At 65.3% G+C, this 112,165-nt stretch carries 110 protein-coding genes (1 of these 110 cut by a window edge); 48 read left to right on the plus strand and 62 right to left on the minus strand.

The annotated features are described in order from the left end of the window. Together T331_RS0104645 and T331_RS0104650 are read right to left on the minus strand one after the other, a co-directional pair. Window positions 1–2,486 (minus strand): two-partner secretion domain-containing protein (locus tag T331_RS0104645; RefSeq protein WP_026439206.1); only part of this gene is annotated, 2,486 nt, incomplete at its 3' end. Window positions 2,487–2,508: 22 nt separating this feature from the next. Continuing rightward, window positions 2,509–4,125 (minus strand): ShlB/FhaC/HecB family hemolysin secretion/activation protein, encoded by a 1,617-nt coding sequence (locus T331_RS0104650; RefSeq protein ID WP_026439207.1) that lies wholly within the window; start codon window positions 4,123–4,125, stop codon window positions 2,509–2,511. Window positions 4,126–4,433: 308 nt separating this feature from the next. Between T331_RS0104650 and T331_RS0104655 the strand changes: the two genes are divergently transcribed. Continuing rightward, window positions 4,434–4,727 (plus strand): PAAR domain-containing protein, encoded by a 294-nt coding sequence (locus tag T331_RS0104655; RefSeq protein ID WP_008493956.1) that lies wholly within the window; start codon window positions 4,434–4,436, stop codon window positions 4,725–4,727. Window positions 4,728–4,930: 203 nt separating this feature from the next. On the opposite strand, the gene T331_RS0104660 is transcribed toward T331_RS0104655, so the two are convergent. From T331_RS0104660 to T331_RS0104690, 7 genes are all read right to left on the minus strand, one after another. Beyond that, on the minus strand, window positions 4,931–6,520 hold the full coding sequence (locus T331_RS0104660) for a gamma-glutamyltransferase family protein (protein WP_008493957.1): 1,590 nt from the start codon (window positions 6,518–6,520) through the stop codon (window positions 4,931–4,933). Between the two features lie 57 nt (window positions 6,521–6,577). Continuing rightward, window positions 6,578–7,354 (minus strand): amino acid ABC transporter ATP-binding protein, encoded by a 777-nt coding sequence (locus T331_RS0104665; RefSeq protein WP_026439208.1) that lies wholly within the window; start codon window positions 7,352–7,354, stop codon window positions 6,578–6,580. Further along, window positions 7,351–8,103, minus strand: a complete 753-nt coding sequence (locus T331_RS0104670) for an amino acid ABC transporter permease (RefSeq protein ID WP_026439209.1) — start codon at window positions 8,101–8,103, stop codon at window positions 7,351–7,353. The genes T331_RS0104665 and T331_RS0104670 overlap by 4 nt, the downstream gene beginning before the upstream one ends. Before the next feature lie 18 nt (window positions 8,104–8,121). Further along, window positions 8,122–8,958 (minus strand): ABC transporter substrate-binding protein, encoded by an 837-nt coding sequence (locus tag T331_RS0104675; protein WP_026439210.1) that lies wholly within the window; start codon window positions 8,956–8,958, stop codon window positions 8,122–8,124. A gap of 243 nt (window positions 8,959–9,201) precedes the next feature. Beyond that, window positions 9,202–10,353, minus strand: a complete 1,152-nt coding sequence (locus T331_RS17320; RefSeq protein ID WP_051622148.1) for an AI-2E family transporter — start codon at window positions 10,351–10,353, stop codon at window positions 9,202–9,204. Between the two features lie 75 nt (window positions 10,354–10,428). Further along, window positions 10,429–11,010 (minus strand): chalcone isomerase family protein, encoded by a 582-nt coding sequence (locus T331_RS19035; protein ID WP_051622150.1) that lies wholly within the window; start codon window positions 11,008–11,010, stop codon window positions 10,429–10,431. 183 nt (window positions 11,011–11,193) lie between these two features. Continuing rightward, complete coding sequence (locus T331_RS0104690) at window positions 11,194–13,062, minus strand: ABC-F family ATP-binding cassette domain-containing protein (protein WP_026439211.1); 1,869 nt, start codon at window positions 13,060–13,062, stop codon at window positions 11,194–11,196. 90 nt (window positions 13,063–13,152) lie between these two features. On the opposite strand from T331_RS0104690, the gene ndk reads away from it, so the two are divergent. After that, window positions 13,153–13,575 carry a nucleoside-diphosphate kinase gene (ndk, locus tag T331_RS0104695; RefSeq protein ID WP_008493965.1) on the plus strand — a complete coding sequence of 141 codons (423 nt, stop codon included), beginning with the start codon at window positions 13,153–13,155 and terminating at the stop codon, window positions 13,573–13,575. Window positions 13,576–13,641: 66 nt separating this feature from the next. Here ndk and T331_RS0104700 read toward each other — a convergent pair whose 3' ends face one another. Beyond that, on the minus strand, window positions 13,642–14,703 hold the full coding sequence (locus tag T331_RS0104700; protein WP_026439212.1) for an NAD(P)/FAD-dependent oxidoreductase: 1,062 nt from the start codon (window positions 14,701–14,703) through the stop codon (window positions 13,642–13,644). A gap of 170 nt (window positions 14,704–14,873) precedes the next feature. Between T331_RS0104700 and T331_RS0104705 the strand changes: the two genes are divergently transcribed. Both T331_RS0104705 and T331_RS0104710 read left to right on the plus strand, forming a co-directional pair. Further along, the gene (locus tag T331_RS0104705; protein WP_008493969.1) at window positions 14,874–15,365 is read left to right on the plus strand and encodes an Lrp/AsnC family transcriptional regulator; all 492 of its coding nucleotides are present in this window, start codon (window positions 14,874–14,876) and stop codon (window positions 15,363–15,365) included. Beyond that, entirely contained in the window at window positions 15,358–16,269 is a 912-nt protein-coding gene (locus T331_RS0104710; RefSeq protein ID WP_026439213.1) for a cytochrome c oxidase assembly protein, read from the plus strand. Before T331_RS0104705 ends, T331_RS0104710 begins: the two co-directional genes overlap by 8 nt. 145 nt (window positions 16,270–16,414) lie before the next feature. Here the strand turns inward: T331_RS0104710 and T331_RS0104720 are convergent, their stop codons facing one another. The 6 genes from T331_RS0104720 to lptF form a co-directional block, all read right to left on the minus strand. Further along, a complete protein-coding gene (locus T331_RS0104720) occupies window positions 16,415–17,188 on the minus strand; it encodes a DeoR/GlpR family DNA-binding transcription regulator (protein WP_026439214.1) in 774 nt (257 codons plus the stop codon). 146 nt (window positions 17,189–17,334) lie between these two features. Then, on the minus strand, window positions 17,335–17,913 hold the full coding sequence (locus T331_RS0104725) for a YqaA family protein (RefSeq protein WP_026439215.1): 579 nt from the start codon (window positions 17,911–17,913) through the stop codon (window positions 17,335–17,337). A gap of 6 nt (window positions 17,914–17,919) precedes the next feature. After that, window positions 17,920–19,215, minus strand: a complete 1,296-nt coding sequence (locus T331_RS0104730) for a peptidylprolyl isomerase (RefSeq protein ID WP_026439216.1) — start codon at window positions 19,213–19,215, stop codon at window positions 17,920–17,922. Beyond that, a complete protein-coding gene (locus tag T331_RS0104735) occupies window positions 19,212–21,461 on the minus strand; it encodes an LPS-assembly protein LptD (RefSeq protein ID WP_026439217.1) in 2,250 nt (749 codons plus the stop codon). The genes T331_RS0104730 and T331_RS0104735 overlap by 4 nt, the downstream gene beginning before the upstream one ends. 3 nt (window positions 21,462–21,464) lie before the next feature. After that, on the minus strand, window positions 21,465–22,577 hold the full coding sequence (gene lptG, locus T331_RS0104740) for an LPS export ABC transporter permease LptG (protein ID WP_008493975.1): 1,113 nt from the start codon (window positions 22,575–22,577) through the stop codon (window positions 21,465–21,467). Then, window positions 22,574–23,680, minus strand: a complete 1,107-nt coding sequence (gene lptF, locus T331_RS0104745; protein WP_026439218.1) for an LPS export ABC transporter permease LptF — start codon at window positions 23,678–23,680, stop codon at window positions 22,574–22,576. Before lptF ends, lptG begins: the two co-directional genes overlap by 4 nt. A 244-nt stretch (window positions 23,681–23,924) precedes the next feature. Between lptF and T331_RS0104750 the strand changes: the two genes are divergently transcribed. Together T331_RS0104750 and purF are read left to right on the plus strand one after the other, a co-directional pair. Then, complete coding sequence (locus T331_RS0104750) at window positions 23,925–25,244, plus strand: aspartate aminotransferase family protein (protein ID WP_026439219.1); 1,320 nt, start codon at window positions 23,925–23,927, stop codon at window positions 25,242–25,244. 96 nt (window positions 25,245–25,340) lie between these two features. Further along, entirely contained in the window at window positions 25,341–26,792 is a 1,452-nt protein-coding gene (gene purF, locus T331_RS0104755) for an amidophosphoribosyltransferase (RefSeq protein WP_026439220.1), read from the plus strand. Window positions 26,793–26,852: 60 nt separating this feature from the next. Here the strand turns inward: purF and T331_RS17330 are convergent, their stop codons facing one another. Next, the gene (locus tag T331_RS17330) at window positions 26,853–28,502 is read right to left on the minus strand and encodes a methyl-accepting chemotaxis protein (protein ID WP_081822129.1); all 1,650 of its coding nucleotides are present in this window, start codon (window positions 28,500–28,502) and stop codon (window positions 26,853–26,855) included. Between the two features lie 138 nt (window positions 28,503–28,640). Here T331_RS17330 and T331_RS17335 point away from each other — a divergent pair, with 138 nt between their 5' ends. After that, entirely contained in the window at window positions 28,641–29,702 is a 1,062-nt protein-coding gene (locus tag T331_RS17335; RefSeq protein ID WP_035179273.1) for a glycosyltransferase family 4 protein, read from the plus strand. Here T331_RS17335 and T331_RS0104770 read toward each other — a convergent pair. After that, window positions 29,611–30,837 carry an O-antigen ligase family protein gene (locus T331_RS0104770; RefSeq protein ID WP_026439221.1) on the minus strand — a complete coding sequence of 409 codons (1,227 nt, stop codon included), beginning with the start codon at window positions 30,835–30,837 and terminating at the stop codon, window positions 29,611–29,613. The two genes, T331_RS17335 and T331_RS0104770, sit on opposite strands and share 92 nt — an antisense overlap. 154 nt (window positions 30,838–30,991) lie before the next feature. Here T331_RS0104770 and T331_RS0104775 point away from each other — a divergent pair, with 154 nt between their 5' ends. The 4 genes from T331_RS0104775 to T331_RS0104790 all read left to right on the plus strand — a co-directional run bounded on the left by T331_RS0104775 (window position 30,992) and on the right by T331_RS0104790 (window position 35,211). Next, window positions 30,992–32,035: a glycosyltransferase family protein gene (locus T331_RS0104775; protein ID WP_026439222.1), complete on the plus strand. Its 1,044-nt coding sequence runs from the start codon at window positions 30,992–30,994 to the stop codon at window positions 32,033–32,035. 105 nt (window positions 32,036–32,140) lie between these two features. Further along, window positions 32,141–33,100: a CobW family GTP-binding protein gene (locus T331_RS0104780; protein ID WP_035179275.1), complete on the plus strand. Its 960-nt coding sequence runs from the start codon at window positions 32,141–32,143 to the stop codon at window positions 33,098–33,100. A gap of 25 nt (window positions 33,101–33,125) precedes the next feature. Next, a complete protein-coding gene (locus T331_RS0104785) occupies window positions 33,126–34,442 on the plus strand; it encodes an anthranilate synthase component I family protein (protein WP_026439224.1) in 1,317 nt (438 codons plus the stop codon). Beyond that, on the plus strand, window positions 34,435–35,211 hold the full coding sequence (locus T331_RS0104790; protein ID WP_026439225.1) for an aminotransferase class IV: 777 nt from the start codon (window positions 34,435–34,437) through the stop codon (window positions 35,209–35,211). Before T331_RS0104785 ends, T331_RS0104790 begins: the two co-directional genes overlap by 8 nt. 179 nt (window positions 35,212–35,390) lie before the next feature. Here T331_RS0104790 and ade read toward each other — a convergent pair whose 3' ends face one another. Further along, window positions 35,391–37,109 (minus strand): adenine deaminase, encoded by a 1,719-nt coding sequence (gene ade / locus T331_RS0104795; protein ID WP_026439226.1) that lies wholly within the window; start codon window positions 37,107–37,109, stop codon window positions 35,391–35,393. Between the two features lie 123 nt (window positions 37,110–37,232). On the opposite strand from ade, the gene T331_RS17340 reads away from it, so the two are divergent. Beyond that, the gene (locus tag T331_RS17340) at window positions 37,233–37,535 is read left to right on the plus strand and encodes a hypothetical protein (protein ID WP_008493988.1); all 303 of its coding nucleotides are present in this window, start codon (window positions 37,233–37,235) and stop codon (window positions 37,533–37,535) included. 133 nt (window positions 37,536–37,668) lie between these two features. Here T331_RS17340 and T331_RS0104805 read toward each other — a convergent pair whose 3' ends face one another. The 3 genes from T331_RS0104805 to dapF are packed head-to-tail and all read right to left on the minus strand — an operon-like array spanning window position 37,669 to window position 40,484. Then, on the minus strand, window positions 37,669–38,748 hold the full coding sequence (locus T331_RS0104805) for a hypothetical protein (RefSeq protein ID WP_026439227.1): 1,080 nt from the start codon (window positions 38,746–38,748) through the stop codon (window positions 37,669–37,671). Beyond that, complete coding sequence (gene ftsY / locus T331_RS0104810; protein WP_008493990.1) at window positions 38,745–39,662, minus strand: signal recognition particle-docking protein FtsY; 918 nt, start codon at window positions 39,660–39,662, stop codon at window positions 38,745–38,747. The genes T331_RS0104805 and ftsY overlap by 4 nt, the downstream gene beginning before the upstream one ends. Window positions 39,663–39,665: 3 nt before the next feature. Continuing rightward, entirely contained in the window at window positions 39,666–40,484 is an 819-nt protein-coding gene (gene dapF / locus T331_RS0104815; protein WP_026439228.1) for a diaminopimelate epimerase, read from the minus strand. Window positions 40,485–40,711: 227 nt separating this feature from the next. Here dapF and T331_RS0104820 point away from each other — a divergent pair, with 227 nt between their 5' ends. Beyond that, window positions 40,712–42,646: an AsmA family protein gene (locus tag T331_RS0104820; protein ID WP_026439229.1), complete on the plus strand. Its 1,935-nt coding sequence runs from the start codon at window positions 40,712–40,714 to the stop codon at window positions 42,644–42,646. Between the two features lie 83 nt (window positions 42,647–42,729). Here T331_RS0104820 and T331_RS0104825 read toward each other — a convergent pair whose 3' ends face one another. After that, window positions 42,730–43,767 carry a rod shape-determining protein gene (locus T331_RS0104825; protein WP_008493993.1) on the minus strand — a complete coding sequence of 346 codons (1,038 nt, stop codon included), beginning with the start codon at window positions 43,765–43,767 and terminating at the stop codon, window positions 42,730–42,732. Between the two features lie 179 nt (window positions 43,768–43,946). On the opposite strand from T331_RS0104825, the gene T331_RS0104830 reads away from it, so the two are divergent. After that, complete coding sequence (locus T331_RS0104830; RefSeq protein ID WP_035179279.1) at window positions 43,947–44,198, plus strand: YMGG-like glycine zipper-containing protein; 252 nt, start codon at window positions 43,947–43,949, stop codon at window positions 44,196–44,198. A gap of 123 nt (window positions 44,199–44,321) precedes the next feature. Next, window positions 44,322–44,558 carry a YMGG-like glycine zipper-containing protein gene (locus T331_RS0104835; protein ID WP_008493996.1) on the plus strand — a complete coding sequence of 79 codons (237 nt, stop codon included), beginning with the start codon at window positions 44,322–44,324 and terminating at the stop codon, window positions 44,556–44,558. Between the two features lie 61 nt (window positions 44,559–44,619). Here the strand turns inward: T331_RS0104835 and T331_RS0104840 are convergent, their stop codons facing one another. Next, window positions 44,620–45,084 carry a hypothetical protein gene (locus tag T331_RS0104840; RefSeq protein WP_026439231.1) on the minus strand — a complete coding sequence of 155 codons (465 nt, stop codon included), beginning with the start codon at window positions 45,082–45,084 and terminating at the stop codon, window positions 44,620–44,622. A 131-nt stretch (window positions 45,085–45,215) separates the two neighbouring features. Between T331_RS0104840 and htpG the strand changes: the two genes are divergently transcribed. Beyond that, on the plus strand, window positions 45,216–47,003 hold the full coding sequence (gene htpG / locus T331_RS0104845; protein ID WP_026439232.1) for a molecular chaperone HtpG: 1,788 nt from the start codon (window positions 45,216–45,218) through the stop codon (window positions 47,001–47,003). 140 nt (window positions 47,004–47,143) lie between these two features. On the opposite strand, the gene rsmA is transcribed toward htpG, so the two are convergent. Continuing rightward, window positions 47,144–47,974, minus strand: coding sequence for a 16S rRNA (adenine(1518)-N(6)/adenine(1519)-N(6))-dimethyltransferase RsmA (rsmA, locus tag T331_RS0104850; protein WP_051622153.1), 831 nt, complete (start codon window positions 47,972–47,974; stop codon window positions 47,144–47,146). A gap of 72 nt (window positions 47,975–48,046) precedes the next feature. Here rsmA and T331_RS0104855 point away from each other — a divergent pair, with 72 nt between their 5' ends. After that, on the plus strand, window positions 48,047–49,780 hold the full coding sequence (locus tag T331_RS0104855; protein WP_051622200.1) for a chloride channel protein: 1,734 nt from the start codon (window positions 48,047–48,049) through the stop codon (window positions 49,778–49,780). Between the two features lie 485 nt (window positions 49,781–50,265). Beyond that, window positions 50,266–51,543, plus strand: a complete 1,278-nt coding sequence (locus tag T331_RS0104860; RefSeq protein ID WP_026439235.1) for a beta strand repeat-containing protein — start codon at window positions 50,266–50,268, stop codon at window positions 51,541–51,543. 243 nt (window positions 51,544–51,786) lie between these two features. Here T331_RS0104860 and msrB read toward each other — a convergent pair whose 3' ends face one another. Together msrB and T331_RS19785 are read right to left on the minus strand one after the other, a co-directional pair. Continuing rightward, entirely contained in the window at window positions 51,787–52,197 is a 411-nt protein-coding gene (gene msrB / locus T331_RS0104865; RefSeq protein ID WP_008494003.1) for a peptide-methionine (R)-S-oxide reductase MsrB, read from the minus strand. A gap of 138 nt (window positions 52,198–52,335) precedes the next feature. Beyond that, window positions 52,336–52,503: a hypothetical protein gene (locus T331_RS19785; protein ID WP_155992613.1), complete on the minus strand. Its 168-nt coding sequence runs from the start codon at window positions 52,501–52,503 to the stop codon at window positions 52,336–52,338. 220 nt (window positions 52,504–52,723) lie between these two features. Here T331_RS19785 and T331_RS0104875 point away from each other — a divergent pair, with 220 nt between their 5' ends. Beyond that, a complete protein-coding gene (locus tag T331_RS0104875) occupies window positions 52,724–53,098 on the plus strand; it encodes a hypothetical protein (protein ID WP_008494004.1) in 375 nt (124 codons plus the stop codon). Between the two features lie 31 nt (window positions 53,099–53,129). Then, on the plus strand, window positions 53,130–54,077 hold the full coding sequence (gene gshB, locus T331_RS0104880) for a glutathione synthase (RefSeq protein ID WP_026439236.1): 948 nt from the start codon (window positions 53,130–53,132) through the stop codon (window positions 54,075–54,077). A gap of 110 nt (window positions 54,078–54,187) precedes the next feature. On the opposite strand, the gene T331_RS0104885 is transcribed toward gshB, so the two are convergent. The 8 genes from T331_RS0104885 to T331_RS0104920 all read right to left on the minus strand — a co-directional run bounded on the left by T331_RS0104885 (window position 54,188) and on the right by T331_RS0104920 (window position 60,672). Further along, complete coding sequence (locus tag T331_RS0104885; RefSeq protein WP_008494006.1) at window positions 54,188–54,691, minus strand: flavin reductase; 504 nt, start codon at window positions 54,689–54,691, stop codon at window positions 54,188–54,190. A 28-nt stretch (window positions 54,692–54,719) separates the two neighbouring features. Then, the gene (locus tag T331_RS0104890) at window positions 54,720–55,979 is read right to left on the minus strand and encodes a DNA polymerase IV (RefSeq protein WP_026439237.1); all 1,260 of its coding nucleotides are present in this window, start codon (window positions 55,977–55,979) and stop codon (window positions 54,720–54,722) included. Between the two features lie 21 nt (window positions 55,980–56,000). Next, window positions 56,001–56,735 carry a manganese catalase family protein gene (locus tag T331_RS0104895; RefSeq protein ID WP_008494008.1) on the minus strand — a complete coding sequence of 245 codons (735 nt, stop codon included), beginning with the start codon at window positions 56,733–56,735 and terminating at the stop codon, window positions 56,001–56,003. Between the two features lie 104 nt (window positions 56,736–56,839). Beyond that, complete coding sequence (locus T331_RS0104900; protein WP_026439238.1) at window positions 56,840–57,622, minus strand: glucose 1-dehydrogenase; 783 nt, start codon at window positions 57,620–57,622, stop codon at window positions 56,840–56,842. Next, window positions 57,613–58,275, minus strand: coding sequence for a beta/alpha barrel domain-containing protein (locus tag T331_RS0104905; RefSeq protein ID WP_026439239.1), 663 nt, complete (start codon window positions 58,273–58,275; stop codon window positions 57,613–57,615). The genes T331_RS0104900 and T331_RS0104905 overlap by 10 nt, the downstream gene beginning before the upstream one ends. 12 nt (window positions 58,276–58,287) lie before the next feature. After that, window positions 58,288–59,337, minus strand: a complete 1,050-nt coding sequence (locus tag T331_RS0104910; protein ID WP_051622155.1) for an acyltransferase family protein — start codon at window positions 59,335–59,337, stop codon at window positions 58,288–58,290. Between the two features lie 251 nt (window positions 59,338–59,588). Then, window positions 59,589–60,323 (minus strand): LrgB family protein, encoded by a 735-nt coding sequence (locus T331_RS0104915; RefSeq protein ID WP_008494013.1) that lies wholly within the window; start codon window positions 60,321–60,323, stop codon window positions 59,589–59,591. Then, entirely contained in the window at window positions 60,316–60,672 is a 357-nt protein-coding gene (locus T331_RS0104920) for a CidA/LrgA family protein (RefSeq protein ID WP_026439241.1), read from the minus strand. The genes T331_RS0104915 and T331_RS0104920 overlap by 8 nt, the downstream gene beginning before the upstream one ends. A gap of 94 nt (window positions 60,673–60,766) precedes the next feature. Here T331_RS0104920 and T331_RS0104925 point away from each other — a divergent pair, with 94 nt between their 5' ends. Further along, window positions 60,767–61,669 (plus strand): alpha/beta hydrolase, encoded by a 903-nt coding sequence (locus T331_RS0104925; protein ID WP_026439242.1) that lies wholly within the window; start codon window positions 60,767–60,769, stop codon window positions 61,667–61,669. A gap of 60 nt (window positions 61,670–61,729) precedes the next feature. Further along, entirely contained in the window at window positions 61,730–61,957 is a 228-nt protein-coding gene (rpmE, locus tag T331_RS0104930; RefSeq protein WP_008494016.1) for a 50S ribosomal protein L31, read from the plus strand. 213 nt (window positions 61,958–62,170) lie between these two features. Here rpmE and T331_RS0104935 read toward each other — a convergent pair whose 3' ends face one another. From T331_RS0104935 to T331_RS17360, 22 genes are all read right to left on the minus strand, one after another. Further along, window positions 62,171–62,644 (minus strand): hypothetical protein, encoded by a 474-nt coding sequence (locus T331_RS0104935; RefSeq protein ID WP_008494017.1) that lies wholly within the window; start codon window positions 62,642–62,644, stop codon window positions 62,171–62,173. Then, complete coding sequence (gene flgM, locus T331_RS17345) at window positions 62,641–62,943, minus strand: flagellar biosynthesis anti-sigma factor FlgM (protein WP_008494018.1); 303 nt, start codon at window positions 62,941–62,943, stop codon at window positions 62,641–62,643. The genes T331_RS0104935 and flgM overlap by 4 nt, the downstream gene beginning before the upstream one ends. Further along, window positions 62,940–63,317, minus strand: a complete 378-nt coding sequence (locus tag T331_RS0104945) for a flagellar protein FliS (protein WP_144052725.1) — start codon at window positions 63,315–63,317, stop codon at window positions 62,940–62,942. Before T331_RS0104945 ends, flgM begins: the two co-directional genes overlap by 4 nt. Window positions 63,318–63,335: 18 nt before the next feature. Then, window positions 63,336–64,724: a flagellar filament capping protein FliD gene (fliD, locus tag T331_RS0104950; RefSeq protein WP_026439244.1), complete on the minus strand. Its 1,389-nt coding sequence runs from the start codon at window positions 64,722–64,724 to the stop codon at window positions 63,336–63,338. Window positions 64,725–64,795: 71 nt separating this feature from the next. Beyond that, the gene (locus T331_RS0104955; protein ID WP_026439245.1) at window positions 64,796–66,268 is read right to left on the minus strand and encodes a flagellin N-terminal helical domain-containing protein; all 1,473 of its coding nucleotides are present in this window, start codon (window positions 66,266–66,268) and stop codon (window positions 64,796–64,798) included. A 193-nt stretch (window positions 66,269–66,461) separates the two neighbouring features. Beyond that, entirely contained in the window at window positions 66,462–67,154 is a 693-nt protein-coding gene (flgA, locus tag T331_RS0104960) for a flagellar basal body P-ring formation chaperone FlgA (RefSeq protein ID WP_026439246.1), read from the minus strand. Next, a complete protein-coding gene (locus T331_RS0104965; RefSeq protein ID WP_026439247.1) occupies window positions 67,151–70,567 on the minus strand; it encodes a sulfotransferase in 3,417 nt (1,138 codons plus the stop codon). Before T331_RS0104965 ends, flgA begins: the two co-directional genes overlap by 4 nt. Before the next feature lie 15 nt (window positions 70,568–70,582). Further along, on the minus strand, window positions 70,583–71,803 hold the full coding sequence (gene flgL, locus T331_RS0104970) for a flagellar hook-associated protein FlgL (protein WP_008494025.1): 1,221 nt from the start codon (window positions 71,801–71,803) through the stop codon (window positions 70,583–70,585). Window positions 71,804–71,815: 12 nt separating this feature from the next. Continuing rightward, the gene (locus T331_RS0104975) at window positions 71,816–72,238 is read right to left on the minus strand and encodes a hypothetical protein (RefSeq protein ID WP_026439248.1); all 423 of its coding nucleotides are present in this window, start codon (window positions 72,236–72,238) and stop codon (window positions 71,816–71,818) included. Beyond that, complete coding sequence (locus T331_RS0104980; RefSeq protein ID WP_026439249.1) at window positions 72,235–73,572, minus strand: FliI/YscN family ATPase; 1,338 nt, start codon at window positions 73,570–73,572, stop codon at window positions 72,235–72,237. Before T331_RS0104980 ends, T331_RS0104975 begins: the two co-directional genes overlap by 4 nt. Then, window positions 73,569–74,219: a FliH/SctL family protein gene (locus T331_RS0104985; protein ID WP_026439250.1), complete on the minus strand. Its 651-nt coding sequence runs from the start codon at window positions 74,217–74,219 to the stop codon at window positions 73,569–73,571. Before T331_RS0104985 ends, T331_RS0104980 begins: the two co-directional genes overlap by 4 nt. After that, on the minus strand, window positions 74,216–74,488 hold the full coding sequence (locus T331_RS0104990) for a hypothetical protein (RefSeq protein ID WP_026439251.1): 273 nt from the start codon (window positions 74,486–74,488) through the stop codon (window positions 74,216–74,218). The genes T331_RS0104985 and T331_RS0104990 overlap by 4 nt, the downstream gene beginning before the upstream one ends. 5 nt (window positions 74,489–74,493) lie before the next feature. Then, complete coding sequence (locus T331_RS17350) at window positions 74,494–75,360, minus strand: flagellar motor protein MotB (RefSeq protein ID WP_008494030.1); 867 nt, start codon at window positions 75,358–75,360, stop codon at window positions 74,494–74,496. Window positions 75,361–75,362: 2 nt separating this feature from the next. After that, window positions 75,363–76,169 carry a flagellar motor protein gene (locus tag T331_RS17355; protein ID WP_008494031.1) on the minus strand — a complete coding sequence of 269 codons (807 nt, stop codon included), beginning with the start codon at window positions 76,167–76,169 and terminating at the stop codon, window positions 75,363–75,365. Further along, window positions 76,166–76,729: a sigma-70 family RNA polymerase sigma factor gene (locus T331_RS0105005; protein ID WP_008494032.1), complete on the minus strand. Its 564-nt coding sequence runs from the start codon at window positions 76,727–76,729 to the stop codon at window positions 76,166–76,168. The genes T331_RS17355 and T331_RS0105005 overlap by 4 nt, the downstream gene beginning before the upstream one ends. Then, on the minus strand, window positions 76,722–78,809 hold the full coding sequence (locus T331_RS0105010) for a flagellar biosynthesis protein FlhA (RefSeq protein ID WP_051622159.1): 2,088 nt from the start codon (window positions 78,807–78,809) through the stop codon (window positions 76,722–76,724). The genes T331_RS0105005 and T331_RS0105010 overlap by 8 nt, the downstream gene beginning before the upstream one ends. After that, the gene (locus tag T331_RS0105015) at window positions 78,802–79,065 is read right to left on the minus strand and encodes a flagellar biosynthetic protein FliQ (protein WP_051622161.1); all 264 of its coding nucleotides are present in this window, start codon (window positions 79,063–79,065) and stop codon (window positions 78,802–78,804) included. The genes T331_RS0105010 and T331_RS0105015 overlap by 8 nt, the downstream gene beginning before the upstream one ends. Continuing rightward, a complete protein-coding gene (locus T331_RS0105020; protein WP_026439254.1) occupies window positions 79,062–80,324 on the minus strand; it encodes a FliM/FliN family flagellar motor switch protein in 1,263 nt (420 codons plus the stop codon). Before T331_RS0105020 ends, T331_RS0105015 begins: the two co-directional genes overlap by 4 nt. Beyond that, a complete protein-coding gene (locus T331_RS20525) occupies window positions 80,317–81,915 on the minus strand; it encodes a flagellar hook-length control protein FliK (protein ID WP_026439255.1) in 1,599 nt (532 codons plus the stop codon). The genes T331_RS0105020 and T331_RS20525 overlap by 8 nt, the downstream gene beginning before the upstream one ends. Next, complete coding sequence (locus T331_RS0105030; protein WP_026439256.1) at window positions 81,915–82,940, minus strand: flagellar motor switch protein FliG; 1,026 nt, start codon at window positions 82,938–82,940, stop codon at window positions 81,915–81,917. The genes T331_RS20525 and T331_RS0105030 overlap by 1 nt, the downstream gene beginning before the upstream one ends. Next, a complete protein-coding gene (fliF, locus tag T331_RS0105035) occupies window positions 82,933–84,474 on the minus strand; it encodes a flagellar basal-body MS-ring/collar protein FliF (protein ID WP_162173877.1) in 1,542 nt (513 codons plus the stop codon). The genes T331_RS0105030 and fliF overlap by 8 nt, the downstream gene beginning before the upstream one ends. A 21-nt stretch (window positions 84,475–84,495) precedes the next feature. After that, the gene (locus tag T331_RS17360) at window positions 84,496–84,789 is read right to left on the minus strand and encodes a flagellar hook-basal body complex protein FliE (protein ID WP_008494042.1); all 294 of its coding nucleotides are present in this window, start codon (window positions 84,787–84,789) and stop codon (window positions 84,496–84,498) included. A gap of 272 nt (window positions 84,790–85,061) precedes the next feature. Between T331_RS17360 and T331_RS0105045 the strand changes: the two genes are divergently transcribed. The 19 genes from T331_RS0105045 to T331_RS0105135 all read left to right on the plus strand — a co-directional run bounded on the left by T331_RS0105045 (window position 85,062) and on the right by T331_RS0105135 (window position 100,146). Beyond that, window positions 85,062–85,433, plus strand: a complete 372-nt coding sequence (locus T331_RS0105045) for a response regulator (protein ID WP_008494043.1) — start codon at window positions 85,062–85,064, stop codon at window positions 85,431–85,433. A 12-nt stretch (window positions 85,434–85,445) separates the two neighbouring features. Continuing rightward, entirely contained in the window at window positions 85,446–85,901 is a 456-nt protein-coding gene (locus T331_RS0105050) for a hypothetical protein (RefSeq protein WP_026439258.1), read from the plus strand. A 215-nt stretch (window positions 85,902–86,116) separates the two neighbouring features. Beyond that, entirely contained in the window at window positions 86,117–86,467 is a 351-nt protein-coding gene (locus T331_RS19040) for a flagellar basal body rod protein FlgB (RefSeq protein ID WP_244876891.1), read from the plus strand. Window positions 86,468–86,481: 14 nt separating this feature from the next. After that, window positions 86,482–86,910, plus strand: coding sequence for a flagellar basal body rod protein FlgC (gene flgC / locus T331_RS0105060; protein WP_026439259.1), 429 nt, complete (start codon window positions 86,482–86,484; stop codon window positions 86,908–86,910). Further along, complete coding sequence (locus T331_RS0105065; RefSeq protein ID WP_026439260.1) at window positions 86,910–87,602, plus strand: flagellar hook assembly protein FlgD; 693 nt, start codon at window positions 86,910–86,912, stop codon at window positions 87,600–87,602. Before flgC ends, T331_RS0105065 begins: the two co-directional genes overlap by 1 nt. Continuing rightward, entirely contained in the window at window positions 87,599–88,822 is a 1,224-nt protein-coding gene (locus tag T331_RS0105070; protein ID WP_026439261.1) for a flagellar hook protein FlgE, read from the plus strand. Before T331_RS0105065 ends, T331_RS0105070 begins: the two co-directional genes overlap by 4 nt. A gap of 14 nt (window positions 88,823–88,836) precedes the next feature. Next, window positions 88,837–89,580, plus strand: coding sequence for a flagellar hook-basal body complex protein (locus tag T331_RS17370; RefSeq protein WP_051622164.1), 744 nt, complete (start codon window positions 88,837–88,839; stop codon window positions 89,578–89,580). A 29-nt stretch (window positions 89,581–89,609) separates the two neighbouring features. Next, a complete protein-coding gene (gene flgG, locus T331_RS0105080; protein ID WP_008494050.1) occupies window positions 89,610–90,404 on the plus strand; it encodes a flagellar basal-body rod protein FlgG in 795 nt (264 codons plus the stop codon). Then, complete coding sequence (locus tag T331_RS17375) at window positions 90,401–91,075, plus strand: flagellar basal body L-ring protein FlgH (RefSeq protein ID WP_051622166.1); 675 nt, start codon at window positions 90,401–90,403, stop codon at window positions 91,073–91,075. Before flgG ends, T331_RS17375 begins: the two co-directional genes overlap by 4 nt. Continuing rightward, on the plus strand, window positions 91,075–92,175 hold the full coding sequence (locus tag T331_RS0105090) for a flagellar basal body P-ring protein FlgI (RefSeq protein ID WP_026439262.1): 1,101 nt from the start codon (window positions 91,075–91,077) through the stop codon (window positions 92,173–92,175). Before T331_RS17375 ends, T331_RS0105090 begins: the two co-directional genes overlap by 1 nt. After that, on the plus strand, window positions 92,175–93,038 hold the full coding sequence (locus T331_RS19045; RefSeq protein WP_244876892.1) for a glycoside hydrolase family 73 protein: 864 nt from the start codon (window positions 92,175–92,177) through the stop codon (window positions 93,036–93,038). The genes T331_RS0105090 and T331_RS19045 overlap by 1 nt, the downstream gene beginning before the upstream one ends. Beyond that, entirely contained in the window at window positions 93,035–94,969 is a 1,935-nt protein-coding gene (locus T331_RS0105100; RefSeq protein ID WP_026439263.1) for a FlgK family flagellar hook-associated protein, read from the plus strand. Before T331_RS19045 ends, T331_RS0105100 begins: the two co-directional genes overlap by 4 nt. Window positions 94,970–94,978: 9 nt before the next feature. Beyond that, complete coding sequence (locus tag T331_RS0105105) at window positions 94,979–95,449, plus strand: flagellar basal body-associated FliL family protein (protein ID WP_008494056.1); 471 nt, start codon at window positions 94,979–94,981, stop codon at window positions 95,447–95,449. Between the two features lie 6 nt (window positions 95,450–95,455). Further along, window positions 95,456–95,725 (plus strand): flagellar biosynthetic protein FliO, encoded by a 270-nt coding sequence (locus T331_RS19050; protein WP_008494057.1) that lies wholly within the window; start codon window positions 95,456–95,458, stop codon window positions 95,723–95,725. Next, the gene (gene fliP / locus T331_RS0105115) at window positions 95,718–96,449 is read left to right on the plus strand and encodes a flagellar type III secretion system pore protein FliP (RefSeq protein ID WP_051622171.1); all 732 of its coding nucleotides are present in this window, start codon (window positions 95,718–95,720) and stop codon (window positions 96,447–96,449) included. Before T331_RS19050 ends, fliP begins: the two co-directional genes overlap by 8 nt. Then, complete coding sequence (locus T331_RS0105120; RefSeq protein WP_026439265.1) at window positions 96,449–96,724, plus strand: flagellar biosynthetic protein FliQ; 276 nt, start codon at window positions 96,449–96,451, stop codon at window positions 96,722–96,724. The genes fliP and T331_RS0105120 overlap by 1 nt, the downstream gene beginning before the upstream one ends. Continuing rightward, window positions 96,715–97,482, plus strand: a complete 768-nt coding sequence (locus tag T331_RS17385) for a flagellar biosynthetic protein FliR (protein ID WP_051622172.1) — start codon at window positions 96,715–96,717, stop codon at window positions 97,480–97,482. Before T331_RS0105120 ends, T331_RS17385 begins: the two co-directional genes overlap by 10 nt. Further along, window positions 97,475–98,593 carry an EscU/YscU/HrcU family type III secretion system export apparatus switch protein gene (locus T331_RS17390; protein WP_051622175.1) on the plus strand — a complete coding sequence of 373 codons (1,119 nt, stop codon included), beginning with the start codon at window positions 97,475–97,477 and terminating at the stop codon, window positions 98,591–98,593. Before T331_RS17385 ends, T331_RS17390 begins: the two co-directional genes overlap by 8 nt. Window positions 98,594–98,727: 134 nt before the next feature. After that, complete coding sequence (locus T331_RS0105135) at window positions 98,728–100,146, plus strand: APC family permease (RefSeq protein ID WP_008494063.1); 1,419 nt, start codon at window positions 98,728–98,730, stop codon at window positions 100,144–100,146. 135 nt (window positions 100,147–100,281) lie between these two features. Here the strand turns inward: T331_RS0105135 and T331_RS0105140 are convergent, their stop codons facing one another. Continuing rightward, on the minus strand, window positions 100,282–100,617 hold the full coding sequence (locus T331_RS0105140; RefSeq protein WP_322786121.1) for a (2Fe-2S) ferredoxin domain-containing protein: 336 nt from the start codon (window positions 100,615–100,617) through the stop codon (window positions 100,282–100,284). Between the two features lie 56 nt (window positions 100,618–100,673). On the opposite strand from T331_RS0105140, the gene T331_RS0105145 reads away from it, so the two are divergent. The 4 genes from T331_RS0105145 to T331_RS19795 all read left to right on the plus strand — a co-directional run bounded on the left by T331_RS0105145 (window position 100,674) and on the right by T331_RS19795 (window position 106,278). Further along, window positions 100,674–102,638 carry a thioredoxin domain-containing protein gene (locus T331_RS0105145; RefSeq protein WP_026439266.1) on the plus strand — a complete coding sequence of 655 codons (1,965 nt, stop codon included), beginning with the start codon at window positions 100,674–100,676 and terminating at the stop codon, window positions 102,636–102,638. Window positions 102,639–102,749: 111 nt separating this feature from the next. Further along, window positions 102,750–104,435, plus strand: a complete 1,686-nt coding sequence (locus T331_RS19055) for a class I SAM-dependent methyltransferase (protein WP_051622177.1) — start codon at window positions 102,750–102,752, stop codon at window positions 104,433–104,435. A gap of 337 nt (window positions 104,436–104,772) precedes the next feature. Then, window positions 104,773–105,774 carry a peptidoglycan-binding protein gene (locus tag T331_RS19790; protein WP_155992614.1) on the plus strand — a complete coding sequence of 334 codons (1,002 nt, stop codon included), beginning with the start codon at window positions 104,773–104,775 and terminating at the stop codon, window positions 105,772–105,774. A 6-nt stretch (window positions 105,775–105,780) separates the two neighbouring features. Continuing rightward, window positions 105,781–106,278 (plus strand): hypothetical protein, encoded by a 498-nt coding sequence (locus T331_RS19795; protein ID WP_155992615.1) that lies wholly within the window; start codon window positions 105,781–105,783, stop codon window positions 106,276–106,278. A 38-nt stretch (window positions 106,279–106,316) separates the two neighbouring features. Here the strand turns inward: T331_RS19795 and T331_RS17400 are convergent, their stop codons facing one another. After that, window positions 106,317–107,315: an isopenicillin N synthase family dioxygenase gene (locus T331_RS17400; RefSeq protein ID WP_155992616.1), complete on the minus strand. Its 999-nt coding sequence runs from the start codon at window positions 107,313–107,315 to the stop codon at window positions 106,317–106,319. 48 nt (window positions 107,316–107,363) lie between these two features. Between T331_RS17400 and T331_RS0105165 the strand changes: the two genes are divergently transcribed. Then, a complete protein-coding gene (locus T331_RS0105165; protein WP_155992617.1) occupies window positions 107,364–108,854 on the plus strand; it encodes a xylulokinase in 1,491 nt (496 codons plus the stop codon). Between the two features lie 113 nt (window positions 108,855–108,967). Beyond that, window positions 108,968–109,699 (plus strand): hypothetical protein, encoded by a 732-nt coding sequence (locus T331_RS0105170; protein ID WP_026439268.1) that lies wholly within the window; start codon window positions 108,968–108,970, stop codon window positions 109,697–109,699. Window positions 109,700–109,808: 109 nt separating this feature from the next. Here T331_RS0105170 and T331_RS17405 read toward each other — a convergent pair whose 3' ends face one another. The 3 genes from T331_RS17405 to T331_RS0105185 form a co-directional block, all read right to left on the minus strand. After that, window positions 109,809–110,174, minus strand: coding sequence for a hypothetical protein (locus T331_RS17405; protein ID WP_008494072.1), 366 nt, complete (start codon window positions 110,172–110,174; stop codon window positions 109,809–109,811). 143 nt (window positions 110,175–110,317) lie between these two features. Next, window positions 110,318–110,719: a hypothetical protein gene (locus T331_RS0105180; RefSeq protein ID WP_026439269.1), complete on the minus strand. Its 402-nt coding sequence runs from the start codon at window positions 110,717–110,719 to the stop codon at window positions 110,318–110,320. Window positions 110,720–110,844: 125 nt separating this feature from the next. Further along, entirely contained in the window at window positions 110,845–111,627 is a 783-nt protein-coding gene (locus T331_RS0105185) for a DODA-type extradiol aromatic ring-opening family dioxygenase (protein WP_008494074.1), read from the minus strand. A 147-nt stretch (window positions 111,628–111,774) separates the two neighbouring features. On the opposite strand from T331_RS0105185, the gene T331_RS0105190 reads away from it, so the two are divergent. Further along, a protein-coding gene (locus T331_RS0105190; RefSeq protein ID WP_026439270.1) for a NifU family protein crosses the window boundary here: on the plus strand, window positions 111,775–112,165 show its 5' portion. It continues 164 nt past the right edge of the window; 391 of the gene's 555 nt are visible here — the first part of the coding sequence; the start codon lies at window positions 111,775–111,777; the stop codon falls past the right edge of the window.

Genomic DNA, 112,165 nt, shown 5'->3' on the forward strand with positions numbered 1-112,165 from the left:
GCAAGCTGCAAGCCGGCCACCGCGGTGCCACCAAGATCGAGCGTGCCGGCATTATACGGGGCGATGGCGATCGTCCCCGCCGCCAGGCTGCCGCCAGTGCCTTCCAGCAAGCCGGCGGTGACCAGCGCCAGGCTGGTGCCAGCACTCACCGGCCCGTTCAGCGTCATCGTCGCCACGGACTCGATCGCGATATCGCCGGCGGCGCTGAGGCTGCCGAGGGCCGCGATGCTGTTATGGCCGCCCAGCGCGATGGAGGCGCCAGCGCTGCCGGAGAGGCTGGCGGCGGCAAGCCCGGCGCTGCCGGCCTGATTGATCGCCCCGGTGGCGGCGAGGGTGGCGGTGGTCGCGGTGATGCTGCCATTCAGCCCCAGGCTGGAGCCGGAGAGGCTGATATCGGTGCCGGTTAGGCTCCCGCTTTGCACCAGCGTGCCGCTGCTCGCCAGCTCCAGCGCGCTGCTGGCCGAGACGTTGCCGCTCAAATTCATGGCCGTGGCGCTTAGCGTCACCGCGCTGGCGCTGACGCTGCCGGTCTGGCTCAGCGCCCCTTCATCGGTCAGCGCCAGCGTGCCGCCGGCGCTGAAATCGGCCAGCGTGCCGATGGTATTGCCGCCATTGCTCAGCAGCGCGTCGCCAAACGCGGCACCGGTGAGGCTGGTCGCGCTGATGCCGCCTGACGCTCCCTCGGCGATGCTGCCGCCGGCATTCAGGATCAATTCGGTGCCAGAGATCACGCCATTGATGTCGATGACGCTGCTGCTGCCGCTATCCGCCAGGGTGATGGTGGTGCCGCTGAGCGAGGCGCCGACATTCAGCGTCCCGGCGGCATCGATCTCGATCGATCCCTGCGCCGATATATCCGCGGTGATGCTGACATTTTTGTTTGAGACCAACTTCAGCTCGTCGGCGAAGTTCAGATTTATAGCGCTGGCGACGGAAAGCAGCTTCGCCGCTTCCAGCACGATGGTGCCGTTTAGCAGCGCCAGATCGTCTGGATTGACGTAGGAGGTGGTGGGGCTGCTGCTGGTGTCACCCAGCGTGGTGGTGGGGTTGTTGAACGGGCCGCTGGAATTGCTGTTGGCGTTGGTGAGGGAGGCGCTGGTGACGATCAGCGTCTGCGGATCCAGCAAAATCTCGCCGGCCTGGCCGTTGATCGCGGTGTCATACACCGTGCCGCCAAGGCTGATGACGCCGTCGGAGGAAATCTCGACGAGGCCGCCATTGCCGCCCAGCGTGCCGCCGGTGGTCGAGATGGTGCCCTGCAAGGCGGTGCTCTGGCTGCTCAGCATCGTCACCTTGCCGCCATCGCCCTTGGTGACGGCATTGGCCTTGATCTGCGCCCCGGCGGCGATGCTGACGGCAGCGGCGCGCGGCGCGGTGGTGTCGCTGGCCCCTTGCGCGGCGCGGGCGAGGTCGGTGCCGAGCGCGATGGTGCCGCCGCCCGCCTGGCCGGAGGCGTCGATGACAGCGTGCGGGGCCACCGCTACCGTACCGCTCGCCACCGCCTCGATCTTGCCGCCGCTGCTGGCGACCGCATGGCCCTGCGCCAGCAGATTGCCGGCGATGTTGATGCCCCCGCCCACCGCCTGCAGCGAAATGCTGCCGCTCTGCCCCTCGGCGCTGTTGGCGCGCAGCGTGCCGCCCACCTGCAAGAGCTGCGAGATCAGCCCGTCCGCATCCGCGGCGGTGAGGGTGATCTTGCCGCCATCGGCGAGGATCAGACCTTTATTGGTCACCAGAGCCGGGACGATTTTGCCCTTCAGATCCACCTGCGTCACCGCCTTGGTGACATCCAGAGAGATCAGCCTGTCGCCATAGAGATCCAGCGTGAAGGCATCCGCCCCGGCCAGCACCACCTGGCCCAGCCGGGCGGTGATGATGCCGTTATTGGCCACTTGCGGCGCCACCAGCCCGACCAGCCCGGCCTGCCCGGCGGTCAGCTTGCCATCATTGACGATCTTCGCCCCCGGATTCGGCGTGCCGGTGAAGGCCATCTTCCCGGCCATGAAGTCGGAATCAGAGATGTTGGAGGTGGAGACGAGGATCGCCTGCGCATTCACCTCCGCCCCCTTGGTGAACACCACGCCGGACTGGTTGATCAGCACCAGCTGGCCATTGGCGCTGATATGGCCGGCAATGACAGAGGGGTCCGGGCTGACGACCCGGTTCAGCGTCACCGCGCTGGACGAAGGCTGCACATAGGTCACCTGCGCATTGCTGCCGACATTATAACTCTGCCAGTTGATCGCGGCGCGGTCGCTGCTCTGGGTGATGGTGGTGCTGCCGGTGGCCTGGGTGATGCTGGCATTGCCGCCCACCACCACGCCGCCTTGCGGGGTGGCGGTGGAGGAGAGGCTCTGGGCGCGCGCCGGTGCGGCATGCGCCAGCACGGCGCTGAGCGCGGTGCTGGCCAACAGCCAAGACCCGCGCCAAGCGGCGCGGCTCTGGCCGCGTAGAGGCGATGATTTGATCTGCCGTTCCAGTGCCATTTTCAGTCTCCCGCCGCGCCGCTTAGAAGCGCGCCGTTACACCCCAGTAGATGATCGTCTCGGAGAGCGGCGCCACGTGGGTGGAGCCGGGTACCAGCTGCGTCACCAGCCGGTGCGTCACTTCGCCGTCGAGTTCGAGATTGCGCGTCAGCCCGAGCCGCACGCCGCCGCCGACAGAGGCTATGCGATGATTCAAATCCGTCGGCAGGTTGGCCCAGGTCTCGCCCCAATCATAGAAGCCATAGAATTGCGCGCCCATCTCAAAATCATGCTTGAACAGGGTGAAATCCGTGCCGGTGTTCAATTGCAGCTCGGCGGTGGCATAGGCCGCCTTGTCGCCCACCACCTCGCCGGAATAATAGCCGCGGGTGAAGCGGGTGCCACCGAGATAGAATTCCTCCGCCGAGGGCAGGATGGCGGTGCTGTACTGGCCGCCCACCTCGGTGCGCAGCGCCACATCCGCCGCCGGCCAGGGCGAAAACAGCGTCTGCACCCGGCTGATCGAGCCGTTGAATTTCCAGAAATCGAATTTCGCCTGGGCGCGGCCGCCGGGCGGCGCGGTGCGGCCATCGGCGGAGCTGCCCAGCAGCGGCAACCCTTGCGAATATTGCACTTCCAGCACGTTCAGCGCATTGCGGCTGTTGCCGAGCCAGAGATCCTGCCAGGCATATTGCCCGCCCAGCCGGGCCACGCGCAGGCTGTCGGCGCTGTTGGCGCCGCTGGCCCCGCTGCCGGCGAACATGATGTGGCTTTGCGCCGCGTCCAGCCGCACCCGCGCGGTCAGCGCCTGGTTGCGGCGCAACAGCACCGGATAGCTGAGCTGGCCGCCAAATACCTCCACCTGGCTTTGATAGCCGGCAGACCGCAGCACCCCGCTGGGATGGGCGCGCCCGGCGCCGCCATAGAGCTTCAGCTGCAGACCCGACGTGCCGATGAAGAAGCTCTCTGAAATTTGGCCGAAATTATCGGTGTTGCCGCTGGTATGGAAATACGAGATCTCGGTCTGGTCGCCATGCGCGGTCAGGCTGTTGATGTCGGCCACCAGCAGCCCCTCGGCCGGGCCGGTTTCATCGAAGCCGCGATTATCCGCCGTCACCAGCCCGGAAAGGGTCTGCTTGGAAACCTCGGCCACCAGCGTCAGCGCCCCAGGGTTGCCTTGGTCGGCCTGCAGCACCGCATGCACGGACACGCCCGGCACCTGCTGCGCCAACAGCAGCCAGCGCTCAAGGGCTGCCTCGCGCAGCGGGCGCTCCTGGGTGAGGTGATTGAGAAACCCCAGCACCATGGTGCCGGCCGGGCCGATATCTTTGGAAAGTTTGACGTTGGTGACATAGCCTTCCGTCACCACGAAGCGCACATCGCCGGTGGCACTCACATCCAGCGTCACGGTGGAGAGAATATAGCCATGGCTGCGATAGAGCCGCACCAGCGCCAGCCGGGCGGCTTCCAGCTTGGTGAGCGGCACGCTCTGCCCCGCCAGCCCGGCGATCATGCCGTTCAGTTTCGCGGCGGGAAAGGCGGTGGCGCCGACAATGCTGGCCGAATGCACCTGAATCGAAACCGCCGGCAACGGCCCCTCAGTCCCGGTTTTTGAAAAATCCGGCAGCCCCTTGCCGAGTGTCGTCGGGGTTTGCGGCATGATGTGCGGCAAGGGAGAGGTTGCCAGGCTGGGAACGCTGGCCGTCTGAGCAAAAGCGCAATGGCCGGCCACCATAACAAGGCCCGCGCCCGACATGGCGGCGCGCGCGATTCTTCCGGCCTTGAACGTTGCGCGTCGCATTTTACCTCGCCTTAACCCCTTTGCGAAACCGGTATAAACAGAAAACTTTTTCAACGCTAACGCGTAATCGTGAAATTTGGACGTTTCGTATATTAAACTACACGGGTCGGGAGATGATACGCGCTTTCATGTTGAACTGCCGCCCCCCGCGGGGCTAAGCTGCCGGCATGCCGATGCCCGCCGCCCGCCTGACCGATATGCATGTCTGCCCGATGGTGGATGTGCTGGTCCCGCATGTCGGCGGGCCGATCATCGGCCCCGGCGCGCCGACAGTGCTGATCGGCGGCATGCCCGCCGCGGTGATGGGTGACAGCCTCACCTGTGTCGGCCCGCCGGATAGCATCATCAAAGGCTCGGCCACGGTGATGATCGGCGGCAAGCCGGCGGCGCGGATGCTGGATAATTGCGCCCATGGCGGCATGATCGTGCTCGGCTGCTTCACGGTGATGATCGGCGGCTGAACCGCGCCGTTTTGGTTGGGGCGCGACAGGTTTGTCACCTTTATAATAAAAAACGCCGCGTCATTGCTGACGCGGCGTGCGGAGCGCTCATCCTGCTGGGCTTAGAGCCTCAAGCTTTTAGCTTGAGGCTCTAATTTTGATATTGGCGAGCAATTTCATGTGTTTATCTTGACGCTGCCGCGTCAATCTAAACACATATTGCTCTAGTACCCCAGAGCGCAGCCATCCTTGCGCGGATCGGAGCCGCCGATCAGGATGCCCTTTTCACGGTCGATCTCGATCACCTGGCCGCCGCCATGCGCATCCGCCGCCGGCACCACCTTATGGCCCATCGCGGCCAGCGCATCGCGGGTGGCCTGCGGAATGCCGCGCTCCGCCTCGACCTTGCCCGCATAGGGGAAGATGCGCGGCAGATCCAAGGCGGCTTGCGGGTCCATGCCGTAATTCAGCATGTTGGAGAGCACCCAGCTCTGCCCCATCGGCTGATACTGCCCGCCCATCACCCCGAACACGAAGCGCGGCAGCCCGTCCTTGAAGGCCATGGCGGGGATGATGGTGTGCATCGGGCGCTTGCGCGGCGCCACCTGGTTGGGGTGGCCCGGCTTGGTGCTGAAGGAGAAGCCGCGATTATGCATCACCACGCCGGTATTGCCGGCGACGATGCCCGAGCCGAAGCTCTGGAAGATCGAGTTGATGAAGCTGCAGCAATTGCCGTCCTTGTCGACGACGGTGATATATACCGTATCCTTGTGCGCGTGCCCGGCCGGGGGCAGCGTGTCCAGCGCCCGGTCGTCCTGGATCAGCCCGCGCAGCCCCGAAATATAGGCGTCGCTGAGCAGATGCTCCACCGGCACATCCACCTGCTTGGGGTCGGCCAGGAAGGCGTCGCGGTCGCGATAGACCAGCCGCGCCGCCTCCAGATGCCGGTGGAGGCGCAGCACCGAGAGCGGATCGCCGGGCGGGGCGAAGCCGTCCATGATCCCCATCAGCATCAGCGCGATGATGCCCGAGCCGTTCGGCGGGCATTCCCAGACATCATGCCCGGCGAAGGGGCGCGAGATCGGCGTCACGAATTCCGCCAGGCTCAGCCCGTCAGCGAAATCCTCCTCGGTATGGAAGCCGCCGCGGGCGCGCAGATCCTTCACGATCTCGGCGGCGATCGGCCCGGTATAAAACGCCTTGGCGCCGTCCTTGGCGATGGCGCGCAGCGTCGCGGCCAGCTGCGGGTTGCGCATCACCGTGCCGGTGGCCGGCGCCTGCCCATCCTTCAGGAACAAGGCCGCCTCGTGCTTCCTCAGCTTGGCCAGCACATCCGGGTCGGCCCAGTCATCGGCGACGCGCGGCGCCACCACATAGCCCTCCTCAGCGAAGCGGATCGCCGGGGCCAGCAGCTCATCCAGCCCCTTGCGCCCATGCGCCTTGACCAGCGCCTCCCAACCGGCGACGCCGCCGGGAATGGTGACGGCATGCGGCGAGCTGTTCTCGTAGGCGGAAAGCCCCTGGGCGGCCAGCGCCTCCAGCGAGAGCCCGGCCGGGGTGCGGCCGGAGGCGTTCATCGCGATCACCTTGCCGCTGCCGGCGGGTGAATAGAGGCAGAACAGATCCCCGCCCACCCCGGTGGAGTGCGGCTCCACCACCGCCAGCACGGCGGCGGCGGCGATCGCGGCATCCATCGCATTGCCGCCGGCTTTCAGCACCTCGATGGCAGTCAGGCTCGCCTGCGGCATCGAGGTCGCGGCGATGGCATTGGTGGCATAGATCGGGCTGCGGCCCGGCGCGTGGAAGTCCCGCATTCTGTGTCTGTCCCTGAATTTTTTGTGAGAGAAGAGTGTCGCGCCCGGCGCGCGGCGTCAATGCAGCACGGCGCCGAGCAGCCTTTGCGTCACCGGATGGCTGGGCGCGCCGAAGATCTGGTCCGGCGGCCCTTGTTCGATGATTCTGCCCTGTGCCATCACCACCACCCGGTCCGCGACCTGGCGGGCGAAGCCCATCTCATGCGTCACCACCACCATGGTCATGCCGGACTGCGCGATCTCGCGCATCACCGCCAGAACCTCGCCGACCATCTCCGGGTCCAAAGCCGAGGTCGGCTCATCGAACAGCAAAATCGCCGGATTCATCGCCAAGGCCCGGGCAATCGCCACGCGCTGCTGCTGCCCGCCGGAAAGCTCGGAGGGATAAGCCTCCTCCTTCTCCGCCAGCCCGACGCGCTTGAGCAGCGCCCGCGCCTGTGCCAGCGCCTCCTGCTTTGCCGCCTTGCGCACCAGCTGCGGCGAGATGGCGATGTTGCGCAGCACATTCATGTTGGCGAACAGGTTGAAGCGCTGAAACACCATGCCGACATCGCGCCGCTGCACGGCGATGTTGCGCTCCCGGTCCTCGATCAGCTTGCCGCCGATTTCCCGGTAGCCGATCATCTTGCCATTCACCATGATCCGCCCATGCTCGATCGTCTCGAGATGGTTGATGCAGCGCAACAGCGTGGTCTTGCCCGAGCCGGACGGGCCGATCAGCACCACCACCTCGCCGCGCTTCACGGTGAAATCGACATTATCCAGGATTTTGTTGGCGCCGAAATATTTATCGACATTCTGCATATCGACCAAAATATCATCCGCCATGCTCATGACTCCGCCTCCGCCGCCACTGCCTGGATGCGCACGATCTTTGATTTGCGGCCCAGCTGCAGCCGCTTTTCCACCCAGCCCATGAACAAGCTCCAGGCGCTGGTGAGGATGAGGAAGTAGATGCCGAGCACGGCATAAAGCTCGAAGGTGCGGAAGGTGGCGGAATTGATCGTCTCCGTCACCAGCAGCATTTCCGAAACGCCGATGACGCTGACCAAAGTGGTGTTCTTCAGCAGGATATTGAACTGGTTGCCGATCGGCAACAGAATCACCCGCAGCGCCTGCGGCAGCACCACATGGCGCATCAGCATCAGCGGCGGCATGCCCAGGGCTTTCGCCGCTTCGGTCTGGCCCTTATCCACCGCCATGATGCCGGCGCGGAAAATCTCCGCCATGTAGGCGCCCTCATGCAGCCCCAAAGCCAGAATGCCGGCCTGCAGATTTCCCGGAATGGTGATCCCGGCCAGGGTGAAATCCGAGAAATGCATGATCCCGGCGGCCGCCAGCCCGGTATAGATGAACACGATCTGCACCAGCAGCGGCGTGCCGCGCACCGCCCAGATATAGAGGCTGGCGATCGCGCGCAGGCTGCGCCGGCGCGAGAGCCGCAGCTGCGCGAACAGCAAGCCAAGCACCACGCCGATGATCTCGGCCGAGACCGCCATGGCGACGGTCAGGCCCAGCCCGACCAGGAAGGCGCTGCTCGGTGTGAGCAGCTGAGCCCAGAAATACGACCAATCGAAATGCACGGGATCAGACCTGAAGGATCAAGGCTGCGGCTGCATCGGCGCGTCCAGCACGTCGGACGCCAGATCCCATTTCTTGAAGATGGCGGCGTAGCTGCCATCCTTCATCATGTCCGCGAGCTGCGCCGCGAACGCATCGCGCAGGCCGGGCTCATTCTTCCTGGTGGCGATGCCGGTGAGGATCTTGAAATAAGGCGCGCCACCGGTGACGAATTCCCCCGGCGCGGTCTGGTTATAATAGCGCCCGATCTCGTAGGACACGCCGTAAGCCGCCACCTGGCCGAATTGCAGCTGCTGCAGCGCATCGGTGTTGGAGGGGAAATCGACGATGTTGATCAGCGGTTTGCCCGCCGCCTTCAGCTTGTCGTTCTCCGCTTGCAACAGCACCGTCGCGGTGGTGCCGGTGACACTCGCCACCTTCTTGCCGGACAGGCCCGCGAGTGTATCAACCGTCGGCATGCCTTTCTTGAACAGGATGATCTCCTGCGAATACATGTAGGGGACCATATCCACCACCTGCAGCCGCGCCGGCTTGATGAAAAGCTGGGAGATGATCGCATCGCAGGCGCCGGCCTGCAAAGCCGGGATCAGCCCGGAAAACGGCGTGTTCACCCATTTCGCCGTCAGCCCCAGCCGCTTGGCCAGCGCGTCGCCCAGCTCGATATCCGCGCCTTGCGGCTGCTGCTGGGCATTGACGAATTCCATCGGCGGCTGGCTCAGCGAGCTGCAGAAGGTCAGCGTCTTGCTGCCGGTGATGCTGGCGGGCAGCCCATCCGCCCGCGCGCTCACGGGAACGAGACAGGAGGATGCGAGCATCAGGCCCAACGCCACGCCGGTGAGTTTATCGAACATCGCCATTCCAATCATCTCCATGACACGAAATCGCCCGCCGCCGCCCATGGCGGGCAGGTTTGAGAGGGGCATGGTGATGAAGAACACAACGGTATACAATCGTATTTTTTGGTAAAAAAGCAGCACAAAAACATAAGCTGCCCCCGCATTCATCAGAGTGCGGGTGTTTTCAGCTTTGCGTGCTCATAATCGCGCATAGACCGCGCGGCGCGCGGCGACCGGTTTAAAAATATTCAACGCCGCGACGCGTCACTCCGGCATATGCGCCGCCGGATCGCCCTCCAGTTCCTCCGCCACCGGGTTGATCGGGCCGGGGCGTGAGCCGACCCATTCCCGCCAGACCAGGATCAGCGCCGTCATCACCGCCGGGCCGATGAACAGCCCGACCAGCCCCCAGGCCGAGATCCCGCCCAGAATCCCCAGCAGCACCCACAGAAACGGCACCCGCGACGCCCCGCCGATCAGCACCGGGCGGATGAAATGGTCGGCGACGAAGGTGACGATGACGCCGATCACGACGATGCTGATCGCCGCCGCCAGGCTGCCCGTTGCCAGGATCACCAAAGCCACCACCGCGATCGCCACCGCCGCCCCGAACGGCACCATCGCCAGAATCGCGGTGAGCAGCCCGAACAGAGTGGCGTGCGGCACATGCGCGATGAAATAGGCCGCACCCAGCACCACGCCCTCGCCCAGCCCGACCAGTACCAGCCCGTTCACCGTGCCATGCACGGAATTGACGATCTGCCGGCCAATATCCTCGCCCGCGCTGCCAAAGGCGCGGCGGCTGGCCACCAGCACCTGGTCGATGATGTAGTCGCCGTCGCGAAGGAAGAAGAACAGCCCGAGCAAAGTGAAGCCGAACAGCACCACCCGGTGCACCGTCTCCTGCCCGAAATGGCTGAGCAGCTTCGCCCCGCCGCCCTGCATGGCGCCATGGGTGAGGGTGGAAATCTGCCCCGGCTGGCCGATTTTCTCGTCCCAGAGCGAAATCAGCGCCCCGCCATGCGGCAGCTCGCTGAGAAAGGCGGGCGGGTCGATGCCGTATTGCTGCGCCTGCATCCACCATTCCCGCGCCGCATGCGCGTCCATCGAGAAGGGGATGGCGATGACGATGGCCGGCAGCACGAACACCACCACCACGGCCAGCACGAAGAGCGCCGGCAGCAAAACCCGCCGATGCCCCGGCCAGCGCGCGGCGGTGCGGCGGAAGGCCGGCCACAGCGCGATGGAAAAAATCGCCGTCCAGGCCAAGGCGGGGAGAAACTCACGCAAGGTGAACAGCCCGGCCAGCACCAGCAGCGCCACCGCGGCGAGGCTGCAATAGCCCTGGGTCCGGCTCATCCCCGCCTGCCCCTCGCGCAGCCAGGTTCCGGCCGGGGCGGCGTTGTCTTCCGTCATGTCGGTGTCATCTCCACAGATCCTCGTCTCTATCTGCGACAAGGCGCGGAAAAATCAATTAGAGCAACATCCGATCTACCCCGTCTGGCCGAGCAGCGCGCGCTTCAGCCCGGGGGCCTGCACATGCGGGCCGATGAACATGGCCAAAATCAATTTGGCGAATTCCGGGTCCGCGATCTGGCCGAGATAGTGGCTATTCTCATAGGCGTCGGCCTTGTCGTGCTGGAAGATGAACGTCACCGTCTCGCCGGCGGAAACCGCGTTCAGCGACGCGAGAAACCGGCTCAGCTCGGCTTGGTTGAGGCTGCACGGGGCCAAGCAGTTCGCCGCCAGCCCGGTGGCCCAGGCCTTGCGCACCTGCGGCGCGGCGACATTATGCACGAAATGCAGCTGCAGGATTTTCGGCGAGTCGGAATTCAGGATGGCGGCGGCGTTGCGGCTCGGATGCGCCAGATACAGCCCGGCGACATAGATATGCACGTGAAACAGCGAATAGGTGCGCAGCCCCATGCCGTTGAGCTGCAATTGGCGCGTGCCGAGCGTCTGGCTGTCCGGCAATTGCACGCCGGCCATCTCGGCGGCGCGCGCCTGCAGCCCCGTGACGCAGCTTAGAGCGAAAACGGCCGCGCAGAGGCGGGCTTTGCTGAAGCGGATCATCCGCAACCCTATAGGAGATTTTCGTCCGGCGCGGCGCGCGAAAAAACGCTGTCTTAACGGATCATAATCTCCTGGTACGGCTGCATTCACCTGGTGCGAGGGCCTGTCTGCCGTTAGGGCGGGAGGGGTTGAACCCACGCGCTCTATGTATGTTTCAGCGCGCCAAGCTGAACGCATCTTGTTCTAGGCCGCTGCCTCCAGCGCCTCCGCCGCTTCCAGCCAGGCCAGCTCCGCAGCCTCGATCTCGCCTTTCAGCTGTCCCAGACGCAGCGTGATCTTGCTCAGCTCGGCGGCCTTGGAGGCCGCGTAAATCCCCTGATCCGCCAGCTTGCCCTCCAGCAGCGCCTTCTCCGCCGTCAGCTTGTTCAACGCGCTCTCCGCCGCCTTCGCCGCCTTTTGCAAAGGCGCCAGCCGGGCGCGGGCCTGGGCGCGCTCGGCCTTGTCGTTCTTTTTCTCTTCCAGCTTTTTCGCCTGCGCCGGGGCGACGCGCTCGGACATTGTGGCGGCATAGGCGGCGAGATCGCCCTCGAACGGCGTCACCTTGCCCTGGCCCACCAGCAGCAGCCGGTCCGCCGCCAGCTCGACGATATAAGGGTCATGGCTGATCAGGATCACCGCCCCCTCGAAATCCGTCAGCGCCTTGATCAGCGAATCCCGGGCATCGATGTCGAGATGGTTGGTCGGCTCATCCAGGATCAAGAGATGCGGGGCATCGCGCGTGGCCAGCGCCAGCAGCAGCCGGGCTTTCTCGCCGCCGGACATCTGGCCCACCGGCGTATTCACCCGGTCCGCATCCAGCCCGAAGCGCGCCGCCTGGGCGCGCACCTGGGCGGGCAGCGCCTGCGGCAACGCGCGGGCGAGATGGTCATAGGGCGTGTCGCTCAGCACCAGATCATCCTCCTGATGTTGGGCGAAATACCCCACCCGCAGCCCCTTCACCCGGAATTCCCGGCCGCGCAACGCGCTGAGGCGCCCGGCCAGCAGCTTCGCCAGGGTGGATTTGCCGTTGCCGTTCTGCCCGAGCAGCGCGATGCGGTCTTCCATGTCGATCCGCAGCGACACCCCGCTCAGCACCGCCTTGCCGTCATAACCGATATCGACCCCTTCCAGCTGCAGCATCGGCGGCGGCAGCTCCTCCGGCGAGGGGAAGGAGAAGGGCACCGATTGCGCCTCCACCACGGCATCAATCTGCGGCAATTTCTCCAGCGCCTTCAACCGGCTCTGCGCCTGCCGGGCCTTGGTGGCCTTGGCGCGGAAGCGGTCGACGAAGGCCTGCATATGGGCGCGCTGGGCGGCGACGCGCTCGGCCGCACGGGCCTGCTGCATCGCCCGCTCGGTCTTGATCCGCACGAATTCGGCGAAGCCGCCCGGGGTGAGGTTGAGCTTGCCGGCTTCCAGATGCACAGTCGCCTCCACCGCCTTATCCAGAAGCTGGCGGTCATGGCTGACCAGCAGGATGGCGCCGGGGAATTTCTGCAGATAGCCCTCCAGCCAGAGCGTGGCTTCCAGATCCAGATGGTTGGTCGGCTCATCGAGCAGCAAAAGGTCCGGTTCGGCGAACAGCACCGCGGCCAGCGCCACGCGCATGCGCCAGCCGCCGGAATAGGAACTCATCGGCCGCGCCTGCCAGTCCTCGTTGAAGCCGAGCCCGGAGAGGATGCCCGCCGCGCGGGCCGGGGCGCTGTCGGCCTGGATGGCCAGCAGGCGGTCATGGATTTCCGCCAGCTTTTCCGCCGGGGTGGCGGGGTTTTCGGCGGCCTCCAGCAGTGCCGCGCGCTCGGTATCGGCGGCCAGCACCACCTCCAGCGGGGTGATCGTCCCGCCCGGGGCTTCCTGCGCCACGTAGCCCAGCCGCACCCGGTTGCCCAGCATCACCTTGCCGCCATCCGGCCGCAGCACCCCGGCGATCAGTTTCAGCAGCGTGGATTTGCCCGCCCCATTGCGGCCGATCAGCCCGACATGCTTGCCCTCATCCAGCAGCAGCGAGGCATGCTCCAGCAGCGGCCGGCCGGCGATGGAGAAGGACAGGTCTTCAAGGCGCAGAACACTCATGGGCTTCCCTGTATATTAACCTGCCAGGGCTTGCTACGCCTGGGCCGCCCGGCTATTGCGCGCGCAACATCCTTTAGGAAAGCGAGTATCATGGCCACTGAGCGCACCCTCTCCATCATCAAGCCGGACGCGACCCGCCGCAACCTGACCGGCAAGATCAACGCCAAGTTCGAAGAGGCCGGCCTGACCATCGCCGCCTCCAAGCGCCTGCACCTGACCAAGGCCCAGGCCGAGGCGTTCTATGCCGTGCATGCCGCCCGCCCGTTCTTCAATGATCTGGTCTCCTTCATGATCTCCGGCCCGGTGGTGGCGCAGGTGCTGCAGGGTGAGAACGCCATCGCCAAGAACCGCGAGATCATGGGTGCGACCAACCCGGCGAACGCCGAGCCCGGCACCATCCGCAAGGAATTCGCCGAGTCGATCGAAGCGAACTCCGTGCACGGTTCCGACAGCCCGGAAGCCGCCGCGCAGGAAATCTCCTTCTTCTTCGCCGCGATCGAGATCGTCGCGTAATCAGCCTCCAGGCTGATGCCTAAAAAACCCGCCGGGTCTCCCGGCGGGTTTTTTTCATGGCTGAGGTCAGGGCCTGATCTCAACCGTCAGCCGCGCATCGTCGGGCGGGGTTTTCAGCCCGTGCAGATCAATCGCCAAACGCTGCCCCGGCCGCAGCGTCACCCAGCGCCGATACAGCACCGCCTCCCCAGCCAGGATGCGCAGCAGCCCCTTCACCGGCGCCACCGGATGCACCAGCAGCCGCCCGCGCAGCGGCACCACATGCGCCAGCATCTGCGGCGTGACCCGCGCCACCCCGTCGCCGGGCAGAACCGCCAGCCCGCCCTCCCAGGAGGGCAGTCCGCCTTCCAGATCATCCGCGATATAATCGCCGACCAGGCGCCCCGCCCCGGCGGCATCGCCCTGCCCGGGCACCTGTTCCACCACATCCCCGGCGGCGAAAAAGGCGGGGTCGGTGCAGCGGCCATATTGGTCCTGGATCAGCCCGGAGGCGTCCCAGCCGAGATGGCTCTGCCGGGCCAGACCGGCCTCCGCCACCCAGCAGCCGGAGAGCAACACGCCATCGCAGGCCAGGCTGCCGCCATCCGATAATCGTAGCGTTTCGATTTTTGGGCCGGCTTCGGCCCGCTCCGGCCAGCGCGTCTCGAACAGCCTGATCCGGTATCGTAGCGCTGCGATTTTTAGCCCCAACGCAGCGCGCTCCCCCGCCGCGCTGGCCAGCAGCCCCGCCGGGCGCAGGCCGAGACGGGCACAGAGCGCCAGCGCCTCCGGGGCGCGCGGCGAGAGGCCGAGAAGCGCCGGGCGCTGGAATGGCAGTGCGCCGGGGGTGAGCGCATCGAGCGTCACCGCCCCCGGCCAGGGCGGCTCCTGGCGTGCGCCCATCGCCAGCAGCACGCGCCGGGCGCGCAGCCGGGTTGGCCCGTCCGGCGCCGCGATCTCCAGCCCACCGTTGGGATCCAGGGCCCGCACCTCATGCCCCAGCCGCAACTCTACCCCTGGCAGAGGCCGCGGCAGGGCCACCGCGCCACGGCGCTCCAGCAGCAATATCCGCCGCACCCCGCGCGCCTGCAGCCGCCGCGCCGCCGCGACTCCGGCCTCTCCGGCGCCGATGATGGCGGCGTCGATCATTGGCTTTGCGCGCTTTGTGTCATCATGCCCATGCCGCCATCAGGGCCCGGTTTGCCGCGCGGCGTCAACCAAGCGACGGATTTCCGCCCGGCATTGGTTGAAAAGCGAAACTGCCCATGGCCAAATAGATGAACGCAATTATATTGCGTGAAACCTGACCCGGATTATGCATGCAGACCGAGACCGACGCCCTCATCCTCGATGAAATCGACCGCAAGATCCTCGCGGAATTGCAGGAGGATGGGCGCATGACCAATGTCGAGCTGGCCAGGCGGGCCGGCATCTCGCCCCCGCCCTGCCTGCGCCGGGTGCGCCGGCTGGAGGAGGCCGGCTATATCAAAGGCTACCATGCCGACACCGACGGCCATAAGCTGGGCTGGCAGATCGCCTTCTTCGTCGTCGTCGGGCTGGAGAGCCAGAAGCTTTCGGTGCTGGAGGCGTTCGAGGCCTTCGTCGCCGGCTGGCCGGAGGTGCGCGAGTGCCACATGATCCGCGGCGGCGGGGATTTCCTGCTGAAACTGGTGGCGCGGGATGCGGCGCATGAAAACCAGCTGACCCAGCGCCTGACCAACGCCCCCACCGTGGCCCGGGTGCAGACGCTGCAGACCATCCGCACCAGCCGCGCCCTCTCCGGCGTGCCGATGGACCGGCTGCATGGCTGAGGCGGGGCTCATCCTCCTCACGCTGCTGGTGGGGGGGATGTGCGCCTATATCCCGGCCGAGCTGCCGTTTCTGCTACCCTTCGTCTTCAACCCGATCGTCTTTCTCGGCTGCCTGCTGCTTGGCCTCTGGTACTGGCGCGGGCTGCGCCGGCTGGCGGAAAAGCCCGGGCGCGTGCGGCAGGGGTTTTTCTGGCTGGGGCTGCTCGGCACCTGGTTCGTGCTGCAGACGCATTTCGAATATCTCGCCCAGCATATGTTCTTCCTCAACCGCGCCCAGGCGCTGATGCTGGGGATGATCGCGCCTTTCTGCGCCGGCATTTCCTGGCCGGGGGCGGTGTTGGCGGCGGGGGCGCCGGGGCGGGTTGTGGCCGCCGCGCGCCGGCTCTGGCGGCCTTTGCGCCCGCTCACCCATCCGCTGGCGGCGATGGTGGTGTTTCTGTTCAGCTCCGACATCTGGCTGATCCCAGACGTGCATTTCGCCGCGATGATCGACCCGTTTCTGTATGGGGTGATGAATCTCTCCTGCCTCGCCGGCGGGGTGCTGTTCTGGATGGTGGTGCTGGACCCGCGCCCGCAGCCGCCTTGCCGGTTTTCCTACCTCACCCGGGCGGGCACCGGGTTTTTCGTGATGTTTCCGCAAATCGCCATCGGCGCCTATATCGCGCTGACCGGGCGGGATCTGTTCTCCTTCTATGAGCTGTGCGGGCGGCTGTTCCCGACCATCTCTTCCGCCCATGACCAGATGCTGGGCGGGATCATCGAATGGATCCCCTCGGGCATGATGAATGTGGCGGCGCTGATCATCACGCTGAATGCGCTGAGGCTGGCGGAGATGAAGCTGGATGCGACGATCGAGGCGCCGAAGGGGGCGAAGATCTATGAGGCGAAATGGACCGGGCGCTGAGATAAAATAAAAATTTTGGGGCTATCCCAGATAAGTGTCAGGCTTCTGCCTGCAACGCCTTGAAGGGCCAAGATAATGGCCAGATGAATGAAGATCTGGAACAGCCCCAAAGTTCTTTGGTGCCGCTTTTTTTCATATATGGCTCCTAACCGGTTTCCGCCGTCACCAGCAGCCGGACATTATGGCTGTTCAGGCTGCTCGCCAGATTTTCGGGCGGCGTGGCGTCGGTCACCAGCGTGCCGATCTGCGTCCAGCTGGCATAGCGTGTGGCGAATTGCTGGTTGAACTTGCCTTGGTCCGCCACGACGATGGATTTGGCGCTGCGCCCGAGCATGGCGGCATTCACCGCCGCGGTTTCCGCCAGGGCGTTGTTCGGCCCGTCCTGATCCACGCCGCTGGCGCCGAGAATGACATAGTCGGCATAGAGATTTTGCAGAAAGACGATGGCATGGCCGCCGAACACGCAGGCTTCCGCGGCATGATACAGGCCGGGGATCAGCATCACCTCGATCGAGCTGTTGCTGGCAAGCGCCGCGGCGACGCCGCAGGAATGGGTGGTGACCATGATATTGTCGAGCCGCGCGGCAATTTCGCGGGCCACATGCTCGACCGTGGCGCCGCTGCCCAGCAGCAGGGAGCGTGCATCCCCCACGAGCCTGGTGGCGGCCTGCGCGATGCGCCGGCGTTCCTGCAGATTGATCAGCTTGCGTTCGGCGATGCCGGGCTCGCTGCCCTGCGGGCGTACCGCACCGCCATAGGTGCGGTTGAGCAGCCCGGCCTCGGTCAGCTCATCCAGATCCCGGCGAATGGTTTCGGTTGAGACCTGCAAGGACGATGCCAACTCGGCCACGCGCAGGCTGGGAGCTTGGCCGAGCGCGTCGAGAATCTTGGCTTGCCGGTCTCGCTTCTCCTGCCTCATTCCATCACCGCTGAGATTGCGCGTTAGTATGATTGCTGAGTCGGAATTATGCAAATATTGGAATTACAATAAATTTCCCTGACTCTTGTTAGAGCATCTCAATAATTAAAAGGAGCCCGGAGAAAATACCCAAATCCCTCATCAGATCACGCGAATTTGAGAATTAAAAAACCACCCACAAGGATGATCGCGAACAGGGCCGTTAACAATCCCAGCCGTTTTTCGATAAAAACCCGTGCCGGATCGCCGAACAGGCGCAGCAGAATCGCCTCCAGAAAGAAGCGGACGCCGCGCGTGATCAGGCTCAGCCCCATGAACAGCCAGAAATTGAACTTCGCCGCCCCGGCGGCGATGGTGACGATTTTATAGGGAATCGGCGTTAAACCCTTCACCAGAATGATCGCCGCGCCGTAGGTGGCGAATTTCCGCTGAAAGGCCGCGAAGGCGGCATCGTAATGGTAGAAATGAATGATCGGCTGCGCCAGCTTGACGAACAGCGCATAGCCCAGCGCATAGCCGATGGCGCCGCCCAGCACGCTGCCCAGCGTCGCGATCGCGGCGAACAGCAGGGCCCGGCGCGGCTTCGCCAGCGCCATCGGGATCAGCAGCACATCCGGCGGCAACGGGAAAACGCTGGCCTCCGCCATCGCCACCAGAAACAGCCAGAGCGGGGCCAGCGGGCGGGCGCTGAGATCCAGCGCCCAGTCATAAAGCCGACGCAGCATGCCGGATCAGTTGCTCTGCAGGATCACGGAGCGGTGGCGCAGCTGGTCCATCATCTGCTCGGATTCCAGCTGCACCCGCCGGTCGACGATCATGTTGGCGATCTGATCGTCCGGCGGCAGCTGGGCCTTTTCCTGGGTGCGGTTGCAGATCATCACCACCGAGACACCGGCGGCTTCCACCAGCGGCCGGCTCAGCGTGTTCAGCGGCAGATTGGCGAGAATCTGCTGGAAGGCCGGCGGGGTGACGGTGGCGAGATTGACCGGGCCGGGATTGGCCGGATGCACATTGCCGTAAGACGCGTTCAGCGCTTCCACCGCGGCGCAGCTCTTGGCCTGCTGCGCCTTGGCCATGAAGGCGTTGATGAAACTGATCTGCGCCGGGCCAAGCTGGCCGCCGCTGATGGGCTGCGGATACTGCCCATAGGCCTGGCGCATATCCAGGATGGTCTGCAGCGCGTCGCCCTCGTCATGCTTGGCGATCAGCTGCACGATCTCGAAGCCGCCGGGCACGCGGATCGGGTTGGAGATCGCGCCGATGGGCATGATCTTCACCGTCGCCGCCACTTGCGGGTCGAGCTGGCTGAGCTGCACGAAGCCTTCATCGCCGCCGGCGAGGGCGGTTTGTGCCTGGGAGAACTGCGCCGCGACGATCGGGAAGGGCGCGCCCTTATGCAGCTGCGCGATCACGGTGTTGGCGAAAGTCTCGGCCGGGGCCTCGTCGCTGGGGTCGGTGACGGGGATGAAGATTTCGGCGAGATGATATTGGGTGGCGCCAAGGCTGGCCTGCAAGGCGGTCTTCTGTGCCGCCAGGTCGCCGGGGGTGGGCTGCAGCCCCGGGCCCAGCACCTTGTGCAGCACCTGCTGCCAGCCGAGCGAGGTGCGGATCTGCGCCAGCAAGGTGGAATAGGGCACCCCGGCCGCTTCCAGCTTGCTCTGCAGCCCGCCCGGCGCCATGCCGTTGCCCTTCTCGATATTGGAGATGGCGTTTTCCACCTCCTCATCGGAGATATTGATGTTGAGCTTGTCGATCTCCTGCTGCTGCAGGGTCTGGTCGATCAGCTGCTTGGTCACTTGCGGGGCGAGGCGGGCGATGAGATCCGGCGTCGGGTGGATGCCCATGGTCAGGGCCAGCAGCTGGGCGCGCGCGGCGACATCCTGGGTGGTGATGACCTGGCCATTGACCACGGCGGCCATGCCGACGGCACCGGGGGCTGCGATTGGCGCCGGGGCGGGGGCTGGTTGGGCCAAGGCCGGGGCGGTGCAGACCGTGGCGAGAAGAGCGGCGCGGAGCAGGAATTTCATAGGGCGTTGAATCCGACGGTTCCAAGGGTTTTGAAATTGAACTGCAGGAGCACCGCGGTGCTGCCATTGTCCAGGTTGAAAGAGGTGAAGCGCTTATAGAACAGCAGGTTGACGCCGAAACAGTCATTCTGCCAGCCGATATCGGCATTGACGACGTCAAATTTCCCGGTTTTCAGGTTGCGCTGGCCGCCGCCGGAGAGGTTCCATTGGCCGACCTGGCTGGAGACGTTCAGCGTCGCTTCCTGGCGCGGGGTGAAATAGGCGGCGGGCGGGTTCAGCGTGTCCACCTCGCCCAGCACGGTATTGTCGTACAGCGCGTAAGGGTTGGTGCTGGTATAGAGATAGCCGCCGGAGACGCGCAGCCTGGCCGGGCCGACATTCGCGGTGACATCGGTCATCCGGTTGCCCAGGCTCGTATGCGAGAAGCGGCCGCGATAGGTGATGTTGAGCCAGCTGGTCGGCGCCACCACGGCGCGGGCGACGATGTCCGAGGCATTGTCGGTCAGGCCGGAGGCGGGGAGATAGACCGAGTCCTTGTGGAAGCGGTAGGACTGGCCGATCAGCCCGTCCAGCGTCATCCCGCCGGGCAGATACCAGGCGGCATGCATGGCGTAATCCACCCGCGAGCCGCCTTCCAGCCGGTCGATGCCGGGATAGCGGTTGAGCGCGAACAGGTTGGCATCCGAGAATTCCAGATCCAGGCTGTCCTCGTTCGGGATGCGGTCATTCTGCGAAATACCGATATTCGGCGAGGCGACCAGCTGCACGATTGGCTCGATCAGCTGGCTGCCCCAGCGCGCGGTCGGGCGCATCAAGGGCCAGCGCAGCATCACCGCGCCGTAAGGCTGGGCGCGGCCAATGCTGGCCTGCTGGTCCTCGCTGTAATTGGGCTGCTGGTTCAGCTTGTCGGCATTGTAATAGGCGGCGTCCAGCTGCAGCCGCGCGGTGCCGATGATGCCGGCCGGCAAGGTGAAGGGCACGGAATAAGAGGGGATGAAGGCGAGGCGGCGGGTATTGGTGCCGACATCGCGCATCACGTTGAAGAAGCTGGTATCGATCTTCAGCGTGCCGTTCAGCGGCCCGCTCGGCGGCGAGACGTAATGATACTGCGCATAGGGCCCGACGATCGGCAGCTCGCTTTGATTCACCGAGGCGACCAGCCCCTGATAGGTCTGCGCATCGATCCGCGCATAGGAGCTGGCGGTGAAGCCCTCCAGGAAGACGTTGCTCTCCAGATAGGAGGCGTTGGGCAGGATCGAGAAATCGTCGAGATATTGCGGGTTGGAGGCGCGGTTGTAGGAGAAGCCGGCGCGCCAGTTCTGGTTCAGATCGAAGGTGCCGTTGGCGAAGACACTGTCGCCGAATTCGCCGCGATCCTGGCCGCCGGAGAGTTTCACATCGAGATAGCCCTGGTTGAAGGCCTCGCGGAAATGCGCCTTCAGCGCCGGGCCCTGCTTGGTGGCCAGCACCGGGGTGAGGGTGACATCGGCGGTTTTGCCCAGGGTAAGATAATACGGGATGACCGCGAAGGCGCCGAGCTGCGAGGTGGCGCCGCCGCTGGGGATCAGGAAGCCGCTCTGGCGTTTCACCGAGGGGTCGGGCTCGGACAGATAAGGCAGCCAGAACACCGGGATGCCCTTCATCAGCAGCGTGGCGTCGCGGAACTCGATCATTTTATGTTCGAGGTCGCGGGTGGCGCTGGCGGCGCGGATCGCCCAGGTCGGGGGTGAGCGGGGATCGCTCTTGCAGAGATCGCAGGCGGAATAGACCGGCTTCGACAGCTCATCGAGCTTGGCATCGTAGCGCCGGCCGCCATTGGCGATGATGCGGGCATTCTGCGCCAGCCTTGCGGCCACCGCCTCCATCACCCCGTCCTTCATGTTGTGCGAGAGCACCACATGCTCGGCATAGACGGTATTGCTGCCGTCCGGCTGGGTCAGCACCACATGGCCGTCGGCGGTGACGACATTGGTGGCGCGGTTGATCGTCACCTTGTCGGCATGCAGGGTCTGGCCGTTCTGGATGGCGACGACATGGCCGGTGGCGGTGATAATCTTGCCGGTTTTGTCATAGGACAGGCTGTCGGCGGTGAAGCTCACCGGGGCGTTCTTGTCCCCGGAGGCGGATGAGCCGGTGGCGAGCGTGCCGATGGATTGGGCGAGCGCGGAACCACCGAGGGCCGTGGCGGCGGCGCCGCTCAGAGCGGTGGTGGCGAGCAGGAGCAGAAACTTGCCGGTGCGGGTCATGGTTCAGCCATCTTCCAGATGCAGCAACAAGGCAAGCGCCAAAAACAATCCGGCCAGCGCCGGGGCCCAGGCGGCGAGGCTGACGGGGATGGCGCCGGAGGTGCCGAACTGGTTGGCGACCTCGGAGATCATGAACAGGGCGAATCCGAAACTCACGCCGGAGACCAGCATGGTTCCCGCCCCGCCGCGCCGCGAGGGGCGCATGGAAAATCCCGCCGCGACCAGCGCCATGGTGGCGCAGAGCAGCGGCAGGGCCAGCAACGTCTGGAAGGCCAGCTCATGCTGGGTGGCGGAGAAGCCGGAGCGCTTGAGCAGATGGATGAAGCCCGGCAACGCCCAGAAGGAGAGGGCGTTGGGCGAGGCGAAGCTTTCCTGCACCCGGTTGACGGTGAGGTCCGTGGGGAAATTCATCTCCGCCACCAGCTGCGGGGCCTGGTCGGGTTTCAGCACCGAGACGTTTTTCAGCGCCCAGTTGCCGCTGGAGAGGGTGGCGCTGCGCGCCTCCAGCCGTTCCAGCAGGCTGGTCTGCGGGTCCAGCCGCAGGATCGAGACCTGGTCGGCCGCCAGCTCGCGGCCCTTCAGCGTCACATCGTTCGCGTGCAGCACGGCGATGCCGCCGGGCACCAGCCCGCTATCGGTCTGGCGCACCCAGAGCGAGCCGCCATTCAGCGAGAGCGGGCCGCCGGAGGGTTTCAGATAGGCGTTATAGATCTGCTCGCCGCGCCCATACATCAGCGCCGAAAGCGGGCTGACCAGGGTGGTGCAGACCAGCCCGAGCGCGCAGGCCGCCAGCACCGGGGTGGAGAGGAACTGCCAGGCGGAGATGCCGGCGGCGCGCGCCACCACCAGCTCGGAGGAGCGGGCCAGGCGCCAGAAGGCGTAGATGCCGCCCAGCAGCACCGCGAAGGGCATGATCTGCATCATGCTCCACGGCAATCGCAGCGCTTCGATTTCCAGGATGATACCGAAGCTGGCGGCCGGCGCGGTGGCGGATTCGCGCAGCAGCTCCAGAAAATCGAACAAGGCGACCAGCCCGGTGAGCCCGGCGGTCATCGCCAGCACGGCGGTGGCGAAATGCCGGCCGAAATACCAGGACAGCGTGAGCGGAAACCTCATGCCCGCGGCGCACCCTGGCGCAGCAGCAGATAGAGCGAGACCAGCCCGGGAATGACCGCCCAGACCCAGATCAACGGCAGCAAGGCGAGGTTGCGGGCGGCGAGGTTGTTCACCCCCAGCCCCAGCGCCACCAGGGCGGTGACGATGACCACGGCGCCGATGATGCGGGTGATGCCGCCATGGCGGCGGAAGGTGCCGCCAAGGGCGGCCACCAGCGCCACCAGCGTATAGCCGAGGGTGGAGAGCGGGGCGGTGAGGCGGCGCTGCGCCTCGACGATCCATTTCGCGCGGTCCCCGGCCTCCATTGTCGCGGGCGGGTGCAGCAGCGCGCCCAGAGGTTCCTCGGCGGCGTCGTTATCCACCGGCCCGCCCGCCCGCGCGGCCTGGGCCAGGGACAGCGTGTTGCGCTCGAAGGTCAGCATGTCCAGCTGGCCGGTCTTCGGGTCGATCTGCTCGCGTGAGCCATTTTCCAGCACCACCACCGGGCCTTGCGCGGTGGTGATCAGCTCGCCGGTGCGCGCCAGGATGGTCGCCGGGGCGTTGGGGTCGCGGTTATCCTCGATGATGATCCCCTTGAGCCCGCCGGCCGGATCGCGGGATTGCACATAGACCATGATATTCGCTGAAACCGGGGTGAAGACCCCGGGCTCCAGCAGGAAGGCGGCGATCTGGTTGCGGATCTCGTACTGATAGGTGCGGAAGGTGGATAAGGTGGCCGGCACCACGCCCAGGCTCAGCCCATAGCCCAGCAGCGTCACCGCCAGCGCCAGCGCCAGCGCCGGGCGGGCGAGCTTGAGGTCCGACAGGCCGATGCCGCGCATGATGGTCAGTTCACGGTCGCCGGAGAGCCGGACATAGATGAACAGCACCACGATGAAGCAGGTGATCGGCAGGATGGTGGAGAGAAAGCTCGGCACCAGCAGCGCTGTCAGCTTCACGAACACGAACGGGGAAAGCCCGTGGCTGACGATGATCTGGATGAAGCGCAGCGACTGGGTCAGCCAGATCAGCGCCACCAGGCCGGTGGTGACCAGCGCCAGAGCCAGCGCCAGCTGGCTCAGCACATAACGGTCCAGTCGGTGGAGGAAGGGCAAGGCTTGCATCTCGGCTGCATCTCTGGCCGGGCGCGGGGGCAATGGCAAGACTGGGTGTTGCGGTTGGAACATGCCGTGACAAAACAGTCAGGAAACGGCAAAATTTTGCTTTGCACATGCCACAAAAAATCGTTGTATTTACCACAATGCAATAAGGTGGCGAAATAATGTGCTGTGCGGGCACGTCCGCGGTTTATCTGACGGATGGCGGAGTTTGCGGGGTTGTGACAGGTCCAACACTTAAGGTTGCGTTATGGCACGGGTGAAGGCGCTTGCGCGTCCGCGCCTGGCGCCGACGGACGATATGGAGGCGCAGGCCGGGCGCCTCCAGGCCCGGCTGCGCCGCTTCGGCTCCCCCGCCGCCTTGCATTACGACAAGCCGGTGGAAATCGTGCGCGGCGATGGCGCGCTTTTGTTCGATGTCGCCGGCCAGCCTTATCTGGATTTTCACGCCAAGGGCGTACTGGTCGGGCATGGCAACCCGGATGTCGCCTCCGCCGTGGCGGCGCAGACCGCGCGGCTGAACGTGCAGACCCGTTATCTGCACGATCTGGTCGATGGCTACGCCGAAAGGCTGCTGACGCTGTTTCCCGCACCGCTGGACAATGTGGTGATGACCAATTCCGGCAGCGAGGCGATGGATCTGGCGCTGCGCACGGCCCGGCTGGTGACCGGCCGGCAGGGGGTCATCGTCACGAGCGGCGCCAGCCATGGACGCACCAGCGCGGCGGCGGAGATCTCGCCGCTCTTCGCGCCGCGCGGCCTGCCGACCTATGTGCGCACCATTCCGGCCCCCAACCTGGCGATGGCCGGCAACCAGAAATTGTCGGCCTGGTTCGCGGTGCAGGTGCGTGAGGCGGCGCAGAGCCTGGCCGCCAGCGGTGCCGGCGTGGCGGCGCTGGTGGTGGACAGCGTTTTCGCCTCCGATGGCGTCTTTACCGATCCGCCGGGCTTTCTGGCCGAGGCGGCGGAGGCGGTGCGGGCCGCTGGCGGCCTGTTCATCGCCGATGAGGGCCGTGCCGGATTTGGCCGCGTGGGCGGCGTCATGTGGGGATTTGCCCGGCATGAGATGGTGCCGGATATCGTCGTGCTCGGCCGCGCCCTGGGCAATGGCTATCCGTCCGGCGCCATGCTCACCCGGCCGGATTATTTGACCCGCGCCGCCGAGGAGGCGCCGTTTTTCGCCAGTTTCGGCGCCAATCCGGTTGCCGCCGCGGCCGGCCAGGCGGTGCTGGAGACGATCGCCGAGGAGGGGTTGCTGCGCCATGCCGCCCGCGCCGGCGAGCATCTGCGTCGCGGCCTGAACAGCCTGGCGAAGAGTTTCATGCGCGTCGACATGGTGCGCGGGGCCGGGCTGATTCTGGGCGTGGACATCGCCAATCCGGAAAATGGCGAGCCGGACCCCGCCGGGGCGCGGCAGATCGTCAATATGATGAGGCAGAATTTCGTGCTGCTCGGCATTGGCGGCGTCCATGGGCAGACGTTGAAACTCTGCCCGCCGCTCTGTGTCAGCCTGGGGCAGCTGGATCTTTTCCTGGAAAAATTCCGCGCCGTGCTCGCGGCGATGGGCTGAGCCGCACCGGCCGGGGTGCGCCTATGCGTGCCGATGCCTCGACATCTGGCTGTCACATCGCTAGTTGGAGCGCGGGATCAGCAAGGCGGGACTTCTATGATTGACGATGACAAGCCGCATGAGGAGTGCGGCGTTTTCGGCGCCTGGAATGTGGCGGATGCGGCGGCGATCACGGCGCTCGGGCTGCATGCGCTGCAGCATCGCGGCCAGGAGGCGACCGGCATCGTCACCCATGACGGCGTGCGCTTTCATTCGCATAAGGGCCTCGGCCTGGTCGGCGATAATTACGGCGATGCCAAGGTGATGGCGGGGCTGCCCGGGGCGCGCGCCATCGGCCATAACCGCTACGCCACCACCGGCGACACCGTGCTGCGCAATGTGCAGCCTTTGTTCGCGGAATTCGAGTTCGGCGGCTTCGCCGTCGGCCATAACGGCAACCTCACCAACGCGCATACGCTGCGCAAGGCGCTGACCCGCCGGGGCTGCCTGTTCCAGTCCACCATGGACTCGGAAGTGTTCGTGCATCTGATCGCGATTTCGCTCTATGCCAATGTGGTCGACCGGCTGATCGATGCGATCAAGCAGGTGATCGGCGCCTATTCGCTGGTGGCGCTGACCAATGAGCAGCTGATCGGCGTGCGCGACCCGCTGGGCGTGCGCCCGCTGGTGCTGGGCAAGCTCTCCGGCGCGGATGGCAAGCCGGGCTGGGTGCTGGCTTCCGAGAGCTGCGGCCTCGATATTGTCGGCGCGGAATTCGTGCGCGACATCGACCCCGGCGAGATCGTGCTGATCGATGATAGCGGCGTGCAGAGCATCAAGCCCTTCGCGCCCACCAATCCGCGCTTCTGCGTGTTTGAATATATCTATTTCGCCCGCCCCGATTCGATCATGGAAGGCAACTCCGTCTACACCGCGCGCAAGAAGATCGGCGCACAGCTGGCGCTGGAAGCCCCGGCCAAGGCCGATGTGGTGGTGCCGGTGCCTGATTCCGGCGTGCCCTCCGCCATGGGCTTCGCCGAGGCGGCGGGGATTCCCTTTGAACTCGGCATCATCCGCAACCATTATGTCGGCCGCACCTTCATCGAGCCGACGGATCAGATCCGCCATCTTGGCGTGCGGCTCAAACATTCGGCCAACCGTGCCATGATCGAAGGCAAGAGCGTGGTGCTGGTGGATGATTCCATCGTGCGCGGCACCACCAGCCAGAAAATCGTGGCGATGGTGCGCCAGGCCGGGGCGAAGGAGGTGCATATGCGCATCGCCGGCCCGCCGACCACCCATTCCTGCTTCTACGGCATCGACACGCCCGAGCGCGGCAAGCTGCTGGCGGCGCGCAATTCCGTGGAAGAGATGGCCAGGCTGATCGGCGTCGACAGCCTCGCCTTCATCTCCATCGACGGGCTTTACAAGGCGCTGGGCAAGGAAGGCCGCGACCCGGCGGCGCCGGCCTTCTGCGATGCCTGCTTCACCGGCGATTATCCAATCTCGCTCACCGACAATGCCGAGACCCGCGAGGCGCGGCCCAGCCTGCTGGCCGAACTCAGCTAAAGCAGCATCCGATCAAACGGATTCGTTTGATCGGATAAAGTTGCTCCCTCAAACAAAAAGCTAGCGCGCATGCGCAAGCTGGCGGCTGGCGGCGGGCGCGGGCGCTGAGAGCTCGAAAAGCAGCAGCAGGCCGCTCAGCTGTTTCGCCTGCGCTTCCAGCGTGTGGATCACCGCCGTCGCTTCCTCCACCATGGCGGCATTTTGCTGGGTCACCTGGTCCAGATCGGTCACCGCGCTGCTGACCTCGCGCAGGCTCGCCGCCTGCTGCACGGTTTTGCCGGAAATATCCTGCACTGCCTGGTCGATCTGCTTCACCTCGTCGACGATATGCCCCATCAACCCGTTCACGTCGCGCACCAGCCTGACGCCGGTTTCCACCTCGGCGCCGGCATTGGCGATCAGCGCCTTGATCTCCTTGGAGGCATCGGCGGAGCGCTGGGCGAGGCTGCGGATTTCGGTGGCGACCACGGCAAAGCCGCGTCCCGCCTCGCCGGCGCGCGCCGCCTCCACCCCGGCATTGAGCGCCAGCAAATTGGTCTGGAAGGCGATTTCATCGATCACCCCGATGATTTCGGTGATCCTGGCGGAAGCGTCTTCGATCCGCTGCATCGCCGCGGTGGCCTGGTGCAGCACCTTGCCGGATTGATCCGCATGATCGCGCGCGCCGGTGGCCAGCCCCTGGGTCTGGGCGACGAAGGCGGCGGTGCTCTGCACCGAGCCGTTGATCTCATTGAGCGCCGCCGCGGTCTGCTCCAATGTCGCGGCCTGGCGCTCGGTCCGCTGGGATAGATCCTCCGAGGCCTGCATGATCTCCCGGGCCCCGCCGGAGACCTCGTCCGCCCCGGCCTGGATCGCCTGCATGGCCTGCGCGAAGGTTTCGAAGGCCTGGTTGAGATCCGCCCGCACGCCCTCGAACGCGGCCGCCAGCCTGGTGGTCACACGGTGGCCAAGGCGGCCTTTCGCCATGGCCGACAAGCCTTCGGAGAGGGCGTGCAGGGCTTCGCCCTGCGCGGCGGCGGCACAGCGCTGCTCGTCCTCGGCGAGGCGCCGCTGGTCCTCGTAGCTCTGCCGTTGCTCAACCGCCGCAAGCGTATCGGCGGCCGCCGCCTCATTCAGCCGTCCCAGCAGGGCAAGGCCGCCGGCGAAGCTCGCCGGCATACGGTTTTGCGTGGTCACGCTGGTTTTCAGCACCCCGACATAGAGCACGCCGATCACCTCGCCGGCGGCGAGCAGCGGTTCATAATAGCTGTAATAATCCTGGCCGAGGATCTGCGCCTCGCCCCGATAGGCGATTTTGCGGGTGAACAGCGCCTGATGCGCCGGGCCGGGGGCGAGCCTGGTGCCGATGGCCCGCTGCCCGTTCGGCTGGGTGACATTGGTGGCGATGCGTTCATCGCGCAGGAAAATCGTCGCGGTGCCGCCATGGGCGGCGCGGATGGAATCGACGATCTCGGTATTCCCATGCAGGCAGGTTTCGCCAAAAAACAGCTTGCCGTCCGCCAGCCGGGGCGGGCCGAGCCGGGCCAGGGCGGCGCGCAGCGCATCGATATTGCGGTCCAGCCCAAGCTGGGCGCGCACCGCCGCCTGCCGGGCGGTGGCCTCCGCCACCAGCCTGGAGAGGGCGCGCAGATCATCCCGCCGCTGGCGCCTGCACCACCAAATCCCGGCGGCGAGAGCCAAAAGTTCGAGACAAATCAAAGCGTATAGCATGAAAACCAGCCCCTTGTTGGGTTTCCAGCTGATTTTAATCGGCGCATGCTAAGCCGCGCTTAATGGAGGGGCAGGATTTGCCCGGCCGTGCCGAACCGGATAACAGCGCCGCATTCATCCCAGAGGCGGGACGCCCAGATGCGCGTGTTACAGATCATGGCCGGCGCCAAGAATGGCGGCGCCGAGCTTTACTCCACCGACATCATGCTCAGCCTGCACGAGGCGGGGCTGGAGCAGCGCATCGTCATGCGAAGCGCGGCGCCGCGCTTCGCCGAGCTGGCCAAGGCCGGGCTTTCGATGGCGCCCGAGGTGCTGGCCGCCCCCTTGCGCCCGCTGCAACGCCGGCGGCTGGCGCGGCTGATCCGCGATTATCAACCGGACATCATCCATTGCTGGATGCGAAGGGCGGTGAGCCTGGTCGCCCCCGGCGCCGCGCCGGCGATCATCGGCTGGTACGGAGATTATGAGGAGCAGCAAAAGCATTTCTCCGCCTGCACGGATTTCATCGGGGTGACGCAGGATCTGGTCCGCCACGCTTATGCGAGCGGCGCTGCCCCCGGCAGCGCGTTTTATGTGCCGACCTTCCCGTCGGTGGAAGAGGCGGCGCCGATTGCCAAGCAAACCCTCGGCACGCCGCCTGAGCGCAAGGCGCTGCTGATCCTCTCCCGGCTGCATCAGGTGAAGGGGATCGACACGGCCCTGCACGCGCTGGCGCAACTGCCCGATTGCGATCTCTGGATCGCCGGCTCCGGCCCGGAGGAGGCGGCGCTGAAGGCGCTGGCGGCGCGGCTGGGCGTGGCTGAGCGGGCGAAATTCCTGGGTTGGCGAAATGATCGCGGGGCGCTGCTGCGCGGCGCGGATATCTGCCTGCTGCCCTCGCGCTACGAGCCCTTCGGCACGGTGATATTGGATGCCTGGTCCACCGCCACCCCGTTCATCGCCTGCGAGTCGGACGGGCCGCGCGCCACCATCCGCAATGGCGAGAACGGCATGATGGTGCCGGCCGACGATCCCGCTTCGCTCGCCGGGGCGATTCGCGCGGTGCTGGACGATCCGGCCTTGCGCGCGCGCATCGCCCAGACCGGCCTTGCCGAATATCAGGCCGGTTTCACCCGCGCGGTGGTGACGCAGCGGATGCTGGAGACGTACCAGGCGATTCTGGCCCGGCACGCAGCGCCAGCAGCATCGGCAGCCAGATAATATACCAGAGCGGCGAGGGGCCCTTGATCACCTGGGTCAGGTCCGACAGGCCGGAGACCAGCGGCACGGCGAGCAGCGCCAGCGCCAGGGCGCGCTGAAAGCCGCGCTGCCGGCGCAGCACATGCCGGCAGAGCAGGATCTGGCAGAGCCCGTACAGCGCGAAGCCGACCAGCCCGCTATAGACCAGCAGCGAGAGATAAAGATTATGCGGGCTCGGATAGGCCGGGCAGGCGCCGTGCGGCAAGATCGGCAGCCGGGCGGACGGGCCATAGCCGATCACCGGCTGCGCCAGGAACAGCCCCCAGGCGGTGCGCCAGATGGTGATATGGCAATCCGTGCCGCGGGCCAGGAAATTGCCGATCACCGCTTTCACCCAGACCGGGCGCATCAGCACGACGCCCGCCAGCGCCGCCAGCGCGCAGAGCCCGGCAATGACCAGGGCCCGGAAGGCGCGCCAGCTGCTCAGCCCCAGCATCATCACCCCCACCGCCAGCGAGAGCAAAGCGGTGCGGCTGCCATTCAGCGGCAGATAGACCAGCATCGGCACCAAAGCGGTGGCGTAGAGCCAGCGCCGCGGCCCGGCCTCGGCGATGCGCCCCAGCGTCAGCAGCACGCAGATGACGATGACCGAGGCGCCCCAGACCGGGGTTTTCAGCGCCCCCCAGCCGCCGAGCCGGCCCGTCCAGTGGTCCTGCACCGCGAACAGCGCGATGGAGAGCAGCGCCGTCGGCACCGCGCAAAGGATGAAGGCGCTGACCGCGCGGCGGCGGGCGCTGGCATCCTGGCGGGTGGCGAAGTCGAAACAGAGCAGGAAGGCGAGGGTGCAGAGCGCATTCAGCAGCCAATAGCCATGGCCGTCCCCCTGGCCGGAAATATTGCGGTCCCAGGCGATGGTGAGGCTGGACCAGGCCCAGAGGGCGAGCATGGCCAGCAGCGGGCGGTTTGCGGCATCCGGCCGCGCACCGCGCCAGAGCTGCCAGCCTATGGTGGGCAGGCCGAGGATATAAAAGAAGGTGGACCAGGCGGCATTGCTGGGCAGCAGCAGCCCGGCCGCGAGGGTGAGCGGCAGCGCCAGGCGCGGTGTGAACAGAAAGCCAGGGTGCCAGCGTCGCCAGCCGGCCTCAACAGGGCGCATCGCAGCTTTGGAGGGGAGAGCCATATGCGCATGGCGATGGCGCAGCGATGCGGCAGGTGTCAAGGCCACCCCCGGGGCTGGCGGTTTCGTTGACTTCGCCGCCCCCTTCGCGTAACGCCGCAACCAGCCGTATATCAAGGACATCAGCCCGCCCATGCTCCGGATCGTGCATATCGGCTACGCCCCGGTATCGCTGAAAAGCCTCAACCAGCACGCCACCGGCATCAAGCTCTGCAACGGCTTCATCCGCAACGGGCATCAGGTGCTGGCGCTTTCGGACCGGGATCTGGCGCGTGGCTTCGGTTTTGGCCACAGGCGGCTGGGGCGCGGGCCGTTCAACCGGATGATCCGCGATTATTGCCGGGCGCATAGGCCAGAGCTGCTGGTGCTCGGCCATGCGGATATGGTGGATGCAGAGACGATTGCGGCCATTCGCGGTGATCTGCCGGGCTTGCGGGTGGTGCAATGGAATGTCGATCCGCTGTTCGAGCCGGATAATATCCGCCGTATCGAGGGCAAGCTGGGGGTGGTGGACCTGACTTTGGTGAGCACCGCCGGCGCCTCGATGGCCGCGCTGCGCCGCCCTGGCGTGCGGGTCGGCTTCATGCCCAATCCGGTGGATCTCTCGATCGAGCGCGGGCGGATGGATGAGGTGGAAACCCCGGATTTCGATATTTTCTATGCCTGCGGCAACCCCTCGCGCCCGCCGCGCCATGTCTGCGGGCAGGATTGGGATATGCGTGAGTTCGTGGCCGGGCTGCGGGCGCGGCTGCCGGGCCTGCGCTGGCTGACACCGGGGATCGACCGGCCCTTCCTCAATGGCGCGGCCTATCAGGCGGCGCTTTGCCAGGCCGGGATGGGGCTGAATATCAGCCGGCGGGGGGATGATTTCCTCTATAGCTCGGACCGGCTGGCGCATCTCACCGGCAATGGCCAGCTCGCCTTCATCGAGCGCGCCACCGGCTATGACCGGTTTTTCGGCGAGGATGAGATGGGGTTTTTCTCCTCGCTGGAGGAGCTGGCGGAGATGCTGGCGCGCTATAAGGCCGAGCCCCGGGCGCGGATGCGCGCGGCGGCGGCGGGGCGGGCGCGCTATGCGGAATTGTTCAATGAGCGCCGGGTGGCGGCCTATATCGTCGAGGCTGCTTTCGGCGAAACGCGGGAGAGCGACTATCCCTGGCCGGACCATCCGGCCTGAGGATTGTGCAACCTTGCCCCGCTCCGTCTTGCCCCTCTTCGTCTTGTTATGGTCCATTCCGGCGCTACATGCTGTCTTCGAATTCAGAATTTTAGGTGATTGAAAATGTCCGATCTCGTTCCTGTCACCGTCCTCACCGGCTATCTGGGGGCGGGCAAGACCACGTTGCTCAACCATCTGCTCACCGGCACGCATGGCAAGAAATATGCTGTCGTGATCAATGAGTTTGGTGAGCTGGGGGTGGATAACGACCTCGTCGTGGATAGCGATGAGGAAGTGTTCGAGATGAATAATGGCTGCATCTGCTGCACGGTGCGCGGCGATCTGATCCGCATCGTCAGCGGGCTGATGAAGCGCAGCCAGAAATTCGATGGCATCATCGTCGAGACCACCGGGCTGGCCAACCCGGCCCCGGTGGCGCAGACCTTCTTCGTGGACGAGGATGTGAAGGCCAAGACCCGGCTGGATGCGATCGTGACCGTGGTGGATGCCAAGCATTTCCTCACCCGGCTGGAGGATAGCCCGGAGGCGGCCGACCAGGTGGCGTTTGCCGATGTGATCGTGCTGAACAAGCTGGATCTGGTGACGCCGGAGGAGCTGGCGGCGGTGGAGGCGAAGATCAAATCCATCAACCCCTATGCGGTGATCAAAAAGACCACCAAGGGCGATGTGCCGGCGGATCAACTGCTGGGTCTGGGCGCGTTCGACCTCAAGCGCGTGCTGGCGAATGTGCCGGACTTCCTGGAAGAGGACAGCCACACCCATAATGAGCATCTGACCTCGATCAGCCTCTCCACCGACAAGCCGCTCTCGGCGCAGAAATTCAACACCTGGATCGGCCATATCTTGCAGAGCCAGGGGCAGAATATTCTGCGCACCAAGGGTATCCTGAATTATGAGGGCGAGGAGCGGCGCTTTGCCTTCCAGGCTGTGCATATGATCGCCGATGGGGATTTCCTGGCGCCCTGGAAGGCGGATGAAAAGCGGGTGAGCCGCATCGTCTTCATCGGCCGCGACCTCAACCGCCCGGCTTTGCGCCGGGGCTTTGAGAGCTGCGCTGCCTGAGCTGAACCATCTGAGCTGAGCGGCCATGCTGTGCCGGGATCTCGGCTGGGTCGAGCCCGGCGCGGCCTTCGCGGCGCTGGCGGAGGAGGCGCCGCTGGTGTTTCTGGACAGCGCCGCTGGCGGGGATGAGCGGGCGAAGCTCAGCTATATCGGGCTGGAGCCCTGCGCGGTGCTGGACCTGGCCCGGGCCGATGAGCTGCCGGGTTGGCTGGCTTCTGCCCGGCCCGAGGATGATGCCTGCCCGCCGGACTGGCCGTTTGCCTTCAAAGGCGGGGCGATGGGCTGGCTCGGCTATGGCGCCGGGCTGACGCAAGCCGGGATTGAGTCCCGCCACGCGCCGATTCCCGGCTTGCCCGAAGGCTGGTTCGGCATGTTCGATCTGGTGCTGGGGTTCGACCATGCGGCGCGACGGCTTTGCGTGCTGGCCGGGGATCGGCCAGGGCAGGGGGCGCAGGCGCGGATTGCGGCGCTGGCGGCCCGGCTGCGGCAACCCGCCGCGCTGCCGCCAGGGCCGAAGCCGGACTGGCAAGAGGAGACGCCGCGCGCGGCGTATGAGGCGCGGGTGGAGAGGGTGCGGGCTTATATCGGCGCCGGGGATGTGTTCCAGGCGAATTTCACCGCCCGCTTCACCGCCGCGCTGCCCCCGGGTTTTTCGCCCGCCGCTTATTATGCCGCCTTGCGCCGCCGCAGCCCCGCGCCGTTCGCGGCCTTTATCGAAACCGGGCGTGGGGCGGCCTTGTGCAGCGCCTCGCCGGAGCGGTTCTTGTCCGTGACTGCCGCCGGGGCGGTGGAGACGCGGCCGATCAAAGGCACCGCCCGGCGCGAGGCCTGCCCGCGGGAGGATGCGCGGGCCGCCGCTTCCTTGCGGGACAATCCGAAGGAGCGGGCGGAGAATCTGATGATCACCGATCTGCTGCGCAATGATCTCGGCCAGCTTTGCGAAATCGGCTCGGTGCAGGTGCCGGAACTCTTCGCGGTGGAAAGCTTTGCCCAGGCGCATCATCTGGTTTCCGCCGTCACCGGACAGCTGCGCCCCGGGGTGGGGGCGGCGGATCTGCTGCTGGCCTGCTCACCCGGCGGCTCCATCACCGGGGCGCCGAAGCATCGGGCGATGCAGATTATCGACGAGCTGGAGGATGGCGCGCGCGGCGCCTATTGCGGCGCCCTCGCCTGGATCGGGCTGGATGGGGCGATGGATAGCGCCATCATCATCCGCACCGCGGTGGCCACGCCTGAGTGCCTCTACGCCCAGGCCGGGGGCGGCATCACCTGGGACAGCGATCCGGCTTCGGAGTATGAGGAGATGATGCTGAAACTCTCCCCTTTGATCGCGCATGGCTGAGATCGTCTGGCTGAACGGGCGGCTGCTGCCGGCGGCGGCGGCGATGGTCCCGGTGACGGATCGCGGCTTCACGCTGGGGGACGGGATTTTCGAAACGCTGCGATTGAGCGGCGGCGTGGCGCTGGACGCGGCGGCGCATTTTGCGCGCTTGGCGGCGGGCGCCAGGCTGCTGCGGCTGGCGCTGCCCTTCGACGCGGACGAAATGGCCGAGATTCTGGCGCAAACCGCCGCCGCCAATGGAATTACGGAGGGCGGCGCGCGGCTGACCCTCACCCGTGGCCCCGGCCCGCGCGGGTTGTTGCCGCCCGCTGAACCCCGCCCGACCGTGCTGGCCACGGCCTTTCCCCTGCCCGCGCCGGGGCCGGTGCAGGCGATCATTTGCCGCTCGATCGCGCGTGATGAAACCTCGCCGCTCTCACAGGTGAAGACGCTGAATTATCTGCCGCACATTCTGGCCCGGCAGGAGGCTGAGGCGGCCGGGGCGCAGGAGGCGATTTTGCTCAACCGCGCCGGGCGGGTGGCCTGTGCCAGCATCGGCAATCTGCTGGTGAAATATGAGAGGGTGTGGCTCACGCCGCCTTTGGCGGAGGGCGCGCTGCCCGGCATTCACCGCGCCAAACTGTTGGCGTCCGGTACGGTGGCGGAGGCGGTTATCAGCGTCGAGATGCTGCGCGCCGCGCGGGCGCTGGCGGTGTGCAATGTGCTGGCGCTGCGGCCGGTTCAGGCCCTGGATGGGGTGGCGCTGCCGGAGATGACGACGCCTGAGTGATCCGCATCAGGGCGATCAGCCTATGGTTCCGCGGTTTGCCCGTGGCATCAAGGGGTATACTCGCCTGCGGCGACGTGCAGCGAAGCTGAGCGCCCTTGACGCCACGGACAAACCGCGAAGCGGCTTGGGAGCGGCAAATGGCGGGATGGATGCCGATCCGGGGAGCGTTTGCGAAGCCGCTAATCCACCAGCGCGAATTTATCCACGTCCACCACGCCCATATCGGTGATCTTCAGATGCGGGATCACCGGCAGCGGCAGGAAGGCGAGATGCAGAAAGGGCTCGGCCAGCTCGCAGCCCATGGCGCGGGTGGCGGCGCGCAGGGCAATCAGCTCCTCGCGCACCGCCTCGGCGGATTTCACCGACATCAGCCCGGCCATCTTCAGCGGCAGTTCGCCGACCACCTGGCCGTTCGCCACCGCGACGAAGCCGCCGCCCAGCTCCACCAGCCGGTTCACCGCCAGCGCCATCTGCGCATCGTCGGTGCCGGCGACGCAGACATTATGGCTGTCATGCCCGACCGAGGAGGCCAGCGCGCCATTCTTCAGCCCAAACCCCTTCACGAAGCCGCGCCCGATATTGCGGTTCTTGCCATGCCGGGCCAGCACCGCGATTTTCAGCACGTCATTCGCCAGATCCGGCAGGCGCTCGCCATTGCGGTAGGGCAGCGTCATGGTCAGATGCTCGGTGACGATCTTGTCACGCAAAATGCCGATCACCGCGGTGGTCGGGCCGGTGCCGGGGGTGCGGAAATCCTCTGGGCTCACCTTTTCCAGCTTCATGCTTTCCAGCCCGACAAAGCCGGGCAGGGCGCGGGCGGCGAAATCGATCTCCTCCACCAGTCGCCCGCCAGCGATGACCCGCTTCACCGCGCAGGCCTCCAGATCCTCCAGCAGCACGATATCCGCGCGCTGCCCGGGCGCGATCAGCCCGCGATCCCGCAGCCCAAAGCCCCGCGCGGCGGCGTAGGAGACGGCGCGGTAGGCGTGCAGCGGCGCCACACCGGAGGCGATGGCCTTGCGCACGGAATAATCCAGATGGCCCTCGGTAAAAATATCCAGCGGGTTGCGGTCATCGGTGCAGAAGGAGCAGTTGAGCGAGGTCTCCGGCGTCAAAGCCGGGCTCAGTGTCGTCACGTCGCGGGTGACGGTGCCTTCGCGGATCAGCAGATGCACGCCCTTGCGCAATTTCTCCCAGGCCTCGGGCAGGGAGGTGGTTTCGTGGCAATTGCGGATGCCGCAGGAGAGATAGGCATTCAGCTCCCGGCCCGAGAGTTTCGGCGCATGGCCATCGATATGCTCGCCGGCGAAGGCGTAGAGTTTTTCCATCACCACCGGGTCTTTATGCAAAACCCCGGGAAAATTCATGAACTCCGCCAGGCCGAGGACTTTCGGGTGGGAAAGGAAGGGCAGCAGATCGCCGGCGCGCAGCTCGGCCCCGGAGGTTTCCAGCCCGGTGGCGGGCACACAGCTGGAGAGCTGCACGCGCAGATCCATCGCCAAAGCCTCAGCGCTTTGGGTGAAATACGCCAGCCCCTGCGCGCCGAGCACGTTGCAGATCTCATGCGGGTCGCAGATCGCCGTGGTGGTGCCGCGCGGCAGCACGATGCGGTCGAACTCGCCAGGTGCGACCAAGGTGGATTCGCAATGCACATGGGTATCGATAAAGCCCGGCACGGCGAACAGGCCACGCCCGTCAATCTCGCGCACCCCCTGATAGCTCTCATAGGTGCCGATGATGCGGTTGCCGGTGATGGCGATGTCGCTGACCGCGATCTCACCGGTGATCAGGTTGAGGATGCTGGCACCCTTGATGACCAGATCGGCTTGGGTGCGGCCGATGGCCTGGTCGATGCAGCGTTCAAGAAAGCCCGGAGGCAGTTTGGCTTTGGTCTCCATGACCCATGATACAGAGAGGGGCGGCGCTGGCCAGACGTAATTTCGTGAGGCAGCCTTGTTCGAGGCTCATTATATTTTCGACATGACAGGCCAGGCGTGCGGCGGCGCCCCCAAATCGGACGGATGACCCGAAAAGCCCCGCTCAATCCCTTCGCCGCGTATCTCTGGCTGGCCGAGGCCGGCTTTGTCTTCGCCATGCACAGCGCCCAGCTCTGGATGCAGCCGGGCAAGGCGGCCGGGCGGCTGGCGGCGTTGGGGGCGGAAAAGCAGCAGGCCTTTGCGCAAGGCGCGATGCAGGCCGGGCTAGCGGCGCTGCGCGGGGCGAAGCCGCAGGCAGTGGCGAATGCGGCGATGGCCCCGGCCAAGCGGCGGGTGCGGGCGAACAAGGCGCGGATTCTGAAGGGCAAGACACTGAAGGCGCGCTGACCGGCCTGTCGATGTTTGCAAAAAGCCCTCACAGACGTTCGGGGCGGGACGGCGGCGGTGCGTACGCCCAAACGTTGGTGCCGCTTTTTTGAAAAAAAGCGGCACCAAAAAACTTTTGTGATTAAGGCGTTTTTTAGCTCGTCGGGATGGTCAGGATCGTCCCCGGTGTCGCGCTGGTCTGGGCCAGGGACAGCAAGGTCTGCACAATCGAAAAAGCCACCTTGCTGTTGAAATCGTCATTGGCGATCCAGAACCAGGTGGCGCCGTATTTCACCGAGACGAAGGCATCTTTCGGCGCCTTGTCGCCCGAATGCACGACGACGACCGGGTGTTTGGCGATGCCGATCGTGCCCAATGTCGGGGTGGTCAGCCCGGCTTTGACATCCGCCTCCGGCACCTCCACCTGGATCGCGAGCTGGTTGAGGATGCCGAGCATCGGCCTTGTCTGCAGCATGATCTGCCCGGAGGGCGGCTTGCCGGTGCCGTAATAGACCGTGGCGGTCTGTTCATTCGGCTTCATGCCGAGCAGCGCGCGCGCCTGCGCGGCGACGCGGGCTAGGTCCGGATCGTCCGTCGGCTCGATCGCCAGGATGGTCTTGGTCTGGGCCGGGCTTTTGCCGCTGGCGGGCTTGGTTTCCACCTGCCCGCCATCCAGCACCCCGCCGATCTGCAGCAGCCGCAGATCATACAGCAACAGGAAGAAATCCGGCGAGCCCAGCCCATCTGCACCGCCCAGCTCGCTGGAATTCTGCAGCCCGTTGATGGATTGCACATCCAGCCGGAACAGAATGTCCACCGGGATGCCGCCGCCGACGAAGGGGATCAGCTCCGCCGGGGAGAAGGGGCGCAGGAAGCTTTCGGCGAAATTCTTGCCGGTGATCGGCTCCAGCGTGAAGGTCGGGCTCTGCTGGAAGGTTCCGCCCAGCCCGCCGGAGATATAGTTGCCGGCCGAGGTGGCGGCACTCGGATAGGCCTCCAGCCCGGCATTCAGCGTCTGCTGCAGCTGGTAGGAGGAGATGATTTGCGTGGTCTGCAGGAAGCTGGGCGAATCCGCGTAGCGCAGCCGCACCACGTTGAGCAGCGTCTGCTGGTTCTGGGCATTGCCCAGCGCCTGGGCATAGCTGACCGTATCCTGTTGCAGCTGATGCGGCCCGAGCTGGATGCAGCCGGCCAGCGGCAGCGCGGCGAGGCAGGCGGCCAGCAGCCGCCTCATTGGCCAACCAGGGCCTGGGCGAATTCGGTGGCGTCGAAATCCCGCAAATCGGCGATCTGCTCGCCGGTGCCCACCGCATGGATCGGCAGCCCGTATTTTTCCGCCAGCGCCACGACGATGCCACCGCGCGCCGAGCCGTCCAGCTTGGTGACGATGAGGCCGGAGAGATCCACCATCTCCTTGAAGATGCCGACCTGGGTGACGGCGTTCTGGCCGGTGGTGGCGTCCAGCGTCAGCAAAGTGGCGTGCGGGGCGGTGGGATCGAGCTTGCGGATCACCCGGATGATCTTGCGCAGCTCCTCCATCAGGGCGGTCTTGTTGTGCAGCCGCCCGGCCGTGTCGATCAGCAGCACATCGGCGCCGGTTTTCTGGGCGCGGCTCAGCGCGTCATGCGCCAGCGAGGCGGGGTCGGTATTGGCCGGGGCGGTGACCACCTCGCAACCGGCGCGCTGCCCCCAGACCTGCAGCTGTTCCACCGCCGCGGCGCGGAACGTGTCGCCCGCCGCCAGCATCGGGGTGAGGCCCTGTTCGCGGTAGAGTGCCGCCAGCTTGCCGATGGTGGTGGTTTTGCCGGCGCCGTTCACGCCGACCATCAGGATCACATAAGGCTTGTGCGCCCGGTCCAGCTCCAGGGGCTTGGCGACCGGGGTGAGGATTTCGGCGATTTCGGCGCCCAGCGTCTCGCGCACCTCGGCATCCGTCACCTCCTTGCCGAAGCGGGTGGAGCGGAAGCCCTTGATCACGCGCGCCGCCACGGCGGGGCCGAGATCAGCGGCGATCAGCTGCTCCTCCAGCTCTTCCAGCGCCTCGTCATCGAGCTTGCGCTTGGTGAAAATGGCGGTGATGCCGCCGGTCAGTTTCGCGGTCGAGCGCGAGAGGCCGGATTTCAGCCGGGAGAAGAACGAACTGGCCATGGCTTAGAGACTTTCGGGAATTTCACCGGCAAAGGCGGTCACGGCGGGGCCGCGCATCAGCACATGGCCGGCCTGCGTCCAGGTGATCAACAGCTCACCGCCATCCATCTCCACCACCGCCTGGCGGCCGGTCAGCCCCCGGCGATGCGCGTTGACCAAAGTGGCGCAGGCGCCGGAGCCGCAGGCAAGCGTCAGCCCCGCGCCGCGCTCCCACACCCGCAGCCGGATGCGCGAGGGGCTTTCGATTTTGGCGAAGCCGATATTGGCGCGCTCGGGGAAGATGCGGTTTTTCTCCAGCATCGGGCCGATGGTCTCGATCGGCAGATGCGCGAAATCCTCGATGAAGAAGGTGGCGTGGGGGTTGCCCATCGAGCAGGCGGCGGGGTCGGAAACCGGGCCCAGCGACAGCGGCAGATGCAGCGTGTCGGCCGGGCTGGCCAGTGGCACGTCGCCCCACTCCAGATGCGGCGGCCCCATATCGACCTCGACCAGGCCGGGACCGAGGATTTCCGCCTGCAACAGCCCGCCGGCGGTGCGGATGGAGACATGCCGCGCGCCGCTCTCTTCCGCCAGCAAGGCGGCGACGCAGCGCGTGGCATTGCCGCAGGCGCCGCTCTCGGAGCCATCGGAATTCAGGATGCGCATGAAGGCATCCGCCCCCGCGCCATCCGGTTCGATGATGATCAGCTGGTCGCAGCCGACCCCGCGCCGGCGGTCGGCGATCTTGCGGATCGCCTCGGGGGCGAGGGCGGGCTTGGTCACGCGGCCATCCAGCACGACGAAATCATTGCCGGCGCCATGCATCTTGATGAACGGGAGCATGCGCCTTCCTTACCGTCTCGCCCCAGGCGGGGCAAATCCGTGCGGGGTAATGACAAGATGGTTAGAGCAACATCCGATCAAACGGAAGCGTTTGATCGGATAAAGTTGCTCGTTCAAACAAAAAGCGAGAGCGTGGTCCGCGCGCCAAGCTGAGCGGAATACGCTCTCGCGCGGTTGTGCCGCGCAAGCGCGCCCTTATCTAGAGTTTTTGGGCCAGGGGAGGCGGGATGCGGCGCAATCTGTGGATCAGGATCACCTGTCCCATCCTTATACTGATCCTGCTGCTGATCATCTTCTGGAACTGGGACTGGTTCATTCCGGTGGTGGAGGCCAGGGCCTCGGCCGAAATAGGCCGGCCGGTGAGCATCCAGCATCTGCATGTGAAGCTGGGCAGGACCATCATCATCCGCGCCGATGGCATCACCATCGCCAACCCGAAGGGCTTCCCGGCGGAGGACCCGCCGCTGGCGACGATCCCCGAGCTGCGGGTGGAGGTGGCGGCGCTGCATTATCTGCGGCAACAGCAGCTGGAGCTGCCGGTGATCGCGCTGGAGCAGCCGGTGATTTCGTTGCGGCAGACTGGCGCCGAGACCAATTATACGCTGACGCTGGCGGCCTCGCCCAGCTCCAGCACCCCGCCGAAGCTGGGGGTACTGCTGATCCATGGCGGCCAGGCCAGCGTGAAGCTGCCCAGCGACAAGGCCGAATTCAATCTGGCGATCGAAACCCGCCCGGCGCCCGCCGACAGCAAGCTGTTTACCGGCGGCGAGATCGTGGTGACGGTCAAGGGCACCTATGCGAATGCGCCGATCACCGGGGATTTCACCGGCGGGGCGCTGCTCTCGCTGCGCGATGCGGCGACCCCCTATCCGGTGGCGCTGCATCTGCAGAACGGCACCACAATGGTGAAGCTGGCGGGAACGCTGAACGATCCGGCGCATTTCGCCGGGGCGCATCTGAAGCTCTCCTTCTCCGGCCAGAACATGGCCAATCTTTACGCGCTGACCGGGGTGCCGATCCCCGACACCCCGCCTTTCAGCCTGACCGGCACCGCCGTGTATCAGGACAAGGCGTTCCGGCTGCAGGATTTCACCGGCCATGTCGGCTCTTCGGATCTGGAGGGCACCATCGCCGAGGCGCCGGGCGAGCCGCGCCGGCAGATTACCGCGCGCCTGACCTCCAAACGGGTGGATCTGACCGATCTCGCCGGCTTCCTGGGCGGCACGCCGGGCAACAAGAACACCCCCGGCCAGAATGCGGCGACCAAGGCCAAGCTGGCGAAGGCGGCGGACAGTTCAAAATTATTGCCCTCGACGCCGATCAATCTGCCGAAGCTGAACGAGGTGGATGTGGATCTGCGCTATAAGGGCGAGCACATCATCAATAAGGGCGTGCCGCTGGATGATCTGGTGGCGCATCTGGTGGTCAAGGATGGAAGGGTGACGGTGAATCCGCTGAATTTCGCGGTGGGGACCGGGACCATCGCCAGCGCCATCGATCTGACGCCGGATAAGAACGTGCTGCATGCCAGGGCGAATATCGATTTCCGGCGCCTGCAGCTCTCGCGCATCGTCGGCTCCACCACCGGCTTTGCCGGCAATGGCACCATGGGGGGCTCGGCCTGGATTTCCGGCACCGGCAATTCGATGGCGGCGATCCTGGGCCATGGCGATGGCCATGCCTCGCTGTTCCTGCAGCATGGCGGCGATATCAGCGCGCTGCTGGTGGATCTGGTCGGGCTGCAGGGCGGCCCGGCGATCCTCTCCGCGCTGGGGGTGCCGAACAAGACGCCGATCGAGTGCCTGATCTCGGATGTCTCGCTGAAGGATGGGCAGATGAACACCAACGCCTTCCTGGTGGCGACGAAGGAATCGAACATTCTCGGCAAGGGCACGGCCAATCTGGATACCGAGACGCTTGACCTGCATATGTGGACGGAGGCGACGCATTTTTCGATCGGCAACCTGTCCACCCCGATCAATATCGGCGGGACGCTGAAACATCCGAGCATCATGCCGGCCCCTGGGCCGCTGGCGGCGCGGGTGGGCAGCGCGGTGGGGCTGGGGGTGCTGTTCCCGCCGCTGGCGATCATCCCGACGATCCGGCTGGGGCTGGGCGATAAGAATGCGTGCGAAGACACGCTGGCCAAGCTGCACAAATAAAACCCCGGACCTGGGTCCGGGGTTGGAATGGGAGCAAAAGTTTTTGAGGGTATGGGAACTTTTTTCAAAAAGTTCCCATGACTTCAATACATCGCGGAGGTCACAGAGCGCAGATTGCGCTCCTCCAGCGCCCGCCCGGTGCCCAGCGCCACGCATTGCAGCGGATTCTCGGCGACCATCACCGGCAGGCCGGTGGAGACGCGCAGCACCTCGTCCAGCCGGTGCAGCAAAGCGCCGCCGCCGGTGAGCATGATGCCCTTATCGACGATGTCGGCGGACAGTTCCGGCGGGGTGTTTTCCAGCGCCACCTTGATCGCCTCGACGATCTGCCCGACCGGCTCGGCCAGGCTCTCGGCGATCTGGCGCTGTGTCACCGTCACTTCGCGCGGCACGCCGTTGATCAGATCGCGGCCCTTCACATAGCGGCTCGGGCCATCCTGGTTGCTCTCCACCCAGGCGGCGCCGATATCCATCTTGATGCGCTCGGCGGAGCTTTCGCCGATCAGCAGATTAAAGGTGCGGCGGATATAGGAAATGATCGCCTCGTCCAGCTTGTCACCGCCGACGCGCACGGAGCGGGCATAGACGATGCCGCCCAGCGAGATCACCGCCACCTCGGTGGTGCCGCCGCCGATATCGACGATCATCGAGCCGGAGGGCTCGGTGACGGGCAGGTTGGCGCCGATCGCCGCCGCCATCGGTTCCTCGATCAGCAGCACCTTGCGCGCGCCAGCGCTCTCGGCGGATTCCTGAATGGCGCGGCGCTCGACCGCGGTGGAGCCGGAGGGCACGCAGATGATGATCAGCGGCGAGGCATAGCCGCGGCGGTTATGCACCTTGCGGATGAAGTGCTTGATCATCTCCTCCGCCACCTCGAAATCGGCGATGACGCCGTCGCGCAGCGGCCGGATGGCTTGGATGTTGCCGGGGGTGCGGCCGAGCATCAGCTTGGCGTCCTCGCCGACGGCGAGCACCTGCTTGCGGCCCTTCACGTCCTGGATTGCGACCACGGAGGGCTCCGCCAGGACGATGCCCCGGCCCTTCACATAAACCAGTGTGTTCGCGGTCCCGAGATCGATCGCCATGTCGGCCGACATGAGGCCGAGAAGTTTGGAAAACATCAAAACCCTTTCCGCTTAGTCCGGCGAGATCTTCGCCGCGCCGTCAAGAACGCCGCATTGCGCTGGCCTTACAGCCCGTACAGCAAAGGGGCAAGCCTCAAAGAAGCCCTTCATTCGCCATATTGCGCGCCCAATATATCGTTTAGACCAGATTGCTGATTGATCAAGGAGATGTAAACGTGGCGTACAAAGTCACCCCTGTTGTCCTGTTGGCCGTAGCGGGCTTGAGCCTGGCCGGATGCGGCTATTCGCCTGGGTCGCGCGCGCTTTCGGGCGGTGCCATCGGCGCGGGTGCCGGTGCCATCATCGGCAGCGTGACCGGCGTGGGGCCGGGCATTGGCGCGGCGGTCGGCGGTGGTGTCGGCGCGGTCGCCGGTGCGGCGATCAGCCCGCATAATCTGAATCTGGGGCGTCCGCTGGTCGGGAATTAACGGCGTCGGCCGATTGTGACTGAAGGTTTCATGAAGGAATCGTCAGGCGATCGGCGGCCGGTTGAATTTCCGAAGGCGGACTAAATATCCTTTTTGTTATGTTCTGAACCACGGGAGTTGGAAATGCTTCGCAAAATCTCTGCCGGCCTGTTTCTGGCCGCGTCCCTGACCGCGCTGACCGGGTGCGGCTACTCACCCGGCCATCGCGCCCTCACGGGCGGCGCGATTGGCGCGGGCGGTGGCGCCATCATCGGCGCCGCGACGGGCCTGGGGCCTGGGACCGGGGCGTTGATCGGCGGCGCGGCCGGTGCCGTCACCGGTGCGGCCACCAGCCATCGCCAGCTGAACCTGGGTAACTGATTCTGGGCAACTGATCCGGGCGCTGGTCTCTCCTTGCGGAGAGACCAGCGTTACGCCTCATTCAGGAAACCGTGACGATCACCACGTGGTCGGCATCCACCTCCTGCAAGGCCTGATACAAGGCGCTGATGCCGGCCAGCATGGCCTGGCCGGCGCCTTTTTCGTCCTCGTCGGTGAAATCCTCATAGGCGTCCTGCAGCTCTTTGGCTGAGAAGCCCTCGGGGTCCAGCTGCTCCATATATTTACTCTGATCCTCCTTGGTGAGGATGATCACCAGCGCATCCGTCGCCTCCGCCAGGTCGGCGACGATGGAATTCTCGCTGGTCTCCAGGTCGATGTCATAATCATCGGCCAAAACCGGGACCAGGACGGAAAAAATATCCCCGTCTTCCTCGAATTCGACCACCGATGTGCCGGTGGCGGCCAGATAATCGGCCAAGCCCTGCGGGTCGTCCCCGTTGGCGGCATCGGTCAGGTCGCGCAGATTTTCCCGTGGCAAACGCACGAAAGAGGCAGTGGCCGGCATGTCTCGCTCCGCTATGGATGATGGGCGTCTTACCAAGCTGGTGGGGGCGCTGCCAATCTCAACCCTCTTGGCCGCGCGCGCCAGGAGCATTACATCCCCGGGCTGAAATCGTTTGAATACAGGAGGGTCGCATGAGCGAAGAGACACGGAATTTCGGCACCGAAGTGGGCCGGCTGCTCGATCTGGTGGTGCATTCCCTTTATTCCGACCGGGAGATTTTCCTGCGCGAGCTGGTGGCCAATGCCGCCGACGCCACGGATAAGCGCCGCTTCCTCGCCCTTTCGGATGAAAAGCTGGCGCTGCCGGACAATGCCGCCATCCGCATCTCCGCCGATAAGGGGGCGAAGACGCTGCGCATCGAGGATAGCGGCATCGGCATGGCCAAGGAGGAGCTGGCGGAGAATCTCGGCACCATCGCCAAATCCGGCACCGCCGGATTCGCCGCACAGCTGGCCTCGGCCAAGCCGGAGGAGCGGCCGAGCCTGATCGGCCAGTTCGGCGTCGGCTTCTATTCCGCCTTCATGGTGGCGGAGAAGGTGGAGGTGATCTCGCGCAAGGCCGGCACCGATGAGGCCTGGGAATGGATGTCCGACGGGCAGGGGCAATATACGCTCAAGTCCGCCGAGCGCGGCGCGCCGGGTACCACCATCCTGCTGCATCTGAAGCCGGATGCGGAGGAATATCTGGAGCCGATCCGGCTGAAGACGGTCATTAATAAATGGGCCGACCACATCACCCTGCCGGTGGAGGTGGAGGACAACGGAACGTTCGAGGCCGCCACTTCCGGCCAGGCGCTGTGGCGCAAGAGCCGTTCCGAGATCACCCCGGAGGAATATACCGAGTTTTACCGCCATGTCGGCCAGGGCTGGGACGAGCCCTTCGCCACCATCCATTGGCGGGCCGAGGGCGCGGTGGAATTCACCGCCTTGCTGTTCATCCCCTCCTCCAAGCCGTTCATGCCGGTGGAGGAGACCAAGGAGAGCCGGCTGCGTTTGCATGTGAAGCGCATGTTCATCACCGATGAGGCGAAGCTGCTGCCGAACTGGCTGAATTTCGTGGTCGGGGTGGTGGATACGGAGGATCTGCCGCTGAATGTCTCGCGTGAGATTCTGCAGGCGACGCCGGTGCTGGAGAAGATCCGCAAGGCGCTGCTCAACCGGGTGATGACCGAGCTGAAAAACAAGGCCAAGGACGAGGCGGCGTTCAAGCCGTTCCTGGAGAATTTCGGCTCGGTGCTGAAGGAAGGGATTTACGAGGATACCGGCCATGCCGCCGAGATCGCCGCGCTGCTGCGCTTTGCTTCCAGCAAGGAGGAGGCGACGACGCTGGATGGCTATATCGAGCGCATGCCGGAGGGGCAGAGCGACATTTATTACCTGGCCGGGGATGCCGCGCATCTGAAGACCTCGCCGCAGCTCGAGGGGTTTGCCGAGAAGGGCTATGAGGTGCTGCTGCTGGGCGATGCGATCGACGCGTTCTGGCCGGGGCGGCTGGGCAGCTACAAGGAGAAGAAGCTGGTTTCAGTCTCCCAGGCCGGCTCGCTGTTCGAGGCGCCGGAGGCGCCAGAGGCGATCACCGCCCTTTGCGCCAAGTTGAAAGAGGCGCTGGGGGCGGAGGTGTCCGAGGTTGCGGCGTCGTCCCGGCTGAAGGATAGCCCGGCGATGCTGGTGGCGGCGCAGGCGGGGCCGGATCTGGCGATGCAGCGTTTGCTCAAACGCGCTGGCCGGCCGACATTCGGGCTGCCGCCGAAGCTGGAGATCAATCCGGGCCATAAGCTGGTGGAAGCGCTGGCGGCGAAGGAGGATGTGAGCGAGGCGGCGCGCCTGCTGCTGAATCTGGCCAAGCTGCAGGATGGCGATTTGCCGGAGGATCCGGCGGCGTTCGTGCGCCAGGTGGCGGCGGCGCTGGCAAACGCTTAATTTATAAAAGTTTTTGGGGGTGTGGGGACTTTTTTCAAAAAGTCCCCACAAAGGTTTGGGGTGGTGGCGACGGCGTCGCCACCACCCCAAACGTTTTCGCCGCTTTTTTGAAAAAAAGCGGCACCAAAAAACTTTTGCTCCTATTTTCCTTCGCGGGCTTCCAGAACCCGCATCAGCGTCACGAACTCCGCCACGCTCAGCGTTTCCGCCCGCCGCGCCGCGTCAATCCCCGCCGCCTCACATAAAGCCTCGCCGCCCAGCGGCTTCAACGCCCCGCGCAGCATCTTGCGCCGTTGCCCAAAGGCGGCGGCGGTGAGGCGCTCCATCAGCTTCAACTCGGCCTTCGTCGGCTGCGCGGCCTTCGGCACCAGCCGGATCAGCGCCGACTCCACCTTCGGCGGCGGCGCGAAGGCCCCGGCGGGAATGCGCATCAGCATCGTCACATCGCATAGCCACTGCGCCAGCACCGAAACCCGGCCATAGGCGCCGGTATTCGGCTGCGCGCAGACCCGCGCCGCCACCTCCAGCTGGAACATCAGCGTCATCGACTGGAAATCCGCCGCGTTCTGCAGCCAGTTCACCAGCAGCAGCGTGCCGATATTATAGGGCAAATTGGCGACGATGGCGCGCGGGGCGGGCACCAGCGCCGCCAGATCCGCCCGCATCGCATCCGCCTCGATGATGCTGAGCCGCTCCGTGGTGCCGGCGAGCTGGGTGATGGCGGCCACCGCCCGCTTGTCGAACTCGATGGCGGTGACATGCGCCGCCTCGCTCTCCAGAAGTGCCCGCGTCAGCCCGCCCGGGCCCGGGCCGATCTCGATGACATTCACCCCCCTCAACGGCCCCGCCGCCGCGGCGATGCGCGAGAGCAGGGCCGGGTCCAGCAGGAAGTGCTGGCCGAGGGATTTGTCGGCCCGCAGATCGAAGGTGCGGATGGTGTCCGCCAGGGAGGGGAGAGATATTTTAGCCATGGCGGCTTGTTACCCCACGCCGCGCCATGGCAACAGGGAGCTGTGGATAAGCCGGACGAGAAGGCAGGGTTCATGCAGGTTCCGCGTCTGCTGCGCGCTTTGGTGCGGGTGGATGAGGTCTGGCTCGTCCTGCTGGCGGCCGGGGTTGGGATTCTCGCGGGATTCGGCGTGGCGCTGATGAACGAGATCTCGTTCCTGATGCACCAGAATCTGTTCGCCCTGGCGCCCGGACATGAATTGTCCGAAACGCCGGACCTGGACCCGTTGCGCGCCTTTGGCGTGCCGATGCTGGGCGGCTTCATCCTGGGGGTGGTGCTCTGGGGGCTGGCGCGCTTCCGGCCGAAGCCGATCGTCGATCCGATCGAGGCCAACGCGCTCTATGGCGGCCGGATGTCGCTGACCGACTCGCTGATCGTCGCGGCGCAGACGGTCTGGTCCAACGGCGTCGGCGCTTCGGTGGGCATGGAGGCCGGCTATGCGCAGCTGGGCGCCGGTATGGCCTCCTGGTTCGGCAAGCAGTTCCGCCTGCGCCGGAATGATCTGCGCACGCTGGTCGGCTGCGGGGCGGCGGCGGCCATCGCCGGGGCGTTCAACGCGCCGCTCTGCGGGGCGTTTTACGGCATCGAGCTGATCATCGGCATCTATTCGGTGGTGACACTGCCCTTTGTTGTCATCGCCGCGCTGCTGGGCACGCTGACCGTGCAGATTCTGGGCTTTTCCTCGCCGCCTCTGGTGGTGACGCTGCCGGCGACAGTGCCCAACGATATTTACGGCGTCATCCTGATCGAGGGGATTGCCTGCGGCATGGCGGGGATCGTCATCATGCGCGGGGTCACGCTGATCGAAACCGCGTTTCGCCGCAGCCGTATCCCGACCTGGCTGCGGCCGATGCTGGGCGGCGCGCTGGTGGGGCTGCTGGGCTGCCTGACGCCCAAGGCGCTCTCCTCCGGCCACTCCGCGTTGCATGCTTATATAGATGTGAGCTTTCCGTTTCTTCTGGTTGCGGGGTTTTTCCTGGCCAAGGCCATTGCCTCCGCCTTCTCCATCGGCGCGGGCTTCCGTGGCGGCCTGTTTTTCGCCTCGCTGTTTCTGGGAGCTTTGTTCGGCAAGGTTTTCGCCGGCATCGCCCTGCTGGTGCCGTTCATCCACCCGATGCCCAGCGGCCTCTATGCCGTGGTGGGGATGAGCGGCATGGCCGCCGCCATCATCGGCGGGCCGATGACGATGACCTTTCTGGCGCTGGAAAGCACGCAGAATTTCAACGTGACGATGGCGGTGCTGGGCGCCTCGATCGTCGCCACCATCACCGTGCGCCGGCTGTTCGGCTATTCCTTCGCCACCTGGCGCTTCCATTTGCGGGGCGAGCAGATCCGCTCCGCCGTGGATGTCGGCTGGATCCATACGCTGACCGTCGGCCGGATGATGCGCCCGGTGCAGATGACGGTCCGCCCGCAGACCAGCCTGGCGGTGTTCCGCCAGGAAGTGCCGCTGGGCACCACGCAACGCGTGGTGGTGGTGGATTCGGACGGGCGCTATGCCGGCATCGCCTACCCGGCGGAGGCGGCATCGGTGACAGGGGAGGGGCGGCAGATTAACGACATTCTGCATCTTCAGGACTATTTCCTGCGGCCTGGGATGAATGTGAAGGAGGCGCTGGCGCTGTTCGAGGCCGCGGAAGCGGATGCGCTGGCGGTGCTCGATGGCGGCGAGAGCCGCAAGGTGCTGGGGCTGTTGACCGAGCAATATGCGTTGCGGCGCTATAATGAAGAGCTGGACCGCAAGCGGCGCGAGGTTTCCGGGGAATAAAGCCGTTAAAGCCTGAATTAAGAATAAGAAATTATGTCTTGTGGGTCATGAAAACAGAGCTTCGAGAACGACTTCGGAACGAACAATAATCAACATTATTTAGACGAAATTCCAAGAATGGAGCTCGTTTTGTAGAAGGAATTAAAAAAAACGGAGAATTGTCTAATAAAAATCGACAAATCCATAATAATAGTTAGTTTTGCTCGGGTGTAGCGGCCCATGTTGAGTTTTTTATCGCATTTTTGTCAACATTATAGATTAAATCCAATTTTTGATGCAAAAATTTTTGTGCTTCGCAACATGTTCTTAACAATCTGAGGTGGCCTTTTCCTTGCAATTCCACTTCGGAGGCGGTACTAAACTCGCAAAGGTGGAGATTTTAAGGGGTTATTATGAGCGGATTTTTGACTGTAGGTGGCGCGTTTAACGGCCAGAATGGTATTCTCAGTGTTCCGTCCGCTCTGTCGAGCTCGGTTAACACTCTGTTGCAGACCTATCTGAACGGCGTTACGGCGTCAGTGACCGGTGGGACTGCGAGCTTCACCAATATCGATATCACCGCCGGCACGGTGTTCGGTATAGGCGTCGGCGTTGCGCCGCATTTCACCGAAATCACCAATGTTGACGCCAATGGCGCCTCCACCAACGGCGCCGCGGCTGGCGTGGCGACTGTCGCCGCCGGCACCACCGACCTGTTCGTGCAGGTTCCGGGCAATGTGACCGTCGATGGCGTGGCCTCGACCTCCGTCGCGATTTTCGGCGGGAACAGCAATGTTACCTATAATGTTGGCGGCGGCACCGGCTCGATCTTCGCTGCTGGCGGCGCTGACTCGCTGAACGCGACCGGCAGCGGCTCCAGCTACAACGTGACCTCCGCGGGTAACGACACGCTGAACTTCAACGGCACCAACGGTGTCGAGACCGTGACCGCGACCGGCAATGCCACCACCTCCGTGTTCCTCGGCGGCGGCGATGTCGCGACCGTGACCGCGGCTGACAATTCCAAGGTCAGCGTGGTGTTCCATACCAACGCCGGTGGTAACCTGGACTTCGTGAATAATTCCTCTCAGGCGCAGACCATCTTCTCCGGCTCCTACAGCACCGCTGGCGGCCAGAATGTGTTCGCCCCGAACTCCATCACCGTGTTCGGTGGCACCGGCGGCGGCTTCTATGTGGGCGGCCGCGGCGGTTTCAACTCGATCAATGGCGGCAGCGGCAGCTCGACCTTGGTCGGCGGTGGCCAGGGCGACACCCTGCTCGCTGGTGGTGCCAACAACCAGCTGTTCGGCGGCGCCGGCGGTGAGACACTGATGGGTGCCGGTAGCGTGAACGGCTTCTATCTCGGCCTTGAAGAGCCTGGCATTGGCTCCATCCAGGCGGTTGGCGGTCTCGCTTCCGCTGGTGGCTCCGGCACCCAGAGCTTCCTGCTCGGCAATGTCGATGGCACGACCCTGACCGGTTCCACCGTGTCCGGCTCGCAGAACGTGTTTGACGTGCTCGGCTCCTACACCACCACGGGTGGCGAAGCGCTGACCTTCGGTGGTTCCTCCTTCACCATCAATGATTTCAGCGGCAACGATACCATCAACCTGCTGAAGTCTATCTCCAACGGTGCCGGCGGCCCGTCGGTCGAGAGCGTCCAGGCTGGTCTGGCTGGCGGCACGCAGATCCTGCTGTCCGACAACACCGTGATCACCCTCTCGAACGTGACCACGAGTCAGGTGAGCGTCAACGGCGCCCACAATGTGATCACCTTCGTCTAATCCGGCTCCCGGATCTCACCTGGAAACCTGCCTTGGTCCGCCAAGGCAGGTTTTTTTTGCGCTGATGGTTGCGGTCCGGTCTTAGAGCATCAAGCGTTTAGCTTGATGCTCTAAGTTTTGTTTTAGCGAGCAATTTCATATGTTTATCTTAATGCTGGCGCGTCAACCTAAACACATATTGCTCTAAGAGACTAAAAAACAGGGTCTTCGGCCAAAGGCTGAAGACCCTGTTCTGGCTTTGGTTCAGGCCGGGTGGAAATCCAGCACTTCGCCATTGATGCAATAGCGCAGCCCGGTGGGCGGCGGGCCGTCCTCGAACACATGGCCGAGATGGCCGCCGCAATTGCTGCAATGCGCCTCGATGCGGATCATGCCGTGGCTGCGATCGATGGTGGTGCCGATGGCGCCCTCAACCGGATCATTGAAGCTGGGCCAGCCGGTGCCGCTCTCGAATTTGGTGCCGGAAATGAACAGCGTCTGGCCGCAGCCAGCGCAGGCGAAGCTGCCGGCGCGCTTTTCGTAATTCAACGCGCAGGTGCCGGGCCGCTCGGTCGCGTGCTGGCGCAGGATGGCATATTGATCGGGCGTCAGGCGCGCGCGCCACTCGGCGTCCGTTAATGTAAAGGGAAAGACAGTCTTACTGTCTGTGCTCATGGCCGTCTCCTTCGGGCAGGTCTGCCCGTAATATAAGGAGGCGGTTCGGATGAGCCAACGGGTATCAGTTCCCGTTGCGGGGGCCAGCCTTGCGGCTGGCCAGCAGATACAGGCGCGATGCGGCGCCGGTGCGGCTTCTTAGCGGCTGGCGCTCTCGGCCGTCGGCAGCTTTTGGGTGCCCAGGGCGCGCCAACGCTCCAGGGTCGCCTCGCGGGCGGGCTTGCCATCGTTCAGAGATGCCGCGATCAGCCGGTCGATCACGGCATGGCGAAGTTCGGCCTCGGTCTTCAGCATATTGGCAGGCATTGATTTACCCTCTGTTCGAATACTCTCGGACGCTATGTCCATGCTTGTTACAGTGCATTGCAACAAAGGCATGATTAAGGCGGCCTCTTGATTTCAATGTGACGATTCTCGGCGGGATTTTCAGCAAAAAAAATTGTTGATAACTTGTTAGGCCCCGGTGCAAGCCGCTTCGGGTTTTGATAAGGGAGACCAGGGTTTTTTTGTTTTCCCCAGGGCTTTCATGGCGAAGCGGGCTGTTTTCCGGATTTTATTCACGCTGGCCGGGCTGGGGGGCTTGGGCGCCTGTGCAGCGCCGCCGAAAATCGCCGCCGGCAATGATCTGCCCCAATCGGAACAGGCGCTGAAAGGCTCGACCCCGCAGGTGCTGGACGCCGATTTCGGCCAGCCCTCCCTGCGCCGGACGGACGGGCAGGCGCAGGTCTGGCTGTATCATTCGCCGATCTGCGGGATGAATGTGTTTCTCTATCCGGATGCGCATGGCGTGCCGCGTGTGGCGGCGGCGGTGGCGGATGCCGGGGATGACCCGCAAAGCTGCATGATGAGCCTGGAGCATCCGGTCGCGGCGGCGGCCCTGGAGCGCAACGCGTCCTCCTGATAGCCTGAGGCTAGTCAGTCATGAGGACAAAATGGCGTCTTTGAACATCGCCGTGCAGATGGACCCGCTGCACAGCATCGATATTACCGGCGATTCCACCTTCGCGTTGATGCTGGAAGCCCAGGCCCGCGGCCATAGGCTCTGGCATTATGAAGTTCCGCATATGTGGCTGGACGGCGCCGTGCTGAAAGCCCGGGTGCGGCCGGTGGAGGTGCGCAACGAGGCGGGGGCGCATTATAAATTCGCCGATGAGCAGGTGATCGATCTGGGCAGCATGGATGTGGTGCTGATGCGCCAGGACCCGCCCTTCGACATGGCCTACATCACCGCGACGCATCTGCTGGAGCATATCCACCCCAAAACGCTGGTGGTGAACAATCCGGCTTCCGTGCGCAACGCGCCGGAGAAGCTGCTGGTAACGCATTTCCCGGAGCTGATGCCCCCCACGCTGATCTCCTGGGATCGCGGTGCGATCCGGGATTTCCGTTCGCTGCATAAGGACATCATCGTCAAGCCGCTATTCGGCAATGGCGGCATCGGGGTGTTCCGGATCAAGCCGGATGATGAGAATCTCGGCTCGCTGCTGGACATGTTCTTCGCCGCCTCGCGCGAGCCGTTGATGGTGCAGCGCTACGAGCCGGCGGTGCGCAAGGGGGATAAGCGGATCATCCTGATCGATGGCGAGCCGCTGGGGGCGATCAACCGTGTGCCGGCGGAGGGCGATTCGCGCTCCAACATGCATGCCGGCGGCAAGGCGGAGCCGACCAGGCTGACGGCGCGCGAGCAGGAGATCTGTGCCGCGATCGGCCCGACCTTGAAGGCGCAGGGGCTGCTGTTCACGGGGATCGACGTGATCGGCGATTACCTCACCGAGATCAACGTGACGTCGCCGACCGGGCTGCAGCAGATCGCCCGGTTCGACGGCCTCAATCTGGCGGCGGCGATTCTAGAGAAGATTGAGGCAATCCGCGCCGCGTAAGTCGCAAAAGTTTTTGAGGGGCGCAGGCGCCCAAGGTTCCAGCGCTGCGTAGCAGCGTTGGAAAGGCGCCGGAGGGTCGGGGGGCTTTTTTCAAAAAGCCCCCCGAGACTTCACCCCAGCTTCGCCAGAATCTGATGATAAGCCCGCCCATGATACACCAGCCCCGACCCCGTCGGCCCGAGATGGATGGCCTGCACCTCGCAGAAGAACACGGTATGGGTGCCGACTTCGGTCTGCTGTACCACTTTGCAGTCCAGGCTGGCGGTGGCGGTCTCAAGCGCCGGGGCGCCGGTGGCGAGGCGGATCCAGCTGCCATGGCTGAAGCGCTCTTCCATGCCGAGATCGCCCTTGCCGGCGAAGATCGGGGAGAGCGCCTCATGCTCATGCGCCAGCACATTCACGCAGATGATGCCGGCGGTCTTGAAGGCCTCATATTGGCGGCTGGTGCGGTTGATGCAGACCAGCAGCGTGGCCGGGCTGTCGGTCACCGAGCACACGGCGGAGACGGTCATGCCGACATCACCTTGCGGGCCGCGCGTGGTGATGATGTTAACGGCGGCGCCCATGCGGGCCATCGCCTCGCGGAACAGGCTGGTATCTACGGCAGCGCTCATCGTTAAAATCCCCTGAAGCCGTCGGGTTTTAATCCTTACCCCTGGGCGGGCGCAAGCTGCGGCCGCGCTGAACGGCCTGTTCCCCAAACCGCAACCGCAAGGCGTCGATGGCGTCCTGCCGGGCGCGGCGGCGCGGCGTTGAGGTGTCCGCCAGATCGCCCAGATCCGCCTGCGCGGCTGGGGCCAGCGGCGACGCGCCGATGCCGATGAGCCGGAAGCGCGGGCCGGTCGCCTCCGCGGCCAGCAGGACCTGGGCGGCCTCGAAGATGGTCTCGGGCAGGCGGGTGGGGGCGGGCAGGCGCTGGCTGCGGGTGCGTTGCTGGAAATCCGCGGTTTTCAGCTTCAGCACCAGCCCGGCGGCGGCGACATCCTCGCGGTGCAGGCGCCGCCCCAGCTTCTCGCACAGCGGCCAGAGCGCGGCTTCCAGCGCGGCGCGGTCCGAAAGATCGGTCTCGAAGGTGGTTTCGGCGCTGATGGATTTGCTTTCGCGCTCAGCCCGGACCGGACGGTTATCCTCCAGCCGGGCGCGGGCAACCAGCGCCATCCCCTCATTGCCAAGCCTGGCGGCCAAATGCGGCTCCAAAGCGGCGAGCTGGGCGATGGTGACGAGGCCCATCGCTTCCAGCTTTTTCACCTGGGCCGGGCCGATGCCGGGCAGCAACCCGACCTTCTCATTGGCGAGCAGCTGTGCCGCTTCCGCGCCCAGCACGGCAAAGCCGCGCGGCTTGCCGCGCTCGGCGGCCAGCTTGGCCAGCATGCGGTTGCGCGCCAGCCCGATGGAGATGGTGATGCCGAGCTCCGTCTCGATCCGCCGCGCCAGACGGGTCAGCACGATGGCGGGGGGCGCGCCGTGCAGCGCCTGGGTGCCGGAGAGGTCGAGAGCGGCTTCATCGATGGAGAGCGGCTGCACCAGCGGTGTCAGCGCCTCCATCATTTCCCGCACCTGGCGGGAGACGATGGCATATTTCGCCATGTCCGGGCGCAGCACCACGGCGTTGGGGCAAAGCTGCTTGGCCTTGAACATCGGCATCGCGGAGCGCACGCCATGGATGCGCGCGATATAGCAGCAGGTGGAGACGACGCCACGCACCCCGCCGCCGACGATCAAGGGTTTGTCGCGCAATTCCGGGTGGTCGCGTTTTTCGACGGAGGCGTAGAAGGCGTCGCAATCAATATGGGCGATGGCCAAGGTGAACAGCTCGGGGTGCGACAGGATCCGCACCCCGCCGCATTTCATGCAGGCGGGGCCTTGGCAGATCGCGTCGCAATCGCGGCAGAGGGCGGGCATCTCAGCCCGCCCTCTTTGAGGTCACTCGGCGGCGAGATGGATTTTCTCGTCGTCCGGATTGGCTGGGGAGGCCGGAATCTTGCCCTTGGGTTGCGGGTTTTCGATATAGTCGAACGGCGCCTCGTTCCAGGGGCCGCGTCCCTCCTCGCCCTGGCTGAGATTGAACACCACATCCACCGTGTCGTCCGGCTTGACGTTGCCGAACATCGGATCGTCGAGTTTGCCGATGGCGTCGAGCGCTTTCATGAACATGTTGGTGTGGGTGATTTCGCGGGTGAGCAGATGCGTCAGCGCGTCGATGGTGCCCTTGTCCTTGGTGCATTTCAGCAGCGCCTCGTAGGTCTGCCGTGCACCGCCCTCCGCCGCGATATTGGCGCGCAGATCGCGCACCACATTGCCACCCTCGTTGATATAGGTGGCGGTCCAGGCCGAGCCCTGGCTGTCGACAAAATGCGGGCCGATGCCTTTCATTTTGAAGAGCGGCGCCTCGTACACCTTGGTCTGGTCGAGCTTGGCGGTGTGCTGGGTGATCAGCTTGCCGACCATTTCCAGATGGTTGAATTCTTCCAGCGCGATATCCTGCAGCATGTCGCGCAAGGCCGGGTTTTCGACATGGAAGGACTGCACCCAATATTGCAAGGCGGCGGTGAGTTCGCCGGTGGCGCCGCCGAATTGTTCGAGCAGGAACTGGCCGAATTGCGGATCCGGCGTGCCGACATTCACGGGATAGAAGAGTTCTTTTCTGTGGTAGAACATGCTTGTGTCTCCTCGGGGTTTCGGAACCCTGAGAGTCGGCATCCGGTGCCGCCTGCGCAAGCATATTCGATGTCATGAAGTTGCTTTTAAGGACCTCGTTATTTTCAAACTTGGCTGTCATCGATGACATAGGAGGCGGTGAGGCCGCCATCGATGGTGTAGGCGGAGCCGGTAATGAAGCTGGCGTCATCGGATGCCAGGAATGCGACAAGGTTGGCGATCTCGGCGGGCTCAGCGAGGCGGCCCATCGGGATATAGCGCCGGCGCAACGCCCAGGCCTCCGCATCCGCCAGAAACGCCTTCACCAGAGGCGTCGCGGTGGGGCCGGGGCAGATGGCGACGGCGCGCAGCTTCTGGCGGGCATAGATGATGGCGAGCTCACGCGTCATCGCCAGCACGCCACCTTTCGCGGCGGTGTAGGCGATCTGCGGAAAGGCGGAGCCAACCAGCGCGACGATGGAGGCGTTGTTGATGATCACGCCGTTGCCGGAGGCGAGCAGATGCGGAATCGCCGCCTTGCAGCAGAGGAAAACCGAAGTGAGGTTGGCGGCCAGGGTGGCGTTCCAGCTGTCCAGCGAGGTTTCCACCGGGCCGGCATCATCGTTGCGGCAGATGCCGGCATTGTTGAAAATCACCTCCAGCCCGCCGAAATGCCGCACGGATTGGGCGATCATCGCGGCGCAGGCGTCCTCTTTCGTCAGATCGCCCGCCACCGCGAGCGCCTCGCCGCCGCCCGCGCGGATGCTGGCGGCTACCGCTTCTGCGGCCTCCCCGCGCAGATCGGCGCAGACAACCCGTGCGCCTTCCGCCGCGCATTTTTCCGCCGTGGCGCGGCCAATGCCGCCCGCCGCCCCGGTGATGAAGACCCGTTTGCCCTTCAGACGCATGACATGATCGCTCGCAGCTGCCCGGCGAGAGTTTCGCCCGGCGCGAAGGCGCCGTCAAAGGCGGCGGAGCCGACGGTGAATCCATCCGCCCCGGCCGCGCGCAGGGCTTTGATGCGGGCCGGGCTGTCCACCCCGCCGGCGCAGATCAGCGCCGCACGCCCCAGCCCGCGCCGCGCGGCGCGCACCAGCGCAAGCGGGTCAGCCTCGGTGGCGCGATAGGCCAGCAGATCCACCCCGGCGCAGCCCTGGGCGATGAAATCGGCGCAATGCGTCTCCACCAGGGCTTCATCGCCGCGAAGCTGGGTGGGATGGCCGACGGGCGTGCCGGGAAAGGGGTAGTAGCCGATGCCGGTGCCCGCGAGCAGCGCCAGCGTGGCCGCCACCTCGGTGCCGCCGAGCAGCCGGTCCACCCCGATCGCCTTGCCGATCCGCGCTGAGTCCAGCGCGCTCTGCGGGGTGGTGGCGACCACCTCCAGATAAGAAGCCGCCCCCAGCGCCTTGATCCGCGCATTCAGTGTGCGCAGCGTCTCCTCATCCGCGCCGATATCCTTGAAGCCGATATGGCGCAGACCCAGCGGGGCGATCTCGTCCAGAACCGCCAGGCAGTCCGGCACCGTGCGGTCGTGGCGGGTGAGCATGAAGATGAAATCCATGCTCCGATGCTGTCATTCCCGGACGGGGCGGGCAATAACCGGAGGGAATAATTTTTTCTTGCTCTGTCGCATGAAGGGCAGCTCGACGACGTGATGCAGCATGGCCGCGAGGAAGCAGGAGCCCAGCACCGCCAGCACCAGGAAGGCCAGGCTGAACCAGCCCGGATGCGCGGCCAGAGGCGGGCCGAGCCAGAGTGCGAGCAGCCGCTCCACCGGTTCGTTCACCAGATAAAGCGGGTAGGAGATGGCGCCGAGATAGAGCAGCCCCCGATTGGCCAGAAGCCCCCCCCAGCTTTGGGTCTGCGCGAGCATCAGCGCCAGCCAGAGCAAGGCGGTGAGGGCGCGCTCCGGCGTGCCCAGCAGCGCCAGCAGGCAGAGCCCGGCCAGGCAGGCGAGAAACGGCGCGGCGCGGCCGGAGAGCAGCCAGATGCGGCTGCATAGCCCGAGCGCGAACCAGCCGGCCTGGGCGGGCAGGAAGGCGCGGGAGAATTCGGTGTGTGCCGGCAGCAGCGCATAGAGCAGCGCCACCGCGAGCAGCAGCGCCGCCAGTCCGCCCAGCCGCTTCGGCGCGGCGAGGCCGATCAGCAGATAGAACTGCCATTCGGTGGAGAGCGACCAGGCCGGGCCGAGCAAGGTCACCCAGCCATAAGGCAGCAGGCGGTCGGGGATGATCCCATGCAGCAAGGTCAGATGCGCCAGAAGATGCGCCCAGAGCGGCTGCGGCAGGCCGGGCGAGACGATCTCGCGCGCCGCAGCACCGGTCCAGGGCAGGGCGGAGAGCGGATCGCCCAGGGCTTCGATGCTGATCGCGGTGGCCAGCACCAGGAGATAGACCGGCAGCAGCCGCCGGGCGCGGGCCTGGATGAAGGGCCAGAAGCGGCCGCCATGCCGCTCCAGCGCGCCGGCGATCACCAGCCCGCTGAGGGCGAAGAACAGCTCCACCGCCGCCTGGCCATGGGCGAACAGGCGTTGCGCCCAGAGCGGGGCGGTGGTCAGCGGCAGGGCGTGGCTGAGCAGCACATACATCGCCAGCAGGCCGCGCACCCCATCGAGGCGTCGCATCCGTTGCATGATCGCAACCTAAACGCGAAATCCCTTCGCGGCCAGAGCGTTATAAAAGTTTTTGGGCGGAGGCGGCAAAGGTTCCGCCGCTGTGTAGCAGCGGTGGAAAGCCGCCGGAGGGTGTGGCCCTTTTTTCAAAAAGGGCCACGAAAGGTTTGGGGTGGTGGCAACGACTTTGCCACCACCCCAAACCTCTTCGCCGCTTTTTTGAAAAAAAGCGGCACCAAAAAACTTTTATAATTTTAGTTCAATTACAGCGGCAGCAGCGCCACCAGCAGCGGCACGATAATCGCGGTGACGATGCCGTTCAGCCCGATCGCCAGCCCGCCAAAGGCGCCGGCGGTCTCGTTCAGCCGGATCATATGCGCGGTGGCGATGCCATGCGCCGCCGTCCCCGCCGCCAGCCCTTGCGCCTCCCAGGCCCGCACCCGCGCCGCCTTGTAGAGCGGCCCGCAGATCAGCGTGCCGAACAGCCCGGTGATGATGACGAACACGGCGGTCAGCGCCGGCAACCCGCCCAGCTGCTGCGCCACCCCCATCGCGATCGGCGTGGTGACGGATTTCGGCCCCAGCGACATCACCACCTCATGCGGCGCCCCCAGCGCCTTGGCGATGAGCATCGCGGACAGCGCCGCCACCAGCGAGCCGGCGCCGAGCGAGACCAAAATCGGCACGAAATTGCGGCGGATGGCCGGCCAGTTGGCGTACATCGGCACCGCCAGCGCCACCGTGGCGGGGCCGAGCAGGAAATGGATATAGACCGCGCCGGAGAAATAGGTCTGGTAGCTGGTGCCGGTGAGCAGCAAGGCGGCCACCAGCATCGCCACCGCCAGCACGGTCGGGTTGCTGTAGGCCTTGTGGCCGGCGCGCTGGTCCAGCAGGGCGGCCACTTCCCAGGCGCAGAGCGTGGCGGCCAGGCCGAGCAGCGGCTGCGTCTGCAGATAGACCCAGACATGAAAGAAAGGCAGCGGCAGCAGCTTATGCATGGGGCTTGGCCTCGCGCCGGGTGAGGAACCATTGCATGGTCACCCCCGTCACCAGCAGCCCCAGCGTGGTGGAGACGGCGATGGCGACCAGAATGGCCACGGCATTTTCCCGCAAGGCCCCGAATTCATTGACAATGCCCACCCCGGCCGGGACGAAGAGCAGGCCAAGATATTTCAGCAGCCCTTGCGCGGTCTGGCGCAGATCCTCGCTCGGCGGGCCGAATTTCAGGAACCAGGCCAGCGCCAGGACCAGCCCGATCACCGGCCCCGGCACCGGCAGCCCCAGCCCTTGCTGGATGATGGTGCCCACCAGCTGGTACAAAACCAGTATTGTCAGCGCTCTGACCACTTAAGCTCTCCCAACGCCTTGGCGGACGGCCACGCCAGGGCCATGTTGCAATGCGATGCCACCGCTTGCCTAAACCGTGACGGAGCCAAAAACCATGCCCAGCTGGCAGTCTTATCTGGTCAACCCGCTGTTGCGCATCTTCGTCAAGCGCAAGCTGGCGCGATCCTTCACGCCGCAGCAGGCGCGGGCCGCCTTTGGCCGGCGCCCGCCGCAAGCGGTGCCGGGTGTGATCTTTACTGCGGCGCAGGAGGGCGGCGTGCCGGGCGAATGGGCGCGCCAGCCGGGCCATGCCGGGCGGGTGATGCTGTATCTGCACGGGGGCGGTTATTTTGCCTGCTCGCCGGCCACGCACCGGCCGATCACCGGCGGCTTCGCCCGGCTGGGCTTCTCGGTCTTCGCCCCGGATTACCGGCTGGCGCCGGAGCACCCGTTCCCGGCGGCGGTGGATGACGCGCTGGCCGCCTATCGCGGGCTGCTGGCGGCGCATGGGGCGCGGAGCCTGGTGGTGGCGGGGGACTCGGCTGGGGGTGGGTTGGCGCTGGCCTTGATGCTGGCGGCGCGCGAGGCCGGGCTGGAGATGCCCGCCGCCCTGGTGCTGTTCTCACCCTGGACGGATCTGGCCGCCACCGGCGCCTCGGTGAAGACCAACGCCCGGCGCGATGCCATGCTGATCGGCCATCGCATCGAGGAGGCGGCCAGCCATTATCTGGGCAAGGCTTCGGCCCGCAACCCGCTGGCCTCGCCGCTCTACGGGGATCTGCACGGCCTGCCACCGATGCTGATCCAGGTCTCGGACAGCGAGATCCTGCTGGATGATTCCACCCGCCTCGCGGCGAAGGTGCGCGCCGCCGGGGGCGAGGTGGAGCTGTCCATCTGGCCGGGGCTGCCGCATGTCTGGCAGATCAGCCAGAATTTCCTCCCCGAGGCGCGGGCTGCCCTGGTTCAGGCGGGCAGATTCGCACGATCGGCCCTTGCATCGGCCTCCGTGCCAGCTTAAAAGCCGGGCTTTCCTCGCTGCCGGTCGGGATCGGTGGCTTTTTCGTATGGAGTTTACACGGTGAAAGCTAACATTCATCCGGACTATCACGAGGTCAACATCATCATGACCGATGGGACCGAATACAAAACCCGTTCCTGCATGGGCGTCGCGGGCGAGACCCTGCGTCTGGACATCGATCCGAAGTCCCACCCGGCCTGGACCGGCGTGCAGCGCGTGATGGACACGGGCGGCCAGGTCGCGAAGTTCAACAAGCGCTTCGCTGGGATCGGCACCCGCAAGGCGTAAGCGTACTCGCGAGGAGCGCTTACGGAAAAGCCGCCCCATCGGGCGGCTTTTTTATTGGGCAAAAGTTTTTTGGTGCCGCTTTTTTTCAAAAAAGCGGCGAAAACGTCTGGGGTGGTCGCAACGGCGTTGCCACCGGCCCGAACCTTCGTGGTGACTTTTTGGAAAAAGTCCCCACACCCCCAAAAACGTCTGCAAATTTTTCAAGATGTTGTTTCAGGCCTCGGCAATCAGCCGGCCGGCCTCCGCCATGCCGAGCGCCTGCAGGCTGCGCAGCGCCGCGCTCAGCCCCTTATTGAGCTGCTGGGCGCGCCGGTTGGCGGCGGCGGAGCGCTTGGCGAAGCGCCCCAGCGCCCCGCGCAGCGTCTCTGCCAGGCGGGCGGCCTCGCTCTGTTCGGCCTCGCGCAGCTGGATAGCGGCGGCGGCGAGATTGGCGGCGCCGAGATGGCCCATCATCGTCGCGATATCCGCGAAAGACGGCGCGGCATGGTTCAGCGCCTGCTCCAGCAGCGCCGCTTCCTGGGAAATCTCGTTCGGCTTGCCGCTCAGCATCAGCTGGTCCAGCCGTTGCAGTTTGGCGCTCAGATCCTCGACCAGCGCCAGCCCATCTTGCAGAATGACGCTGATGCTCGCTTTTTCGCTGAGCAAAGGCGGCAGTTCCACCGGCCGGAATTGCCCCGAGACACTCACGAGCCGGTCTCGTTCAGCACGGTGGAGATGGCCTGGGCGAGGGTCTCCGGTGAGACATTATAGGTGCCATTGGCCAGAGCCTGACGGATGGCGGTGACGTTGGTCTGGTCGATGCCGCTGGAGGTGCGGGCGGCGGTGAGCAAGGCGGTGCCGGTCTGCGCGGCCTCGCTGAGGGTGACGCTATCCGTCTGCGCGGTTTGCGGGCTGGCGGCGGCGGTTGCCGGCTTGGCGGTCTGCACCGGCGGGGGCGCGGCGGCATCCGTGCCTTGCGGGCTGTAGGATTGGATTCGGCTGGTCATGCTGCCACCACGCTTTCGGGCTGGTTGGTCATCTCAGTGTCGAGCAGGGACAAGGCGGCGTCGAAATCCCGCAGCGCCTCCAGGCTGTTTTCCGCATTGGCGCGCAGCAGGGTGAAGCGCAAGGCGGCATAGATGGTCATCAAGGCCGGGCCGAGCGTGCTGCCCTCCTGCGTATCCAGCACGCCGCTGAGCAGGGTCAGCAGCTCATCCGCGCGGGCAATCATCAGCGCCTTGGTGGGCTGGTCGGCTTCCTCGATGGCCAGGCGCGCCCGGCGGCCATATTGGCGCAGCGCCCGCCAGCCGGGCCGCAGCCAATGGATGCCGGGCGGGCCGTCAAACATCGCCGCGCGGTAGGTGATATTGATTGCATCCATGCTCATCTCATTCATGGTTTAGCCCGAGCTCGAAGAATTATTGCCGAGGAAAATACTGAGATAGGCCTGGGTGACGCTGGCGGAGCTGGCCGAGGTTTCGGCGGCGGTATATTGTTTCTGCAGCTCGGTGATGGTGGCGGAAGCCTGTTTGCTGATCAGGGTGATCTGCTGCTGGATCGAATTGATCGCATCGTTCAGCGAGGAGGTTTGCGCGCTAATGAAGCCGGTGATGCTGCTGGCGCCGGTGGCGCTGGAGGCGGCGGCGCCGATGGCGCCCGTGGTGAGATTGTCGAGGCTGGTATAGAGCTTTGAAACCAGCGTCTGCACTGCGGACGGGTTCTTGCTGAAGGCGGAGGAGAAGGCGGTGCTGCTGAAGCTCACCGTGCCGGCGCTGGTCAGGGTCAGCCCGATCGCCGCGGCGCTCAACCCGCTGGATTCCAGCGAGCTGACCGCGTTCATCAGCTGGTTTTTCAGATTGGCGGCGGAGAAATTGCCAAGCAGTACGCCGGATTTCGCGGAGCCGGAGGAGGCGGCAGTGCTGCTGGCGGTGCCGACATATTTGGTCTCGGCGCTGATCGCGGACAAGGCGGTGTTGAGGCTGTTGGCGACATCGAGCACGCTGCCCGACAAGGCGGTGGGCGACGAGCTGACCGAAACGCTGGCATTGCCGGAGCCGGCGAGGGAAATGGTGACGCCGGCGATGGCGCTGCCCAGGCTGTTGCTGGCGCTGGTGATGGGGATGCCGTTAAGGCTGAGGCTGGCATTCACCGCGCTCTGCGCCTTGATCTCGCTGCCCGGGCTGGCGCTGCTATAGGCGAATTGCGCCAGCGCGCCGGTGCCGGAGACGGAAAAGGCGGCACTGGCGCCGGTGGCGCTGCTGTTGAACACCAGCCGCGCCCCGGCCGAGGTGCTGAGCACCGAGGCCTGCACCCCGCCATGCTGCTTGTTGACGGCGGCGGCGATGTCATTGAGCGTCATGCTGCCGGAGCCGAGCGAAATCGTCTCGCTCTTGCCGCTGGCCAGGGTGAAGGCCAGCTGCCCGGCACCGCCCGAGAGCGTGGCATTGGATGAGCCGAGCAGGCCGGAATACAGCTCCTGCCCTTTGGCGAGGCTGATGCTGGTGAGATTATAGGTGCCGGTGGCGGCGGTGGCATTGGCGGTGGCGGTGGCGACCAGCGTGTTGTTACTGGTGGCGGCGCGCGCATTGATGGTGGAAATGTTCTGGATGTGAACCAGACTGTCCGAGAGGCTGGAAATCGCCCCGCTGATGCTGCCCCAGGCGGAGATCAGCGCCTTGTCCGCGGCAACCTGGGTGCCGAGCGACGTGATCGGCGCTTCCAGCCTTTTGGTGACGGCGGAGATATTGCTGTTGATCGCGGCGGAGCTGAGCGAGGAGACGGTCGACATCGTTCACCTTCATGGCCGGGTTGAAACGGAATTGGCCGGGGCAATTTGCCCCGGCCAGGTTAACCAATCGATTACGGCAGCAGGGAGAGATAGCTCTGCTGCAGCTGGGTCGAGTTCTTGAGCGCCGCCACGCCGGACTGCGCCTGGATCGTCGCCTGCGTCAGCTTGTTCGCCACCTGCGGGATGTTGGCATCCTGCACGACGCTGAGCGCGGTGGTGACGTTGGTGGCGGTGGTGTTCAGATTATTGATGTTGGCGGTGAGGCGCTGCTGCACCGCACCCAGCTGGCCGCCCTGATTATTGAGGCCGGCCAGAGCATATTTGATGACGTTGATGGCATTGTTGGCGCCGGTGGTGGTGCCGACATTGATGCTGGCGAGCGAGGTGAGCGAGGCGGCGCCAGCCAGCTTCGCGGACCCGCTGACGCTGAAGGCGGCGCTGGACTGGAACTGCACCTGGCCTTGCTGCAGATCATTCGCGACGATGGCGGCCGCCGTGCCGGTCGTGGTCTTCAGCGAGCCGCTCGCGGCCGCCGTGGTGCCGACGGTCTTGAACACGATATTCTGACCATTCAGCTGCTTCAGGTTCAGCTTGCCGCTGGCGCTGGAGGCGACGATGCCGCTGGTGCTGGTCTGCTGGTTGATCTGCGAGACGACGCCCGAAAGGCTGGAGGCGTTTACCGAGATCGCCCCGCCGATCACCGTGCCCGCGGCACCGGCGGCGGAAGAGGCCTCGATCGAGAATTTCAGCCCCTTGGAGCCGAACGTGGTGGCATAGGTATAGTTATTGCTGGCCTGGGCCTGCACACCGGTCTTGCCGGCGATGTTGGTGGCTGCGGCTGCAATGTTGGCGGCGGATTCGCTCTTCGTGGTCGAGAAGGTGCCGGAGCCGCCGGTGGGGCCGTTCACCGTCACCGTCGAGCTGCCGAAGGCGCCGGTTGCCGCGGCGTTCACGGCCGCCGAGGAGGTGCCGCCGAAGGTGGAGGTGCCGGCGCCGGCGAAGGCGGTCCCGGCCGCCGTGGCGTACATGCCGATATTGCTGGCGGAGGTGTTGCCGATCGACAGATTCAGCGTCTGGCCTTCATTCGCGCCGACCTGGAACTGCACGCCGGAGAACGTACCATCCAGAAGATTGATGTTGTTGAACTGAGTCTGCGAGGAGATGGTGGTGACCTGGCTGGTCAGCTGCCCGACCAGGGTTTGCAGCGATTGCGACTCAGCCGCCGTCTGCGTGCCGTTGGCGGCCTGCACGGCGATGGAGTTGAGCTGCTGCACGATGCCGATCTGCTGGCCGATGGCGCTCTGCGCCGTCTGCAGCAGGGAGACGCCCTGGTTGGCGTTGGAGGTCGCCTGGGTCAGGCCGTTGAGCTGGGAGGTGAAACCCTGCGCGGTGATATAGCCCGCCGGATTGTCAGCCGGAGAGTTGATCGACATGCCGCTGGCCAGCTGGCTCTGCAGCGAATTATTCGTCTGCGAGGTGGCGGCGATGGAGTTGAGCGCCGACAGCGCCCCGGTATTGGTGAGGATGGATCCGATGGCGGACATTAGGCAAAAGCTCCTTGGTTATGGTTGCCGTACCTATTCATTCGCGCGGGACCCGAAAAGTTTGCATGCAGGCAATGAAAGAATCTTGCTGATTCAGGCAGAAAAAAATCTAAATCTATTAGTCAAATATTTACTATTTTAGGCTTGATAAAATGGCATAAAAAATAACGCATGGTTAGTTTATCGCATGCCCTCAGTTCAGGTGCAGCGAGACGCCTTGGGCGGTCACCTCGGCGGAAAAGCGCCGGCCGCTTTTCGGGTTGGTCAGCAGAATCGTATCGCCGAGATGGCCGGGCTGGTCGGCCGTTGCATCCAGCGCCAGCTCCACCCCGCCGCTATAGACATGCACGCTCACCGTCTGCCCGGCTTTCACCAGCAAGGGCGTTTGCAGCACATCCTGGGTGATGACCATGCCGGCGGCGATCGACATCACCGCGCTGTCACCCTCGATCTCGGTTGGATCGGTGAAGATTTGCCGGCCGGCGAAGGCCTGCACCGGCAAAGCGCGGCGGACGAGATCCGCCGCGCCGAGCGTGGCGCCGGCGGCGATCGGCCGCGCCGCGACCACCACCTCCTCGCTCTGCGCCACGGTGACGGTGACATACAGCGTCCAGCGCGCGGCGGGGCATTGCACTTCGGCCTGTTCATAAGGCGCCACCCCGCTGAGGCTGACCGCGAGCGGCGAAGCGCAGGCCGGCATGGCGCGCGCCCCGGCGGTGCTGCCGAGGCTGATCTGCGCCCCCGGTGGCGCCAAGGCCTGCGCGGCCTGCAGCACGGCCTGGCGCAATGACGTCTCGTCCTGCGTCGGGCCGGGGGCGGCGTGGCCGGCGCGCGGTAGGGCGAGCGCCAGACCCGCCAGACCCGCCAGCAGGGCGGCGCGTGTCACGCCGCCTGCTCCGCCGTGTTGGCCAGGCGGGCCATGGCGGGCGCGGCCCAGCCGGGCGGGGAGTCTTCCAGCGCGGGCAGCGCCAGGGCGGCGGCGCGGGCCTTGGCGCCGGCGCGCAGCGTCACCGGCAGGTCGCGCGTCGCCGCGCGCAAAGCGTTCAGCCAATCCCCCTTGCGGTTGGGCAGCGCCTGCGCGCCCAGCGTCTCCGGCATGTCCAGCCGCCGGTCCACCAGCAGCCGGCAGCCGGCGGCCGCGCCCAGCAGCAGGGGGTAATGATCGTGATGCGTCTCCGACGCCACCGGGCGCAGCATGATCTGCGGCCCCACCGTGGCCAAAGCTTGCGCCCAGCTTTGCTCGTTGGCCTGCGCCCCCAGCCGCGCGAAGGCTTTCGGGTAAGGATGGTCCGGCCGCTCCACGATCACCCAGGAGATTTCCTCCAGCGTCGCCTCGATCAGCTCCTGCATCCAGAGCGGGGCGATACCCTCATCGATCCACAGCACGCGCGGATTGGTGTTGAGCCCGGTGCCGCTCTCGAAATGACGCCAGAAGCGCCGGGAGAGCGCCGGGCGCCAGAGCGTCACCGGGATCGGCGCCGGGGTCAGCTGGCGCAGATGCGCGACCAGCTGCGGCGAGGTGGCGTAAATCTCGCGCGCCGCCGCCAGGGCGGGCTGCGCCTCCGGCGCCGGCAGCGCGGTATAGAGGGCGGTATAATCAGGGCTGTAAGGCTGCGCCGGCTGCTGCGGATTGATCCGCACCCATGTGTGCGTGCCGCGCCGGCCGAGATCCGCCGCGCCGGGCAAGCCGGGGGCCCAATCCGCGTCCAGCCTCCCGGTATGGCGCAGGGCGCGGGCGGCGTTGAGCGCGGGCTCGGCGGGTTCGCCGGTCAGCAGCAGGCTGGCCGGGTCCGCCGGGCTGGCGCGCACCAGCCCGGTCTGCAATTCCGCCGCCAGCAGATCGCCATGCAGCGACAAGGCCGGGTGGTGATACGGATCCGCCCAGGGCAGCGCCCGCGCCGCGGCGCCGCCTTCGCGGAACCGGTGGGTGGCATCCGGCGCCTGCGTGCCGGCTGGCATCACCAGGCTGACATCCGGCGTCCAGACCAGGCGGTGCCCGGCGGCGCGCAGCTGGGCGCAGAGATCGATCCATAGCGCATCCCCTTCCAGCCCGGTCTCGACATGACAGGCGGCCAGCGCCGCGCGGCGCGCCAGCAGCCCGGGCGGGGTGATGGCGCTGGCCTCCTGGTCCACCAGCAGCCAGCCGCCGGGGCCCGGGTCCATCACCCCATGCCCCGCCCCCAGCCGGGCATCCGCGCCGATCACGATCGGCCCCAGCACCTCGCCTTGCCGCCCATCCGCGCTGGTCGGCGTGATCATCCGCGCCGCCACCGCCGCCACGCCGGGGTCGGCCAGCCGGGCGCGCAGCCCTTCCAGCCAATACGGGGTGATCTCCAGCATCCGCGCATCCAGCACCGCCACCAGCGCGGTGGGGGCCAGCGCCAGCGCCTGGGCCAGCGCGGCGCCGGGGTTGTCGGCGAGGCTGGCCAGCACCTGGCCCTGCAGCTCGGCGCCGCGCCGCGCCACCTCGCCCAGGTACGTCCCCACCGGGCTCTCGCGTTCCGTGGCGACGAGGATCACCGGGCCGCTCAGCGCCGGGCCGGAGAACAGCCCGGTCATCCATTGGTCCAGCCGGGGAATCTCCACCCCGTCGCAGAGCATGATCAGGCTGGTGCCGGGATCCTGGGTGAGACGGACATGGTGGAACAACCCCATATGCTGGCGGTTCTGCACCTCCGCCGCCAGCCCGGCGCCGGCCAGATGCGCGCTCAGCGCCTCGGCGGCGCGGGCGCAGAAAATCTGCGGCGCGATATCGTCGCGCTTTGCCCCGGGCTGACGGATGAAGATCGCTTCCGGCAGCCGCTCCACCCGCGCCCCGCGGGCCGCGAAGCGCAGTTGCACATCATATTCCTCGGCCCCGGCGCGGCGCTCGTCAAAGCCGCCGGCCGCCTGCAGCGCCTCCCCCTGGTACCAGACCCAGTCCCCCAGATAGGCTGCCTGACGCAGCCGGGTGACATCCCAGCCCGGCTTCTGCCGGATCCAGGCGCCTTCCGCGCGCGGCACGATCTCGTCGGAATAGAGCAGATCCGCCTGGCTTTGCGCCGCCAGCAGCGCCATGCGCAGGCAGCCATCCGGGGTGATCATGTCGCCGGCATTCAGGATCGCGACATAATCCGCGCTCCGCGCCGCATCGTTGAGGGCGGCGCAGAGGGCACGGGTCATCGCTTCCGGCGCGTCCGCGACGGTGATGGTTTCGATTCCCGGCAGGCTCAGCGCATCGGCGGCGAGCACCTTGATGAGTGCGGGCGGCGCCCATTGCGCGCGCAAGCTCTCCAGGCTCTGCGTCACCGCCGGCGCCTGCCCGGCGGGGGCGGCGAGCAGCACGGTCAGGCGCGGCAATGCCCCAATTTGATTTTGGATCGCCAGCAGCCGGGCTTTCGCCGCCTCGTCCGTGCGTTCGCTGGGGCGGGGCATTGCGGTGGCGTCGCGCGGCGCCTCCGCCGCCATCGCGGCGCCGCCGAAGGCCGGCAGCGCGCGCGCCCGGCTGGCCCCGATTTCGCTGAGAAACCCAACCAGGTCAGCGGTTTCCTCGGTCAGCTCATCCCACAGCCCCGGGTCGAAATGCCGCGCCTGGATCGCCGCCCATGTCGCCTCCACCAGCCGGCGCAGCGGCTGGCTCAGCCCCTCGCTCGGCAGGTTTTCCGAGCGGTTGAGCTGGCCGTTGAGATGCGCGCAGGCGGCCCGCAGGTCGCGCTTGAAAGTCAGCCCCAGCTCGGCGCCGATGCGGCGCAGCTGCGCCTGCGGGTCCGCCAGCAGCTCCTGATAGGTGAGCCAGGTGCGCGGCAGATGCCGGGCCTGGCGTTCCGCGTCCGTCGCGTAGCTGAGCCAGAGCAGCAGCGCATGGGCGCGGGTGAGGCCGTTCTTGCGCGCCTGGCTGGACGCCGCCGCCCAGGGGTCGCGGAAAATATGCACCACATGCGGGCTGTGCCCGGCCTGCCGGGCGGCGCGCTCATAAAGTGGCAAGGTCCGGCACAGATGCGGATGTTTCAGCCCCCAGAGCCGTTCGCGCGGGGGAAAGCGCCGGCGCAAAATCTCATCCAGCCGGGCGGTGAAGCTGGCCATGTCCGGCCGCTCCGCCCAGCCGGCGGGCAGGCTGCGCACATCCGTCCAATCCACGCCCAGCCGGTTGAAGAGATCGACATCGAGCTGGATCAGTTCCGGGATTTCATAGAAGCCAAGCGGGTTATGCTCGTTGGCATCGGCATCGTTGTAGAATTTGACGCCGGCCTTTTCCAGCGTGCCGGAAAGGGCCGAGGTGCCGCTGCGGTAATAGCCGACGATGAAGATCGCATCCGACATTTTGGGGACTCGCTTTCAGAGATAGCTGAACAGGCTCAGGCTTTGCGCGCTGGCGAAGCTTTTCATCGCCGCCTGCATGGCGGTCATCGTCTGTTCCAGCGTGGTGATGGCGGCGGGCATGTTGACCCCGGTGGCGCTGTTGACGGCTGCCTGCGCCGCGGTCTGCTGGGTGGTATCGCCGGTCGAGGCATTGGCGAGGGCTTGCAGCGTCACCCCGTTCTGCGCCTGCGCGGTGGTCACGGATTGCTGATATTGCGCCAGCGTGCCGAGGCTTTGATTCAGAATCTGCCGGGTCTGCGCCACCTGCGCCGGGGTGGAGGTGGTGCTGGCCAGGGTCGAGGCGATTTGTTGCAGCAGCGCGAAGGCGGTTTGCGGCCGCGCCGGCGCGATGGTGAAGCTGTCCCCGTTCGCCGGCTGGCCGGTGATCTCATAATTCACCCCGGCCAGCTGCAGGCTGGTCTGGCCGGTGCCGTTGCTGACCAGCGTGCCGGTGGCCAAGCTGCTGCCGCCCTGCGTCGCGCTATAGGTGGTGGCGCCCGTCGCGGAGACCGCGAAGCTGACCGTGATCGAGGCGCTGCCCTGCTGGAAGGCGTTGGCGGCGCCGGCATTCACCAGCCCTTGCTGCAGGATCTCCCCGGTGCCGGTATTGGCGCTGGCGGCACTGACATACGAGATGCCGTCCCCGCTCAAGGCGGAGGTGAAAACCTGGCCATTGACCAGCGTGTTCGCCGTCTGCCCGGTGCTGATGCTGGCCTGGCTCTGCCCGCCATCGCCATAATAGGAGATGGTGCCGCTGGCATTGGGCTGGAACGGGGCCAGCGTGCTGCGCGAGCCGCCGAACAGATAATTCCCGTTCGGCCCGACACTATTGCCCAGCGCCAGCAATTGCAGCCCGGCACTTTGCACCTGCGAGGCCAGCGCCCCGAGATTCTGTGTGCTGGTGCTGCCGTTCAGCGCCTGCAGCATGATCGATTGCACATTATCCAGCAGCGTGTTGGTGGCGCTGTAAGCGTTGTTGGCGGCGCCGAGCTGGGTCTGGATCGAGGCCTGGGCGGTATTGTCGTTATTGAGCCGGCTGATCTGATCCGTGGCCAGCGCCGCGGTTTCATAGGCGGCCGGATTCTGTGAGGGCGTCTGCACCGCCTGGCCGGTGGAAATCTGCTGCTGCAGCGTGTTTATCTGCGCTTCCTGGGCGCTCAGATTGGCGATGAAATTGCTGTAGAAGGCGGTATTCATGGCGGATTCCCTTCAGATCAACGGGGCGGCGGGGCGATGGGGCTGGTTGCGCGCGGCGCGCTCCAGGGCGGCGCGCAGCGCCTGGGCGCGGCTTTGGTCGAGCCGCGCGCGCAGCCGCTCGCGCTTGGCGCGCTGGATGGCCAGCGCGGTGGCGGCCTCGTTCACCCGCTCCCGCGCCGTGGCGAGGCTGGCGGCCAGCTGCAGCGCGGCATCCTGGGCGCGCAGGCTGAACAGCCCGGCGCGCTGCGCCTCGGCGGCGGCGATCACGGCGCCGTCTCGCCAGCCCGCCGTCAGCCGCGCCTGATAGGCCGCCAGCACCTGGCTTTGCCCTTCCAGATGCCGCATCGCGTGCAGGGCCTGGCTCAGCGCCGCCTCCAGGGCGCGCTCCTCGGCGGCGGCCAGCAGATCCAGCTTTTCCAGTGTGCCGAGCTTCATGGCGCCTCTCCGAACACGGCGCGCAGCCGCGCCAGCGCCTCATCCAACCCGACCGGCATTTCCGCCTCCTGGCGCAGCAGCGCTTCCATCGCCGGGGCGCGCTGCAACGCTTCGTCCAGCAGCGCGTCGCGTCCGGGCGCATAGACACCGAGATCGATAATGTCCTGCTTTTCCGCCCTTCGTGCCCACAGCCCGCGAAACCGCGCGGCGAGGCGCAGATGCTCGGGCGAAACCAGGCTCGGCATCGGCCGCGAGAGCGAGGCGGCAACATCGATGGGCGGATAGATCGCCGCCTCCGCCATGGCGCGGGAGAGCACGATATGCCCGTCCAGGATCGCCCGCGCGGTATCCGCCACCGGATCGCCGACATGGTCGTCCCCCTCCACCAGCACGGTATGGATGGCGGTGATCGAGCCCTGGCCCGGCCCGCCGGTGCCGGCGCGCTCCGCATAGGCGGAGAGGGCGCCGAACACCGAGGGCGGATAGCCGCGCGTCGCCGGCGGCTCGCCCGCCGCCAGGCCGATTTCGCGCAGCGCCATCGCCAGCCGGGTCAGGCTGTCCACCAGCAGCAGCACATGCTGCCCTTGCGCCCGCAGCGACTCGGCAATGGCGGCGGCGCGAAACGCGCCATGGGCGCGGGCCAAAGCGGTATCATCCGCCGGAGAGGCGATGACGACGCTGCGCGCCAGCGCCTCGCCCAGATGATCCTCGATGAATTCCCGGATTTCCCGGCCGCGCTCGCCGATCATCGCCAGCACCACCGCATCCGCGCGCGCATGCCGGGCGATCATCCCGAGCAACGTGGTTTTGCCCACGCCCGAGCCCGCAAACAGCCCGATGCGCATGCCCCGCCCGAGCGTGGTCAGCGCGTTGAGGGTGGCCACCCCGGTATCGAACGGGGTTTCGATCCGCGCGCGCTGCATCGGGTTGATGGTCTGGCCGCGCATCGGCCAGGGTGTTTCCAGCAGCGGCGGCGCCGTGCCATCCAAAGGCTGGCCGCGCGCATCCAGTATCCGGCCGAGCAAAGCCGGCCCGGTCATCACCGCCAGCGGCCCCGCCTCCACCCGCGCGCGGGCGCCGCGCAGAATGCCGCGCGGCCCCTGCTCGGCCATCGCCAGCAGGCTGTCGCGGTCAAAGCCAATAATTTCCGCGCTCGCCTCGCCATCTTGCTGCTCGATCAGGCAACGCGCCCCCACCGGCGCTTCCAGCCCGCCCAGCCGCAGCACCTCGCCGCTGGCCTGCAGCACCCGGCCATAGCGATGGATGGTGGGCTGCGCCAAGGCATGGCGCAGCCGCGCCTGGGTGCGCTCCCGGATGCTGTCCAGCGCGATCATGCGCCCGCCTCGCCCGGCAAGGCCAACGCCGCGCGCAAGGCCGTGAAGCGTTGTTCCAGCCGCGCATCCCACTGCGTGGCGGCGGCCCCGTCCTCGCCGATCAGCTCGGCCAGGGCGCCGCCGGGGGGGATGCTGTCATCCGCCACCAGCTCGGTCCCGGCGGCTTCGGGGAGGTTGGCCACCCCGTCGAAATCCAAAGGATTGAGCCGCAGACGCAATTTTTGCCCCGGCGCCATGCCGGCGGCGGCCTCCCGCAGCAAGCTTTCGACCAGCCCGGCCAGCTCGGCGCGCGCCTGGCCGCTTTCCCCGCCTGCGATATGGCGGGCGAGCAGGAACCCCATTTCCAGCACCAGCCCGGCCAGCTCCTGCTCTTTCTGCGCCAAGGGCGCCGCCAGCTGCGCCCCGGCCTGGTGCAAGGCGGCCAAGGCCTGGGCCAGCTGCGCGCGTTCGGCCGCCAGCGCCGCCTGCGCCTCTGCCAGCCCCGCCGCCTTGGCTTCGGCCAGGGCGCCCTCCCGCAGCTTGGCGATCTCTTGCCGCACCCGGCGCTGCAGCTCCGCCTCCTGGGCCGCGCGGTCCGCCGTTTCCTGCGCCAGCACGGTCTGTATGAAGGCCGCCTTGCGCGCGCGTGAGGGCACCACGAAGCTCATGGATCAGCCCCGCCCTGGTCGGGGCCGCGCGCATCGGCGATCAACAGCCTCAGCCCTTGGCCGGTCAGTTTCAGCAGCGGGCCGAGCAGCGCCAGCCCAGCGCGGGTCAGCAGCGCCACCGCCAGCGCCCCCAGCCCCCACGCGCCGACCAGCCCGGGATTGGCGAAGCTTCCCGGCTCATGCGTCGCCGCCCAAGAGGTCATCGCCGCCAGGCTGAGCCAGACCGGGCTGAACAGCTTGCTGGCTTTCGGGGGTTTCGCTTTGGCCATGGGCTTTACCCTTTGCCCGCGCCGGGAGCCGGGCCGGCGCCGGGAATTGTGCCGAGGCTGGGCGCGGCGCCGGTATCGCCGGCCGGGTCCGGCGCATGCACCACCACCACCACGCGCCGGTTCTGCGCGCGCCCGGCATCGTTCGCATTGCTGGCCACCGGCGAGAACTCGCCGAACCCCTCCGCCGCCAGCGCGTTGCCCGGCACGCCATTGGCGGCGAACAGCGACACCACGGCGACCGCGCGCTCCGCCGAGAGCGACCAGTTGGAGGGAAACTGCGCCGTGGAGATCGGCTGGTTATCCGTATAGCCCTCGACGGTGACGCGAAATCCAGGAGGCAGATGGGTCAGTCCGGTGCCGACCTTGGCCAACAGGCTGGCGGCGGCGGGTTTCAGCGTCGCGGCGCCGGAATCGAACAGCACCGAGGCATCGAGCTGGATGGTCAGCGTCAGCGGCGTGCTGGTCATGCTGACCTCATGCGCATCCGTCATCGGCTGAAAGACCTTTTGCAATTGCATTTGCAGCGCCTGCAGGGCTTTCATTTCTGCATCGAGCTGCTTGGTCATGCTCTGCGGCAGTTTCGTGGCGGCGCGTGGCGGTGCCTCGATCCTTTGCGGAATCGGCGAGACATTATGCTGCAACACCCCGCGCGACCCCGAGGGCGGCTCCACGATCGCCGGTGGATTGCCATGAAATGCCTGGATGAAGGCCATGGCGATCTCGTCTTCCTTGTGATGATTGCGGGTGGAGGAGGCATAAAGCACCACGAAGGTCGCCAGTAGCAGCGTCACCAGATCCGCATAGGAGATCACCCAGCGCTCGTGATTGGCGTGGCCTTCCTCTTTCTTCTTTTTCGGGGGCAGCAGCGCCATGGTCAGGCCGCCTGCGAGGCGCCGTCCGGCGCCGCTTCCGTGGTCTCGTCTTTCGCCTTAGCCTTGCTTTTCTCCTCATGGAGGAAATTCTTCAGCGTCTGGCGAATGATGATGCCGGGCTTGCCCTCCGCCAGCAGGATGAACCCTTGAATGACGACCACACGCTCCTGCGCCAGCTCCTTGCTGATCGCCTTCAGCCGCGCCCCCAGCGGCAGCGCGATCAGATTGGCGAAGCCGACACCATAGACGGTGGCGATAAAGGCGGTGGCGATGCCAGCGCCCAGCAACTCCGGATGGTTCAGCTCCATCATCACATGGATCAGCCCCATCACCGCGCCCATGACGCCGACAGTGGGGGAATAGCCGCCGATCGCCTCCCAGAAATGCCCAGGCAGTTCCTGGGCATGATCCTTCTGCTCGGCGGCGGCGGTCAGCATCGCGGCGAATTCCTCGGGCGGGGTGTTGTCCACGATCATCTGTAGGCCCTGGCGCTGAAAATCGTCGGCGATGTTCGGAATTTCCGCCTCCAGCGCCAGCGTGCCGGCGGCGCGGGCCTTGGCCGACCATTCCGCCACCTGTTCGATATAAGCGTGCAGATCGATCCGCGGCGGCTTGGCAATCCACATCACCGCCTTGAAACATTTTCCGAACGCGCCAAAGCCGAATTGCAGCGCGCAGGCGGACGCGGAGCCGCACATCACGATGATGAAGGCGGTGAGATTGAGCAGCGAGCCGATCGGCACATGATCCGACAGCGCGCCACCAACGACGACGAGAATGCCGAGAAACAGCGTGACGAGGTTGATCAAGGCATGGTCTCTCCGCTTTGAGCCGCATTCATGTGGGTGCCCAGCAGCTCCAGCGCGCGCTTGCGCAGCCGCGAGGCATAGCCCTCGCTGATATCCAACACCGCCGCGATTTCCCGATTATTAAGGTCGTTGTAAAAATGCAGCGCCAGGATGCGATATTCCAATTCCGGTAAGGTTTTCAGTGCCGCCACCAGCAGCGTGTAATTGTCGGTCCGCGCGAGCAGGGAGAGCGGGTCCACCTGGCCGTAGGAATCCTCCTGCACGGTGTTTTCCATCACCTCCGGCGCCAGCACCGCCTCGTCGCGCCGGCGCGCCCCTTCGCGGCGCAGCCCATCGATCATCGCGCCTTTGATCCGCCGCGACGCGAAGGCCTGAAATGCCACGCCATGCGACGGATCGAAGCGCTGCGAGGCTTCCATCATCCCCACCGCGCCCCATTGCAGCATCTCGTCCAGATCCGCCCAGGGCATGCGGGCTTTCAGCAGCAGCGCCATGCGCTTGATCCAGTCGCCGTACAGTGAGGTCAGGGCTTTATGGTCGGGCGGGCTCTGGTCAGGCATGGGCGGGGGCGGGCTCCGCGGTATGCACCACCTGCAGCTTCATCGTTTCGGGAATTTCCTCCAGCGCGATCACCGGGATCACCCCGTTCAGGCATTTCGCCACGGCGCGGCGCATCGGCCCTTGCACCACCAGCACCGGCTTGGCGCCGCGCGCGCGCATCGCCTTCGCCGCCTGCTCCCCGGCCTGGCGCAGATGGGTGGCGATCTCCGCCTCCACCTCGCTTGCCCCCTCGCGCGCGCTGCGCAGGGATTTGCTGACCAGCTCCTCAAGCTTCGGCTGCAGCACCGCCACCCGCAAGGCCGGCTCCGGCCCGGTGAACTGGCTGACGATGAAACGCCCGATCCGCAACCGGACCGAGGCGAGCAATTTTTCCGGGTCCTTCTGGCCGCTATCGCTGCCTTCCACCAGGGCTTCGGCAATGCGCTCGAAATCGCGCACCGGCACCTCTTCGGCGAGCAGCCCCTGGCAGACCTGGCGGACCAGCCCGACGGACAGCCCCGCCCGCAAATCCTCAGCCAGGCGCGGCGTGGTTTCCGCCAGCCGGGTCATCAGCCCTTCCACCTGCGGGCGGCCCAGCAGCTCGGCGCCATAGCGCTTCAGCACCTCGGCGAAATGGGTGGCGATGGCGCTGGCCGCGTCCACCACCGTGTAGCCCAGCTCCTCCGCCTGCGGGATCGCGCCATGCGGGATCCACACCGCATTCTGGCCGAAGGCCGGGTCCTTCACCGCGCGGCCGGTGGTGAGTTTCTCCACCACCATCGGGCCTTCAATGGCGAGCCACTGGCTGGGCCAGGCCTCGCCGCCGGCAATCGCCGCGCCGCGCAATGTGAAGCGATAGCTATGCGCCGGCAGCTCGGCGGAATCACGAATATGCACGGCGGGCACCAGAAACCCCATGGCGCGGCCATAACGCTGGCGCACGGCGGTGAGCCGGCCGAGCAGCTTGCCCTCGCCCGCCCCCACCATCGGCGCCAGGGCAAAGCCGATATTCATGCCCAGCGGGTCAACGCCGGAGACATCGGTGAGGCTGTCCGGCTTGACCTCCGGCTTGGCATCCTCGCTCTGCTTGGCGCCGGGCTGGTCGGCGGCGTCGTCCGGCGCGGCGCGGGAGAGCCGCCAGGCGGCGAGCCCCAGCGCGCCGCCCAGCAGCAGAAACGGGATATGCGCCATTTGCGGCACCAGCCCGATCGCCGTGGTGATCACCGCCGCGATCGCCAGCGCCTGCGGATATTTTGACAGCTGGGATTTGATCTGCCCGCCAATATCCTCGCCGGTGGCGACACGGGTGACGACCAGACCGGCGGCGACCGAGATGGTGAGCGAGGGGATCTGCGCCGCCAGCCCATCGCCCACGGTCAGCAGCGTGTAGGTGCGCGCGGCATCGCCGATCGGCAGCCCATATTGCAGCGTGCCGATGACCAGCCCGCCCAGCATATTGATGACCAGGATGATCATCGCCGCCACCACATCGCCGCGCACGAATTTCGAGGCGCCGTCCATGGCGCCGAAGAAATCCGCTTCCCGGCGGAGCATGTCGCGCCGGCGCTCGGCCGCTTGCGCGGAGAGGATGCCGGCATTGATCTCGGCATCGATCGCCATCTGCCGCCCGGGCAGACTATCCAGCATGAAACGCGCCGAAACCTCCGCCACGCGCGAGGCGCCCTTGGTGACGACGACGAAATTGATGATGATGAGAATGACGAAGATGATGCCGCCGACAACATAATTGCCGCCGACCGCGAATTGCCCGAAGGCCTCGATCACATGCCCCGCCGCCCCCGGCCCGGTATAGCCGTTGAGCAGAATCGCCCGCGCGGTGGCGACATTCAGCGCCAGCCGCATCAAGGTGGTGGCGAGCAGGATGGAGGGGAAGGAGGAGAACTCCGCCGGCGAGCCGATATAGAGCGAGGCCCCGAGAATCACCAACCCCGCTGAAATATTCAGCGCGAACAGAAACGAGATCGCGGCCGGCGGCAGCGGCACCGCGAGCATCACCAGCACCATCAGAATGATGGCGGGGCCGGAGAGCTGGCTCGGGCTCAACAGCCCGGGGCGCGGCGCGGCGCTGGCCTCAGCCATGCAGCAATCCCGGAATCGCGTGGAACAAAGCGGTGCTGTAGCGTTCGATGCCACCCAGCATCAGCGTGCCGCCGGCGCTGATCAGCGCCGCCAGCCCGCCCAGCTTCAACACGAACGGGATTGAGGCTTCGCGCACCTGGGTCGCGGTTTGCACCAGCCCGACCGCCAGCCCGATGACCAGCATCAGCAGCAGTACCGGCCCGGCCAGTTCCGCGAAGGCCAGCCAGGCGCCGCTATTCACGCTGGCCGCATTCATGGCGCCGGCTCCTCCTCAGCGGGCACGTCCTCGGTCAGGGCGGTCACGCGCACGCCGTAGCGGTCATTCGCCACCGCCACCACCTCGCCATAAGCGAGCTTCTGGCCGTTCGCGTAAATCGCCAAAGGTTCGCCGATCATCTGGTCCAGCTGCAAAATCTGCCCGTGGCGCAGCGCGCGCAGATCCTTCACGGTGATGTGGGTGCGGCCCAGTTCCACCGTCACCGCCACCTGCACCCGGTCCAGCACCGCCTTGGCGGTAATTGCCGGCGCGCCGCCGGCGCGCGCCTGCAGCCGTTCCAGTTCGACCCGCTCGGTCTCGGCGAGTTTCTCCGCCCCGGTGACGCGTTCTGTCTGCTCGCTCATTTCACTCTCCTCCTCATCTGATTCGGCGCGCACCCGGCAGCAGACATAACCGTCCTGCTGGCCATAATCGGCCAGGAACAGATCCACCCCGCCGGAGACCGCCACCGCATGCGGCCACAGCGTGAAGGGCAGCACGTCGCCCGCCTGCAGCGCCTGAAACACCGCCAGCGGCACCTCCGCCCGGGCCAGCTCGAAGCTCAGCGCCAGCCTGGTGGTATTGGCCAGCAGCTCGATGCCGCTGGTCCAGTTCTGGTCCGGTCCGCGCCCGCCCAGCAGGCCGGACTGGGTGGCGATTTTCGCCTCCAGCGTTTCGAAGGCGGAGTAGGGAACGATGACGCGGATGGTGCCCGACCCCAGCTCGGTCTCGAAAATGCCGGTGACGGCGATCATCCAATCCTGCCCATCGGCGATGGCGAGCATGCCGGTGGCGTTCTCATAAGCCAGGGCCTCCAGCTGCATCGGCACCACCGGCGCGAAGGTGTCGGTGATGGTGGCGAAGGCGAGGTCGATCATTTGCTTGCCCACGCGCGTCTCCAGCGCGGAAAGCTCGTAACGCTCGAACGGATGCGCGGCGGTGGCGCCGCACATCGCATCCACCATCGCGCCGATCAGATCGCCATCGATCGCCAGCAGCATCCGCCCGCGCAACGGGGTGAGTTCGGAGATGCCCGCCAGCATCACCTCCGGCAAAGCGGACATGGCGGATTCATGCGAGATCACATTCTGGATGCAGGAGAGAACCTGCACCGAATGGCGCATGCGCTGGAACAAAGCGAAGGCGATCTGGCGCATGAACCGGTCCGCCAGCGTCTCCATGAGAATGGAGCGCAGCAGCGGGGCGCGCATCGGGTCGAGCAGATCGAGCAGCTCGACATCGGCGTTTTCGTCAAGCATAGGCGCTCAGGCCGCTCGCCGGCGGGTTGTCGCTGCTGGGCTGCGGGGCGCTGGCCTGCTGTTGCGGGGCGCGTTGCTGGTGCTGCCCGCTCTGCCCGCCGCTTTGCGCGAATTGGCCGCCCACCTGCGCTTGGCCCAGCGTGAGGCCGGATTGCGCCATGGCGCCGGACAGGCCGGGCAGGGCGGATTGCAGCGCCTGCGCCGCATCCGCGGTGCTGGGCACGAACAGTAAATTCACCTGCCCCTGCGCCCCCAGCCCGACCTGCACGGAGAGATGGCCAAGCCCCGGCGGATCCAGCCGCAGCACCGCGCCGCTTTGCCCGGCCTGGTGCAGGGCGGTGACGGTGGCGGCCAGGGCGGTGGCGCTGCCGGCGGCCAGAACCGGGCTGGCGCTGGCGTGGCTGGTGGTTGCCGCCATGATGTTTGCCGCCATAGTGGCGGGCTGGATGCCGGGGGCGGCCATTGGCAGGGCGGAGGCAGGCCCCAAGACGCTGTTGCTGGACGCGGAGGCGGCATTTTGCGCGTGCGGGGCGGGGCTGGTGATGGCAGCCGTGGCGGCCGCCTCCCTGACCGCCAGCAAGGCGGCCGTGCTCGCCGGGGCAGAGCCAGGCGCGGACGCGGAGGCCGCGCCAGGATCGGATTTTGCTGGACCTGATTTTGCTGGTGCGGCGCTGGCGGCGCGGGGCGTCACGGCGGAAGGCACGGGACCGGCCGTGCCAGAGCCAGGCTGCGGGGCAGCCGGTGCAATGTTTTTTGCCGTGGTCGCGTCGCCGGTGGCGGCTGGCGCGAGGCTGGCGCCCGGTGCCTTGGCGGCCGGCTTGGCGTCCTTGCCGTCGCTGATGAGGGGAGGCGCGCTCGCGCTGGCCATAACGGGCGAGGCCGCCCCGCCGTTCCCTTGCGCGGGGGGCTCAGCCGAAGCGGCTTTGGCGCTCATGCCGGTGCCGATGCTGGCGCTGGTGCTGGTATGGAGGCCGACGCCGGCGATGGCCTTGGCGCTGCCCTTCCCGCTGGCCGGTTCATCCGTGCTGGAGGGCTGCACGCCATGCCGCGTATCAATCGCGGCGGCTTTGTCCGGCAGCCCGATGGCGGAAGGTTCATCCATGCTGGAGGGCGTCACGCCATGTCGCGTACCGATCGCGCTTGTGCTGTCCTGCGGGCTGGTGGCGGCTGCCACGGCGGCGGATGGCTGCTGCGCCGCTGGATCAGCCAGCGGGATTGTGAGCGGCGCCACCGCATCCTGGCGCGCCGCTTTCCGGGGGCTTAGCGGGCTGGCCTCGTTTGCCGCCTGCGCGTCTTGCGGCGCGCGCGCGCGCGCCGCTTTGGGCTTGGCAGGCGCGGCGTTGGCGGCCGGGAGGGGCAGAGCGGCGCGGGGCAGCGCGGGCGTGGCAGCGGCGTTGCTGGGCGCGGCGGCGTCGGACGCGGCGGCGTCGGGCGCGCCGGTGCCCGCTGACGGTGCCTCCATGTCCTGCTGCGCCGCCTGCAGGCTCTGCGCCCAGGCCGCTTGATCCGCCGCCCCCGGGCTGTTGGGGGGGGGCGCGCTCGCCTTCGTCACCGAGATCGGCGCGGTCATCGGCATCACAGTATCGCCCATCACACCATCTCCTCGGTGGCGCTGATGGTGATGCGGCCCTCGGCGGCCAGGCGCAGCGCCGCATCGACAATCTCGCTCTGCGCCGCCAGCGCGTCCGAACGGCGGATCGGCGGGCCGCCGCTCAGCTCCTCCTTCAGCACCTCGGTCTGCCGCGCGGAGAGATTGGTGAAGAACCGGTCGCGCAGATCCTGCTCGACCAGCCGCAGCGCCGGGGCCAGCTTGTCCGCCGGCACCTCGCGCAGCAGCAGCTGCAGATTGCGGTCGGTCAGCTTGCCGAGATCGACGAAGGTGAAGAGATTTTCGCGGATCTTCTCGGCGGTCTTGCTGTCGCGCTGGTCGATCGCGGCGAGCACGGTGTCGGACATGGCCGAGGGGAAATGGTTGAGAATCTCCGCCGTCTGCTTCGCGCCGCCGAGATTGGTGACGCGCCGCCCGCCGGTGCCGGTCTGCATCGCCAGCTCCTCCAGCATGTCCCGCAGCTCCTTCACCACGCTGGGCGAGACGACATCGAGATTGGAAAACCGATACAGCGCCTCCGCCGCCAGCGGCTCGGGCAGGTAGGTCAGCAGATTGGCCCCCATATCATGCGGAATATGCGCCAGCAGCAGCGCGATGGTCTGCGGGCGCTCATGCATCATCTGCATCGCCAGCGTCCGCGCATCGGTATTTGGCGGCAGCTGGAAGCTGGAGCGCCGGTCATTACGGCGCAGCCGGTCCAGAATCTCCTTCGCCTGCGGTTCGCCCAGCGCATTCACCAGCACCCGGCTGAGAAATTTGATGCTGTCGCCGCCGATGCTGGTGATGCCAAGATCCGAGGCGAAGGACAGCATGATGTCCTCGCGGAGCTGCGCATTGACGCCTTTGAGATTAGACATCGCCACCGAAATTCGGCCGACGGTCAGCTCGTCCATCTCCTTCATCACCGCGGCGGCGGTTTCCTCGCCCAGCTCGCGCAGCACCAGCGCGGCGCGCTCGGGCCCGGTCAGGCCGTTTGTCAGTGCAAGATCCGTGCTTTGTTCAGTCATTTTCTTCAGCCCAGCTTTGCAGGAGCCGCGCGACGCCCGGTATGTTTTCCGCCGCCTGGTCGCGCAGCTCGGTGAAATCGCGCGGCGGCACCACCACCGGCAGCGGCCGCTGCGGTAGCGGCGCGGGCGCTGGCGGCGGGATCAGCGTTTTCAGATTGACATTGGCCAGGCGCCGCCCCGCCGGCAGCGCCAGCCCGAACAGCAGCGCCAGCGCTGCCACCACCTCCAGCAGCGCATGCGCCACCGGATTGGCCGCCGCCGCCAGCGGTGCCGCCGCAAGCCCACCGCTCGGCTTCTGGAAGGGCGAGGCCAGCACATTCACGCTGACATTCGGATAGGCGAAGCCGGCGGCGATCGCGGCCTTCACCTGCTCGGTGGTCAAGCCCTTCGGCAGCGCCGCCTGGTTCAGCACCACGGATACGGCGAGCCCCTTCACCGCCCAATCCGGCTTGGTGATATCCGCCTGGGTCTGGTCATTGACGAAGCTCTGATCGAGATCGTCGCTGCTTTTGCTGGGCAGCGTCGGCTTGCTGGCGGGCGCGCCGCTCGTGCCGGGGGCGGCGCTGGCCGTGGTGTTCGCGCTCGCATTGGCGCTGGGCGCGGCGGCCCCGGCGCTGGTCTGCCCCGGCGGCTCGTTGGAGAGCGCGCCGGGAATGCCGATGGCGCTGTTATCCGGCCCGGTCTGGGTGCTCTGCTTGCTGTCCGAATGCGCCACGAGATGGGTGGGCCCGTAGCTGGTCTGCTCGATATGGGTGCGGGTGAAATCCAGCTGGGCGGACACGTCGGTTTGAAAATTCCCTGCCCCCACCAAGGGGATCAGCAGCCCGGCGACACGCGCCGCCGCCCCGGCCTCGACCTGTGAGACGGTGGCGAATTGCGCCCCGGTGGTCAGGCTGTCGGAGGGGGGATAGAGCGTGGTGCCCGCGGTGGTGACCACGGTGACGCCCGTCTCCTCCAGGCCCGGCACCGCGCCGGCGACCAGCCGGGCGATCGCCTCGGCCTGGCTGGCGGCCTGGCCGGGATCGGCATCCAGCACCACCGAGGCGGCGGGCTTGGGCTGGTCCGCCAGAAACGGCGTTTCCGGTGGCAGCGCCAGGAACACTTGCGCGCTGCGAATGCCGGCCAGCTGCTGGATGGATTGTTGCAAGGAGAGTTCCAGCGCCTGGGTCGCCATCGCGCTCTGGGCGCGGTCGGACGTCGTCATCGGCGCGGTTTCAAGCTGGGTCCAGGCGGCTTGCGTGTTCGAGCCCGGCACCTGCGCCGCGCCCAGCTGCAGCCGCGCCTGCGCCAGCTGCGGGGCGGGCACCAGAATCACGTTGCCGGCGGCCTGCAACTGATAGGGAATGCCGAGCTTCTGCAGCTGCGCGATCACCTTGCCGCCATCCGCCGGCGAAAGCCCCTCGCTCAACACCGCATAAGGCGGCCCGGACAGTTCCAGCCAGGCGACGATGCCGAGCGAAAGCAGCACCACGCCGCCCGCCGCCCAAAGCAGCTTCGGCAGCCTGGCCGCCGCCGCCCGCCCCCGCGCCAACATGTCGCGCGCCCGCTCCATCGATCAGAACTGCATGTTCATCACCGCCTGATAGGCGGAGACAATTTCATTGCGGACCGCCACGGTGGCGTTCCAGGCCACATCCGCCCGGTCGCTCGCCACCAGCGCCTTGCCCAGGGTGGCGCCCGGAAGCCCGGCGCTGTAGCCGGCCTCCGCCGCCGTGGCCGCCTGCTGGCTGGCGCTGACATGTTGCAGCGCGTCCGAAACCAGGGACAGAAAATGCCCGGGCTGCGGTGCGGTCGCGGCCGACGCGCGCGCGCCGGCGGCCACGCCCTGCCCCAGAATCGTTGAGATCATCAAACAGCTCCTTTATGGACCGAGGATAAAAGCGGGAGAGGCGCGGGGCGGGATCGCCCGCGCCGCCTCAGCGCGACCGCCGCCCGCGCCGGGGAAATTTATTTTCGGAAATCAGGAAAACTTTGCTCATGCCGCACGATTAAATCCGTACGCCTAATCAATTCTTAAAATCGGCGCGGGCGATTTTTCTTGTCGCTTTAACCGCCTCTCAACACTTCCCAGCCATTCTGTCGCGACCCTGCGCAAATATAGCTGATTGGAGCGCCGTTCTCATGCCGATTATTCTTGTTCTCGACGATTCCGCCACAATGGTGATGAGTCTGTCACATATCCTGAAAGGAGCGGGTTATGAGGTCGAGACCGGCATGAACGGGCGCGAGGGAATCACCAAGCTGAGCGGGGGGTTGAAGCCGGCGGCGATCCTGACGGATCTGAACATGCCGGAGCTGGATGGCATCGGCTTCATCAAGGAAGCCCGCAAGATCGCTTCCGCGCGCTTCACGCCGATCATCGTGCTGACAACGGAATCAGGCGGGCGCAAGCGCGACGAGGCGCGGGCCGCCGGGGCCTCGGGCTGGCTGACCAAGCCGGCGGAGCCGAACCAGCTTTTATCCGTCGTCAAGCAGCTTTGCCCGGTAAAATAAAGGAGATCAGACATGAGCGGGATGGCTGAGGCAAATGAAAAGCTGGTCTGTGCCATCCTGGCCGAGCAGGTTGCGCATTTACGCGACAAGATGGATGCGAGCGACGCGTTTGATCTGCTTTGGCGGACCTCGGCCTTGCTGTCCTGGCTGTCCGGATTGCTGGCCGATATTAATCGGCAATCGCCGCAGGCCAGCCCGGTGGTGGAGCGCGAACGCAATGAGGCGATCAGCGAGATCGCCGAAATCCGCCGCAAGCTGGACCATCTCGCCTTTGTCGAGGCGCAGCGGCAGGATTTCGCCAAGCAGATCGCCGATTGCGTGATTGTGGCGCTGGAGCGCATGTCCGATGCGCAGATGCCCCCGGGCACGCATTTTGCCTCCGCGGATCTTGCGGCGCTTTATGTGAGCGAGGATCAGCGCCGGCTGCATGAGGAGGTGTTGCAACGCTTGAAAGGGCAAGCGGCCTGAACCAGAAAAAAGTGCCTCCGGGCACTTTTTTTTGCCAAGATCCGCGCCGCCAGGAAATCTGGCGCCATGGAATTCGAATATAGGGATGGATACAGGACAGGCAGGATCCGGCCTGTTTTTACCATTTCTTCATCCCACCCGGATAGATCTCTTCCTGAAGCCCGAATGGGGCGGCAAATGCCGTGATCCCGTCGGCGGAATGAAGGAAGCTGATGATGCAGGCAGGATTTCTGGATTTCTATGGCGCCGTGCTGAATGTCCGGCAGGAGCGCGCGGATCTCATCGCCAATAATGTCGCCAATGCGGATACGCCGAATTACAAGGCGGTCGATATCTCCTTTGACTCTGCCCTGGCCAGCAGCCTGGGCGCAGGCGAGGGGCAGGATGCCGGCGCGCAATATCGCATGGATGGCGTGGTCGGGCTGAGTGGCAATGATGTCTCGCTCGATAATGAACGTATCGAGGCCGTGCAGAATGGCGAACAGATGCAGGCCGCCGCGACGTTCCTGCATCAATCCACCACGGCGCTGGTTACCGCGCTGCGTCCCAATCCCAGCGGCAATTAAAGGCGATTCATCTCATGGGCAATGGTGTTTTCTCAATCATCGGCAGCGCCCTGGCAGCGCAGGATCAACGGCTCAGCGCGATTTCCTCGAACCTCGCGAATGCCTCCTCCATCGCCGCGCCAGGCGCGCAACCTTACCGGGCGCAGGAGCTGGTTTTCCAGGCGGCGCCGGTGGTGGATGCGACGCAGATGGATGGCGCCAGTCCCCCGCTCGGCGTGCAGGTCTTAACCAGCGTGCAAAGCAACGCGCCGCCGACGCGCAAATACGATCCAGGCAATCCCTACGCGGATGCCTCAGGCTATGTCACCTCCTCGAATGTCTCACCGGTCGATGAGATGGTGAACATGATCGACAGCACGAATTCCTATTCGGCCTCGGTCGCGCTGCTCCAACAATCCACGCGGATCGATCAGCAAATCATCAACAGCTTTCAGGTGACATGATGACCAGCATGACCTCGCCCAGCACCAGCACCAGCGGCATTTCCAACGCCTCGGTCGCCGCCTCGACCACCGCGAGCACGGCCTCATCCGGCAGCGCCGCCAGCCTGACGCAGAATGATTTCCTGCAACTCCTGACAGCGCAGTTGAAATATCAATCGCCAACCTCACCCGCCGACCCGACGCAGATGACACAGGAATTCGCGGCGATTTCGACCGTGGATGGCATCAACCAGCTCAATACCAACCTCACGGGTTTGCAAACCGCGAATAGCGCCGCTCAGCTGGCGCAAGCCTCGGCGCTGGTGGGGCGGCAGGTGGCGGTCAACGGCAACAGCCTGTTCGCAAACAGCACCGGTAGCGCCACCGGCGCGTTCAACCTACCGAGCGCCAGCGCCAATACCGATGTCACCATTCTCAACGCCAATGGCAGTGTCGCGGGGACGATGAATCTGGGGGCGCTGCCAGCGGGACAGCAAAGCTTTAAATGGACAGGCGGCACCGCCGGCGACAGCTACAGCTATCAGATCAGCGCCGCCAGCGCCAGCGGCGTGCCGATCTCCGCCACGCCCTACACGGTTTACAATGTCCAGGGCGTCAATCTTACCAACGGCATACCAAGCTTGGATGTCGCCGGCAGCGCCAGCGCATTGCCCGTTTCTTCCGTTCAAACCGTTCTGGGAGCATCTTCATGACACTGCAAACCGCCTTATCAGGCCTCACAAGCGCCCAGACGGGGCTCAACACCGTTTCAAATAATCTCGCCAATGCCAACACCACGGCCTATAAAAGCCAAACGGCGTTGTTCCAGGATATTTATCCGAGTAACGCCACCAATACGCCAGGCATCGGCTCGACGTTGGAAGGCATGTCGACGGATCTGACCGAAGGCAACCTGACCTCGACTGGCAATTCGCTGGACGCGGCGATTCAAGGCAATGGCTATTTCATCGTCTCCAGCAATGGCGCGCAACAATATACCCGCGACGGTGCGTTTCAGCTCAGCTCCTCGGGCCAGTTGGAGACGCTGAACGGCTCCAAATTACTGGGCTACGCGACGGTTAATGGTGTGCAGGGCAATACGCTGGGCCCGATAACGATCAATACCGGGGCCGTCGCCGCCAACGCCACCAGCACGCTCGGGCTGACGCTGAATTTGAATTCCGGCGACAAGACGATACCCTCCACCACGACCTTCAACCCATCTGACCCGACGACCTATAGCGAGAGCACATCCGCCGTCACCTACGATTCGCTGGGCAATGCCAATCGCGTGCAGTTTTACCTGGTGCAGAACCAGCCCGCGACCAGCGGCGCCACGCCGAGCTGGACGGTTTACGCCCAGCCCGAATTGGCCAACGGCACGAATGTTGGCACGCCGCAGAATTTGACGACGCTGGGCTTCTCCACCTCGGGCACGCTCACCTCCGGCAGTCCCGCCACCTTGGCGGTGAATTGGGGAAATGGCGCGGCTGCATCGAATATCGCGATGAATTTCACCGGCACCACCTTGGCGGCGCAGAGTTTCGCCGTCGCCGGCATCACCAATAATGGCTATGCGCCGGGCAATTACACGGGCAGCAGCATCTCCGCCGATGGCTCGGTGCAAGCCAGCTATTCCAACGGGCAGACGCTGAGTGCGGGCAAAATCGCGCTCGCCAATTTCATCAATCCGGAGGGGCTGAATCCGGTCACCGGCAATCTTTACGCTGTCACCAACAGCTCAGGCCAGCCAGTGGTGAATACGCCAGGCAGCGGCCAGGCGGGTACGCTCTCCGGTGGCGAGCTGGAAGCTTCCAATGCCTCCACCTCCTCACTGCTCGTCTCGCTGATTCAGTATCAGCAAGCCTACCAGGCGAACACTTCGGTGATCCAGACCGAGCAGCAGGACAGCCAGAGGCTGGTGCAGATCTAACAAGGTAGAACCAGATGTATTCGGATTCCCTCTATACCGGCATGGCCGGGCTGCAGGCGATTACCGCGCAGATGCAAGCCGTGGCCAGCAATCTCGCCAACGCGCAAACCGCTGGCTATGAAGCCGTGCAGGCGGTGACGGATGCGCAGGCCTATAGCGGCAGCAATGCGCCGGTGGGGGCGGATGCGGCCGTGGAAACGCTGGGGCCGGATCTGAAACCAGGCCCGATGCGCCAGACCGGCGATCCGCTGAATGTTGCCATTGCCGGCGATGGCTGGCTGCAGGTGCAAACGCCCAGCGGCACGGCCCTGACCCGCAACGGAACCCTCAGCATCTCCGCGGCGGGTCTGCTGACGGATAGTTCCGGCAATCCGATCCTCGACAATAACGGCACGCCGATCAGCCTTCCACCTTTGACAAAACTGCAAATCGGCGAGGACGGGACGATCTCCGGCATCGCCGCCGGAAATCCCGGCGGGGATGCGAAAATCTATGGGCGAATCGGCCTGGTTGCCACGCCGTCCGGCAAACTCAGCGCGCTTGGCGGCTCGCTCTACCAGGCCCCGGCGGGAACGAATTTAAGCCAGAGCAGCACAGCCTCGCTGCATCAAGGCTACATCAATGACAGCAATGTCGATCCCACCAGCGCGATGATGGAGATGATCGACAGCAGCCGGTCCTATCAGCTGCAGACGGACCTGATGAAAACCCAAAGCAGTGCCTCGCAGGATCTTAATAATATCTTGGCGCAGGGCTGATTCGTCATGCCAGAATTTGGAGCCGCATTATGAACCACGCATTGGACACGATCGCCACCGGCCTCGCCGCCAGCCAGACGATGATGAACACGATCGCGGATAATCTCTCGAACGTGAACACGACGGGCTTCAAGTCGGAAACGCCGGAATTTCAAACCCTGCTTTACCAGGATGGCATCCAGCCAGGCGCCAATTCAACCGGCCAGACCGTTTATCCCTCCGGACTCGAAATCGGGACCGGCGTGAAGGTTGCTTCGGTGAAGGATACCTTGACCCAGGGCGCGTTGACCAGCACTGGCAACCCGCTCGATCTGGCGATCAACGGCTCCGGTTATTTCCAGGTGCTTCTGCCCAACGGCCAAACCGCCTACACGCGTGACGGCGCGTTTCAGCTCAACGCCACGGGCCAGCTCGTCACCTCCTCGGGCTATCAGGTCCTACCCAACGTCACCATTCCCAGCAACGCCACCTCGGTGACGATCGGGACGGATGGAACGGTTTCCGTGACATTGCCTGGATCCTCCACCGCCTCGCAAATCGGCCAGATCCAGCTTGCAAATTTCGTCAATCCGCAAGGGCTGCAGCCGCTGGGTGGGAATCTGTATGCGTCCACGACCTCCTCGGGCACCGCCGTCAATGGCGCGCCACAGAGCAACGGCCTTGGCTCCGTCAACCAGTCCTATCTCGAAGCCTCGAATGTCGATGTCGTGCAGTCGATGGTGAACATGATTTCGGCGGAGCGCGCCTACCAGCTCGGCACCCAGGTGGCCAGCGCCATCGATAATCAGCTCAACTATCTGGCGCAGGCGGCTGCTGGCGCATGAAACGTTTGCTGCCCGTTTTGCTGCTCGCCGGCTGCCAAACGATTGCGGCACCGCCGCCCAGTCTGGTCAAGCCGGCGGCGTTTCCGGTGGCAGCCTTGCCCCCGCTCGCATCGCAGGACGGGTCGATTTTTCCGGCTTCCACAATGGGCTCACTTTACGAGCCGCGGCGCGATTGGCGGATGGGCGATCTCGTGACAATCGACATCGTCACGAGCAGCGCCGCGAGCAATACCGACAACGCCGCTCTGAAACGGACCGGAACGCTCAACGATTCCATGACGAGTTTCATGGGAATCCCGATGAGCTTTGGCCATATCAATGGCGGCAGCCTGGCACCTTCCATCGGTGCCACCTCCGATCAGGAATATACCGGAACCGGCGCGGCGAGTGCGGCGAATAATATTTCCGGTCAGGTCGAGGCGGTTGTCACCCATGTCGACGCCAATGGCATTCTCACTCTTGAAGGCCGAACCAACGTGAATATCAACGGCAATGTGATTTCCATCGTCGTCACCGGCTATGCCAGCCCGGACGATATCGCCGCCAATACCACCATCAGCTCGAATCAGGTCGCCGATATGAATGTGCAATATGTCGGCATCGGGCCGATCAACGGCGCGCATCAGCTGCCTTGGCTGCAGCGCGTCCTCAACAAGATTGCGCCATTCTGATGCGAATCTGCGCCGCAACTCTCCTGGCTCTCCTGGTGTTTGGCGGCAAGGCCTTCGCCGCCGGCGATGCGACGACCATCGGCCAGCTGGTGTCCGTCGCCGGCGCGCCCAGCAACCAGCTTTATGGCTACGGGCTGGTTGTCGGCCTACCCGGCACGGGCGACCAGACGACCCAGGTTCCCTACACGCAGCAATCCATCCTCAACATGCTGCGCAATATGGGCATCGCCTTGCCAAATGTCTCAACCATGCAGCCCAACGATGTCGCCTCCGTGATGGTGACGGCGGAAGTTCCCGCCTTCGCGCATTCCGGCCAGCATGCGGATGTCACCGTCTCCGCGGTCGGGAATGCAACGTCATTGGCTGGTGGCGTGTTATTGCCAACCCCGTTGCGCGGCGGCAATGGCGTTGTCTATGCCCAGGCGCAGGGGCCGCTGCTGGTCAGCGGATTCGCCGCGAGTGCCGGCGGAACATCCGCCAGCGTGAATGTGCCGACAGTCGGCACCTTGCCCGGCGGCGCCATCCTGGCCACGACGATTCCCGCCACCTACGCGATCAACGGCGCATCCGCGTTGCTGCTCAACCAGCCCAGCTATCAGACCGCCCAGCAGATCGCGGATGTCATCAATCGCTATGATGCGGGCTCGGCCACAGCCGTTTCGCCCGGTGAGGTCGATCTCTCCGCCCAGGGCCAGGATGCGATGCGCTTCATGGCCAATGTGCTCGCCTTGCCGATCACCCCGGTCGGGCAGGCGCCGACCATCGTGGTCGATGCGCAAAGCGGTACCATCGTAATGAATGCCGGGGTCACGCTGGGCCCGGCCGTTGTCAGCCATGGCGATCTGACCGTGACCATCCAGACGCAAAATAGCGTGAGCCAACCAGGGCCGTTTTCCAATGGCTCGACCGTCGGTGTCCGCAATACCGCGGTCAACGCCAAGCAGAGCAAGGCGCAGGTCATCAACCTGCCACGCGCCGCAACGCTGCAGGATGTGGCCGCGGCGTTGAATGCGGTGGGCGCCACCCCGCAAGATTTGATCGCCATCATCCAGGCGCTGAAGCAAGCCGGCGCCATCAACGGAACCATCAAGGTGATATGATGATCGAGGCACGGACCACCCTAAATGCCGCCAACCCCGCGCCTACCAGGCCGACGCAGAAGGAGGCGATGCAGCATCTGACTGGGTTGCTCTGGTATCAGATGCTCAGCACGCTGAATGAAACCGGCATGGATGCGTCCACGCTGGGCCAGGGTGGCAGCGATTTTCAGAGCATGTTCCTGTGGAATCTCGCGCAGAATGATTTCGGCAAATATGATGCCCGGCTGCTGCAGGCGGCGCAGCGCCAGATTGGCGGACAGGTGCTGCAGACCCCGGCTCTCGCCGCCTCAACCGCTTCCGTGCTTGCCGCCATGGGGGTGCCGGCGCCGGTCAATGAAACCCCGCTGGCGCCGCCGCCCCAGCTAACGACCGGATCTGAACAAGAGCTGGATCAGGCGACGAGTTTTGCCAAATCCATCTGGCCGCAAATCACCGCGGCCGCGCAGGCTCTTGGGGTGCCTGCTGTGGCGGTGCTGGCGCAAACGGCATTGGAAACCGGGTGGGGGGCCGCGGCACCCGGCCATAATCTGTTCGGCATCAAGGCCGGGCCTGGCCAATCCGGCAGCCTGCGGGCGACGCATGAAATGCAGAATGGCGTAGCCGTCGCGCAGGACGCGGAATTTCGCGATTATGCCGATTCCACCACCAGTGTTTCGGATTATGTCGGCTTGATCCAGTCCAACTATCAGAGCGCTACGGGCCAGGGCAGCGTCGCGGGATTCGCGCGAGCCCTGCAAGATGGCGGGTACGCGACGGACGATCAATATGCGGAAAAAATCATGAAAATCGCGCAATCGCCTTTGATGAGCGCGGTGCTGCAATCGGTCGGTGCATCATCTTCGAATAGCGGAGCGCAACCATGAGTGGTCTCACCAACGCCGTTAATGCCGCACTATCTGGCCTTCAATTATTTGAGGCCGGCATTTCGACAGTTTCCAATAACCTCGCCAACGCCAATGCCGCTGGCTACACCGTTGAAAACGTCAACGCGCAAACGGCGCAGGCGGCGGCCGGGCAGCCAGGCGCGGGGGTGTTGCCAGCGCAGATCACCCGCGCCGCCTCGGGCTTCGCGGCCTCCCAGCTGCGAACCGCCAACAGCGCCAGCGCTGCCGCCAGCGCACAATCCACGGCGTTGACCGGCATTTCCAACGCCCTGACCAATAACGGCAATGTGCAGACGGCGATTAACCAATTTTTCTCCGATATTGGCAGCCTCGCCGCCAGCCCTTCAAGTTCCGCGCTGCGCCAGACGGTTTTGTCGGACGCCGGCAATGTCGTCGGAACCTTCCAGACCGCCGCGACCAGCATTGCCAGCGTTGTCTCCGGTCAGCAGACCGGCCTGAGCTCGAATGTCACCGCCGCCAACCAGATTTTGCAGCAGCTCAGCACTTTGAACAAATCCCTGCAAACCGCGCCAAATTCACCGAGTCTGCTGGACCAGCGTGATTCCGCCTTGAATGCGTTGTCACACTATCTGCCGGTGAATATTATCCCGCAAAGCGATGGCGGGGTGGTGGTGGCTACGGGCGGCACCGTGCTGGTGGATCAAAGCGGCGTGCAGGCGCTGGCGGTGGCGGAAAACGCGAACGGCCAAACCACGCTCACCGCCGGCAATAACCAGATGAAGCTGACGCTGGGCGAATCCGATGGATCGCTCGGCGCCACCCTTGCCAACATCGCTGCGGGCGGGCAGGCGACGCAGTCTCTCAGCGCTTTGGCAGCGGTATTTTCAGCGCAGGTGAACACCGCGCAGGCGCAGGGGCTGACGCCAACCGGCACCAGCGGCACGCCGATTTTTTCTGTCCCGGCGCCCAGCGTCGCGCCCAGCGGCGGCAATAGCGGCAGCGCCGTCATCACGGCGAGCCTGAGCAATGAAGCCGCGCTGCCGGCGAATGGCGGGCCCTTCACCTTGACCTACAACAGCACAAGCGGCTGGAGCGCCGTGGATCAAGCCAACGGCCAGAGCTACATTGTAAGCGGCACGCCGCCGGCTTTTGCCGGGCTGGCGCTGAGCATCTCCGGCACCGCCAATAATGGCGACAGCTTCACCGTCAATCCCGCCCCGGGTGCCGCCAATGCCATTGCCGTCGCCGCGACGACCCCCAACGATATCGCCGCCGCCGACCCTTATGTCGCGACCAACGGGACGCTGCAAACAGATGGTTCTGTTATCAACAAGAATGCCGGGACCATCAATGTCGGCACGGATTCGGTAACCTCCAGCCCCGCCAGCGGCAGCGCCGTGGTGCCGGCCAGCTATTACGGGCAAAATCTTCTGCTCACCTTTACCTCCGCCAGCGCCTATAATGTTTCCACCCTTGCCAGTCCCGGCACCATCATCGCCAGCGGCACGCTGGGCAGCAATGGCGGCAATGTCGCGGTGGCCTACCCGTCCGGTCTGGCGTCCGGGCAATATTGGAATTTGCCACTCACCGGCGCGCCGGTGGCGGGAGACACGTTGAGCCTCAGCCCCGGCGGCAGTGCCAGCGGCAGCAATGCGCAGCGCCTTGCCAATCTATGGACCGCGACCGGAACCACCAGTTCCGGCACGCTGGAGCAAAGCTTCGTTGGATTATCGACGGATTTGGGCGCCAACGCCGCCGCCGCGCAGGCGCTGGCGACATCGACAGGCTCGCAGGTTACCACCGCCACCAGCAACCTCGCCACCATCGCCGGGGTGAATAGCGACCAGCAGGCGGTGTTGATGACGAATTACGAGCAAGCCTACCAGGCGGCGGCAAAGGCCATCAGCGCCGCCAACACCATGTTTGATTCATTGTTAAACGCGATTTGAGGAGCTGCGATGAAGAAGATCATTCTCGGCGCGGTCGCCGCGCTGGTGCTCGTGGGTGGCGGCGGTGGCGGTGCGCTGGTCTATATGAAAATGACCGGCCACCACAGCCCCCCCGCCCATCCGAAACCCCCGCCGCCGAAGCCGCTCCTCTTTGGCACGCTGGAGAATATGGTGGTGAGCGTGCCGCTGGATTCCAGCGCCCAGGCCGGGCAGGGCTTCGTGCAGATTTCCATCCAATACGCCACCACGGATCAGAAGGCGATCGACAGTTTCAACGCGCTGCTGCCGATCATCAAGGCGGAGACGATCACGCTTTTGATGAAGCAGACGGCGAAGCAGCTGATGGACCCTTCCACCCATGATTCGCTGACAAAAACCTGCGTCACCCTCGCCAACCAGGTGCTGGACAAAAATGCCGGCTTCACCCCGCCGGACCCGTTCACCGCCGCCTACATCACCAACATCGTGCAACAGGATTGAGCCAAAATGGGCACGGAAACAATTTCCGCTGCGGCTTCCACCATCGCGACATTACTGATCCTCCTGGGCTGCCTCGCGGCGGGCGCTTTTCTGCTGCGGCGTCTGCGCGCCAGGGCCGCGCCGGCGGCGGCGAATATGCCGCTCGCCATTCTTGCCGCCCGGGCGCTGGGCGGGCAGCAAAGTCTCGTCATCGCGCAAGCGGGCGGGCAGGTGTTGCTGCTCGGCGTCGGGCGCGGCGGGATCGCTCTGCTCAGCCGGCTCGATGCCGATGAATAAGCCCCTGGCCTATGCCGCGCCGCTGCTGCTGGCCGGCGCCGCACATGCCGCGCCGGCGGGGCTCACCATCGTCAACACGCTCGCGAAGAATGGCGGTGAAGCCTACTCGCTGGATGTGCAGAGCCTGCTGGTCATCACCGCGCTCGCCTTCCTGCCCGGGTTGATCCTGCTGATGACGAGCTTCACTCGCATCATCATCGTCCTCTCCATCATGCGCCAGGCGATCGGGCTGCAAACCACGCCGCCCAACATGGTGCTGGCCGCCTTGGCCTTGGCGCTCTCCGTCTTCGTCATGCGCGGCGTCATCCAGCAGGAGCAGGACAAGGCCTTGCAGCCTTATCTCGCCGGGCAGATCACCTTCTCCGAGGCCATCGCCGCCGCGCAGCCGCCGGAGCGCGATTTCATGCTTGCCCAAACCCGCAAGGCGCCGCTGCATCTGTTCGTCGATCTCTCGGGCCAGCATTATGCCGCGCCGCGCGATGTCCCCTTCACCGTGCTGGTTCCCGCCTTCGCCACCTCGGAGCTGGAGACGGCCTTTCAGATCGGTTTTCTGGTCTATATCCCGTTCGTGCTGATCGATCTCGCGGTCGCCTCCATCCTGATGTCGCTGGGCATGATCATGGTCTCGCCCACGCTGATCTCCTTGCCGCTGAAATTGCTGGTCTTTGTCTCCATCCATGGCTGGGTGCTGGTTTTGGGCACGCTGGCCAATAGTTTCGGTTGATGCCGCTTTATCTGCACTTGCTGCAACATGCCTTTTCGCTGGCGCTGGCGGCGTTGTGGCCCTGCGTCGCGGTGCTGCTGCTGGTCGGCATCATCACCGCCATCATCCAATCGGCGCTGCAGATCGAGGATGCCACCTTCGCGCTGCTGCCCAAAACCATCGCCATGGTCGGGCTCGCCGTCACTGGCGGCTTCGGCGCGGTGGCGATGTTCGAGGCGCTGGCGCGGGACTTCATCCTGCACGCGGCCATTCTGGTGCATCAGCCATGGTCTTAGATGAACAGACCGTGATGCTCTGGTTCGGCCGCTTCCTCTGGCCGTTTCTGCGCATCACCGGGCTGTTTCTCACCGCCCCCCTGTTCGGCTCCGCCCTCCTCCCCAACATGGTGAAGGCGCTGCTGGCCGCTGCCCTGGCCTTGGCGCTCGCCCTCTGGCTGCCGGACCTGCCCGCCTACCCGGCGGACCCGGCCCGCGCCATCCTCACCGGCTTTGAGCAGATCGCCTATGGCGCGCTGCTCGGCATGGCGGCGCAGATCGTCCTCGCCGCGCTCTCCTCCGCCGGTGAGATCATCGGCGAGGCGATGGGCCTCTCCTTTGCCACGCTGCAATTCCGCGACGCGCCGGGGGCGAGCTCGGTGCTGGCGGATATCATGCAATGGGCCGGGCTGCTCGGCTATATGGCGGCGGGCGGGCCGGTCTGGCTGTTCATGGCGCTGGCCCATTCCTTCGCGCATGGCGCCGGGCTGGCGCCGCTGCAAGGCTGGGGGGCGCTGGCCGGCATGGGCGGGGTGGTGTTCTCCGCCGCCTTGGCGCTGGCGCTGCCGGTGCTGGCGGCGGGGTTCTGCGTCAACCTCACCGTTGGGCTTGCCACCATCTTCGCCCCCAGCCTCAATTTGCTCTCCGTCGGCTTTCCATTGCTGATTCTCGCCGGGCTCTGGGTGCTGGTGGGCATGGTGCCGGCCATTGGGGTGGCCACGTCCCATCTCACCGCGCAATCCATGGCGGCCATCGCCGGGTTGATGCCGCATGGCTGAAGGGGCGGGCGAGAAGAAGCATGCCCCCACCGAGCGCCGGCTGCGCCAGGCGGCCGAACGGGGCGATGTCAGCCGCTCGCAGGATCTGCCCCGGGCCGCCATCATCGTGCTGTTCACGGTGCTGGCGCTGGCGGCCGCGGGCGGGCTGGGGCTGCGCCTGCTGGATCTGGTCGCGGCCGGGCTGGCGCAGGCGGGCACCGCGCCCTTGCCGGCGGCGCTGGGGCTGGCCGGGGGCGTGTTCTGGCGGCTCTTCCCCTTGCTCGGGCTCATCGCCGCCATCGGCGCGGCTTCCAGCCTCGCCTCGGGCGGGTTCGTCTTCGCGCTCAATCTGCTGGCGCCGGATCTCTCCAAATTGCTGCCCCAGGCTGGGTTTTCGCAGATCTTCTCCGGACACGGCATGGCGGAGCAGGGCAAATCCGTGTTGAAAATGCTCGCCATCGCCCTGGCGGGCGCGGTGGCGATCCTCTCGCGCCGGCCGGATTTCACCGCCCTGGCCTGGCTGCCCCGCCCCGCCGCCAGCGCCTTCTTCGCCCTGGCCACGCAATGTTTGAGCCTCATCTGCCTGGTGCTGGGGCTGCTGGCGGGGGTGGATTTCGCGCTCCAGTTCTGGCTGCACCGGCGCAAGCTGCGGATGTCGGATGAGGATATGCGCGAGGAGATGAAGGAGGCGGCGGGCAACCCGCACGTGAAATCCCGCCAGCGCGCCCTCGCCCGCAAAATGGCCCGCGCCCGGCAGATGCAGCGTGTGCCGGAGGCCAGCGTGGTGGTCACCAACCCCACCCATTTCGCCTGCGCCATCCGCTATCGCCGCGGGCAGGACAGGGCGCCGATGCTGCTGGCCAAAGGGGCCGGGCCGCAGGCGGAGGAGATCATCGCCCGGGCGCGCGGCCATGGCGTGCCGGTGGTGCAGTCCCCGCCTCTGGCGCGCGCGGTGTTTCGCTATGTGGAGCCGGATGAATATGTGCCCACCGCCCTCTACCGCGCCTGCGCCGAGGTTCTGGCCTATGTCTGGCGGCTGCAGCGCTGGCGTGCCCAGGGCGGGGCGAAGCCGCAGCCGCCGAAACCGCAGGCGGGTGACATCGAGGTCTCGCGCTGGCTGCCGGGCGCCTGAGCAGGTCAGAGGATTTGTCTATTATTTAAATCGCTTCTCACAAATAAGTTGACGGAACGTTCATTTTACCACAAGGAAAAAAGACGCCCAAATCCGGCGGCCGAACGTCTAATCCAAGCAGGGATCATAAAATAATGAGCACAATCTCGCGGGGCGGCGAACGCCTCAAGCGTGACAGCCTCGGGCTTTCGCAGATCATTGCCTCCACCCTCGCCAACATCGCCCCGGCGATGAGCTTTTTCTTTGGTTTCGGGCTGATCGCCTCCGGTGCCGGCGTCGGCGCGCCGCTGACCATCCTGGTCGCGATGGTGGTAATTTTGTTCCTCACCAACACGCTGGCGCAGTTTTCGCGCTATCGCCCCAGCACCGGCTCCTTCGTCACCTTCATCGGCATGGCCTTCGGCCCCTGGGCGGGGGCGGCGGCTTCCATCTTCGTCGTGGTCGGCTATTGCATCGCCGCCGCCTCGGTGGTGGTGATCTCCGGTGGCTGGGCGGCGCAGACGCTGCAAACCTTCCTCGGCATCAATATCCCCTGGCAGGTGCTGGCGATTATCGCGACCGCCATTGTCGGCGTGCTGGTCTCGCGCGGCATTTCGCTCTCCACCACCTGGGCGGCGATCTTCTTCTATTTCGAGCTGATCCTGCTGGTCGTCGGCGCGGTGATCATGCTGGTGGTCAACCGCGGCTCGATCTCGATGGCCCCCTTCACCATCGCCGCCGTCACCGGCGGCTGGAAGGGCATCGGGCTCGGCTTCCCGTTGGCCATCTATCTGTTCATCGGCTGGGAGAATTCCGCGATGCTGGCGGAAGAAACCACCAACCCCCGCCGCAACGTGCCGCGCGCGCTGATCGTCGGCACGCTCTCCATCGGCATTCTCTACATGTTCCTGTCCTTCGCGACGGAGACGGCCTTCCATAACGATGTGAAGGCGATCACCAACTCCTCGCTGCCGTTTGTCGATGCCTTCAAGGCGTCCGCCGCCGGCATTCTCATCATCGCCTATCTCGCAGGCGTGACCTCGATCTTCTCCTCGCTGATCGGCCTCACCAACGCCCAGGCGCGCATCCTGTTCTCCTCCGCGCGCGAGGGGCTGCTGCCGCCTTTCTTCGGCAAGATCCACCCGCAGCATCGCACCCCGCATGCGGCGATGTGGACCTATATCGTGGTGGCTTTGGTGATCGTGCTCGGCTTCGGCACGTTTTACAATATCGATCCGGTGACCCTGTTCGGCGATACCGGCACGCTGGGCACCATCCCGGTGGTGGTCACCTATCTGCTCACCAATTTGGCGCTGCCGGTCTATATGCTTCGCTATCACCGTGAGGATTTCAACGTTTTCACGCATCTGATCGTTCCGGTGGTCGGCACATTGCTGATGCTGATGCCGCTCTGGGGGCTGATCGAGCCGGGCCAGCCTTATCCGTTCAACCTGTATCCGAAGCTGGCGCTGGGCCTGCTGGTGGTGTCGGTGATTTACGGCGTGCTGCTGGCGAAATCCAAGCCGGATCTGGTGCAGCGCATCGGCTCCTACGTCGCCGACGAAGAATATTAAAAGTTTTTGGGGTGCAGCCCTTTTTTCAAAAAGGGCTGCAAGACGTTTGGGGCGTTGGCAACATCTTGCCAACGCCCCAAACGTCTGTGGGGACTTTTTGAAAAAAGTCCCCACACCCCCAAAAACTTTTATAACTTAAGGCAGCATCTTGTCGCGGGCGCGGCCTTGCTCAACCAAATGCTTCTCAATCACCTCATCCACCGCCGCGAAACTATCCAGCTTGTACCAGACCCCTTCCGGATAAAACACCGCGCAGGGCCCCAGCTCGCACCGGTCCAGGCATCCCGCCTGGTTGACGCGGATATTTTTGAGCCCCAGCTCCTTCACCCGCACCTTCATATAATCGCGGATCTTCTCCGAGCCCTTGCTGGCGCAATCGCCGCGCGGATGCCCCTCCGGCCGCCGGTTGCCGCACACAAAGATGTGCGTTTCGAAATAAGGCGCCGGATCGCCCTCCATTCTTTCACCCAAAGCTGGTTCTCCTGTCTGTGCGCCCCTATGTAGCGGTTCAACCAGGAGAGAGCCAAATGACCAATCGCCTGCAGGACGCCTCCTCCCCCTATCTGCTCCAGCACAAGGATAACCCCGTGCACTGGCAGCAATGGGGCGAGGCCGCCTTCGCCGAGGCCAAGGCCCGCAATGTCCCGGTGCTGCTCTCCATCGGCTACGCCGCCTGCCATTGGTGCCATGTGATGGCGCATGAGAGTTTCGAGAATGAGCAGATCGCTGGCCTGCTGAATGAGCGCTTCGTCGCCATCAAGGTGGACCGCGAGGAACGCCCGGATATCGACCAGACCTACATGGCCGCGCTGCACGCCATGGGCGAGCAAGGCGGCTGGCCGCTGACCATGGTGCTCACCCCCGAGGGCGCGCCCTTCTGGGGCGGCACCTACTTCCCGCCGACCCCGCGCCATGGCCGGCCCAGCTTCCCGCAGGTGCTGGTGGCGCTCTCCCAGGCCTGGGCGAATGAGCAGGAGCAGATCGCCCGCTCCGCCGGCGCCATCCGCCGCGCTCTGGCCGAAGCCGCCGCCACCAAGCCGGGCGACGCGCCGGGCCCGGAGCTGCTGCATGCGGTGCAGGAGGCCTTCCTGCGCGGCATGGATTGGGAGCTGGGCGGCCTCGCCGGGGCGCCGAAATTCCCGAATATCCCGGTTTTCCGCTTCCTCTGGCAGCTGGGCGATGCGCGCGGGCGCGAGGCGGTGCATCTGCTGCTGGAGCGGATGAGCCAGGGCGGCATCTATGACCATCTGGGCGGCGGCTATGCCCGCTATGCCACGGACGATGCCTGGCTGGTGCCGCATTTCGAGAAAATGCTCTATGACAACGCGCTGGTCCTGGAGCTGCTGGCCTACGCCCAGGCGGACAAGCCGAATCCGCTCTATGCCGCCCGCGCCCGTGAGACGGTGGGCTGGCTGACCCGCGACATGGCCGCTGAAGGCGCCTTCGCCGCCTCGGAGGACGCCGATTCCGAAGGCGAGGAAGGCAAATTCTACGTCTTCACCCGCGCCGAGATCGAAGCGGCGCTGGGTGACGATGCGCGGTTTTTCGAAACCGCCTACCCGATGCCGGCTGCCGGCAACTGGGAAGGCCGCATCATCCTGGAGCGTCGGCTGCCCTTTAACGGCGATGAGACCCGCCTGGCCGCCTGCCGCGCCAAGCTGAAGGCGCTGCGCGACACCCGCATCCGCCCCGGGCGCGACGACAAGATTCTGGCGGACTGGAACGCGCTGGCCATCTCGGCTCTCGTGAAAGCCGGGATCGTCTTCCAGGAGCCGGGCTGGATTGCCCTGGGCGAGCGCATCTTCACCACGCTGATCCAGGCGATGGGCGAGGAGGATGGGCGCATCGCCCATGCCATGCGCGGCGGCAAGATCGCCGCCGCCGGGCTGCTGGAGGACCAGGCGGCGATGATCCGTGCCGGCATCGCCCTCTACCAGGCCACCGACAAGAGCGCCTATCTGGTGCTGAGCGAGACCATCCTCGCCGCCACCGAGGCGCGCTTCGGCGATGGCGAGGGGGCGTTCTATATCTCCGCCGATGATGCGCAGGATGTCTACGCCCCGCGCGGCCGCTCGATCCAGGACGGGCCGACGCCGTCTGGCACCGGGATGATGGCGCAAGCCTACGCGTCCTTGTTCCACCTCACCGGCAAGGACGAGTACCGCGCCAAGGCGCAGGCCGTTTTGCGCGCCTATGGCGGCCGCGCCCGCGCGCTCACCAACGCCCCGGAGCTGCTGGCGGCGGCGGATCTGCTGGCCAATGCGGTGAGCGTGGTGGTGACCGGCGGGGCGGAGGATCTGGTGCGTCTGGCCCTGGCCGCGCCGGATCCGAAGGTGCTCGTGCTGCGCGGCGGCAAGGTGCTGGCGCCCGAGCATCCGTCCTTCGGCAAGCCGGGGGATCTGCGCGCCGCCTATGTCTGCCGCGGCAATGTTTGCGGCCTGCCGATGGAGGATGCGGAAATTTTGCGCCAGGAGCTGCAATGTTCCACGTGAAACGATTCTGAGGCCGGAATTTAATAACGTTGCGTTAGTGGTTGAAACGGGCCGGTCTTGCCAGGGGGCGGGCCGGCCCGTAACCATGCCGGCCTGCATGGAACCGGGGCAATGAACGAGACGATCAGGATCAGCCGCAACGCCCAGATCACCTGGCGCCACGGCCAGACCGCCACGGCCTGCTGCCGCAATTGCGGACATGCGGGCGAGATGGCGCTGGTGCTGGAAGAGGATTTCAAGCCGCCGCGCAAGCATTTCCTGATCAATCTGCTGCGCTGCCCGGCCTGCACCGCCTGTTTCACCGACATCGTCCCGGATCTGGATTATGGCGATAACGCGCTGGTGGAGCTGGGGCTGCCGGCCTATCTGGCGCAGGTGGGGGCGGGGCTGTGGCCGATTGCCGCCCAGCTGGCGCGGATCGACAAGCCGGCCGGGGCGCGGCTGCTGGAAATCGGCAGCGGCTACGGGTTCGGGCTGGATATCGGCGTGCATGGGCTGGGCTGGCAGGGTGTGGGGTATGATCCTTCGCCCTTCGGCGCCTTCGGCCGGCGCGAGCTGGGGCTGGATCTGCGCGCGGATTACTTCACCGAAGCGCAGCTGGGCGCGCCCTGGGACGTGATCGCGGCGACGGAGCTGATCGAGCATCTGCCGGACCCGCCGGCTTATCTGCGGCTGATGCGAAAGACCATCGCCCCGGACGGGGTGATGCTGCTGACCACCCCGGATGCGGCGACGATCACCCCCGGGCAATCCACCGGCAAGCTGGTCTCGGCCCTGGCGGTGGGGGCGCATCTGGTGCTGCAGACCGGCGAGAGCCTGACACAGGCGCTGCACGCGGCGGGCTTTGCGCATGTGCGGATCATGCGCGATGAGACCGGGCTGATCGCCTATGCCTCGCCCGCGCCGCTGGCTTTGCGCGAGGGGGCGGGGCGGGGGATTTACCGAGCCTATCTCGCCAAACGCGCGGGGGAGACGGCGCTGGGCACCGACACCCAGCTCGGCTTTGCCGGGCGCGGGCTGTTCGATGCCACCATCGATGGCGATTACGATGCCGCCGATGCCGCCTGGGCAGCGTTCACTGCCGGGGTGGTGGCGCGGTTTGGGCGGATGCCGGAGGCGCTGCCCGAGGCGGCTTTGCAGGCGAAACTGCCAGAGCTTTCCGCGCTGATGCCGCTGGGGCTGGGCCAGGCCTTGTTCGCCCGCGCCATGTCCCGCCTGGCGCGCGGGCAGGCGCGGCCGGGGCTGCAGGCGATGTTCAGCCTGTCCGCCCAGGCGGCGCGGGCCTTGTGTCAGGCGATGGAGCAGATCTCCCAGCGCGACCCGTTTGCCGAAAATATCGCGGCTTTGTCCCAGCGCGAGGCGTTGCTCTGCGCCGCCGAGGCCGGGGACGCGGCGGCGCTGCCGGCCCTGCTGGCGCAAGGCGAGGTCGCCGCCGCCTGGCGCGGTTTTGTCGGGCTGGTGAATGCCGGGCGGCGGGAGGAGGCACAGGCTTTGCGCGCCGCCGGGCTGGGGGCGTTGCCGCCGGAGGGGCTGGAGCTGGGCTTGCGGCAGGATGGCGCCTTCACCGCCGGCATGCTGGCGCTGCAAAGCCAGGATTTTCCGCGAGCCGTGAGCGCGTTCGCAGCGCTGCGATTGCTGTTGCCGGAGGCTGAGCATCCTTTGCGCTGGCCGGGGTTGCGGGGTGAGATCATCGGCTTGTTCGGGCTGGAGCGGGGGGCAGAGGCGGTTGCGTTGCTGCGCAAAATCGTAGCGCTGCATGGCGGGGCGCCGGAGGATTTGCTGCAGCATCTTGGGTAGGGGAGGCGTTTAGGGGGGGGCAAAGGGTGCGGCGACGTAAGGAAGCCGGGGGGGGGCGGGGTCTGCCTGCTTGCGACCCTTCTAAGTCTTTAAGAGGCAGTCGGTTCTATTTTCATGGCCGATATAAAATTGACAAAAATTCTAGTCGTTCGGCACGAAAATCGGCCTGTCACGGCATAATTTTTCGCGGTCCGACTGAGCTGTTGTCTGCATTAAAAACACGGACGGGCAGTAGCGATGCGTTCGGGATTCAGAACGGTGTAACTTTTTGAATCTTTGTTGAGTTGAACAGTAATCGGTCTGGATTAATAAAGCCTATATCAGCGCGGGGGCAGGAATGTTATGGATCGGCCATTCGGTGGGGCGTCACGGCGAAAACGTCCATGCAGATGTAATTGTGGTTCAGTCCCTGCTCAACCGATTTGGTTTACCCCATAAAAACCATCTCAAAGTTGACGGGTATGCAGGTCCGCTGACAAATGGCGCTATTGTCGTTTTTCAATTACATATTGGCTTTGAACATCCGGATGGCCTCGTTCAGCCAGGAGGAAGGACATGGCAAGCTCTTACGACTCCATTTTTGATGAAAGAAGTGTTCGTTGATCTCCAAAATGCATGGATTAAAGCACAAGATTTCATTTTAAATCCGGCTGGATCGATAGAACAGATGGACCGCAGCATGAGAGGAGTGTCGTTCATAACTCGCACTCCTCGGTCGAGTGTTAAACAAAATGATCTAACATTTTATGATTGGGATAAGCGGGGCGCTGTAGTGAATGCCGCTATTTTGTCTCCACAACCTGCTAAAGTTGCCTGGGGTGCAAAGGTGTCATCAGACTTCAAAGTAAAACTTTTCCGAATCTGTAAAGATTTGAGCCTCAATCCGGACTATCTCATGACTTGTATGGCGCTTGAATCCGACAGAACATTCAGCCCATCAGTGGTAAATAAAAGTTCCGGCGCGACAGGGCTTATACAGTTTATGCCCCAATACTCTCCGTCAACTGTTGGAGCGACAACTGCTGATCTAGCCAAAATGTCGTCAGTACAGCAACTCGATTATGTTGAGCGATATTTCAGATATAATATTTCTCATATTGTTCCAAAAAAAGAAAGAAATAATATCAAACGTCTTGTGGACGTTTATCTAGTCATTTTGGCGCCTGCTAGTGTAGGTAAACCCGATGGCGCCATAGTTTATGCGGGAGGAACCGGTGCATATTCAGGCAATGCAGGAAGTTTCGATCCAAATAAAACAGGGAACATTACCGTGGGAGGTGTGGCGCAAGGGCTACAAGTTTTCTACAAAGAAGGTTTAGAAGCTAAGAATTTTGGATAGCAAGATATGAACCATTCCTTACTTTTTTTGGTTGCGGGGTTCGCTCTTCTGCCAGGCATCGTTTTCGCCCAAGTGGAAACAGTCGACAAGAAAGTTATTGCGGGCCGTACAGTTGAGTTACAACTAGATGACGGTGTGTCATTTTCGATTTTAGTTAACGGCAAACAAGCATGGAAAATCGATCAACCCGTATTTTCTTCTTTCGCCGGCGTTTACAAATTGAATGGTGCAACTGTTGCGCTAATATCTTTTTCCCCAGGGACGATCTGTCCGTCTCAGTTCGTCGGGCTGATATTTTCATCGGGCATGCAGGTGACCAAACCTTTCGGTACTTGCCTGACACCTAAGATTACCAATTCCGCGTCTGCTGTAGTGGTCACCTCTCCCGAATACGCCGGAGACCGAGAAAAAATGCTGGACCAAACACCCGCGAGCACGGAAAATTTCGAGATTGCAAAAATCACGAAAGATGGCCTGGTAGTAACCAGGAAAAGCTCACCGTAACCGACATTTTAGGTGCATGTCGCCGCCGCTACGAAATTTCAAGCCTTGTCCTGATGATACTTAAAACTCGCATTGATCATATCCAGCAGATGCTGCCCCGCCGTGGTCGGGGGGAATTTCGGTGTCTCGCCTGGTTGCAGGCAGGTCGGCAGACATTCCACCGGGGCGTAGAAATCCGGGTCGAAGAAAAACGGCAAAGAGTAGCGCTCCTGGCCGGAGATATTGATGACCCGGTGCGGGGTGGAGCGGAAGACGCCGTTGGTCCAGCGTTCCATCATGTCGCCGATATTCACCACGAAGCTGCCGGGGATGGGCGGGGCGTCGAGCCAGGTGCCGTCCAGCCCCTGCACCTGCAGCCCGCCGGCATTATCCTGGTGCAGCAGCGTGAGGCAGCCGAAATCCGTGTGCGCGCCGGCGCCCAATTGCGCCTCGGTGATGCGGCCTGTCTGTGGCGGGTAATGCAGCGGGCCCAAAGTGGTCATGGTGATGCCGAGCCAGGGGGAGAAATAATCCGGCTTGAGCCCGAGCGAGACGGCGAAGGCGCTGAGCAATAAGGCGCCGAGATCGACCATCTTGTCGTAATAGCCCTGCATCACGCTCTGCCAGCCCGGCAGATTCGGCCAGACATCCGGCCCGTGCAGCGGCAGCCCGGCCTTTACCCGCTCATGGTCCGGGGGCAGATCCCGGCCGATCTTGAAGCCTTCCTTGAAATCGCCTTGCGCCTGTTTGGCGGGGTCGAGATTTTCGCCGCCGAGGCGAAACCAGCCGCGATGGCAGGTGGATTTTTCGATGGCGGATTTTTCCTTCTCCGCCACCGGCAGATCGAAAAACCGCTTGGCCTGGGCATAGACCGCGTCGATCTCGCTCTGCGCGATGCCGTGATTCTTGATGTAGAAAAATCCGATCTCGCGGCAGGCGCGGCCGATCTGCGCGGCGGGGGAGAAATCCCCGTGCAGCAGCGGGGCGATGTCGATCACCGGGATCGCATCCAGATGGGCGGGGGCCAGGCCGGGGGCAAGCTCTATGGTCTCGGGCATGGGGGGGATGCTAAACCTGGAAGCGTTTTGTTTCCAGGAGCCATCGCCATGCCGGATTCATATTTGCTGGGCATCGATCTGGGGGCGGGCAGCCTGAAGGCGAGCCTGATTTCGCCGGAGGGCGGCATCGTCGCCGAGGCGGCGGCGCCGGTCACCACGCAGATCAGGCATTTCGGCTGGGCGGAGCAGGACCCGGGGGAATGGGTGGCGGCTCTGTGCCAGGCGGTGCGCGCGGTGGTGGCGGGGATCGATCCGGGGGAGATCGCCGGCATCGGCATCTCCGCCGGGGCGCATATTCCGGTGCTGACGGATGCGGCCGGTGCGGTGCTGCGCCCGGCGATCATGTGGAGCGACCAGCGCGCCGCCGCCCAGGCCGCCGCCCTGCACGAAAAAGCCGGGGCGCGGATTATCGCCACCTCGCTGAACCGGGTGAACCCGACCTGGACGCTGGCGATGCTGGCCTGGCTGTTCGAGCATGAGCCGGAGGTGATGCGCCAGGCGAAGCGGCTTTATCTGGCCAAGGATTTCCTGCGCCATTGCCTGACCGGCGGCTGGGAGACGGATTATTCCGACGCGGTGGGGGCGCTGCTGGCGGATGATGAGACGAAAAACTGGTCGCCAGAGCTGGCCGGGCTGATCGGGCTGGATATGGCCATTCTGCCGCCGATCGTCCCGGCGGAACAGGTGGTGGGGGGTGTCACCGCGGCGGCGGCGGCGCGCACCGGGCTGAAGCCCGGCACGAAGGTGATTTGCGGCTCCAATGATACGACGGTGGAGTTTTTCGGCGTCGGCGGCAATGCGCCCGGCATTGGCGGGGTGAAGCTGGCCACGGCCGGGGTGCTGTTTCTGGCCACCCAGGGCAAGGCGGTGCATCCGCCGATTTCCTGTTATCCGCATATCCTGCCAGGGCTTTATTATACCGCGACGGGGACCAATAGCTGCGCCTCCGCGCATCGCTGGGTCCGGGATCTGATGTTTGAGCAAGGCGGGTTCGCGGCGATGGATGCGCTGGCCAGCGCCGCGCCGCGCGGGGCCGGGGGGCTGCTGTTCCACCCTTATCTGCAGGGCGAGCGCGCGCCTTACTGGGACCCGCTGCTGCGGGCGGATTTCATCGGCATGACGATGGCGCATGGCAAGCCGCATTTCGCCCGGGCGGTATATGAGGGCATCGCCTTTTCCATCCGCGATCTGTTGGGCGCGGCGCGGGATCTGGGGCTGGATTTTTCCACCATCCGGCTGATGGGGGGCGGGGCGCGGAGTGCCTGCTGGCGGCAGATCATCGCCGATGTCACCGGGCTGGTGATCGAGCGGACTGAGGCGGGCGATGCCTCGTTCGGGGCGGCGCTGCTGGCCGGCGTCGGGGTGGGGCTGTTCGCCAGCCCGCAGGAGGCGGTGGCCCGCGCGGTGCGGCTGCGGGATGTGACGGTGCCGAACCAGGAGGCCAGCGCTTTCTACGACCAGCTTTTCGGGCTGTATAAGGAGGCGCAGGCGGCGCTGGCCGGCATCAATCACCGGCTGCACGCGCTCACCCAAGGGTAGGGGCGGGCCGGTGACGGTTATTTCATGACAGGGGCCAGCGCGGCGGCCGCAATCGCGCCATCATCAGGCGGTTTGCTGTGCCATGGTTTTGTCTTGGTTTTTCGGAGGGTTGCGTGAACATCGTCAAATACCGCTATTACCAGCCGCGTCTGGCGCCGCGGCGCACGCGCGTCGAGGTGCCGGGCTGGGGCGGGGAGAAAGTACCGCGCCAGGATGGCGCGCATGAGCAGGGCTGGCATTGCCTGCCTTTCGTGGAAGGCGCGCAATATGGGGTGGAGCTTTTCTACCCTTACGAGACCGAGCTGTGCGTGCGCCATGAGAATGGGGCCTTCCAGTTCGAGGGGGATTTCGGCCCGCCGCCCACCCCTGGCCTGCAATGGCCGCCCTTCCGCAGCTTCGGCGAAGGGTTCTATACGCTGCAATTGCTGCTGGATTTGAAAGTGCCCGAGGGCATGGCGGTGCGCGCCGAGCCGCATCCGCGCTATTATCTCAGCCCCGCCGATGACGTGCCGCTGGCGGTGCCGGCCTTGTTGCGCACCTCCTGGTGGCCGATGATCAATTTCGTGGTGTTCAAGGCGCCGCCGAAAGGCCTGGTGCATGTCTTCCGGCCGGGCGAGCCGTTCATGCAGCTCTGCATCGTCCCGGCGGAGCCGGATTTCGCGCTGGAGCCGATGGGCGAGGAAGAGGCGGCGGAGCGGGAGGTGCAGTCCCGCCGGATTCATGCCAGCCGCGAGACGCTGGGGCAGGATACACGCTGGGTCTCCGCGACGCATACGGTGTTCGATGGCACCTATCGGCGGATTCTGGGCGCGGCGCGGGCGCGCGATAAGGCGGCCGGGGATTGAAATGAGACGGGGGCTTTATTTTGGTAAAGCCCCCCGTTCCGCTGGTCTAAGTTTTGTTTGAGCGCGCAGCTTTATCCGATCAAACGAGTCCGTTTGATCGGATGTTGCTCTAGTTCCGGATCACCACGCCTACGCCGGGCGCGGGGGAGAGGAGCACCGCGCCACCCTGGTGATGATGGTGGTGATGATGGTGATCATAGCGCGGGGGCGGGGGCGGCGGCGGCCGGTGATGGTGGTAATGCGCGTGATGATGGTGATGGTAGTTATCGTGCCAGTCGATGCGCGTCACGGCATCCCGGTTTTGCGCCAGCGCCGCGTTGCTCTCCCGCAGCGCCGCGACCGGGTTGGCCACCGGCTGCAACAGATCGGCATAGGAATTCACCTGCATCGCATTCGCGGCCTGGGCCGCGCCGCCAGCGCCAAGCGCCGTGGCGCCGGCAAGGGCGCCGAGCAGGCCGGCTTTTTTCGTATCCATCAGAATCTCCTGTGAAGAGAAAGTCTTGATTGTAACGTCGGCAGCCGGGCGGGGAATTTGAAGGCGTCACCGCATCCTGAAAGATGAATGATACGGCGCTGCTTCATGAATAAACCGCAAACCCGGCGGCCGGGCGGGGCTGGTCAGTTGCCGATCACCACGCCGAAGCCCGGCGCCCCGAAAAACACCCCGCTGTGATGATGATGGTGGTGATGGTGGTAATACACAGGCGGCGGGGGCGGCGGCGGATAATAATAGGCGTGGTGGTGATGGTGATAGGCCCAGGGCGGCGGGTAATGCGCATGGTGGTGATGGTGGTAATGGTCATGCCAATCGATGCGCGTCACCCCGGCGGGCGGCGCCTGGTTGCGCGTCGCCATCTCCTGGTTGCTCGCCTGCAGCGCCGCAACCGGGTTGGGCACGGGCGTCAACAGTTCAGCATAGGACTTCACCTGCATGGCGTTCGCCGCCTCGGCGGCGCCGGCACTGCCCAGTGCGGCCATTCCGGCCAGCGCGCCGGCCAGGCCGGCTGTTTTGCCATTCATCTGACGACTCCTTGATGTTGAAATCAGGAGTGTAAGATCATTGGTCGGGATGGCGATTTCCAGCCGGAATCAAGCCGAGATCATGGCACTGACGTTCAATTTGATGAAAAATCCTTAAGAAAACCTCAGGCGAAGGCGTAGGCATCCATGCGCATGAAGCCATATTCCACCGAGCTGTGCAGCCGGGTGGGGGCGAGATTCGGCCCGCCAGCGCCGAGGGCGACATGCAGCGGCAGCAGATGCTCCTCCGTCGGGTGTTCGGCGGCGGCGTAAGGGGCGAGGCGGCGGTAATCGCACAAAGCGGGAATATCCCCGGCGACGATCCTTGCATCCATCCAGGCGGCGAATTCGGCGACGTCCGGAGTTTCCGGCGCGTCCTGGGCCGGGCGGCCATGGCGGAAGCGGCGCAGATCATGGGTGAAGGTGCCGGAGGCGAAGATCAGCACGCCCTCCTCGCGCAGGGGGCGCAGCGCCTCGCCGAGGGCGACGTGATGGGTGGTGCCGGCCTGGGTTTGTACCGAAAGCTGGATCACCGGGATGTCCTCGCCCGGATAGGCGAGTTTCAGTGGCACCCAGGCGCCATGGTCCAGCCCGCGCTGGCCATCCACCCCGCAGGTCTGCCCGGCTTTCTCCAGCAGCTGGGCGACCCGCCCGGCCAGCTCATGCGCCACCGGCGGGTTGTAATGCTGGGCGTACAGGGCGGGCGGGAAGCCGTAGAAATCATGGATGGTTTCATTCGCCGGCGGGTTGCTCACCGCGGGAATGTCGGTCTCCCAATGGGCGGAGATTGCGAGGATGGCGCGCGGGCGAGGCAATAGCGCGCCGAGACCCGCCAGGAAATGCCGGGCGGGGGTGTCTTCAAGGATCGTCATGGGCGAGCCATGGCTGATGAACAAAGCCGGGAGCATGGGCCTAGACTGGACATGAAAGCGCCTCTGGGGCAAGCGCTTTGCAAGGCTGTCCCTCCATTCCCTGCTTGCCACGGGCGCTGAAAAGGACAATCTACGAGCCAGTATCAGGACCAGACCAGTCCGCTTTGCGGACGGAGGATTGCAATGTTTATCGAAACCGAAGGCACCCCCAACCCGGCGACGCTGAAATTCCTGCCCGGCCAGAGCATTCTGGGCGACAAGACGGCGGATTTCGCGGATGCCGACGCGGCCTTGATCTCGCCGCTGGCCGAGGCCCTGTTCGGGCTGAACGGTGTGGCGCGGGTGTTCCTGGGCGGGGATTTCGTCGCCGTCACCAAGGATGACGCCACCGCATGGCAGGCGCTGAAGCCGCAGGTGCTGGGGCTGCTGATGGAACATCTGATGGCGGGCAGGCCGATCCTGCGCGAGGGCATCGCGCTGGAGGATGAGGATGTGGACCCGGCGGATCAGGAGATCGTCGATCAGATCAAGGAGCTGCTGGATAGCCGCATCCGCCCGGCGGTGGCCGGCGATG

Source organism: Acidocella facilis ATCC 35904 (assembly GCF_000687875.1).
GTDB lineage: Bacteria > Pseudomonadota > Alphaproteobacteria > Acetobacterales > Acetobacteraceae > Acidocella > Acidocella facilis.

Coding starts and splice junctions, on each gene's coding strand:
- T331_RS0104700 (WP_026439212.1), bottom strand. CDS start 14,703: ATGATCGACGCCGCCATCATCGGCGCCGGAGAGGCCGGAGTCGCGGCG.
- T331_RS17370 (WP_051622164.1), top strand. CDS start 88,837: ATGTATTCGGATTCCCTCTATACCGGCATGGCCGGGCTGCAGGCGATT.
- flgL (WP_008494025.1), bottom strand. CDS start 71,803: ATGAATACCGCCTTCTACAGCAATTTCATCGCCAATCTGAGCGCCCAG.
- T331_RS0104955 (WP_026439245.1), bottom strand. CDS start 66,268: ATGTCCGCCATCGGATCCATCCTCACCAATACCGGGGCGCTGTCGGCG.
- T331_RS19040 (WP_244876891.1), top strand. CDS start 86,117: ATGCAGGCAGGATTTCTGGATTTCTATGGCGCCGTGCTGAATGTCCGG.
- T331_RS0104985 (WP_026439250.1), bottom strand. CDS start 74,219: ATGAGCTTCGTGGTGCCCTCACGCGCGCGCAAGGCGGCCTTCATACAG.
- T331_RS0104825 (WP_008493993.1), bottom strand. CDS start 43,767: ATGTTTTCCAAACTTCTCGGCCTCATGTCGGCCGACATGGCGATCGAT.
- T331_RS0104675 (WP_026439210.1), bottom strand. CDS start 8,958: ATGGCGATGTTCGATAAACTCACCGGCGTGGCGTTGGGCCTGATGCTC.
- flgM (WP_008494018.1), bottom strand. CDS start 62,943: ATGACCAGCCGAATCCAATCCTACAGCCCGCAAGGCACGGATGCCGCC.
- T331_RS0104945 (WP_144052725.1), bottom strand. CDS start 63,317: ATGGATGCAATCAATATCACCTACCGCGCGGCGATGTTTGACGGCCCG.
- T331_RS19050 (WP_008494057.1), top strand. CDS start 95,456: ATGGGCACGGAAACAATTTCCGCTGCGGCTTCCACCATCGCGACATTA.
- T331_RS0105165 (WP_155992617.1), top strand. CDS start 107,364: ATGCCGGATTCATATTTGCTGGGCATCGATCTGGGGGCGGGCAGCCTG.
- T331_RS0104855 (WP_051622200.1), top strand. CDS start 48,047: ATGCAGGTTCCGCGTCTGCTGCGCGCTTTGGTGCGGGTGGATGAGGTC.
- T331_RS0104785 (WP_026439224.1), top strand. CDS start 33,126: ATGCTGTGCCGGGATCTCGGCTGGGTCGAGCCCGGCGCGGCCTTCGCG.
- T331_RS0105090 (WP_026439262.1), top strand. CDS start 91,075: ATGCGAATCTGCGCCGCAACTCTCCTGGCTCTCCTGGTGTTTGGCGGC.
- T331_RS17375 (WP_051622166.1), top strand. CDS start 90,401: ATGAAACGTTTGCTGCCCGTTTTGCTGCTCGCCGGCTGCCAAACGATT.
- purF (WP_026439220.1), top strand. CDS start 25,341: ATGATTGACGATGACAAGCCGCATGAGGAGTGCGGCGTTTTCGGCGCC.
- T331_RS0105135 (WP_008494063.1), top strand. CDS start 98,728: ATGAGCACAATCTCGCGGGGCGGCGAACGCCTCAAGCGTGACAGCCTC.
- T331_RS0104875 (WP_008494004.1), top strand. CDS start 52,724: ATGGCGAAGCGGGCTGTTTTCCGGATTTTATTCACGCTGGCCGGGCTG.
- fliD (WP_026439244.1), bottom strand. CDS start 64,724: ATGTCGACCGTCTCCTCGCTCAGCTCCGCCGCGATCAACAGCAATATC.
- T331_RS0104925 (WP_026439242.1), top strand. CDS start 60,767: ATGCCCAGCTGGCAGTCTTATCTGGTCAACCCGCTGTTGCGCATCTTC.
- T331_RS0105105 (WP_008494056.1), top strand. CDS start 94,979: ATGAAGAAGATCATTCTCGGCGCGGTCGCCGCGCTGGTGCTCGTGGGT.
- T331_RS0104660 (WP_008493957.1), bottom strand. CDS start 6,520: ATGCGGGACTTCCACGCGCCGGGCCGCAGCCCGATCTATGCCACCAAT.
- T331_RS0104905 (WP_026439239.1), bottom strand. CDS start 58,275: ATGGATTTCATCTTCATGCTCACCCGCCACGACCGCACGGTGCCGGAC.
- ftsY (WP_008493990.1), bottom strand. CDS start 39,662: ATGGCCAGTTCGTTCTTCTCCCGGCTGAAATCCGGCCTCTCGCGCTCG.
- dapF (WP_026439228.1), bottom strand. CDS start 40,484: ATGCTCCCGTTCATCAAGATGCATGGCGCCGGCAATGATTTCGTCGTG.
- T331_RS19785 (WP_155992613.1), bottom strand. CDS start 52,503: ATGCCTGCCAATATGCTGAAGACCGAGGCCGAACTTCGCCATGCCGTG.
- T331_RS0104775 (WP_026439222.1), top strand. CDS start 30,992: ATGCTCCGGATCGTGCATATCGGCTACGCCCCGGTATCGCTGAAAAGC.
- T331_RS0104780 (WP_035179275.1), top strand. CDS start 32,141: ATGTCCGATCTCGTTCCTGTCACCGTCCTCACCGGCTATCTGGGGGCG.
- ndk (WP_008493965.1), top strand. CDS start 13,153: ATGGCCACTGAGCGCACCCTCTCCATCATCAAGCCGGACGCGACCCGC.
- T331_RS0104910 (WP_051622155.1), bottom strand. CDS start 59,337: ATGCGACGCCTCGATGGGGTGCGCGGCCTGCTGGCGATGTATGTGCTG.
- T331_RS0104750 (WP_026439219.1), top strand. CDS start 23,925: ATGGCACGGGTGAAGGCGCTTGCGCGTCCGCGCCTGGCGCCGACGGAC.
- T331_RS0105120 (WP_026439265.1), top strand. CDS start 96,449: ATGCCGCTTTATCTGCACTTGCTGCAACATGCCTTTTCGCTGGCGCTG.
- T331_RS0104895 (WP_008494008.1), bottom strand. CDS start 56,735: ATGTTCTACCACAGAAAAGAACTCTTCTATCCCGTGAATGTCGGCACG.
- lptF (WP_026439218.1), bottom strand. CDS start 23,680: ATGCAAGCCTTGCCCTTCCTCCACCGACTGGACCGTTATGTGCTGAGC.
- T331_RS0104710 (WP_026439213.1), top strand. CDS start 15,358: ATGGCTGAGGCGGGGCTCATCCTCCTCACGCTGCTGGTGGGGGGGATG.
- T331_RS17335 (WP_035179273.1), top strand. CDS start 28,641: ATGCGCGTGTTACAGATCATGGCCGGCGCCAAGAATGGCGGCGCCGAG.
- T331_RS17385 (WP_051622172.1), top strand. CDS start 96,715: ATGGTCTTAGATGAACAGACCGTGATGCTCTGGTTCGGCCGCTTCCTC.
- T331_RS0104735 (WP_026439217.1), bottom strand. CDS start 21,461: ATGACCCGCACCGGCAAGTTTCTGCTCCTGCTCGCCACCACCGCTCTG.
- T331_RS20525 (WP_026439255.1), bottom strand. CDS start 81,915: ATGGGCGATACTGTGATGCCGATGACCGCGCCGATCTCGGTGACGAAG.
- T331_RS17390 (WP_051622175.1), top strand. CDS start 97,475: ATGGCTGAAGGGGCGGGCGAGAAGAAGCATGCCCCCACCGAGCGCCGG.
- T331_RS0104835 (WP_008493996.1), top strand. CDS start 44,322: ATGCTTCGCAAAATCTCTGCCGGCCTGTTTCTGGCCGCGTCCCTGACC.
- T331_RS0104655 (WP_008493956.1), top strand. CDS start 4,434: ATGCCGATGCCCGCCGCCCGCCTGACCGATATGCATGTCTGCCCGATG.
- T331_RS0104980 (WP_026439249.1), bottom strand. CDS start 73,572: ATGATCGCGCTGGACAGCATCCGGGAGCGCACCCAGGCGCGGCTGCGC.
- lptG (WP_008493975.1), bottom strand. CDS start 22,577: ATGAGGTTTCCGCTCACGCTGTCCTGGTATTTCGGCCGGCATTTCGCC.
- T331_RS0105180 (WP_026439269.1), bottom strand. CDS start 110,719: ATGAATGGCAAAACAGCCGGCCTGGCCGGCGCGCTGGCCGGAATGGCC.
- T331_RS0105005 (WP_008494032.1), bottom strand. CDS start 76,729: ATGCCTGACCAGAGCCCGCCCGACCATAAAGCCCTGACCTCACTGTAC.
- T331_RS0105015 (WP_051622161.1), bottom strand. CDS start 79,065: ATGAATGCGGCCAGCGTGAATAGCGGCGCCTGGCTGGCCTTCGCGGAA.
- T331_RS0104820 (WP_026439229.1), top strand. CDS start 40,712: ATGCGGCGCAATCTGTGGATCAGGATCACCTGTCCCATCCTTATACTG.
- T331_RS0105100 (WP_026439263.1), top strand. CDS start 93,035: ATGAGTGGTCTCACCAACGCCGTTAATGCCGCACTATCTGGCCTTCAA.
- msrB (WP_008494003.1), bottom strand. CDS start 52,197: ATGAGCACAGACAGTAAGACTGTCTTTCCCTTTACATTAACGGACGCC.
- gshB (WP_026439236.1), top strand. CDS start 53,130: ATGGCGTCTTTGAACATCGCCGTGCAGATGGACCCGCTGCACAGCATC.
- T331_RS19035 (WP_051622150.1), bottom strand. CDS start 11,010: ATGATCCGCTTCAGCAAAGCCCGCCTCTGCGCGGCCGTTTTCGCTCTA.
- T331_RS0105065 (WP_026439260.1), top strand. CDS start 86,910: ATGACCAGCATGACCTCGCCCAGCACCAGCACCAGCGGCATTTCCAAC.
- flgC (WP_026439259.1), top strand. CDS start 86,482: ATGGGCAATGGTGTTTTCTCAATCATCGGCAGCGCCCTGGCAGCGCAG.
- T331_RS0105030 (WP_026439256.1), bottom strand. CDS start 82,940: ATGACTGAACAAAGCACGGATCTTGCACTGACAAACGGCCTGACCGGG.
- htpG (WP_026439232.1), top strand. CDS start 45,216: ATGAGCGAAGAGACACGGAATTTCGGCACCGAAGTGGGCCGGCTGCTC.
- fliF (WP_162173877.1), bottom strand. CDS start 84,474: ATGTTGGCGCGGGGGCGGGCGGCGGCGGCCAGGCTGCCGAAGCTGCTT.
- T331_RS0104900 (WP_026439238.1), bottom strand. CDS start 57,622: ATGCGTCTGAAGGGCAAACGGGTCTTCATCACCGGGGCGGCGGGCGGC.
- T331_RS0105045 (WP_008494043.1), top strand. CDS start 85,062: ATGCCGATTATTCTTGTTCTCGACGATTCCGCCACAATGGTGATGAGT.
- T331_RS0104890 (WP_026439237.1), bottom strand. CDS start 55,979: ATGCCCGCCCTCTGCCGCGATTGCGACGCGATCTGCCAAGGCCCCGCC.
- fliP (WP_051622171.1), top strand. CDS start 95,718: ATGAATAAGCCCCTGGCCTATGCCGCGCCGCTGCTGCTGGCCGGCGCC.
- flgG (WP_008494050.1), top strand. CDS start 89,610: ATGAACCACGCATTGGACACGATCGCCACCGGCCTCGCCGCCAGCCAG.
- T331_RS0105145 (WP_026439266.1), top strand. CDS start 100,674: ATGACCAATCGCCTGCAGGACGCCTCCTCCCCCTATCTGCTCCAGCAC.
- T331_RS0104885 (WP_008494006.1), bottom strand. CDS start 54,691: ATGAGCGCTGCCGTAGATACCAGCCTGTTCCGCGAGGCGATGGCCCGC.
- T331_RS0105020 (WP_026439254.1), bottom strand. CDS start 80,324: ATGCTTGACGAAAACGCCGATGTCGAGCTGCTCGATCTGCTCGACCCG.
- T331_RS19055 (WP_051622177.1), top strand. CDS start 102,750: ATGAACGAGACGATCAGGATCAGCCGCAACGCCCAGATCACCTGGCGC.
- T331_RS17330 (WP_081822129.1), bottom strand. CDS start 28,502: ATGCTATACGCTTTGATTTGTCTCGAACTTTTGGCTCTCGCCGCCGGG.
- ade (WP_026439226.1), bottom strand. CDS start 37,109: ATGGAGACCAAAGCCAAACTGCCTCCGGGCTTTCTTGAACGCTGCATC.
- T331_RS17360 (WP_008494042.1), bottom strand. CDS start 84,789: ATGATCTCAACGATTCTGGGGCAGGGCGTGGCCGCCGGCGCGCGCGCG.
- rsmA (WP_051622153.1), bottom strand. CDS start 47,974: ATGGCTAAAATATCTCTCCCCTCCCTGGCGGACACCATCCGCACCTTC.
- T331_RS0104975 (WP_026439248.1), bottom strand. CDS start 72,238: ATGAAGCTCGGCACACTGGAAAAGCTGGATCTGCTGGCCGCCGCCGAG.
- T331_RS0104915 (WP_008494013.1), bottom strand. CDS start 60,323: ATGCATAAGCTGCTGCCGCTGCCTTTCTTTCATGTCTGGGTCTATCTG.
- T331_RS0104965 (WP_026439247.1), bottom strand. CDS start 70,567: ATGTCGGATGCGATCTTCATCGTCGGCTATTACCGCAGCGGCACCTCG.
- T331_RS19045 (WP_244876892.1), top strand. CDS start 92,175: ATGATCGAGGCACGGACCACCCTAAATGCCGCCAACCCCGCGCCTACC.
- T331_RS0104770 (WP_026439221.1), bottom strand. CDS start 30,837: ATGCGCCCTGTTGAGGCCGGCTGGCGACGCTGGCACCCTGGCTTTCTG.
- T331_RS19795 (WP_155992615.1), top strand. CDS start 105,781: ATGAACCATTCCTTACTTTTTTTGGTTGCGGGGTTCGCTCTTCTGCCA.
- T331_RS0105050 (WP_026439258.1), top strand. CDS start 85,446: ATGAGCGGGATGGCTGAGGCAAATGAAAAGCTGGTCTGTGCCATCCTG.
- T331_RS0104730 (WP_026439216.1), bottom strand. CDS start 19,215: ATGAAATTCCTGCTCCGCGCCGCTCTTCTCGCCACGGTCTGCACCGCC.
- T331_RS0104665 (WP_026439208.1), bottom strand. CDS start 7,354: ATGAGCATGGCGGATGATATTTTGGTCGATATGCAGAATGTCGATAAA.
- T331_RS0105010 (WP_051622159.1), bottom strand. CDS start 78,809: ATGGCTGAGGCCAGCGCCGCGCCGCGCCCCGGGCTGTTGAGCCCGAGC.
- T331_RS0104650 (WP_026439207.1), bottom strand. CDS start 4,125: ATGCCGCAAACCCCGACGACACTCGGCAAGGGGCTGCCGGATTTTTCA.
- T331_RS17350 (WP_008494030.1), bottom strand. CDS start 75,360: ATGGCGCTGCTGCCCCCGAAAAAGAAGAAAGAGGAAGGCCACGCCAAT.
- T331_RS0104705 (WP_008493969.1), top strand. CDS start 14,874: ATGCAGACCGAGACCGACGCCCTCATCCTCGATGAAATCGACCGCAAG.
- T331_RS0104805 (WP_026439227.1), bottom strand. CDS start 38,748: ATGAGGCGGCTGCTGGCCGCCTGCCTCGCCGCGCTGCCGCTGGCCGGC.
- T331_RS0105070 (WP_026439261.1), top strand. CDS start 87,599: ATGACACTGCAAACCGCCTTATCAGGCCTCACAAGCGCCCAGACGGGG.
- T331_RS0104990 (WP_026439251.1), bottom strand. CDS start 74,488: ATGGCCAAAGCGAAACCCCCGAAAGCCAGCAAGCTGTTCAGCCCGGTC.
- T331_RS0104725 (WP_026439215.1), bottom strand. CDS start 17,913: ATGCTGCGTCGGCTTTATGACTGGGCGCTGGATCTCAGCGCCCGCCCG.
- T331_RS19790 (WP_155992614.1), top strand. CDS start 104,773: ATGTTATGGATCGGCCATTCGGTGGGGCGTCACGGCGAAAACGTCCAT.
- T331_RS0104790 (WP_026439225.1), top strand. CDS start 34,435: ATGGCTGAGATCGTCTGGCTGAACGGGCGGCTGCTGCCGGCGGCGGCG.
- T331_RS17340 (WP_008493988.1), top strand. CDS start 37,233: ATGACCCGAAAAGCCCCGCTCAATCCCTTCGCCGCGTATCTCTGGCTG.
- T331_RS0105185 (WP_008494074.1), bottom strand. CDS start 111,627: ATGCTCCCGGCTTTGTTCATCAGCCATGGCTCGCCCATGACGATCCTT.
- T331_RS17405 (WP_008494072.1), bottom strand. CDS start 110,174: ATGGATACGAAAAAAGCCGGCCTGCTCGGCGCCCTTGCCGGCGCCACG.
- T331_RS0104690 (WP_026439211.1), bottom strand. CDS start 13,062: ATGAGTGTTCTGCGCCTTGAAGACCTGTCCTTCTCCATCGCCGGCCGG.
- T331_RS0104840 (WP_026439231.1), bottom strand. CDS start 45,084: ATGCCGGCCACTGCCTCTTTCGTGCGTTTGCCACGGGAAAATCTGCGC.
- T331_RS17320 (WP_051622148.1), bottom strand. CDS start 10,353: ATGACGGAAGACAACGCCGCCCCGGCCGGAACCTGGCTGCGCGAGGGG.
- T331_RS17400 (WP_155992616.1), bottom strand. CDS start 107,315: ATGCCCGAGACCATAGAGCTTGCCCCCGGCCTGGCCCCCGCCCATCTG.
- T331_RS0104720 (WP_026439214.1), bottom strand. CDS start 17,188: ATGAGGCAGGAGAAGCGAGACCGGCAAGCCAAGATTCTCGACGCGCTC.